Source organism: Streptomyces sp. NPDC002092 (assembly GCF_053593775.1).
The window spans coordinates 250292-336503 of sequence record NZ_JBSFDG010000010.1 but is presented as its reverse complement, the minus strand read 5'-3'; the positions used below and the strand labels follow the sequence as shown (position 1 = coordinate 336503).

Annotated in this window: 76 protein-coding genes and 1 pseudogene (1 of these 77 only partly in view); 45 read left to right on the top strand and 32 right to left on the bottom strand. The window is 70.8% G+C overall.

Annotated features, from left to right (window positions below; all coding sequences use genetic code 11):
- Positions 1 to 101: 101 nt before the first annotated feature.
- A complete protein-coding gene (locus ACWCRD_RS24705) occupies positions 102 to 452 on the bottom strand; it encodes a hypothetical protein (protein ID WP_450967940.1) in 351 nt (116 codons plus the stop codon).
- A 61-nt stretch (positions 453 to 513) separates the two neighbouring features.
- Positions 514 to 1296 (bottom strand): hypothetical protein, encoded by a 783-nt coding sequence (locus ACWCRD_RS24700; RefSeq protein WP_344404128.1) that lies wholly within the window; start codon positions 1294 to 1296, stop codon positions 514 to 516.
- 512 nt (positions 1297 to 1808) lie between these two features.
- On the opposite strand from ACWCRD_RS24700, the gene ACWCRD_RS24695 reads away from it, so the two are divergent.
- Both ACWCRD_RS24695 and ACWCRD_RS24690 read left to right on the top strand, forming a co-directional pair.
- Positions 1809 to 2465, top strand: a complete 657-nt coding sequence (locus ACWCRD_RS24695; RefSeq protein WP_450967939.1) for a transglycosylase family protein — start codon at positions 1809 to 1811, stop codon at positions 2463 to 2465.
- A gap of 111 nt (positions 2466 to 2576) precedes the next feature.
- Complete coding sequence (locus tag ACWCRD_RS24690) at positions 2577 to 3233, top strand: transglycosylase family protein (protein ID WP_450967938.1); 657 nt, start codon at positions 2577 to 2579, stop codon at positions 3231 to 3233.
- Here the strand turns inward: ACWCRD_RS24690 and ACWCRD_RS24685 are convergent.
- From ACWCRD_RS24685 to ACWCRD_RS24675, 3 genes are read right to left on the bottom strand one after another with little or no spacing between them, the layout of a single operon-like run.
- Entirely contained in the window at positions 3127 to 3843 is a 717-nt protein-coding gene (locus ACWCRD_RS24685; RefSeq protein WP_450967937.1) for an ATP-binding cassette domain-containing protein, read from the bottom strand. The genes ACWCRD_RS24690 and ACWCRD_RS24685 overlap by 107 nt on opposite strands.
- A complete protein-coding gene (locus ACWCRD_RS24680; protein WP_450967936.1) occupies positions 3840 to 6578 on the bottom strand; it encodes an ABC transporter permease subunit in 2739 nt (912 codons plus the stop codon). The genes ACWCRD_RS24685 and ACWCRD_RS24680 overlap by 4 nt, the downstream gene beginning before the upstream one ends.
- 10 nt (positions 6579 to 6588) lie before the next feature.
- Positions 6589 to 7065, bottom strand: a complete 477-nt coding sequence (locus ACWCRD_RS24675) for a hypothetical protein (protein ID WP_450967935.1) — start codon at positions 7063 to 7065, stop codon at positions 6589 to 6591.
- A 134-nt stretch (positions 7066 to 7199) separates the two neighbouring features.
- Here ACWCRD_RS24675 and ACWCRD_RS24670 point away from each other — a divergent pair, with 134 nt between their 5' ends.
- The 4 genes from ACWCRD_RS24670 (at position 7200) to ACWCRD_RS24655 (ending at position 11066) form a co-directional block, all read left to right on the top strand.
- On the top strand, positions 7200 to 7775 hold the full coding sequence (locus ACWCRD_RS24670) for a hypothetical protein (protein ID WP_450967934.1): 576 nt from the start codon (positions 7200 to 7202) through the stop codon (positions 7773 to 7775).
- A complete protein-coding gene (locus ACWCRD_RS24665) occupies positions 7744 to 9045 on the top strand; it encodes an ABC transporter substrate-binding protein (RefSeq protein ID WP_450967933.1) in 1302 nt (433 codons plus the stop codon). Before ACWCRD_RS24670 ends, ACWCRD_RS24665 begins: the two co-directional genes overlap by 32 nt.
- Positions 9046 to 9153: 108 nt before the next feature.
- Positions 9154 to 9984, top strand: coding sequence for a hypothetical protein (locus ACWCRD_RS24660; protein WP_450967932.1), 831 nt, complete (start codon positions 9154 to 9156; stop codon positions 9982 to 9984).
- A gap of 38 nt (positions 9985 to 10022) precedes the next feature.
- Positions 10023 to 11066, top strand: coding sequence for a helix-turn-helix transcriptional regulator (locus ACWCRD_RS24655; RefSeq protein WP_450967931.1), 1044 nt, complete (start codon positions 10023 to 10025; stop codon positions 11064 to 11066).
- Here the strand turns inward: ACWCRD_RS24655 and ctaD are convergent.
- Positions 11065 to 12633, bottom strand: a pseudogene (gene ctaD, locus ACWCRD_RS24650) (aa3-type cytochrome oxidase subunit I); the annotation flags it as partial. The gene ACWCRD_RS24655 and the pseudogene ctaD sit on opposite strands and share 2 nt — an antisense overlap.
- A gap of 461 nt (positions 12634 to 13094) precedes the next feature.
- Here ctaD and ACWCRD_RS24645 point away from each other — a divergent pair.
- Complete coding sequence (locus tag ACWCRD_RS24645) at positions 13095 to 13310, top strand: I78 family peptidase inhibitor (protein ID WP_099927802.1); 216 nt, start codon at positions 13095 to 13097, stop codon at positions 13308 to 13310.
- Between the two features lie 100 nt (positions 13311 to 13410).
- On the opposite strand, the gene ACWCRD_RS24640 is transcribed toward ACWCRD_RS24645, so the two are convergent.
- Together ACWCRD_RS24640 and ACWCRD_RS24635 are read right to left on the bottom strand one after the other, a co-directional pair.
- Positions 13411 to 14421 carry a phosphatase PAP2 family protein gene (locus tag ACWCRD_RS24640; protein ID WP_450967930.1) on the bottom strand — a complete coding sequence of 337 codons (1011 nt, stop codon included), beginning with the start codon at positions 14419 to 14421 and terminating at the stop codon, positions 13411 to 13413.
- A gap of 238 nt (positions 14422 to 14659) precedes the next feature.
- A complete protein-coding gene (locus ACWCRD_RS24635) occupies positions 14660 to 15910 on the bottom strand; it encodes a mannosyltransferase family protein (RefSeq protein ID WP_450967929.1) in 1251 nt (416 codons plus the stop codon).
- A gap of 261 nt (positions 15911 to 16171) precedes the next feature.
- Between ACWCRD_RS24635 and ACWCRD_RS24630 the strand changes: the two genes are divergently transcribed.
- Entirely contained in the window at positions 16172 to 17773 is a 1602-nt protein-coding gene (locus ACWCRD_RS24630) for an MFS transporter (protein ID WP_450967928.1), read from the top strand.
- 181 nt (positions 17774 to 17954) lie between these two features.
- Positions 17955 to 19145, top strand: coding sequence for an acyl-CoA dehydrogenase family protein (locus ACWCRD_RS24625; protein ID WP_450967927.1), 1191 nt, complete (start codon positions 17955 to 17957; stop codon positions 19143 to 19145).
- Positions 19146 to 19182: 37 nt separating this feature from the next.
- On the opposite strand, the gene ACWCRD_RS24620 is transcribed toward ACWCRD_RS24625, so the two are convergent.
- Complete coding sequence (locus ACWCRD_RS24620; RefSeq protein WP_115909036.1) at positions 19183 to 19623, bottom strand: cell division protein SepF; 441 nt, start codon at positions 19621 to 19623, stop codon at positions 19183 to 19185.
- A gap of 321 nt (positions 19624 to 19944) precedes the next feature.
- On the opposite strand from ACWCRD_RS24620, the gene ACWCRD_RS24615 reads away from it, so the two are divergent.
- The 5 genes from ACWCRD_RS24615 to ACWCRD_RS24595 all read left to right on the top strand — a co-directional run bounded on the left by ACWCRD_RS24615 (position 19945) and on the right by ACWCRD_RS24595 (position 24969).
- Complete coding sequence (locus ACWCRD_RS24615; protein ID WP_450967926.1) at positions 19945 to 21120, top strand: DUF5685 family protein; 1176 nt, start codon at positions 19945 to 19947, stop codon at positions 21118 to 21120.
- Between the two features lie 187 nt (positions 21121 to 21307).
- Positions 21308 to 23611 (top strand): sensor histidine kinase, encoded by a 2304-nt coding sequence (locus tag ACWCRD_RS24610; RefSeq protein WP_450967925.1) that lies wholly within the window; start codon positions 21308 to 21310, stop codon positions 23609 to 23611.
- On the top strand, positions 23608 to 24036 hold the full coding sequence (locus tag ACWCRD_RS24605; RefSeq protein ID WP_115909039.1) for a roadblock/LC7 domain-containing protein: 429 nt from the start codon (positions 23608 to 23610) through the stop codon (positions 24034 to 24036). Before ACWCRD_RS24610 ends, ACWCRD_RS24605 begins: the two co-directional genes overlap by 4 nt.
- 14 nt (positions 24037 to 24050) lie before the next feature.
- Complete coding sequence (locus tag ACWCRD_RS24600; protein ID WP_450967924.1) at positions 24051 to 24389, top strand: DUF742 domain-containing protein; 339 nt, start codon at positions 24051 to 24053, stop codon at positions 24387 to 24389.
- Positions 24373 to 24969, top strand: coding sequence for a GTP-binding protein (locus ACWCRD_RS24595; RefSeq protein WP_450967923.1), 597 nt, complete (start codon positions 24373 to 24375; stop codon positions 24967 to 24969). Before ACWCRD_RS24600 ends, ACWCRD_RS24595 begins: the two co-directional genes overlap by 17 nt.
- Before the next feature lie 92 nt (positions 24970 to 25061).
- Here ACWCRD_RS24595 and ACWCRD_RS24590 read toward each other — a convergent pair whose 3' ends face one another.
- Complete coding sequence (locus ACWCRD_RS24590) at positions 25062 to 26012, bottom strand: ABC transporter substrate-binding protein (RefSeq protein ID WP_450967922.1); 951 nt, start codon at positions 26010 to 26012, stop codon at positions 25062 to 25064.
- A gap of 411 nt (positions 26013 to 26423) precedes the next feature.
- Here ACWCRD_RS24590 and ACWCRD_RS24585 point away from each other — a divergent pair, with 411 nt between their 5' ends.
- The 8 genes from ACWCRD_RS24585 to ACWCRD_RS24550 all read left to right on the top strand — a co-directional run bounded on the left by ACWCRD_RS24585 (position 26424) and on the right by ACWCRD_RS24550 (position 35836).
- A complete protein-coding gene (locus ACWCRD_RS24585; RefSeq protein ID WP_450967921.1) occupies positions 26424 to 27281 on the top strand; it encodes an amino acid ABC transporter permease in 858 nt (285 codons plus the stop codon).
- A complete protein-coding gene (locus ACWCRD_RS24580) occupies positions 27278 to 29056 on the top strand; it encodes an FAD/NAD(P)-binding protein (protein WP_450967920.1) in 1779 nt (592 codons plus the stop codon). The genes ACWCRD_RS24585 and ACWCRD_RS24580 overlap by 4 nt, the downstream gene beginning before the upstream one ends.
- 34 nt (positions 29057 to 29090) lie before the next feature.
- Positions 29091 to 29852, top strand: coding sequence for an amino acid ABC transporter ATP-binding protein (locus ACWCRD_RS24575; RefSeq protein ID WP_450967919.1), 762 nt, complete (start codon positions 29091 to 29093; stop codon positions 29850 to 29852).
- Positions 29853 to 29865: 13 nt separating this feature from the next.
- Entirely contained in the window at positions 29866 to 30945 is a 1080-nt protein-coding gene (locus tag ACWCRD_RS24570) for an LLM class flavin-dependent oxidoreductase (protein WP_450967918.1), read from the top strand.
- Positions 30946 to 30962: 17 nt separating this feature from the next.
- Positions 30963 to 32285, top strand: coding sequence for an NtaA/DmoA family FMN-dependent monooxygenase (locus ACWCRD_RS24565; RefSeq protein WP_450967983.1), 1323 nt, complete (start codon positions 30963 to 30965; stop codon positions 32283 to 32285).
- Between the two features lie 281 nt (positions 32286 to 32566).
- A complete protein-coding gene (locus tag ACWCRD_RS24560) occupies positions 32567 to 33466 on the top strand; it encodes a S1 family peptidase (protein ID WP_450967917.1) in 900 nt (299 codons plus the stop codon).
- Between the two features lie 168 nt (positions 33467 to 33634).
- Complete coding sequence (locus tag ACWCRD_RS24555; protein ID WP_450967916.1) at positions 33635 to 34525, top strand: slipin family protein; 891 nt, start codon at positions 33635 to 33637, stop codon at positions 34523 to 34525.
- A 231-nt stretch (positions 34526 to 34756) separates the two neighbouring features.
- On the top strand, positions 34757 to 35836 hold the full coding sequence (locus ACWCRD_RS24550; protein WP_450967915.1) for a S1 family peptidase: 1080 nt from the start codon (positions 34757 to 34759) through the stop codon (positions 35834 to 35836).
- 79 nt (positions 35837 to 35915) lie between these two features.
- On the opposite strand, the gene ACWCRD_RS24545 is transcribed toward ACWCRD_RS24550, so the two are convergent.
- Positions 35916 to 36950 (bottom strand): DUF3533 domain-containing protein, encoded by a 1035-nt coding sequence (locus ACWCRD_RS24545; protein WP_450967914.1) that lies wholly within the window; start codon positions 36948 to 36950, stop codon positions 35916 to 35918.
- Between the two features lie 153 nt (positions 36951 to 37103).
- On the opposite strand from ACWCRD_RS24545, the gene ACWCRD_RS24540 reads away from it, so the two are divergent.
- The gene (locus tag ACWCRD_RS24540; RefSeq protein ID WP_450967913.1) at positions 37104 to 40562 is read left to right on the top strand and encodes a DNA polymerase III subunit alpha; all 3459 of its coding nucleotides are present in this window, start codon (positions 37104 to 37106) and stop codon (positions 40560 to 40562) included.
- A complete protein-coding gene (locus tag ACWCRD_RS24535) occupies positions 40559 to 41533 on the top strand; it encodes a DNA polymerase Y family protein (protein ID WP_450967912.1) in 975 nt (324 codons plus the stop codon). Before ACWCRD_RS24540 ends, ACWCRD_RS24535 begins: the two co-directional genes overlap by 4 nt.
- A 3-nt stretch (positions 41534 to 41536) precedes the next feature.
- Here the strand turns inward: ACWCRD_RS24535 and ACWCRD_RS24530 are convergent, their stop codons facing one another.
- Complete coding sequence (locus ACWCRD_RS24530; protein WP_450967911.1) at positions 41537 to 41911, bottom strand: cupin domain-containing protein; 375 nt, start codon at positions 41909 to 41911, stop codon at positions 41537 to 41539.
- A 92-nt stretch (positions 41912 to 42003) separates the two neighbouring features.
- Here ACWCRD_RS24530 and ACWCRD_RS24525 point away from each other — a divergent pair, with 92 nt between their 5' ends.
- Both ACWCRD_RS24525 and ACWCRD_RS24520 read left to right on the top strand, forming a co-directional pair.
- A complete protein-coding gene (locus ACWCRD_RS24525; RefSeq protein WP_450967910.1) occupies positions 42004 to 42450 on the top strand; it encodes a MarR family winged helix-turn-helix transcriptional regulator in 447 nt (148 codons plus the stop codon).
- A 172-nt stretch (positions 42451 to 42622) separates the two neighbouring features.
- Complete coding sequence (locus tag ACWCRD_RS24520) at positions 42623 to 43495, top strand: esterase/lipase family protein (protein WP_450967909.1); 873 nt, start codon at positions 42623 to 42625, stop codon at positions 43493 to 43495.
- Positions 43496 to 43555: 60 nt separating this feature from the next.
- Here the strand turns inward: ACWCRD_RS24520 and ACWCRD_RS24515 are convergent, their stop codons facing one another.
- Positions 43556 to 44536, bottom strand: coding sequence for a lytic polysaccharide monooxygenase auxiliary activity family 9 protein (locus tag ACWCRD_RS24515; RefSeq protein WP_450967908.1), 981 nt, complete (start codon positions 44534 to 44536; stop codon positions 43556 to 43558).
- Positions 44537 to 44716: 180 nt separating this feature from the next.
- Between ACWCRD_RS24515 and ACWCRD_RS24510 the strand changes: the two genes are divergently transcribed.
- Positions 44717 to 45166 carry a GNAT family N-acetyltransferase gene (locus ACWCRD_RS24510; RefSeq protein WP_450967907.1) on the top strand — a complete coding sequence of 150 codons (450 nt, stop codon included), beginning with the start codon at positions 44717 to 44719 and terminating at the stop codon, positions 45164 to 45166.
- Between the two features lie 27 nt (positions 45167 to 45193).
- On the opposite strand, the gene ACWCRD_RS24505 is transcribed toward ACWCRD_RS24510, so the two are convergent.
- Entirely contained in the window at positions 45194 to 45328 is a 135-nt protein-coding gene (locus tag ACWCRD_RS24505) for a hypothetical protein (protein WP_450967906.1), read from the bottom strand.
- A 139-nt stretch (positions 45329 to 45467) separates the two neighbouring features.
- Here ACWCRD_RS24505 and ACWCRD_RS24500 point away from each other — a divergent pair, with 139 nt between their 5' ends.
- Positions 45468 to 46082 (top strand): class I SAM-dependent methyltransferase, encoded by a 615-nt coding sequence (locus ACWCRD_RS24500; protein ID WP_450967905.1) that lies wholly within the window; start codon positions 45468 to 45470, stop codon positions 46080 to 46082.
- A 4-nt stretch (positions 46083 to 46086) separates the two neighbouring features.
- Here ACWCRD_RS24500 and ACWCRD_RS24495 read toward each other — a convergent pair whose 3' ends face one another.
- Positions 46087 to 46587, bottom strand: coding sequence for a DUF402 domain-containing protein (locus ACWCRD_RS24495; RefSeq protein WP_450967904.1), 501 nt, complete (start codon positions 46585 to 46587; stop codon positions 46087 to 46089).
- Positions 46568 to 47500: a GNAT family N-acetyltransferase gene (locus ACWCRD_RS24490; protein ID WP_450967903.1), complete on the bottom strand. Its 933-nt coding sequence runs from the start codon at positions 47498 to 47500 to the stop codon at positions 46568 to 46570. Before ACWCRD_RS24490 ends, ACWCRD_RS24495 begins: the two co-directional genes overlap by 20 nt.
- Positions 47501 to 47571: 71 nt before the next feature.
- Between ACWCRD_RS24490 and ACWCRD_RS24485 the strand changes: the two genes are divergently transcribed.
- Positions 47572 to 47940, top strand: coding sequence for a GntR family transcriptional regulator (locus tag ACWCRD_RS24485; protein WP_344404171.1), 369 nt, complete (start codon positions 47572 to 47574; stop codon positions 47938 to 47940).
- 109 nt (positions 47941 to 48049) lie between these two features.
- On the opposite strand, the gene ACWCRD_RS24480 is transcribed toward ACWCRD_RS24485, so the two are convergent.
- Complete coding sequence (locus ACWCRD_RS24480; protein WP_450967902.1) at positions 48050 to 48820, bottom strand: DUF72 domain-containing protein; 771 nt, start codon at positions 48818 to 48820, stop codon at positions 48050 to 48052.
- A 23-nt stretch (positions 48821 to 48843) separates the two neighbouring features.
- On the bottom strand, positions 48844 to 49938 hold the full coding sequence (locus tag ACWCRD_RS24475) for a DUF5925 domain-containing protein (RefSeq protein WP_450967901.1): 1095 nt from the start codon (positions 49936 to 49938) through the stop codon (positions 48844 to 48846).
- A gap of 214 nt (positions 49939 to 50152) precedes the next feature.
- Between ACWCRD_RS24475 and ACWCRD_RS24470 the strand changes: the two genes are divergently transcribed.
- On the top strand, positions 50153 to 51574 hold the full coding sequence (locus ACWCRD_RS24470; RefSeq protein WP_450967900.1) for a GH39 family glycosyl hydrolase: 1422 nt from the start codon (positions 50153 to 50155) through the stop codon (positions 51572 to 51574).
- A 47-nt stretch (positions 51575 to 51621) separates the two neighbouring features.
- Here ACWCRD_RS24470 and ACWCRD_RS24465 read toward each other — a convergent pair whose 3' ends face one another.
- From ACWCRD_RS24465 to ACWCRD_RS24445, 5 genes are all read right to left on the bottom strand, one after another.
- On the bottom strand, positions 51622 to 55479 hold the full coding sequence (locus tag ACWCRD_RS24465; RefSeq protein ID WP_450967899.1) for a lipopolysaccharide biosynthesis protein: 3858 nt from the start codon (positions 55477 to 55479) through the stop codon (positions 51622 to 51624).
- Positions 55472 to 56272, bottom strand: a complete 801-nt coding sequence (locus tag ACWCRD_RS24460) for a polysaccharide deacetylase family protein (RefSeq protein ID WP_450967898.1) — start codon at positions 56270 to 56272, stop codon at positions 55472 to 55474. Before ACWCRD_RS24460 ends, ACWCRD_RS24465 begins: the two co-directional genes overlap by 8 nt.
- Positions 56269 to 57264, bottom strand: coding sequence for a glycosyltransferase family 2 protein (locus ACWCRD_RS24455; protein WP_450967897.1), 996 nt, complete (start codon positions 57262 to 57264; stop codon positions 56269 to 56271). Before ACWCRD_RS24455 ends, ACWCRD_RS24460 begins: the two co-directional genes overlap by 4 nt.
- The gene (locus ACWCRD_RS24450) at positions 57261 to 58082 is read right to left on the bottom strand and encodes a glycosyltransferase family 2 protein (RefSeq protein ID WP_450967896.1); all 822 of its coding nucleotides are present in this window, start codon (positions 58080 to 58082) and stop codon (positions 57261 to 57263) included. The genes ACWCRD_RS24455 and ACWCRD_RS24450 overlap by 4 nt, the downstream gene beginning before the upstream one ends.
- 346 nt (positions 58083 to 58428) lie before the next feature.
- A complete protein-coding gene (locus ACWCRD_RS24445; protein ID WP_450967895.1) occupies positions 58429 to 58938 on the bottom strand; it encodes a hypothetical protein in 510 nt (169 codons plus the stop codon).
- Positions 58939 to 59080: 142 nt separating this feature from the next.
- On the opposite strand from ACWCRD_RS24445, the gene ACWCRD_RS24440 reads away from it, so the two are divergent.
- Positions 59081 to 59887, top strand: a complete 807-nt coding sequence (locus ACWCRD_RS24440) for an SGNH/GDSL hydrolase family protein (RefSeq protein ID WP_450967894.1) — start codon at positions 59081 to 59083, stop codon at positions 59885 to 59887.
- Here ACWCRD_RS24440 and ACWCRD_RS24435 read toward each other — a convergent pair whose 3' ends face one another.
- From ACWCRD_RS24435 to ACWCRD_RS24420, 4 genes are all read right to left on the bottom strand, one after another.
- Positions 59888 to 61483 carry a serine/threonine-protein kinase gene (locus ACWCRD_RS24435; RefSeq protein ID WP_450967893.1) on the bottom strand — a complete coding sequence of 532 codons (1596 nt, stop codon included), beginning with the start codon at positions 61481 to 61483 and terminating at the stop codon, positions 59888 to 59890. It abuts the gene before it with no gap.
- Positions 61484 to 61546: 63 nt separating this feature from the next.
- Entirely contained in the window at positions 61547 to 63283 is a 1737-nt protein-coding gene (locus ACWCRD_RS24430) for an urease accessory protein UreH domain-containing protein (RefSeq protein ID WP_450967892.1), read from the bottom strand.
- Entirely contained in the window at positions 63280 to 64851 is a 1572-nt protein-coding gene (locus tag ACWCRD_RS24425; protein WP_450967891.1) for a tetratricopeptide repeat protein, read from the bottom strand. Before ACWCRD_RS24425 ends, ACWCRD_RS24430 begins: the two co-directional genes overlap by 4 nt.
- A gap of 90 nt (positions 64852 to 64941) precedes the next feature.
- Positions 64942 to 66474: a DUF4331 domain-containing protein gene (locus ACWCRD_RS24420; protein WP_450967890.1), complete on the bottom strand. Its 1533-nt coding sequence runs from the start codon at positions 66472 to 66474 to the stop codon at positions 64942 to 64944.
- 250 nt (positions 66475 to 66724) lie between these two features.
- On the opposite strand from ACWCRD_RS24420, the gene ACWCRD_RS24415 reads away from it, so the two are divergent.
- The 3 genes from ACWCRD_RS24415 to ACWCRD_RS24405 all read left to right on the top strand — a co-directional run bounded on the left by ACWCRD_RS24415 (position 66725) and on the right by ACWCRD_RS24405 (position 68481).
- The gene (locus ACWCRD_RS24415) at positions 66725 to 67267 is read left to right on the top strand and encodes a sigma-70 family RNA polymerase sigma factor (protein ID WP_266953822.1); all 543 of its coding nucleotides are present in this window, start codon (positions 66725 to 66727) and stop codon (positions 67265 to 67267) included.
- Positions 67264 to 68085, top strand: coding sequence for an anti-sigma factor (locus ACWCRD_RS24410; RefSeq protein ID WP_450967889.1), 822 nt, complete (start codon positions 67264 to 67266; stop codon positions 68083 to 68085). The genes ACWCRD_RS24415 and ACWCRD_RS24410 overlap by 4 nt, the downstream gene beginning before the upstream one ends.
- Positions 68086 to 68211: 126 nt before the next feature.
- Positions 68212 to 68481 (top strand): hypothetical protein, encoded by a 270-nt coding sequence (locus ACWCRD_RS24405; protein ID WP_115909075.1) that lies wholly within the window; start codon positions 68212 to 68214, stop codon positions 68479 to 68481.
- Positions 68482 to 68663: 182 nt separating this feature from the next.
- On the opposite strand, the gene ACWCRD_RS24400 is transcribed toward ACWCRD_RS24405, so the two are convergent.
- Both ACWCRD_RS24400 and ACWCRD_RS24395 read right to left on the bottom strand, forming a co-directional pair.
- The gene (locus ACWCRD_RS24400) at positions 68664 to 69446 is read right to left on the bottom strand and encodes an ABC transporter permease (protein WP_450967888.1); all 783 of its coding nucleotides are present in this window, start codon (positions 69444 to 69446) and stop codon (positions 68664 to 68666) included.
- Entirely contained in the window at positions 69443 to 70390 is a 948-nt protein-coding gene (locus ACWCRD_RS24395; protein ID WP_450967887.1) for an ATP-binding cassette domain-containing protein, read from the bottom strand. The genes ACWCRD_RS24400 and ACWCRD_RS24395 overlap by 4 nt, the downstream gene beginning before the upstream one ends.
- 63 nt (positions 70391 to 70453) lie before the next feature.
- Here ACWCRD_RS24395 and ACWCRD_RS24390 point away from each other — a divergent pair, with 63 nt between their 5' ends.
- Complete coding sequence (locus ACWCRD_RS24390; protein ID WP_450967886.1) at positions 70454 to 71173, top strand: TetR/AcrR family transcriptional regulator; 720 nt, start codon at positions 70454 to 70456, stop codon at positions 71171 to 71173.
- Here ACWCRD_RS24390 and ACWCRD_RS24385 read toward each other — a convergent pair.
- The 3 genes from ACWCRD_RS24385 to hmgA are packed head-to-tail and all read right to left on the bottom strand — an operon-like array spanning position 71170 to position 74464.
- Entirely contained in the window at positions 71170 to 72330 is a 1161-nt protein-coding gene (locus tag ACWCRD_RS24385) for a type ISP restriction/modification enzyme (protein WP_450967885.1), read from the bottom strand. The two genes, ACWCRD_RS24390 and ACWCRD_RS24385, sit on opposite strands and share 4 nt — an antisense overlap.
- A gap of 40 nt (positions 72331 to 72370) precedes the next feature.
- A complete protein-coding gene (locus ACWCRD_RS24380) occupies positions 72371 to 73120 on the bottom strand; it encodes a GntR family transcriptional regulator (protein ID WP_450967884.1) in 750 nt (249 codons plus the stop codon).
- Positions 73121 to 73147: 27 nt separating this feature from the next.
- Positions 73148 to 74464 (bottom strand): homogentisate 1,2-dioxygenase, encoded by a 1317-nt coding sequence (gene hmgA, locus ACWCRD_RS24375; protein ID WP_450967883.1) that lies wholly within the window; start codon positions 74462 to 74464, stop codon positions 73148 to 73150.
- Positions 74465 to 74666: 202 nt separating this feature from the next.
- Here hmgA and ACWCRD_RS24370 point away from each other — a divergent pair, with 202 nt between their 5' ends.
- The 10 genes from ACWCRD_RS24370 to ACWCRD_RS24325 all read left to right on the top strand — a co-directional run.
- Positions 74667 to 75272 (top strand): hypothetical protein, encoded by a 606-nt coding sequence (locus ACWCRD_RS24370; RefSeq protein ID WP_450967882.1) that lies wholly within the window; start codon positions 74667 to 74669, stop codon positions 75270 to 75272.
- Positions 75269 to 75886, top strand: coding sequence for a TetR family transcriptional regulator (locus ACWCRD_RS24365; protein ID WP_450967881.1), 618 nt, complete (start codon positions 75269 to 75271; stop codon positions 75884 to 75886). The genes ACWCRD_RS24370 and ACWCRD_RS24365 overlap by 4 nt, the downstream gene beginning before the upstream one ends.
- 126 nt (positions 75887 to 76012) lie before the next feature.
- A complete protein-coding gene (locus ACWCRD_RS24360; protein ID WP_450967880.1) occupies positions 76013 to 78274 on the top strand; it encodes a molybdopterin oxidoreductase family protein in 2262 nt (753 codons plus the stop codon).
- A 133-nt stretch (positions 78275 to 78407) separates the two neighbouring features.
- Positions 78408 to 79820, top strand: a complete 1413-nt coding sequence (locus tag ACWCRD_RS24355; RefSeq protein ID WP_450967879.1) for a CitMHS family transporter — start codon at positions 78408 to 78410, stop codon at positions 79818 to 79820.
- Positions 79821 to 79916: 96 nt separating this feature from the next.
- Positions 79917 to 81161, top strand: a complete 1245-nt coding sequence (locus ACWCRD_RS24350; protein ID WP_450967878.1) for an MFS transporter — start codon at positions 79917 to 79919, stop codon at positions 81159 to 81161.
- Positions 81162 to 81263: 102 nt separating this feature from the next.
- Positions 81264 to 81908 carry a hypothetical protein gene (locus ACWCRD_RS24345; RefSeq protein WP_450967877.1) on the top strand — a complete coding sequence of 215 codons (645 nt, stop codon included), beginning with the start codon at positions 81264 to 81266 and terminating at the stop codon, positions 81906 to 81908.
- Positions 81909 to 82044: 136 nt separating this feature from the next.
- A complete protein-coding gene (locus tag ACWCRD_RS24340) occupies positions 82045 to 82692 on the top strand; it encodes a class F sortase (protein WP_450967876.1) in 648 nt (215 codons plus the stop codon).
- Between the two features lie 192 nt (positions 82693 to 82884).
- On the top strand, positions 82885 to 84231 hold the full coding sequence (locus ACWCRD_RS24335; protein ID WP_450967875.1) for an ABC transporter ATP-binding protein: 1347 nt from the start codon (positions 82885 to 82887) through the stop codon (positions 84229 to 84231).
- 211 nt (positions 84232 to 84442) lie between these two features.
- Positions 84443 to 85831, top strand: a complete 1389-nt coding sequence (locus ACWCRD_RS24330; RefSeq protein ID WP_450967874.1) for an aldehyde dehydrogenase family protein — start codon at positions 84443 to 84445, stop codon at positions 85829 to 85831.
- An 11-nt stretch (positions 85832 to 85842) separates the two neighbouring features.
- Positions 85843 to 86212, top strand: partial view of a zinc-binding dehydrogenase gene (locus ACWCRD_RS24325; RefSeq protein ID WP_450967873.1) — the 5' end (the start) only. The gene runs 713 nt beyond the window's last position; the window shows 370 of its 1083 coding nt (coding positions 1-370); the start codon lies at positions 85843 to 85845; its stop codon lies beyond the right edge, outside the window.

Sequence of the window (86212 nt, the reverse complement as noted above, 5' to 3'; positions counted from 1 at the left end):
CGCACGGACCTGATCCCCAGCACCGACGACAGGGCGAGCGCGCCGAGCGGGCGGGCCACCACGGCACCTGATGCGTGCACGCTCGTCCCCACCCCCATATGTCAGCGATGGCCGCGCGGCCCTGGTGGCAGTGCGGCCGGCAAGCGCTGCCACTGCGTCTGCTGCCGGGCGCTGTAGGCCCCGGCGCTGTAGGCGCTGTACGAGCTGCTGAACGATCCCGGCCGATGACCTCCGTGCGTCTCCGAACTGGTCGGAATGTTGCCGAAGGCGACGAACCCCAGGTTTTCCTCGCCGCTGCGGTCACCCGGCAGCGTGCGGAAGGACTTGACGTACTCGGACCAGAGCGCGTCGTAGATGGGCGTGGCCGAGTGGCTGCCCGAAATGTCCTGGGCCGAGCGGGCGGAGGGAATCGGCTGGAACGACTGGCGGCGGGGGATGTCGTATGCGTGCACGTATGTCCAAACGACCCCGAACTTCAAGGGATGCGGTTGATATCCGCCTCTTTGGGTGATCTCAGGTGCCCGCGAGCGGCATGGCGACACCGACCAGCTTCCCGTTGGCCGCCGCCTTGTCGAGCGCGTCCCGCAGCAGGTCCTCCCGGGGCTGACGCCCGATGGACCCCACCGGCGCGGCGAACATGAGCACCTGCTGGTGCTTGTTGGCGGCGGCCCGCCAGCCGTCGGTCACCTGCAGCGGCTGGTGCGCCTGCCACCACGCCACCGGCTGTCCGCCGTTCGTGCCGGGCTGCAGCACGGCGTGCAGCTGGCCCATGGCGAGCAGCACCGACCAGCCGTGCAGCACGGGCGGCACCTCGGACAGCTCCATGAGCGGCATGAACCCCTGCTCGATCAGCAGCGGCAGGAAGTCGTCGCCGAGCCCGGTCGTGCCCGGCCGCACGATGGGCCCGGTCGGCTCGACGACCAGCGCCGGGTGCAACTCCCCGGCGATCAGGACCAGTCCGCTGGTCACGCCGAGCACGGCCTGCTCGGGGACGACCTGGTCGGGGTCCAGGTCCACGGTGTCCCCGGAGATGGAGCGCACGGCCCCCTGGAGCTGCTCCTCGGTGACCTGGACGACCTGCGAGGGCAGGCAGGTGGCGTGGGCGAAGGCGAGGACGGCGGTCTCCTCGCCGACGAACAGGACGGTGCTGGTGCGCTCCTGTTCGGAGTCGCCCGGGGTGCGGCAGGAGGTGCAGTCGTAACTGCCGGGGGCGTTCTCTCCGGCGAGCAGCCGGTCGGCTTCCTCGTCGCCGATCTCGGCACGTACCTCGTCGCTGACGTCGAGCATGCGCGGCACGGGTGGCTCCCCTCGGGAAGTGTGAACCGGGCGGGTCCCGGGCTCATGAAGAAGACAACGGGCGATCTGTGGCGGGAGTCACGCTTCAGGGCGAACGGAGTCGAACCATCCACCGCGCAGGGTCACCGAAGGTGCGGAATCGGGCACTCACTGTCAAGTCCTTGGATATCCAAGGAAGTTGGTTGCGTGAAGTGAGTCACAGACTCTCGGGCCTCATGGTCGACAAATCAGGAAATCAGCGAATTAAGTGGGTGGCCGGACATTGCTGATACCGGCGGTAACGGCGAACTGGCCTGGAATGACAAGCAGTTGGTTGCTGACGCCCCGACAGGCTCCTTAGATTCCTCCGCCGTGTGCAACGAGCACCGCTCGGGAACGTCCGCCGACCGCACCAGCCAGCAGTACCAGCAGAAAAGCGATCACCGGCGGACGGGGCGGAGTGCGGCGACCGGCCCATGTGCCGTGAGCGCGCCCCGCCTTGGGGGAGCCCGGGTGTTTCGAGAGGGAATTACATGTCCGAGTGTGCCGATACCAGCCGTGACAACGTCCGCAGGAACCGTACGACGGCGCTCCTCGCCGGGGCGGCACTGCTCGCCCCGCTCGGGCTGCTGGCCGCGACCGGCAACGCCGCGGCGGCGGACGGCGGGGTGTGGGACCGCATCGCCCAGTGCGAGAGCGGCGGCAACTGGCACATCAACACCGGCAACGGCTACTACGGCGGGCTGCAGTTCTCCGCCGGCACCTGGCGCGCGTACGGTGGCACGGCCTATGCGCCGACGGCCGCCGGGGCCTCCAGGGAACAGCAGATCTCCGTGGCCACCAAGGTCCAGAACGCCCAGGGTTGGGGCGCCTGGCCGGTCTGTTCGGGACGGGCCGGAGCGTACGGCAGCGCACCCGCGGCCTCCTCCGGCTCACGGGCCACCGAGTCCGCATCGGACACCAAGTCGGAACCGGTCGCCAAGTCGAAGCCGTCGAAGACGCCGGCACGTTCGACGGGCCACCCGGCGCGCGGTGCCTCCCGCGGCGACTACACCGTCCGCGAGGGCGACACCCTGAGCAAGATCGCCGACCGGCACGGGACCACCTGGCAGCGGCTGTACGCCGCCAACAAGGCCGTCATCGGCTCCGACCCCGACCTGATCGTGCCCGGGCAGCAGCTCGACCTCTGAGCCGCTCCCCCTCACCGAAGGGCTCCGTCCGGTCGTCCGACCGGGTGGGGCCCTTCGGCCCATCGGACGCGCCGGAGCGGTCGCGGGCCGCCCACTGCTTACCGTGGCCCGATGTTCCGCATGCACCGTACGCAGTTCGCACTCGCGCTGGCCGCCGCCCTGTTCGGCGCCCTCGTCCCCGTCACGGCGCAGGCGGCACCACCGCCACCGCTGCCGGGAACGCTTCCGGTGCACCTCTCCTACGCCTACGCCTACGCCTGCGCCAAGGACCACTGGCCCTGGGGCTGCATCGCGGACTGCGAGAGCGGCGGACAGTGGGACATCAACACCGGGAACGGCTTCTACGGCGGCCTGCAGTTCCGGCAGTCCACCTGGAAGTACTTCGGCGGGCTGAAGTACGCCCCGCGCGCGGATCTCGCCAGCCGCGAGGAGCAGATCGCCGTGGCCGAGAAGGTGCTGGCCGCCCAGGGATGGGAGACCTGGCCGGCCTGCTCCCAGCGCTACCGACTCCAGGGGCGCGTGCACGCCGTCCACGCCGGCGAGACGCTGGTGTCGATCGCGGACAGATACGGCATCGACGGCGGCTGGCTGTCGCTGTACCGGGCCAACAGGGACATGGTCGGCGAGCACCCCAACCGGCTGAACGTCGGTACGCAGCTGCTCATCCCGCGGGGCTCGGCCCGCGCCCGGGAGCCGTACCAGGACTTCGAGGCGGCCGGCCCGCCCCTGTCCGAGGACGAGGCTCCCGTTCGCCCGCCTCTCCGCTGAACGCGACGGTGCCGCGGCGCAGTTCGTACACGATGACCCCCCTCCGGTCCTGCAGCCCGGGCGGCAGTCGCTGCTCGGCGATGACGACGCAGGCGTCGAGGGCGCCCAGCAGCTCGTAGGTGCGGGCCGCGACCGCGGGGGACATCCCCTGCGCGGGCTCGTCGACGAGCACCACGCGTGCGCGTGCCAGCAGGGCGCGGGAGAGCGCCAGCATGCGCTGCTCGCCGCCGGAGAGGGTGCCGGCGCGGCGCGTGAGCAGCGGCTCCAGCTGCGGGTACGCCTCCAGGGCGAAGCCATGGTCCTTGGACGCCAGTTCGAGGTTCTCTTGCACGGTGAGGGAGGCGAACACGGCCTGCCGCTCGGGAACCAGACACAGCCCCCGCCGGGCCCGCTCGTACGCAGGCATCCGGCTCACGTCCACGCCGTCCCACACCACCGCGCCACCCGACAGCGGCACGAGGCCGGCCAGCGCGCGCAGGGCGGTCGTACGGCCGGATCCGTTGCGGCCGAGCAGGACGGTGAGGCCGGGGCCGGGGGCGGCGAGGGTGACGCCGTGCAGGGCCTCCAGGGGGCCGTACCGCACGCGCGCGTGGCGCAGGGAGATGGTCATGGGCCCGCCTCCCCGGTGCCGAGGGCGCCGAGGGTTTCGAGTACGTGTCCGGGCGGGCCGGAGGCGACGATGCGGCCCGCCGTCATGACATGCACGACGTCCGCGAGGTCGGCGACCAGGTCGAGGTCGTGCTCCACCACGAGGAGGGCGGTGCCGTCGGCCGCCAGGGCCTTCAGCACCCGTGCCAGGGCGGCGACTTCGGTGCTGTCGAGGCCGGCGGCGGGTTCGTCGAGCAGCAGCACGCGGGGGCTGCCCGCGAGGGCTCTGGCCAGTTCCACGCGGCGCAGTGTGCCGGTGGGGAGGTCCGCGGCGGGCAGGGTCCGTGCGGGGCCGTCGAGCGCCAGCAGCCGCAGCGTCCGCTCCACGGCGCCCGGGTCGTTCACCAGGCCCTGTTCGGCGCCTACGCGGATGTTCTCGGCCACCGTCAACGACGGGAAGACGGCCAGCTGTTGGAAGGTCCGCGCAATGCCGAGGCGGGTGCGGGCGTGTGCCGCGAGGCGCGTGATGTCCCTCGTGCCGAAGCGCACTTGCCCGTGTGTGGGGTGAAGGGTGCCTGCCAGGCAGTGGAACAGGGTGCTTTTCCCTGCCCCGTTGGGGCCGACGACGGCGGTGATCTGTCCCGGGGGGACGGTGAGGGTGACTCCGTCGAGGGCTTGGAAGCCGCCGTAGCGGGCGTGGAGCGTGTGGGCTGTGAGAGTCGGTGCGGGTGTTTGGGGGTGCACCTGGCCTTCGGCCGGGTTCGGGGTCCCACCCGCACCACCCGTGGCACTTTCGTTGTCGGGTGCGGGTGGCCCTTGTAGGGGTTGAGCACCGTCGGCGGCTGCCGGACGTTTTCGCGGGGAGCCGGTACCGGCCGCAGGCCGCCGGGCCAGCCGCGGTTCCGCGGCGCCCAGCCGCGCCCGTAGACGTAGCCCCATCGGGGTCAGCCTCGCCCCCCGCCGTAGCCGCAGGGCTCCCGCCGCCCTGCGCAAGGCCTCGTACGGGCCGCCCGGGAAGCGGCCCACGAGTGCCGCCAGTACGCCGATCAGTGCTGCCGCCACGCCGCCGCGGGCGCCCGCGTCCAGGCCCACCAGGAGGGCGGCCGCGGCCAGGGCGCCCAGGGTGCTGTCGGCACCCAGTACCACGACGGCGGCGAACCACAACAGGCTGCGCACCGGGTCGTAGGTGCTCGGGTCGAAGGCCCGCAGGCCCATGCCGAGCATGCCGCCGCCGAGCGCGGCCAGGGCGGCGCCCGAGACGAAGGCCAGGAGCTTGAGCGAGGGGACCTGGACGCCGGCCGCCGAGGCGCCCGACTCGTGGTCGCGCATGGCGGCCAGGGCCCGGCCCGTGCGGCCTCGGCGCAGTGCCCGTGTGGCCAGCAACGCCACTGCCAGCAGGGCCAGTTCGAGGACGTAGTAGGCGCGGTCGCCGTCGAAGCCCGCCGGGCGGTCCAGGGCGAGGCCGGAGGTGGCGTACGGCTGGGCGAAGACGAAGCGGCTCACGCCGACGCCCACCGCGAACGTCGCCAGTGCGAGGGCGAGGCCCTGGCGGCCGATCGCCGGCCAGCCCGTCAGCAGGCCCAGGGGAGCGACCAGGACGACCGCCACCGCCAGGGCGGCCAGTTCGGGCAGGCGCGGCAGCAGCGGGAAACGGCCCGCCGCGAGGAGGGCCGTGAACAGGGCACCCAGGCCCGCGTACGCGGCCTGGCCGAGGGAGATCTGACCGCCGCGGCCCGTCACGACCACCAGGGACAGCAGGACCACGCCCAGCGCCGGCACCTGGACGGAGGTGTGCAGGTCGGAGCCCGCGAAACCCAGGGGGAGAAGGAACAGGACGACGGCCACTATCCATGCGCCCGGCGGTGTCGGCACGCGCGCGGTGGCCGTCCGGGGAAGCGCGTCGCGGGTGCCGATCCGCGGCAGCACCAGGGCCGCGACCAGCAGCGCCACCACGAACAGGTTCGCGCCCACCGCCTGCAGCAGAGGTTCACCCCAGCCGGCGGGATGCAGCCGCGTCAACTGGCTCTGCGCGATCCCGATGCCCAGCGCCACGACGACGGCCACCGGCAGGTTCCGCATCCGCGCCGCCACCGCGACCGCCACCACCTCCATGACGAGCAGCGGCAGGCCGTACGGGTCCAGGCGCACGTACGGCGCCAGCAGCGCCCCCGTCAGGCCCGCCGTGAACGCACCGAACGCCCAGCCGGCCGCCGCCACCCGGTCCGCGTCGATCCCGCCGAGCACCGCGAGCTGCCGGTCGTCCACCACGGCCCGCAGCTCCCGCCCGAACCGCGTCCAGCGGATCACCGTTCCGACGCCGACGGCCAGCACGAGCACCACGGCCAGCTGGCCCCAGGGGTCCTCCGAGACCAGTTCGGGGGCATCGTCCCGGGCGCCCTGCCCCCACACCAGCGCCGCCCCGCCGACCAGCAGCACGAAGACCCCGATCGACGCGACGAGCGTCTGCGCCGGGTCGCTGCCCAGGACGGCGAGCGGCCGGAAGACGAACCGCTCCAGGACCACGCCGATCGCCGGGGCCAGGACGACGAGCGTCACCGTCGCCCCGAGCCACAGCGGCCAGCCCCACTCGACCACGCACTGCCGCAGCACATACGCGCACACCATCGCGATCGCGCCGTGCGCGAAGTTGAGCACGCCGGTCGCGCGGTACGTCACGATCAGGCCGATCCCGGTGAGCGCGGCCGCGCTGCCGACGGAGAGGCCGGCGAGCGTGAGGTCGTACGTCAAGGAGGACATCGAGAGGACTTCAGTCGGTCTCGTCGGCGGGTTCGCAGATCGGGCACGGGCCCAGCTCGCCGCTCTGCAGCAGTTTCGCGTCGACCGGTACGGCCTCCACCTTCCCGGAGACCAGCGGGCAGTCCGCACGGTGCCACAGCGTGCCGCCCGGCACCATCAGCAGGTCACCGCTGACCGCGAGGGGCAGGGCGGCCGCTTGCCGGGACTCGTCGGCGTCGGGGGACTCGGCGGCGACCAGGAGACCGTAGAGCTCCTCCACACGCGCGGCGGCGAGCGCGCCCCGCCCATGGGTGAGCAGCACCGACCCGGCGATGATCAGCGCGGCGCCGGGGACCGTGCAGGAGGCGAGATAGGGCAGCTGACGCTCGGCGTAACGCTCACCGGAGATGCCGTACCAGCCGATGACGCACAGCACCGCACCCGCGGCGAGCGCGGCCCAGCCGGCCCACAGGACGGGGTGCACGGTCCGCAGTCGGCCTGTCCGCATCGCTGGCTCCCACAGTCGCGAGTCTGTGCATGTGCCTGTCCATGTCAGCCAATGGCTTGCACTATGCCTCCTGGAAGCTGACCCTGAAAGCACCGGGCGCACCTTGCCCGGACCGACACCCGGTGGTGAGCCAGATGGTTCTCGGGAGCGACCTCAGGCGGAGGAACGCAGGCAGGGGGCGCGGCCCAGGGGCGGCGGGACGGGGTACGGCGTTCGCAGCCGCCCTCGTTCTCATTCTCGCCCCGGTCCTCGCGGCCTGCAGTGACAACAGTGGTGGGGGCAGCCAGAGCACACCCCCCACTCCGTCCGTGGAGAAGACGACGAGCGCGCCGGCCACCGCGCCCGCCGACCCGGCGGCGGCCAAACAGGAGATCAGCAGGAACTGGCAGACTTTCTTCGACCCCAAGACGCCCCTGGCCCAGAAGCAGAAGGTCCTGGAGAACGGCGAGCGGATGGCGCCTGTCCTGAAGGCCTTCAGCGGTGACAAGCGCGGCGGGCAGGTGCAGGCGAAGGTCCAGAAGATCGAGTTCACCTCGCCGACCCAGGCGACCGTGACGTACACCCTGACCCTGAACGGCGCGACCGCCCTGCCGAGCGCCTCCGGGACCTCGGTCCAGCAGAGCGGCACCTGGAAGGTGTCCGTCAACACGCTGTGCGCCCTGGTCAAGCTGAGCGGCGATGCGTCGGCCTCGCCGGCACCCGGCTGCTGAGCACGCGGCCGCCGCGGCGCTGCTGCTCCTGCTGGGCACGGCCTGCGGCAGTCGCCTGCCGGAGAGCGACTTCGAGCACGGCGGCCGCACGAACGCGCCCGCGCCCACCGGCGGGACGCCCGTCCGCGTCGGCATCATCACCAGCGCCACCAGCCCGGTCGGCGGCAACACCTTCACCGGCCCGCGCGACGGCGCCAAGGCCTTCTTCGACCGGCTCGACGCGCTCGGGGGCATCGACGGGCACCCGGTCGAGGTGCGGGAGTGCGACGACGGCGGCAGCGGCGTCGGCAACAACACCTGTGTGCACCGGCTGGTCGACGAGGACCAGGTCGTCGCCCTGGTCGCCACCACCGCCCTGGACTACGCGGGCGCCTCCCGGGTCTCCCACGCGCGCGTGCCCGACATCGGCGGCCAGCCCATCGGCGCCGCCTACGACACCTGGCCGCACCTCTACGGCATCTACGGCAGCCTCGCCCCGAGGAACGGCACCCCCGGCTGGAACGGAAAGCTCTACGGCGGCACGGAGGTCTACCGCTACTTCAAGCGCGAGAAGGGCGCCCGCACGGCCGCCGTCGTGTCCTACAACCAGGCCGCGTCCGCCGCCTACGCCCGCCTCGTCGAGCAGGGCCTGAAGGCCGAGGGCTACAAGGTGGTCACCGAACAGGTGGACTTCGCGCTGCCCAACTTCCGTGCCGCCGCCGCCGATCTGAAGCAGCAGGGCGCCGACCTGGTCTTCGACGCCATCGACACCCACGGCAACGCCCAGCTGTGCAAGGCGATGGACGAGGTCGGCGTCAAGGTCATCGCGAAGGTGACCAACGTACAGAACTGGACGTCGACCGTCCCCGACGACTACACGGACTCCCCGCGCTGCCGTAACGCCCTCTGGGCGACCGGCTCCAGCCGGAACTACGAGGACACCGGCAACGCGGCCGTACGGCGGTTCCGGGACGCCACCAAGGCCCTGAAGACGCACTCACAGTGGCAGTTGGAGGGCTGGGCGGCCGCCATGTGGTTCACGGACGCGGCGAAGTCCTGTGCACGGACGGGCATCACGCGCGCGTGCGTCGACGCCTTCATGAACCGCAGTGAGAACTACACCGCGGGCGGGCTGCTGGTTCCCGTCGTCTTCGAACGGCTGGCCGAGCCGCCGAAGCACCGCAGGGCCTGTGTGTCGGTGGCCCGCTGGCAGGACGGCAGGGGCTGGGTGTCCCAGGGAGACATGAACGGCAACTGCTTCGACGTGCCGCAGCTCTCCTACCAGCCGTAGTCCGGTGCCGGCCGTGGTCCGGTCGACCGTGGTCCGGGTAAAGGGCAACCAAAGCGCCTGTTCGCGGGTCTAACCGAGAAGCACAGGCCGAGAGGGGATCTGTACCGCATGACGACGGTGGCTCCGCAGTCCACACCGCTGCGCGCCGACTGCATCGCCGACTCCGCGGGCGGCCTGACCTTCGACGTCCGCGCGGTCGGGGAGACGGCCACGGCCCTGCTCGTGCTGCGCCGCCGCGACAGCCGCTACACCCACGACGACGTGTACCTGCCGCTGACCCCCGCCGCGGACGGGCGGCTGCGCGCCGCGCTGCCCAGCATCGTCGCCCTCCCCGAAGGCCGCTGGGACGCCTACGCGCGCGTGGACGCCGGCGAGCCGCGCCGCCTGGCGCCCGGCGTCACCGATCTGCGCTCGCTCGCCGCCCGTACCCCCAGCGGCTCGGGCGGCCACGTCGCCGTCCGCATCCCGTACGCGACCCGGCAGGGCAACCTCACCGTCCGCAGCTGGCTGCGCGCCCCGCACGCCGAGGCGGGCGAACTGCGCATCAGACAGGGCGTGTTGACGGTGCCGGGGCGGGTGTACGGCATCGAGCTCGGCCCGGACGCCCATGCCGAGCTCCGCGGCCGGCACGCGCCCGTTCCGGTGCGGCGGACCGAAGTCCTCGCCGACCGCACCGAGTTCCGCTTCAAGGTGGTCTACGGCGCTCTGGAGCCGGGCCGGTGGGACCTGTGGTTGCGGCCGGCGGGGGAGGTGGGGCCGGCGGTGCGGATCGCGCGGCTGCTCGACGACGTGGCCGACAAGAAGCCCGTGTTCACCTATCCACGTGTGCGCGTGGACGCGCCGTACGGCCCCTTGGAGGCCGGGCCTTACTACACACAAGACAACGACCTGTCGGTGTCCGTCACCGCGGTGAACCCACCCCCTAGGACTGCCCTTTAGGACAGCAGCGGTCCGCAACGGCTGGCAGACTCGGAGCCATGTTGGAGACCTCGGCACGACTGCTGCGTCTGCTCTCGCTCCTCCAGGCCCACCGCGAGTGGTCCGGCGCCGATCTCGCCGACCGTCTCGGTGTCACCGCGCGCACGGTGCGCCGGGACGTGGACCGGCTGCGCGAGCTGGGCTATCCCGTCAACGCCAGCCCCGGCACCGGCGGTGGCTACCAGCTGGGCGCGGGCGCCGAGCTGCCGCCGCTGCTCCTGGACGACGACGAGGCGGTCGCCGTCGCCGTCGGGCTGCGCACGGCCGCCGGACAGGGCATCGAGGGCATCGGAGAGACCTCCGTACGGGCCCTCGCCAAGCTGGAGCAGGTGCTGCCGAACCGGCTGCGCCGCCGGGTGGGCGCCCTGAACGCGTTCACCGTGCCGATGCTGCGCGGCCCGCGGCCCTCCGCCGTCGACCCGGCCGTCCTGACCGAACTGGCCAACCTCTGCCGGGACTGCGAACGCCTGCGCTTCGAGTACAGCGACCACGGGGGTGCTTCGAGCCGCCGGACCGTCGAACCCCACCGCCTGGTGTGCTCCGAGCGCCGCTGGTACCTGGTCGCCTGGGACCTCGGCCGCGCGGACTGGCGTACGTTCCGCGTCGACCGCATCACGCCGAAGCCGCCGCACGGCCCGCGCTTCGCGCCGCGCACCCCGCCCGCCGAGGACCTCGCCGCGTACGTCTCGCAAGGCGTCTCCACGCGCGCGTACGCCTCACATGCCGTCGTACGGCTGCTCGCACCCCTGGAAGAGGCGGCGGAGCGCATCTCGCCCTCGGCGGGGCAGTTGGAGGCGGACGGCCCCGACGCCTGCATTCTGCGCACCGGGGCGGCGAGCCTCGACGTCATGGTGATCCACGTGATGATGACGGGCTTCGACTTCGAGGTCCTGGAGCCCGTCGAGCTCACCGAGGCGATCAGGACGGCCCGGGACCGGCTTTCTCGCGCTCTTCTCCGAGAGGCTCCTCGGGCGTCGCCGCGAACTCGGGATGGTGCAGGTCGAACGCCGGGGACTCGGAACGGATCTTCGGCAGGATCGTGAAGTTGTGCCGCGGCGGCGGGCACGAGGTCGCCCACTCCAGCGAGCGGCCGTAGCCCCAGGGGTCGTCGCTCTCGACCTTCTCGCCGTACTTGGCGGTCTTCCAGACGTTGTAGAGGAACGGCAGCGTCGACATGCCGAGCAGGAACGCGCCGATCGTCGAGATGGTGTTGAGGGCCGTGAAGCCGTCCGCCGCGAGATAGTCGGCGTACCGCCGTGGCATGCCTTCCGCGCCCAGCCAGTGCTGCACCAGGAACGTGGTGTGGAAGCCGATGAAGAGCGTCCAGAACTGGATCTTGCCCAGCCGCTCGTCGAGCATCTTGCCGGTGAACTTGGGCCACCAGAAGTAGAAGCCGCCGAAGATCGCGAAGACGACCGTGCCGAACACCACGTAGTGGAAGTGCGCCACGACGAAGTAGGTGTCCGAGACATGGAAGTCCAGCGGCGGCGAGGCCAGGATCACCCCGGTCAGACCGCCGAACAGGAACGTCACCAGGAAGCCGCACGCCCACAGCATCGGCGTCTCGAAGGACAGCGAGCCCTTGATCATCGTGCCGATCCAGTTGAAGAACTTCACGCCGGTGGGCACGGCGATGAGGAACGTCATGAAGGAGAAGAACGGCAGCAGCACCGCGCCGGTGACGAACATGTGGTGCGCCCACACCACCACCGACAGTCCGGTGATCGCCATCGTCGCGCCGACGAGGGTGAGATAGCCGAAGAGCGGCTTGCGGCTGAAGACGGGGAGGATCTCCGTGACGATGCCGAAGAACGGCAGCGCGATGATGTACACCTCGGGATGGCCGAAGAACCAGAACAGGTGCTGCCACAGCAGCGCCCCGCCGTTGGCCGCGTCGAAGACCTGCGCGCCGAACCGCCGGTCCGCCTCCAGACACAGCAGCGCGGCCGCGAGCACCGGGAACGCCATCAGGATGAGGATCGAGGTGAAGAGCGTGTTCCAGGTGAAGATCGGCATCCGGAACATCGTCATGCCGGGGCAGCGCATCCCGATGATGGTGGTGATGAAGTTGACCGCGCCGAGGATCGTGCCGAAGCCCGCCAGCGCCAGCCCCATGATCCACAGGTCGGGCCCGACTCCGGGGGAGCGCACCGCGCTGTTGAGCGGCGCATAGGCGAACCAGCCGAAGGCGGCGGGACCGCCGGGCACGAGCAGCGAGCCGAGCACGATCAGGCCGCCGAACAGGAAGAACCAGTACGACAGCATGTTCAGCCGCGGGAAGGCGACGTCGGGGGAGCCGATCTGCAGCGGCATCAGCTCGTTGGCGAAGCCCGCGAACATCGGCGTCGCAAAGAGCAGCAGCATGATCGTGCCGTGCATGGTGAACAACTGGTTGAACTGGTTGTTGTCCATGATCTGCAGCCCCGGCCGGGCCAGTTCGGCGCGCATCAGCAGCGCCATCACCCCGCCGGTCAGGAAGAACAGGAACGAGGTGATCAGGTAGAGATGCCCGATCTTCTTGTGGTCGGTGGTGGTCAGCCAGTCGACGATCACCCGGCCTTGACTTGTCGGCACGGGTTGCGCCGCCGCCTGCACGGTCTGGGTCCCCATCGCTCGCTCGCCCCTTCGCTCGTCGCGCCCCGGGTCCGCTGAAGCCCGCGTCACCCCCGGCCGCGAGCTCACGTCATGATGCGCGCACCGTCGCGCGCTCCGACAGGGGGCGTGCGGGGGTTCTGTGCTGGAACCGTGCATTTTCTACGCGGTGTCAGCTCTCATGGACCCGCCGGGAATCGGACCCGAAAGAAGTCCGGGATCAGTTCTCACGGCACTTTCCGACGGGCTATTCGGAGAGCGGCGGCGACACGCGGGAATTACGTTCGATTGCCTGCGGAAGGCCTACGGAACAGGTACGGAACCGCTCGTACGTGTGACACCCGCAGCGCAGTAGTTGATGTCACATGAGCCGAAACACGTGTCGTGATCCTGTGACAGAAGTGTGACCGGAGGGGGATGCGGGCCCTGTGGGACGGCCCCGCCTTCCCCGGCAGCGGGGCAGGGCCTAGCGTGGCGGCATGGCACCGATTCCCGCTCCGCAGGCGGAGCCCCAGGACAGTCCGGATGCGTATGTCGGCCTCGATGCGGCCGGCGCCGAGCGGCGCGCGCGGGAGCGCGGCTGGTCCACGGTGCGCTCGCTGCCGCCGGGGGCGATCATCACGATGGAGTACCGCACGGGCCGGCTGAACTTCGAGGTGGAGGACGGCCGGGTGGTGCGGGCCTGGAAGGGCTGACAGATTGACGAGGCCCCGGTTCCCGAACGGGAACCGGGGCCTTCGCCGTGCGGGGGTGGATGTGCGTACCGCCCCGCTGTCGTGTGCCCTCAGCCGCCCGTCAGGGGCGGGCCGTGGAGGTCGTGGCGCCGCGCGGGATGCGGTCCGCGTGCGGTGGGCGGCGGCTGCCGGCCGGAGTGACCGGTGTGCGCTCCGAGCGTGCCGTGTGCGGGCCCGGGGCCAGATAGACGGGCGCCCGGGCCGAGCGGGTCCCGGAGCCGACCGTCTCGCGTGCGGCGGCCTCGTCCTGCGCGGTCGTACGCGGCTTGAGCAGCACCGGAGCGCCCACGGGGGCGGCCGGCGCGGTGGCACCCTTGCGGGCCCGCCAGCGGTCGCGCAGGTCGAAGAGGGCGACCTCGGCCTTGGCGATCAGCGGCTCGCACCAGGGCAGGGCCAGCAGGATCAGCAGGCCGGCGGCCCAGCCCAGGAGCACATCGCTCAGCCAGTGCGTACCGAGGTAGACGGTGGCCATGCCCACGCCCAGCGCGGTCAGTGCGGAGAGGGCGGACAGCCAGCGGCGGGCCCTCGGGGTGGAGGCGAGGTAGGCCAGGATGCCCCAGGTCACCACGGCGTTGGCGGTGTGGCCGCTGGGGAATATATCGCCGCCCTTGCCCATCTCGTTCGAGCCGATCACGGTCGCGTAGTGCGGTCCGAGGCGGCCCATGCCGTACTTGGCGGCGCCCACCGTGATGTTCAGCAGCAGCAGCGAGGCGCCCAGTGTCAGCAGCGGGCGCAGGGTGTGCTGCCGCCAGGAGCGCCAGCCCAGCCAGGCCGCGACCATCACCGCGGTCGGGCCGCGCTGGCCGAGCACGACGTAGTAGTCGACGAACCAGTGGATGCCCTGCCACTGCTGGTACGGCCGGAAGAACATGACCTGCCAGTCGAAGCGGACCAGCCACGACGTGGTCACGACGAGATACACGATCGCCAGGTAGAAGGCCAGGGTCCCGGTCAGCAACGCGACCCGGTGCCGGCTCATCCTCGGCACATCGAGGTTGGCCGGTCGTTCCGGCTCCCGGTCCAGTCTGGCGAACACCCGGTCCAGACGGGTGAGGTTTCGTTCGGTACGCACCCAATCGACGTTACAGCGAGTGAGGTAAGTTCTCCGTCTCTTCAGCTGCTTTGTGATGACGATGTGATGTGGGATTCCTCTCAGCGGTGGGTTTATTTCCAAGGAATCCGCAAAGTCCGGCGGCCGCTCCCTTCAATTCCTTTGATCATTCCGCGAACCAGTTTTATGGGACTTATGAATTCGTTCACCGAATGCTGGGGCTGATTTACCCGGGCGCTCACCGGCCCCCGCGAGTCGATCATGGGGGACCGGAGCCGTTCAGCCAGAACGCTCCGTACACGGCCGATGCCACCGCGACACCGCCCACCACCAGTGCCGACCGGGACGTACGCAGCCGGGACAGGGCCAGCGCGAGGGGCAGCAGCAGCGGGAAGGCGGGCAGCAGCAGGCGCGGTTTCGAGCCGAAGTAGCTCGACGCGCACAGGGCGAGCGCCGTGACCACACCCGCGTAGACCAGCAGCGGAAGCGGCTGGCGCTGCCGTACGCAGACGACGTAGAGCCACACCACAAGGCCGACCCCGAGGACGATCGCGGCGGCCGCGAGAGCCGACGGGAACGACGTGAACTTTTCGGCGACGAAGCGGGCGAAGGCCAGACCGCCGTCGAAGCCGTTGCGCCAGCCCGCCTGGACGTCCAGATAGCCCAGCGGGCCTCTGCCGGTGCGGTGGCCGACCCACAGGACGTAGCCGACGGCGCCCAGCGGGGCCAGGAGCATGGCCAGGGCGCGTCGTACGGCCGCGGGGGCGCGCGGTTCGCCCGGCGCGCCGCCGGATGACACGACGCGCTGCGTGGAGCCGTCCCCGGGCGGCGCGGGAGTGCACTCGCCCGCGCGCGCCTCCGCCGCGCTCCGCTCTCGCACGAACGAGACCGTCCCGGCTGCCCACACCGCCGCGACGACGGCGAGCCCGACCGGCCGGGTCAGCCCCGCCAGCGCGGCCAGCGCGCCCGCCGTGAGCCAGCGGCCGGTCAGGACCGCGTACAGCGACCAGGAGGCGAGCGCCGTGAACAGCGACTCGCTGTACGCCATCGACTGCACGATCCCGACGGGCAGCACCGCCCACAGCAGCACCGCGCACACCCCGGCCCGGCGGTCGTACACATGTTCCACGACGGCGAAGATCCCCCAGGCCGCCGCGAGCGAGGCGAGCAGGCTGACGACGAAACCGGCGTCGGCGTACGACAGCGGGCTCACCGCCGCCAGGCCCCGCTCCAGCCAGGGCAGCAGCGGGAAGAAGGCGAGATTCGAGTGCACGTCGCCATTGGGCAGCCGCACCTCGTAGCCGTAACCGAGTTCGGCGACCCTCGTGTACCAGAGCGCGTCCCAGCGGGCCGTCAGCAGCGTGTACGCGCTCTTGCCGCGCGCGGCGCTCCACAGGGCCAGCACGAGCAGGCTCAGGGCGCGCACGGCCACGTACCCGAGGAGGGCCGGGACCGCACGGCGCAGGGCCGTCTCGCGCGGCGACGCAACGCGTGTCACAAGGTCGGTCACGGGCTCGATTATCGACGGCCGACGGAACCGGAAGGCCCGGCGGGGCGTGACCCGGAAGGAGGGGGAGTGGCGTACGCCACACCGGTCCGTGCGAAGTCTGAGAGGTCCGACACGTGACCTTTACACGAACTCGCGTACGCTGACGTGTCACTCGCCTTCGTTGCGCGGGCCGGAGACCACCGCTCCTCTCCGGCCGAGATCACGGGGAGTCCCCACCCCGTGTGCCCGCCGACCGCGAGGGAACATCTGGGAGGTACGTACATGTCCGGGACGACCACGGCCGCCGCAGCGCTGCGCCGTCGGGCGGCCGGGGCCGGTGCCAACCGCTGGGTCGTGCTCGTCGTCCTCTGCGTGAGCCTGCTGCTGGTCGCGGTCGACGCGACCGTGCTGCACGTGGCGGTCCCCGCCGTCACCGAGGACCTCAGGCCCGGCGCGATAGAACTGCTCTGGATCGTCGACGTCTACCCCCTCGTCTGCGCCTCGCTGCTGATCCTCTTCGGCACGCTCGGCGACCGGGTGGGCCGCAGAAGGATCCTGCTGCTCGGCTACGGCCTGTTCGGCGTCGCCTCCGGCCTCGCGGCCCTCGCCCACGACCCGCAGGTGCTGATCCTCGCGCGGGCGCTGCTCGGCGTCGGCGGCGCGATGATCATGCCCGCGACGCTCTCGATCCTCCGCCAGGTCTTCCCCGACCGGCGTGAGAGGGCCCTCGCGATCGGCATCTGGAGCGCGGTCGCCGCGGTCGGCGCGGCGGTCGGGCCGCTCCTCGGCGGCTTTCTGCTGGAGCACTTCTGGTGGGGTTCGGTCTTCCTCGTCAACATCCCGCTGATGCTGGTCAGCCTGCCGGTGGGCCGGCTGCTGCTGCCCGAGTCGCGGGGCGCCGGTGACGGCCCCTGGGACGTGGTCGGCGCACTGATGGCCGCCGCCGGGCTGTTCGGCGTGGTGCTGGGCGTCAAGCGGCTGGGCGGCGGCGAGCTGGGTCTGTTCACCGTGGCGCCGCTCGTCGTGGGCGCCCTCCTGCTGGTCCTTTTCGTACGGCGGCAGCGGCGCCGTACGCATCCGCTGGTGGACCTCGGGATGTTCGCGCGGCCCGCCTTCAGCACCGCCGTGGGCTGCATCGTGCTGGCGATGCTCGCACTGGTCGGCCTCGAGCTGATCGCGGCGCAGTATCTGCAGCTGGTGCTGGGGCTGTCGCCGCTGGAGACGGGGTTGCGACTGCTGCCGCTGACGTTCGCGGCGATGGCGGCGGGGCTCGCGGGCGCACGGATGCTGCGCCGCTTCGGCCCGCGCCGGATGGTGAGCTTCGGGTTCTGCCTGACCGCCGGGGCCGTGGTGCTGCTGACCGTGATGGGCGGGTCCGACAACGCGGGGCTGATGGTGGCCGCGTTCATGCTGCTGGGCTTCGGCCTGGAGACCACGCTCTTCGGGGCGTACGAGTCGATGCTGAGCGAGGCTCCGCCGGAGCAGGCCGGTGGGGCCGCGGCGATCGGTGAGACCTCGTACCAGCTGGGGGCGGGGATCGGTATCGCGCTCCTCGGAAGCGTGATGAACGCCGCGTACACGCCCGGACTGGCGTCCGTTGCGGGGGTTCCTTCGTCGGCCTCGGCCTCTGCGTCGCATTCGCTGGGCGAGGCGTATCAGGTTGCCGCGCAGTTGGGCGGGCCCGTGGGGGTGGCTCTGCGGCGGGCCGCGCGGGACTCCTTTGTGCACGGGCTGCATGTGACGCTGCTGGTCAGCGCGGCTCTTTTGCTGCTGGGTGCGGTGATGGCGCTGCGGTTGCCTCGGATCATGCACTGCGGCGAGGCTGCGGCGGCTGTGGAGTTGCCGGCGCCTCGGGAAGTTGCCGACTCGCGGGTCTCGGCCTGACCGATTTGCGGCTCCGCCGCGGGGTCGTCAGCTGTCTGCGGCACTGTTGTGGCTGGTCGCGCAGTTCCCCGCGCCCCTGAGGGGCGCGGCTGTACTGGACGTGCGCGACACTGCACCGTAACGTCGCTCTGGAAATCGTAACTAGCGCTGCTAGTTTTCGCCGTGTGCCGGAGGGTGTCCCATGTCCGCGTCCTCGAAGCTGCCTCCCTTCGATCCCGCCGACCCGCTCGGCATCGATGATCTGCTCGACCCGGAGGACCTCGCCGTCCGGGACACCGTCCGTGCCTGGGCCGCCGACCGGGTGCTGCCGCATGTCGCCGACTGGTACGAGAAGGGGGAGCTGCCGGAGATCCGGGAGCTTGCCCGCGAGCTCGGCGGGATCGGGGCCCTCGGTATGTCGCTCAGCGGGTACGGGTGCGCGGGGGCCAGTGCCGTGCAGTACGGGCTTGCCTGTCTGGAGCTGGAGGCCGCCGATTCCGGGATCCGGTCGCTGGTCTCCGTGCAGGGGTCCCTCGCGATGTACGCCATCCACCGGTTCGGCAGCGAGGAGCAGAAGCAGCAGTGGCTGCCGCGCATGGCCGCCGGTGAGGCCATCGGGTGCTTCGGGCTGACCGAGCCCGACCACGGGTCCGACCCCGCCTCGATGCGCACGCACGCCAAGCGGGACGGCGACGACTGGGTCCTCAACGGGCGGAAGATGTGGATCACCAACGGATCCGTGGCGGCCGTCGCCGTGGTGTGGGCCCGGACCGAGGACGGGATCCACGGCTTCGTCGTGCCCACCGACAGCCCCGGGTTCTCCGCGCCGGAGATCAAGCACAAGTGGTCCCTGCGGGCCAGTGTCACCAGCGAACTCGTCCTCGACGAGGTACGGCTGCCCGCCGATGCCGTACTGCCGGAGGTCGTCGGCCTCAAGGGGCCGCTCAGCTGTCTCTCGCACGCCCGCTACGGGATCGTCTGGGGTGCCATGGGTGCGGCCCGCAGCTGTTTCGAGGCCGCCGTCGACTATGCGAAGTCACGGGAGCAGTTCGGGCGGCCCATCGGGGGCTTCCAGCTCACCCAGGCCAAACTCGCCGACATGGCGGTCGAACTGCACAAGGGGATTCTGCTCGCCCACCATCTCGGGCGGCGCATGGATGCCGGCCGCCTGCGTCCCGAGCAGGTCAGCTTCGGCAAGCTCAACAACGTACGAGAGGCCATTGAGATCTGCCGCACGGCACGGACGATCCTCGGTGCCAACGGGATCTCGCTCGAATACCCCGTCATGCGGCACGCCACCAACCTCGAGTCGGTGCTGACCTATGAAGGCACCGTCGAGATGCACCAGCTCGTACTGGGCAAGGCGCTCACCGGACTCGACGCCTTCCGGTGAACCCTGCGCGGGGGCAGGGCCGGTGAGCGGCCCTGCCTCAGCTCTGGTTGAAGAAACCGTCCGAACGGTGCGAGGCCGGCTCCCCGCTGATGATTTCCGTGTCGGCGGGGGTGAGCAGGAAAACGCGGTTGGAGACGCGGTCGATCGAACCGCGCAGACCGAAGATGAGCCCCGCCGCGAAGTCGACGACGCGCTTGGCGTCGGACGCCTCCATGGCGGTGAGGTTCACGATCACCGGGACACCCTCGCGGAACAGCTCCCCGATGGCGCGGGCGTCCCGGAAGCTGTCCGGGGTCACCGTGCCGATACGGCGGCCCTTCTCCTCGGCGGTGTCCGAGGCCACCTTGACCCGCGGGTCGGTGACCCAGGCATCCCCGGGCTGCTCGGTCCCTTCGGAGTAGTCGTCGTCGTAGTAACGCTCGTCATCGTTGTCGTCAACGAGGCCAAGCCAGGCACTCGCCTTGCGTACCGATCCCATGGACGCCTCCTCTCACAGCGGTCCTTCTTGCTTTCCGCATCCCTATGGTCATCCATGATGCGGTTGGCGCGCCAAGTGGATAGACGCCGCGCGGGGGGTTTGTGACGGTACTGGTGCAGAGCGAATCCGTCGAGAGCCCGCGTTTCCCAAGGGTCGTGCTGTACACGGATGCTGACTGTGAGTGAAATATGATTCTTCACGGCGTACGGGTGACGGGCACTGCGTACGGGTGAACGCGGTGGTCGGTACGATGCGGCAGCTCAACGCCGTATCAGAAGCAGCACCAGCACCGGAAGTCACACGAGCCACGGGGGAATCGTCGTGTTCGGAATCGTCAGGCCTTGTCGGCATCGGCTCGGTGAGAACCTCAAGTCCCAATGGGTTGCCCATTTGTGCGGACTGTGTCTCGCACTGCGCAAGGACCACGGTCAGTTCGCACGAGTCGTGACCAACTACGACGGGCTGCTCATATCCGTTCTGACGGAGGCTCAGGCCGCGCAGGCCGCCGGGTTGCGGCGCACGGCGGGGCCTTGTCCGCTGCGCGGGATGCGCACCGCGACCGTCGCGCAGGGGGAAGGGGCGCGGCTCGCGGCCGCGGTGTCGCTGGTGCTCGCCTCGGCCAAGGTCCGGGACCACCTCGCCGACGGGGACGGGCTGCTGGCACGGAAACCGGTGGCGCTCGCCGCGCGCCGGGTGGCCTCGAACTGGGACGCGGCGGGGGCCCGTACCGGATCCGCCGTCGGGTTCGACACCGCGGTGCTCGTGGACGCCGTGGACCGGCAGACCGGCATCGAGGCGCTCGCCGGGCCCGGGACACCGGTTCTGACCGTCACCGAACCCACCGAGACGGCGACCGCGGCGGCCTTCGCGCACACCGCGGTCCTGGCCGGACGGCCGGGCAACGCCGAGCCGCTCGCCGAGGCCGGGCGGCTGTTCGGGCGGCTCGCGCATCTCCTGGACGCGGTGGAGGACAGGGAAACCGACGCCGCGTCGGGTGCCTGGAACCCGCTCACCGCCACCGGAACCCCGCTCACCGAGGCCCGGCGGCTCGCCGACGACGCCGTGCACGGGATCCGGCTGGCGCTGCGCGAGGTGGACTTCGTGGACAGCGGGCTCGCCCACCGGCTGCTCGTGCACGAACTGCGCACCTCCGTCGACCGCGCCTTCGGCACCGCCTCCTGCGCGCACGGGTCGGCGCCTTCGCTGTCGGGGCCGTATGCGCCACCCGGCGGCCCCGGTGGGCCGTTTCTGCCGCCCCAGCCGCCCCGGCGTGAACGGCGTGGGCTGCTCGCGGGCTGTGCGGTGTGGGCCGGGCTGGCCTGTACGTGCCAGCTGTGCTGCGGTGAGTACGAGGACCCGTGGAGCCGTGAGCGCAAGGAGGGCCTGTGCAACGACTGCGACGACTGCTGCGATTGCTGTGACGGCTGCAATGGCTGCGGCGACTGCTGTGACGGGTGCGACTGCTGCGACTGCTGCGACTGCGGTTGTGATTGCTGATTCGCTACCGCAGGTGTCGTATACGGAATGCGCCGCGCCAAGCGGCCACCTGGCGCTTCCCGAAGATCCTGTGTCCGCAACGTAAAAGAAGAAGATGATCTGGTGACCGGTGCCCCGTGAGGTCGTTGGGCGGAAGCAGAACCATTTCTGTCCCTGTCCCAACTCGCCACCCACATAAGGCACTTCAGTGGACGTCACAGCAAAAGCGACCACCACCATTCGCACCAGGCTGCTGCGGATCCTGATCCTCGCCCTCGCGGTCCTGCTGACGCTGCTCGGCGCCGCGGCCGCCGAGCAGATCTCCGCCTACCGCAACGCATCGGCCACCGACAAGAACGCACGACTGGAGATCACCCTCCAGGGCCTGGTCCACGAGCTGCAGAAGGAGCGCGGACTCACCACCGGATACGTGGGCGGAGTCGGGCAGTTCAAGGCCAAACTGCCGGCCCAGCGCAAGGCCACCGACACCGCACGCGCAGCGCTCGACAAGGCGCTGAAGGGGCGCGACGACGGGGCCGCCGACTCCGTGCGCGAGTCCCTCGGGCGGCTCGACGGCCTGGTCGGCATCCGCAGGGACGCCGACGACGGGACCGGCGTCGTGAAGGACACGTTCAACTACTTCACCACCACGATCACCGTCCTCGACCGGCTCGACCTCGGCCTCGACGCGGTGCGCGACGGCACCCTGCGCGATGCCTACCAGGCGCTCCAGGTCCTCGGCAACGCCAAGGAGTTCACCGGCGAGGAGCGTGCCATCGTGCTCGGCTCGGTGCGCGCCTCCGGCGGCCGCTTCCGCGGCGACGACTACAGCCGCTTCATGCAGATCCGGGCCGGTCGCCAGGCCGCCCTCGCCGCCTTCCCGCGCACGGCGACCGCCGACCAGGAACAGCGTCTGAACGAGGCCCTGACCACTCCGGACGCGGAGCGCATGCTGGCATACGAGAGCGTCGCCGTGCACGGCGGCTCCAAGCTGAGCACGTCCGGCCTCCCGCCCATGGACTGGTGGAACACCACCACCTCGACCATCAACGGGCTGCGGGCCGTGCAGATCTCGCTCGGCGCCGACGTCGAGCACCGAGCCGCCGCCCTGGAGAGCACCGCCCAGCGCGACCTGCTGCTGTTCGTGCTGCTCGCGCTCGGTACCGTCGCCGCACTCGGCGCGCTCGCCCTCGACTGCGTACGGTCCGTGTCCGCGCCGCTCGCCGAACTCGCCCAGCAGGCCCGTGAGGTGGCGGGCGAGCGACTGCCGCGCGCCGTCGCCGCCGTACAGGACGCGGACTCGGGGGAGAGCCCCGAGCCACCCGCCCCGCTCGCGGTGAGCCGCAGGGCGGGCGCCGAGGTCCGGGAGGTCGCCGAGGCGTTCGACCGCGTCCAGCGGGCCGCCTTCGACCTCGCCACCGAACAGGCCGTGCTGCGCCGCAACGCCACCGACTCACTGGTCAGTCTCGGCCGTCGCAACCAGAACCTGGTGCGCCGACAGATCAGCTTCATCAACAAGCTGGAGCACGAGGACGCCGACCCGGCCACCCTCGCCAACCTCTTCGAACTGGACCACCTCGCCACCCGGATGCGCCGCAACGCCGAAAGCCTCCTCGTGCTCGCCGGGGAGTCCAGCCCCCGCCCCTGGGCCACCCCGTTGGCCGTCACCGACGTGCTGCGCGCCTCGCTCGCCGAGGTCGAGGAGTACCGCCGCGTCACCCTGCGCCGGATCGAACCCGCACACATCAGCGGCGCCGTCGTCGCCGAAGTCGCCCATCTGCTCGCCGAGTTGGTCGAGAACGCGCTGAGCTACTCGCCGCCGGACTCCGCCGTGGAGATCGAGGGCCGGCGCACCAGCGCCGGCTATCTCGTCGCGATCGTCGACAACGGGCTCGGCATGGACACCCAGGCGCTCGCCGAGGCGAACGTACGGCTGTCCGGCACGGCCAGCTTCATGGCGGAACCCACTCGGTTCCTCGGCCACTTCGTGGTCGGCGCCCTCGCCCGCAAGTGCGGGATCGAGGTACGGCTCGGCGAGGCGCCGGCGGCCGGAGTGGTCGCCCGGGTGCTGATTCCGTTGCAGCTGCTCACGGAGGCTCCGCAGGGCAAGGCCGCCGACAAGCCGGTGCTGCCCGCTCCCCGGAAGGAGAAGGACGTGGACGTTCCCCCCGGGGATCTGGTGACGGTTCAGGCAGAGGCGAAACCCGCCGAGAAAACCGGTGACAAGGCCGCGGGCGGCAAGGGCACCTCCGCCGCGCGGACCCGCAACGGGCTCGTCAAGCGCCCGCAGCGCAGCGCCATCTCCGACGCCGTCAGCGAGACCGACCGCCCCGAGCGCCCGGCCCCCACCGAGCCCACGCCCGACCGCAGCCCCGAGGAGATCTCCGGGATGCTCTCCACTCTGCGCAGCGCCCATATGCGGGGCGTGATCAGCGCGGAGAAGCAGAAGGCGAAGGAGAGCGACAAGGACGACCACAAGGGCGCCGAGCAGAATGAGGGTGACGCCAAGTGACCGCCGTCGACGCCCACAAGGACTCGCAGACCTTCAACTGGCTGCTCGCCAACTTCGTCAAGAGCACCGACGGGGTACGGGACGCGGTCGCCGTCTCCTCCGACGGGCTGCTGATCGCCGTGTCCGACGGGCTGGGGCGGACCGAGGCCGACCATCTCTCCGCGATCGTCTCGGGGCTCAGCAGCCTGGCGCGCAGCGCCTCCAAGCGGTACGGCTTCGACGGGGTCAAACTCATCATGATCGAGATGGGCCGGGGTTTCCTGCTCGTCTCCGCGATCCGCGACGGCAGCTGTCTGGGTGTGCTGGCCGACAGCAGCGGTGAACTGGGGCTCGTCGGCTACGAGATGGCGGTCCTCGCGGAACGGGCGGGCGATCTGCTCACGCCGACGCTCATCGCCGATCTGCGGCAGGCGTTGCCGCGGTGAACGGCGAAGAGCCCATGGACGTAGAGCCTGTTGAGGACGCGACGTTCGTCCGGCCGTTCATCATCACCGGCGGCCGGGCCGAGCCGCTCCAGGCCGACCTGCGGCTGGAGACGCTGGTCGTCGCCGTCGGCGAGCCCGACGAGTCGCTCACGTTCGAGCGGCGGCACATCGTCGCGGTGTGCCAGCAGCCGACGACGGTCGCCGAGGTGGCGTCGCGGGTCGGCATCCCGCTGGGCGTCGCCAAGGTGCTCGTGTCCGACCTCGTCGTCGCCGGCCGGCTCGACTGCCGGGAACCCGAGGAGCTGCCGCTCCAGATGCTCGAAAGGATCAGGGACCATGTCCGGGCGCTCTGACAGGATCGTGCCGCTCGCCGTGAAGATCGTGGTGAGCGGCGGACTCGGCGTCGGCAAGACCACGTTCATCGGGGCGATTTCGGAAATCGAACCGCTGGACACGGAGGCCGCGATGACGCAGGTTTCCGTGGGGGTCGATTCGCTCGACGGGGTCGAGTCGAAGACGACCACGACCGTGGCGCTGGATTTCGGGCGGATCACTCTTGATCCGACGATCGCGCTCTATCTGTTCGGGACGCCCGGACAGGACCGGTTCTCGTTCCTGTGGGACGACCTGGTGGAGGGGGCCCTGGGGACGGTCGTCCTCGCGGACACCCGGCGCATCGAGGAGTGTTTTCCGGCCGTCGACTACTTCGAGTCGCAGGGGCAGCCGTTCGTCCTCGCGGTGAATCGGTTCGACGGGGCGGAGCGGTTCGAACTGGAGGAGGTGCGGGAGGCGCTTGGCCTGGGGGCCGATGTGCCGGTGCTGGAGTGTGACGCTCGGGAGCGGGGGTCTGTGCGGGATGTTCTGGGGGCGTTGATGGACCGGGTGATCGGGGTTCGGGCTGCGCCCAAGAGGCGGGTGGCGATGGTGCGTTAGCGGCTGCCCGTTGTGTGTGGTTGCTCGCGCCCACGCGGCGGAGCCGCAAATCGAAACAGCCCCGCGCCCCTGAAGGGGCGCGGGTGAAACCCCTAGCTTTTTGGTTCCGGCGGGGAGACCTGCGACTTCTCGATCGCCGAACCCGTCGTACCCCACTTCTTCAGGATCTTTTCGTACGTGCCGTCTGCTATCAGCTTGTTCACCGCCGACTGGAAGGCCGGGGCCAGCTTCGTGTCCTTCTTGAAGGCGAAGCCCACGTCCAGGCGGTGGTACTCGTTGAGGAACTTCACGCCCTGTTGCCGGGCCACCGCGTAGCGGAGGCCGTTGATGGTGGACATCACCACGTCGCTGCGGCCCTGCTGGAGGGAGGACCAGATGGCGCCGGTGTCGTTGTAGGTCTGCACGTTGTACGGCTTCTTGCCGGCGGCCGTGCAGAGTTTCTTGTTCTCCGCCAGCGTGGCCTCGAAGGTGGTGCCGGCGCCGGTCGCGACGTTCAGTCCGCACAGCTGCTTCAGGTCCGTGACCTTGGAGAGCTTGCTGTCCTTGCGGGTGGCGAAACCCTGGCCGTCGTTGATGTAGGTGACGAAGTCGATGGTCTTGCGGCGTTCGTCCGTGACGCCGAAGTTGCTCGCGCCGAAGTCGTACTTGCCGCTGTCGAGGGCCGGCAGGATCGCCTCGAAGGCGGCTTGTTCCGACTTGAGCCTGATGCCGAGCACGTTGGCGACCGCGTGGGCGAAGTCGACGTCCTGGCCGGTCAGGGTTTTGCCGTCGTCCAGGTAGGTGGTGCCGGGCGGGGTGCCGCCGACGCTGAACGCGACGGTGAGGCTTGTCGTGCCCGACGGCAGGAGCTTTGCCGACGCCTCGTCCTTGTGGACGGCGGAGACCACGTCCGTGGTGGGCACCTTGCCGGCCTTCGCCGAGGTGCCCGCGGCGTCGGTCGAGCCGTCCGCACCGGAGCCGCAAGCGGTGAGCAGCACAGTGGCCGAGGTAATCAGGGCGAAAGGTGCAAAGAGGGTTCTACGGGGACGCGTGAACGTGCGCATCGTGTGCGGTCTCCTGGATGCAGGAAGGAGTGAAAAGAGCGCGAGGGGAGGGGTGCGTGCGCGTGTGAAGGCGAAGAGGGAGAACGCTGAGAACGCCCGGTCAGGGCGCGCAGTGGGGTCGGCTCAACAGGAACAGGACCACACTCGACCGAAGTCGATGTGGGAGCGCGTGACCAGCCACTGCTGTGGATGCATGGGCCAAGTGGAACAGGCATCCGGTTCTGCGTCAACCGACTTGAGACGTGCCGCTCACATACCGGACAGCCTTGACAGTGAGGGGAAACGGCCCCGTACAGTCGATGGACGGCCCTGCTGAGGGGCTCGGCCGTATCGCGCTGTCGCTGTGCCCGGCCCGGCGCGCCCGTGTGAAGGCATCCACCGTGTTCGACCTACGCGTCACGGAGCCTTCGCATGTCTTCCGACACTCTCGCCAAAGTCCCGGCGGCACCGGACATACCCGAACAGGCCGATGCCCCGCGCATCGTTCCGCAGCGGCGGTTCGGGCAGTGGACCGCAGCCGTCCTCGTGCTCGCCCTGCTCGGTCTCGCCGTCAACTCCGTACTGCGCAACAAGGCGTTCCAGTGGGACGTCGTCGCCGAGTACTTCACCTCGGACTCGGTGCTGCGTGGCCTGTGGCTCACCCTGTGGCTGACCGCGGTCGTGATGGTGCTCGGCTTTGCGCTGGGCACGCTGCTCGCCGCGTTCCGGCTGTCCGCCAACCCCGTGCTGCGGGCGGTGAGTTGGGGCTATGTCTGGCTCTTCCGGTCGATTCCGATCCTGGTGCAGCTGTTGTTGTGGTTCAACATCGGGGCCTTGTATCCCGAGCTGTTCGGGGTGAAGACCGTCAATCTGCTGGGGCCCGTCGAGGTCGCCGTCGTCGGACTCACGCTGCACGAAGCCGCCTACGCCGCGGAGGTCGTGCGCGGCGGCATCCTGTCCGTCGACCGGGGGCAGATCGAGGCCGCCCAGGCGCTCGGGCTGAGCCGGAGGCGGCGTTGGCGGCGGATCGTGCTGCCGCAGGCGATGCGCTCCATCGTCCCGCCCGCCGGAAACATGCTGATCGGCACCCTCAAGGGCACCTCCATCGTCAGCGTCATCGCGGTGAACGACCTGCTCTTCTCGGCGCAGCTGATCTACCACCGCACCTACCAGGTCATTCCGCTGCTGATGGTGGCCACCCTCTGGTACACCGTCGTCACCTCGGTGCTCGGTGTCGGGCAGTACTACGTGGAGAAGCACTACGCCCGCGGTTCGGAGCGCGCGCGATGAGGCCCTCCCTGGTGATCGTCGGGGCCGGACCGCGGGGGACCGGTCTCATCGAGCGGATCGCGGCCAACGCGCCAGAGCTGTACGCCGGTTCTGGCCTCGACATCCATCTCGTCGACCCCCATCCGCCGGGCGCCGGACGCATCTGGCGTGCCGCGCAGTCGCCGCTGCTGTGGATGAACTCCCACGCCGAGGACGTCACCATGTTCACCGACGAGACGGTGGCCATGGAGGGCCCGGTGCGGGAGGGGCCCACGCTGCACGAGTGGGCCGGCATCGACGGCCGTACCTTTGCGGACCGGCAGCTTCAGGGGGCCTATCTGCGCTGGGTGCATGAACAGGCCGTGGCCGATCTGCCTCCGGGCGTCGCCGTCCACCACCACCCGCGCCGTGCCCTGCGGGTCAGCGGCCCGCGCGAGGGCCGTCAGCAGGTGTGGCTTGAGGGCCGCCCGCGCCCGCTCCTCGCCGACCTCGTCGTGCTCACGCTCGGCCACCTCGACGCCGAACTCGACGGTCAGCAGGCCGGGTTGGCCGAGTATGCGCGTGCGCACGGACTGGTTCACCTTCCGCCCGACTTCACGGCCGACAGCGATCTGTCCGCGCTGAAGGCCGGTGAACCCGTTCTCGTGCGCGGGTTCGGGCTCGCCTTCGTCGACCTCATGGTGCTGCTGACCGAGGGGCGGGGCGGGCGGTACGAGGGCGACGCCTATGTGCCGTCGGGGCAGGAGCCGGTGCTGTACGTCGGTTCGCGGCGCGGAGTGCCGTACCACTCGAAGATCGGTTACGACTGGACCGGTGAACGGCCGCCGCTGCCGAGGTTCTTCGGGCCGCCCGAGGTCGAGGCGCTGCTCGCGCGGCCCGAGGGGTTCGCCCGCGGCGGAGCCGCTGTCGGACACGGCGAGCGGGATGTGTGGCCGCTGGTGGAGAAGGAGCTGGGGTTCGCCCACTACCACCGGCTGTTCACCGTGCATCCCGGGCGGACCCTCATGTCCTGGGCCGATTTCGAGGAGAAGTACGCGGCCGGGAACGGCGCGGACATCCAGGCCCTTGTGGCGGCCGCAGTGCCGGACCCCGCGGACCGGCTGGATCTGGCCGCGCTCGACCACCCGCTGGACGGAGTGCGCTACGGCTCGTTCGACGATTTCCAGGACGGACTGCGCACGTATATCGAGCAGGACCTGAGCAGACGTCATAATCCTGAGCACAGCCCGGACTTGGCCGTGTTCCTCGGGCTGCTCTCCGTCTACGGTCAGCTGGTCCGGCTCGGTGGTGTCGGCCCCTGGTGGCACGGCTTCTTCAGCTATCTGGCCTCCGGGCCACCCGGTCCGCGGCTGCGGCAGATGCTGGCGCTGTCCCGCGCCGGTGTCCTGAAATTCCTCGGCGCCGACATGACCGTCAGCGCAGAGGGCGGGGTGTTCCGGGCGTCCAGTGCCACCGTTCCGGGTGCCTTCGTCGAGGCACGGGCGCTGGTCGAGGCGCGGCTGCCCGAGCCCACCGTCGGACGGGCCCGCGACACCCTGCTGCGCGAACTGCACGCCGACGGCGCCGTCGAGACCCCCGACGGGCTGCTCCGGGTGGACCCCGCCGACGGGCGGCTGCTCGACGGCGCCGGGCGGCCGCATCCCCGGCGGTTCGCGCTCGGGCCCTACACCGACGGACGCACGCCCGGCGCCTTCACCCGGCCGCGCACCGGCGGTCCCGCCTTCCGGCAGAACGACGCCACCGCACGGGCCGCGCTGCGGTTCCTGCGCGAGCTGGACGGCAGCGCGGCCGCATGACCCGCCTCCCTCCCATTCCCAAGGAAGTGGCCCGATGAGCGTCATGGTCGACATCAGATCCGTCCACAAGAACTTCGGCTCGCTCGAGGTCCTCAAGGGCATCGATCTGGAGGTGCGCACCGGCGAGGTCACCGTGGTCCTCGGCCCGTCCGGCTCCGGCAAGTCGACGCTGCTGCGCACCATCAACCATCTGGAGAAGGTGGACCACGGAGCGATCAGCGTGGACGGCACGCTGGTCGGCTACCGGCGCTCCGGCGACAAGCTGCACGAACTGCCCGAGCGTGAGGTGCTCAAGCAGCGCACCCGGATCGGGTTCGTCTTCCAGAACTTCCATCTGTTCCCCCACCTCACCGTGGTGGACAACATCATCGAGGCGCCCGTGTCCGCGCTGAAACGGCCGCGCAAGGAGGCCCTCGAAAGCGCTCGTCGGCTGCTGGACCGGGTGGGTCTCGCGGACAAGGCCGAGGCCTACCCGCGGCAGCTCTCCGGCGGACAGCAGCAGCGGGTCGCCATCGCGCGGGCGCTCGCGCTGGAGCCCAAGCTGCTGCTCTTCGACGAACCGACCTCCGCGCTCGACCCCGAGCTGGTCGGCGAAGTCCTCGATGTCATACGGGACTTGGCCGTTCAGGGCACCACGATGATCGTCGTCACGCACGAGATCGGCTTCGCCCGCGAGGTCGCCGACACGGTGGTGTTCATGGCCGACGGGAAGATCGTCGAGCAGGGCCCGCCAGGTGACGTGCTGGACGCTCCCCGCCATGAGCGGACCCGGGCGTTTCTCTCCAAGGTTCTCTGAAAGGTTCCCCCACATGACCTCATCGCCCGGCCGGGGGCTGTTGCACCTGGCCGCCGCCCTGGACCAGCCGGCGGTGTTCGACGCCGGCTCCCACATCGAACTGGCGCGGCTCGCGGAGCGCGGCGGCCTGGACTTCGTCACCCTGGACGACACCTTCGCCCGCCCCGGGCCCGACGCGCTCGCCGTCCTGTCCCGGGTCGCCCCCGCCACCGCCCGCATCGGCCTGGTCCCCACTGTCACCACCACGCACACCGAGCCCTTCCACGTGCAGGCCGCCGTCGCCACCCTCGACTGGGTCAGCCGCGGCCGGGCCGGCTGGCGGATCGACGTGTCCACCACCGAGGGCGAGGCCCGCCTCTTCGGCCGCCGCCATGCCGTGACCGCCGAGGAACTGTGGCGCGAGGCCGGCGAAGTCGCCGATGTGGCCGCCAGGCTGTGGGACAGCTGGGAGGACGACGCCGAGATACGGGACCCGGCGACCGGCCGCTTCATCGACCGGGACAAGCTGCACCACGTCGACTTCAGCGGCGCCGGCTTCTCGGTGAAGGGCCCTTCGATCGTGCCGCGGCCCCCGCAGGGCCACCCCGTCCGTGTGGTCGACGCCACCGAGGGGCACGCCCGGCGCACCGCCGCCCAGTACGCCGACGTGGCCCTGGTGCGGGCCGCGAGCCCCACGCAGGCCGCCGCCGTACGCGACCAACTCCGGCGGGCGGCCGCCGAGTTCGGACGCAACCCCGACACCCTGCGGGTGCTCGTGAGCCTCCTCGTCGACCTCGGCGACGGTGAGCATGCGGCCGAGCCGGGCCATGGCGGGGGCGGACCCCGGCAGACCGTGCAGGGCCCGCTGTACCGGGGCGGCCCCGTGGACCTCGCCGAACTGATCGCCGGCTGGCACGCGGACGGCATCGTCGACGGCTTCCACCTCACGCCCACCGAGCCGCGCCGTGACCTGGAGCGGCTCGTCAACGGAACGGTGGCGCTGCTCCAGCACCGCGGCCTGTTCCGCACCTTCTACCCGGGCAGCACCCTCCGGGAGCACCTGGGCCTCGCCAGGCCCGCCAACCGGTACGCCGTGACAGGGGGAGCGTCATGACCGTACGACGTAGACGAATGCACCTGGCGGCCCACTTCCCCGGCGTCAACAACACCACGGTATGGGCCGATCCGCGCTCGAAGTCGCAGATCGACTTCTCGTCCTTCGAACACCTCGCCCGCACCGCCGAACGCGGCCTGTTCGACTTCTTCTTCCTCGCCGAGGGGCTGCGGCTGCGCGAGCACAAGGGCCGTATCCACGACCTGGACGTGGTGGGCCGGCCCGAGTCGCTCACCGTGCTGAACGCGCTGGCCGGCGTCACCGAACACCTCGGCCTCGCCGCCACCGTCGACGCGACCTTCAACGAGCCCTACGAACTCGCCCGCCGGCTGGCCACACTGGATCACCTCAGCGGCGGCCGCGCGGCCTGGAACGTGGTGACCTCCTCCGACGCCTTCACCGGCGAGAACTTCCGCCGCGGCGGCTTCCTCGACCGCGCGGACCTCCCCCACTCTCGGCTTCGCTCGAGCGGGGGGACCCCCATCACCCGAGCCGCCGAATTCGTGGGCGTGGCAAGGAAGTTGTGGGACTCCTGGACCCCCGACGGTGTCTCGCGGCCGTTCGCGCACCGCGGGCGGCACTTCGACATCGCGGGCGAGTTCACCGTGCCGCGCTCACCGCAGGGGCACCCGGTCGTCATCCAGGCCGGGGACTCGGCCGAGGGACGGGAGTTCGCCGCGTCCACGGCCGACATCGTCTTCACCCGGCACGGCACGCTGGAGGCGGGGCGTTCCCTCTACGCCGATGTGAAGCGCCGCCTGAAGGAGTACGGCCGCTCCCCGGACGACCTGAAGATCATGCCCGGTGTCACCGTCGTCCTCGGCGACACCGCCGCCGAGGCCCAGGAGAGGGCCGCCGAGATCCGGCGGCAGCAGGTGTCCCCGCAGCACGCGATCCTCGCCCTGGAGCAGGTCTGGGGTGTCGACCTGTCGGCGTACGACCCCGACGGCCCGTTCCCCGAGATCGACCCGGTGGCGGACTCCGCGATCACCCAGGGCCGGGCCCGGCGCGGCGACACCGTCGCGATCGCCGAGAAGGCGCGCGCCCTGTCCAAGGAGAAGGGGCTGTCCATCCGTCAGACCGTGATCGAGGCGGCCGGCCGGCAGTCCTTCATCGGCACGCCCGAGGCCGTCGCCGCCGAGCTCGACGAGTACGTGCAGAAGGACGCCGCCGACGGCTTCGTCCTCCAGCCGCTGATCACCCCGGCCGGACTCGACGAGTTCGTGGACCGCGTGGTGCCGCTGCTGCAGGAGCGCGGCGCGTTCCGCACGGAGTACCAGGGCACGACGCTGCGGTCACATCTCGGCCTGCCCGACCCGGTGCCGTCCGTCAGTGCCTGACCGGCCTGGGGCGCCCCGGGGTCGAGGACCATCCGGAAGGGCGACTTCCGGACATCCCCGGGAGCTGGGCTTCTGCCCGCTCCCACCGCCGGGGAACCGGTTCGTTGAGGGCTTGACGGCCGAAAGACGCCCTTGCGCCTACCGGCCGTTCGGCCGAATACTCCCCGCAAGCGCTTGTCAGGGGCACGGCGTGTCTGGAATCCGGACGAACGCGGCCCTGGCTGCGCCTCACGGGCCCCGACCCCACGCGGGCCCCAGACTTCCCCTTGGGAGGAACGAACGTGAGGATCAAGCGCACCACCCCCCGCAGCGGCATTGCGAGACGGACCCGGCTGATCGCCGTCACCACCGGTCTCGTGGCCGCCGCAGCGATCGCGGTCCCCAGCGCGAACGCGTCCACCGCCACCCCCTTCAGCACGGCCCAGCTGAAGAGCGCCGACGCCTCGGTGCTCAAGGCGAACGTCCCGGGCACCGCCTGGGCCGTCGACAGCAAGACCAACCGCGTCGTCGTCACGGTCGACAGCACGGTCTCCAAGGCCGAGATCGCGAAGATCGAGCGGCAGGCCGGCAGCACCGCCGGCGCGCTCACCATCAAGCACACCTCCGGGCAGTTCAAGCCGCTGATCAGCGGCGGCGACGCCATCTACGGCGGCCAGTACCGCTGCTCCCTCGGCTTCAACGTGCACAGCGGGAGCACCTACTACTTCCTGACCGCGGGCCACTGCGGCCAGGTCGCCTCCACCTGGTACTCCAACTCCAGCCACACCACGACGCTGGGTACGAACGTCGGTTACACCTTCCCGGGCAGCGACTACGCGCTGGTGCGTTACACCAACTCGTCGATCTCGCACCCGAGCACGGTCGGCAACCAGACCATCTCCAGCGCGGCCACCCCGAGCGTCGGTACGACGGTGTACCGCCGCGGCTCCACCACCGGTACGCACAGCGGCCGGGTCACCGCGCTGAACGCCACCGTCAACTACGGCAGCGGCGACATCGTCCGCGGCCTCATCCAGACCACCGTCTGCGCCGAGGGCGGCGACAGCGGCGGCCCGCTGTACGGCGGCACCGTGGCGTACGGTCTGACCTCCGGCGGCAGCGGCGACTGCACCTCCGGCGGCACGACCTTCTTCCAGCCCGTCACCGCGGCACTGAGCCACTACGGCGTGAGCATCGGCTGACATTTCGGCGACGGCCCCCGTACGCAACTGGCGTGCGGGGGCTCCCTCTTGTTCGGGTGACGGAGTTACCTTCGAAGTACACATTCCGAAGTGCCGATTTCGACAAGTTCAGACTTCGAAGTTCAGACTTCGAAGGACTAATCAGGCTCAGTCCCCTGGGGGGCCGACATGGTCGAGGAGCTGGTGGCGGCGGGAGCGACCCTCGCGTCCGCCGGTGTGGTGTACGTGATGGCGGCCGCGCGGGTCGTCAAGCAGTACGAACGCGGTGTGGTGTTCCGGCTCGGGAAGCTCCGTGACGATGTGCGGGGGCCTGGGTTCACGATGATCGTGCCGTTCGTGGACCGGCTCCAGAAGGTCAATATGCAGGTCGTGACGATGCCGGTGCCCGCGCAGGAGGGCATCACCCGGGACAACGTCACGGTGCGGGTGGACGCCGTCGTCTACTTCAAGGTGACGGGGCCGGCCGAGGCGGTCGTCCGGGTCGAGGACTACCGGTTCGCGGTGGCGCAGATGGCGCAGACCTCGCTCAGGTCCATCATCGGCAAGAGCGAACTGGACGATTTGCTGTCGAACCGGGAAAAACTCAACCAGGGGCTGGAGTTGATGATCGACAGCCCGGCCGTGGAGTGGGGCGTCACCATCGACCGCGTCGAGATCAAGGACGTGTCCCTGCCGGAGACGATGAAGCGCTCGATGGCCCGGCAGGCCGAGGCCGACCGGGAACGCCGGGCCCGGGTCATCAACGCCGACGCCGAACTCCAGGCGTCGAAGAAGCTCGCCGAGGCCGCGCAGCAGATGGCGGACACCCCGGCCGCGCTGCAACTGCGGCTGCTGCAGACGGTGACGGCCGTCGCCGCGGAGAAGAACTCCACGCTCGTGCTGCCGTTCCCGGTGGAGCTGCTGAGGTTCCTGGAGAAGGCGCAGCAGACGGCCGGGACGCCCCAGCAGGTCCCGCAGCAGCCGGTCCAGGTGCAGCAGCAACCGGTGCAGGAGCAACTGCCGCCTCCCGTGTCGCGCTTGGAGCCCGGCCCCGAGGGGTCGAAATCCGGACAGGACTAGACCTCACGCACCGCACACAGGTTACTCGCTCGTCGTGTTTGCAGAGCGAAGACCTGGGGTGACCGTGGACTGTCAAAAATGCCGGGGGCGCACACACCGCGTTCTACGCGCGTCCTGAAGACGCCCTTGTGTGCTCCCTGCCGCCCTCGGGATAGTAGGCGCTGTTCAACGCCTTCCGGTTCGCGAGGTCCCCACAACCTCCCGGACCGACCCCCCACAGGAGGACGTGAGTTGAAGCACCGACGCATACCCAGGCGGCGTGCCGCCGTGGCAGGTGCGGGCATAGCCGCACTGGTGGCCGCGGGAGTCACCTTCCAGACTGCGAACGCCAGCGAGCCCTCGAAGCCCTCCGCGCCCGAGACCCTGTCGGCCGTGGCGGCCGGAAAGCTCGCCTCGACTCTCGGCAAGAACCTCGGCACCGACGCGGCGGGAACGTATTACGACGCGAAGGCCAAGAGCCTCGTCGTGAACGTCCTCGACCAGGCCGCAGCCAGGACCGTCGAGGCGGCCGGCGCCAAGGCGAGACTCGTCGAGAACTCCCTCGCCGAACTCGACGCCGCCCGTACGACGCTGACCAAGGACGCCACCATCCCCGGCACCTCGTGGTCGACGGACCCGGTGAGCAACAAGGTCGTCGTCACCGCCGACAAGACCGTCTCCAAGGCCGAGTGGGCCAAGCTCTCCAAGGTCGTCGACGGGCTCGGCGCCAAGGCCGAACTGAAGCGCTCGAAGGGGGAGTTCAAGCCCTTCATCGCGGGCGGCGACGCCATCTCCGGCTCGGGCGGGCGCTGCTCGCTCGGCTTCAACGTGACCAAGGGCGGTCAGCCGTACTTCCTCACGGCCGGGCACTGCACCAGCGCCATCAAGACCTGGTCGGACTCCAGCGGCAACCAGATCGGCCAGAACGCCGACTCCCAGTTCCCCGGCAATGACTTCGGCCTGGTCAAGTACACCGCCGACGTGGACCACCCGAGCGCGGTCGACCTCTACAACGGCTCCTCGCAGTCCATCACCCACGCCGCCGAGGCCACGGTCGGCGAGAAGGTGACCCGCAGCGGCTCCACCACCCAGGTGCACACCGGCACGGTCACCGGCCTGAACGCCACCGTGAACTACTCGGAGGGCACGGTCAGCGGTCTCATCCAGACCGATGTCTGCGCCGAGCCCGGCGACAGCGGCGGCTCGCTCTTCGACGGCGACGCGGCGATCGGCCTCACCTCCGGCGGCAGCGGCGACTGCACCTCCGGCGGCCAGACCTTCTTCCAGCCGGTCACCGAGGCGCTGTCGGCCGAGGGCGCCTCGATCGGCTGATCGTCGGCTCCGCCGGTTGCGTGAAGTTGTGTGAAGTCCCGCCCCGCGCGCGAGGGGCGGGACTTTCGCGTACCCGGCGCTACGGCGCCTGGGTCGGCGAGGGTTCCCCTGCACGCTTCTCGCGCAGCCCCGCCGCCAGCAGCGTGATCGCGATCCCGGCCGCCGCCCAGGCCGACAGCACCAGCAGCGAGGCGGTCGTGTCGTTGCCCTTGAAGTACGCGATCGACCGCGCCGCCCAGGTCCCGGCGCCCGGCGGCAGCGCCGGCCCGATCGCCTTCCAGAACGGCGGCAGCATGGGCAGCGGGAAGGCGCCGCCCGCGCTCGGATTGCCCGCGATCACCACGAGCAGGATCGCCAGGCCGATGCCGACGATCCCGAAGATCCCCTGGAGCGCGAGCGTCGCCGCCCCGACCGCGAAGGTGATCAGCGCCCCCAGCCCCCACAGGGCCGGCACGCTCCCTGGCAGGGCGCCCAGGACCGGGCCCACGATGACCGCCCCGCCGAGCCCGCCGACGATCGAGACCAGCGCCATCACGGCCAGCCGGATCACCGCACGGCGCAGATTGGCGGGCCGGGCGCCCGTGCTGATCGCCAGGACCGAGGCGCACAGATAGCCGCCGACGCACCAGCCCACGACCACATAGAAGGAGGACAGCCCGTCGAAGTCCTGGGACGAGGCGGGGGCCACGTCCACCGTCCGGACGGTCCGCTGCTGGGAGGCCTCCAGGAGTGCGAGGTACTGCTGGAGGGTGTTCGCGAGAACGGTGCCGCCGCCGCTGGCGACCAGGAGCGTGTCGGTGGTGCGGGCCGGGTTGATCAGCAGTGCGCCGTCGATGTCCCGGTTCAGGATCTGTGCGCGCGCCGTCGCCTCGTCCGCCACCACCCGCGGGTCGAAGGGTGAGCCGTGCAGCTGGTCCAGCCGGGCCACCGCCTGCTCGGCCGCGGCCTTGGGCGCGACGACCGCGAAGGGCACGTCCTTGGGTTTCGGATCGTGCAGCGCGCCCACATAGGAGGCGATGAACAGCAACTGGAGGGCGATCACACCGACGACCAGCAGTGTGGCGCGCGGCGTGACCGCGTCCTTCACCTCGGCGGGAAAGCTCCTCTGTGCCATGTCCTCACGGTCCGGGGCGGCGGACGTTTCCGCAGGTGGGGGAGGGCCGAACGGTTGTCGCACACTCGTTCGGTTTTTGGTCTATGGTGGAGGTGAGGCAGTCGGGAACTGATGTTCGATAACGGAGACAGCTCAGAACAGCGGGAGGTGCGGATGCCTGGCTTCACCCATCTGCACACCGTCTCCGGGTTCTCCCTGCGCTACGGCGCCTCGCACCCGGAGCGGCTGGCGGAGCGCGCCTCCGAGCAGGGCATGGACGCCCTCGCCCTCACCGACCGCGACACCCTGGCCGGCACGGTCCGCTTCGCCAAGGCCTGCGCCACGGCCGGCGTCCGTCCGCTGTTCGGCGCGGAACTGGCGGTGGAGCAGCCCGCCCGGCTGCGCGAGGACGATCCCGTACGGCGGGAGCGACGCCGCACCCCCGTACGCGGCGGTGCCTTCATCGACGAGTCGACCCCCCGCGTCACCTTCCTCGCCCGGGACGGCGCCCGCGGCTGGGCCGACCTGTGCCGCCTGGTCACCGCGGCGCACTCCGCCGACGGCCCGCCCCTGCTGCCCTGGACCGACAACCGGGCCGACGGCCTGACCGTCCTGCTCGGCCCCGCCTCCGACGTCGGCCGCGCCCTCGCCGCCGGCCGCCCCGACCGCGCGGCCAGGCTGCTCGCCCCCTGGCGCGAGATCTACGGCGACGCCCTGCGCCTCGAGACGGTCTGGCACGGCCGCAAGGGCACCGGACCCGGCTCGCTGCGCCTGGCCGCCCGTACCGTCGGCTTCGCCGCCGAACAGCGCATCCGCCCGGTGCTCAGCAACGCCGTCCGCTACGCCGACCCAGGCCTCGGCCCGGTCGCCGACGTCCTGGACGCGGCCCGCCGCCTGGTCCCCGTCGACCCGACGAAGGAACTGGACTCCGGCGAGGCCTGGCTCAAGGACGCGGGCGCCATGCTGCACACCGCCGAGCGGATCGTCGAGGCCGCGGGCTACCGGCGCGACACCGCCCACCGTCTGCTGGAGCAGACGCAGACGACGGCCGCCGAGTGCCTGGTCGACCCCGAGGACGACCTCGGCATGGGCGCCGTCCACTTCCCCGAGCCGCACCTCGTCGGCGCCGGGCGCCGCACCGCCCAGCGGGCACTGGCCTCGCGGGCGGCGGCCGGGATGGTGCTGCACGGCTACTCCGACAGGCGCGCCTACTGGGAGCGGATGCACCGGGAGCTGGACATCATCGCCCACCACGGCTTCGCCTCCTACTTCCTGACGGTCGCTCAAGTGGTCGACGACGTACGGAAGATGGGCATCCGGGTGGCCGCCCGCGGCTCGGGAGCGGGCTCCCTCGTCAACCACCTCCTCGGCATCGCGAACGCCGATCCGGTCGAGCACGGACTGCTGATGGAGCGCTTCCTGTCCAAGGAGCGGGTCGTGCTCCCCGACATCGACATCGACGTGGAGTCCGCACGCCGGCTCGAGGTCTACCGCGCGATCATCGACCGGTTCGGCGAGGAGCGGGTCGCCACGGTCTCGATGCCGGAGACGTACCGCGTCCGGCACGCGATCCGTGACGTCGGCGCGGCCCTGTCCATGGACCCGGCCGAGATCGACCGCATCGCCAAGTCCTTCCCGCACATCCGCGCCCGCGACGCCCGCGCGGCACTGGAGGAACTGCCCGAACTCAGGGCACTGGCCGGAGAGAAGGAGCGGTACGGACGGCTCTGGGAACTGGTCGAGGCACTCGACGCCCTCCCGCGCGGAGTCGCCATGCACCCCTGCGGGGTCCTGCTCTCCGACGCCTCCCTCCTCTCCCGTACGCCGGTCATGCCGACCAGCGGCGAGGGCTTCCCCATGTCGCAGTTCGACAAGGACGACGTCGAGGACCTCGGACTGCTCAAACTCGACGTGCTCGGGGTGCGGATGCAGTCGGCGATGGCGCACGCGGTCGCCGAGGTGCAGCGGGCCACGGGGGAGCGGATCGACCTGGACACGATCGAGGGCGGCGACCCGGCGACGTACCAGCTCATCCGTTCCACCGAGACCCTGGGCTGCTTCCAGATCGAGTCGCCGGGCCAGCGGGACCTGGTGGGGCGGCTGCAGCCGGCCACCTTCCACGACCTGGTCGTCGACATCTCCCTCTTCCGTCCTGGTCCGGTCGCCGCCGACATGGTGCGGCCGTTCATCGAGGCGCGGCACGGGCGGGCGCCCATCCGTTATCCGCACCCGGACCTGGAGGAACCGCTGAAGGGGACGTACGGGGTCGTCGTCTTCCACGAGCAGATCATCGACATCGTGGCCATCATGACCGGCTGCGGACGCGGCGAGGCGGACCGGGTGCGGCGCGGGCTGTCGGACCCGGAGTCGCAGGGCCGGATCAAGGTGTGGTTCGCCCAGCACGCGGCGGCCAACGGGTACGACGCGGAAACGATTCGGCGGACCTGGGAGATCGTCGAGGCCTTCGGCAGTTACGGCTTCTGCAAGGCGCACGCGGTCGCCTTCGCCGTGCCGACGTACCAGTCGGCGTGGCTGAAGGCGCACCACCCGGCCGCCTTCTACGCCGGACTGCTCACGCACGACCCCGGGATGTATCCGAAGCGGCTGCTGCTGGCGGACGCGCGGCGGCGCGGGGTGCCGGTGCTGCCGTTGGATGTGAACAAGTCGGCGGTCGCACACCGTATCGAACTGGTGTCTGAATCCAAGGAGTCTGAAGGACACAGGGGATTCAAAGGTGTCTGGGGACTGCGGCTGGCCCTCACCGACGTGTACGGCATCAGCGAGGCCGAGGCGGCGCGGATCGCGGAGGGGCAGCCTTACGCCTCGCTGCTGGACTTCTGGGAGCGGGCGCGGCCGAGCAGGCCGCTGGCCCAAAGGCTTGCCCAGGTCGGCGCGTTGGACTCCTTCGGGGCCAACCGGCGTGATCTGCAACTGCACTTGACCGAGCTGCACCGGGGCGCCCGGGGTGCGGGCGGCGGCCAACTCCCCTTGGCAGGTGGGCGGAAGACGGCCCCCGCCGGACTGCCGGACCTGTCGGAGGCGGAGAAGCTCAGTGCCGAACTGGGAGTGCTGTCGATGGACGCCTCGCGCAATCTGATGGACGATCACCGGGCCTTCCTCGACGAGCTGGGCGTGGTCTCCGCGCGCCGGCTGCGCGAGACCAGGCACGGCGAGACGGTCCTCGTGGCGGGCGCCAAGGCGGCGACGCAGACCCCGCCGATCCGCTCCGGCAAGCGCGTCATCTTCTCCACCCTGGACGACGGCACGGGCCTGGTCGACCTCGCCTTCTTCGACGACTCCCACGACGCCTGCGCGCACACCGTCTTCCACTCCTGGCTGCTGCTGGTGCGCGGAGTGGTGCAGCGGCGCGGCCCGCGCAGCCTCAGCGTGGTGGGCGCCGCCGCCTGGAACCTCGCCGAACTGGTCGAGCTGCGCGCCGAGGGCGGCCTCGACGAGGTGGCGAAGCGGCTGGCACAGCCGCTGCCGGAGGGCGGCGGGGATTCGGCCCACGGCAGGCGGATCCAGCTGCCCACCGGATACGAGATGAACCCGTGGGCCGATCTGCGGCCGGCGGGTCAAGAGCCCTCACAGGTACGGAAGTTGTGGCACCAGAGTCCGGGGAGTGCGGGATGACCATCGTGTGCGTACGTTTCCAGCTGCCGCAGGCCTCCGAGGCCGCGCTGCCGGGGCTGCTCGGACTGCTGGAGGAGTTCACCCCGGTCGTTCAGGCGCTGCCACCGGATGGGGCGCTGGCCGATCTGCGGGGCGCCGAGCGGTACTTCGGGCGCAGTGCCATCGAGCTGGCGGCGGTGATCCGGGTGCGCGCCCTCGCCCTGTACGGCGTCGACTGCGCGATCGGCGCCGGGCCTGGCCCGATGCTGGCCCGGGTGGCACTGGGCGCGGCCGGGCCCGGGCTGACCTGTGAGGCCCCCGGCGATCCGGACGGCATCGCCGAGTTCCTCGCGGACCGCCCGGTCACCGCGCTCCCCGGCATCGGCGCGACCACCGCCCGCACCCTGGGCGAGTACGGCCTCGACACCCTGGGTCTGGTCGCCGCCGCACCCCTCTCCACCCTCCAGCGCCTGATCGGTGCGAGGGCGGCCCGCGAACTGTACGAGAAGGCGAACGGCGTCGACCGCGGCCGGGTCGTCCCGAACGCCGTCTCCCGCTCCCTGGCCGCCGAACGCCCCTTCACCCGCGACGAGTTGAGCCCGGACCGGCACCGCCGAGCACTGCTCTCCGCCGCCGAGGAACTGGGCGCCCGGCTGCGCGCCCTGGACAAGGTCTGCGGCACGCTCACCCTCACCGCGCGCTACGCCGACCGCACCGCGACGACCCGTACCCGCACCCTCAAGGAACCCACCGCGCACTCGGCCGCCCTGACCAGGACGGCGTACGACATGTACGAGTCGCTGGGCCTCCAGCGTGCCCGGGTCCGCGCCCTCGCCCTCCGCGCCGAGTCCCTGGGCCCCGCCGAACAGGCCTCCTACCAGCTCACCTTCGACCCGGTGGACGAGAAGGCCCGCCGCATCGAGGAGGTCGCGGACCGGGTACGGGCGAAGTTCGGCCCCGGGGCGGTACGGCCGGGGGCGCTGGCGGCATAGGCCTCAGTTGGCCCACGGGGGAGTGATGTGGGTGCCGTCGGCGAGCACCGCCTCCAGGCCGATGGATGTGGTGACCCAGGAGATCGCCGTCTGATCGGTGGGGTTCTCGACACCGAGGGTGGCGCCGGGGTTGACGATGACCGTGTCACCCGCGGTGATGCGGTCGGTGCGGCCGTCGAGGGTGATCAGCAGTTCCCCGATCAGGAGGTGGAAGATCTCCTCGCGATTGACCGTGTGCACCGGCGCCTTGGTCCCGGCGGGGATCTCGCCACGCCAGGCGCAGAGCTCCTTGCTGCCGGCGAGCGGGGTGGCGTACGAGACGAAACGGGCGCCGTGGATCTCATGGGTGACGGCTTCGGACGTGCGGATGACGGGCATGGCTGACTCCGATCCATATGGTCAAGCTGCTTGACTACCTCCTCTATGGTCAAGCTGCTTGACCATTCCGTCAAGGGTGTTTCAATGCCTCCGTGCACAACTCCGAGGCCATGGCCCTGTCCGCCGCCCTGCTCGCCGTCGCCGGTGAGCTCACGCAACGCATCAACGCGGGCGTGGTCGCCCGCGGCTTCGAGGGGGTGCGGCCCGCGCACGGCTTCGCCTTCGCGCGGCTCGCCCCGGACGGGGCGACGGTCACCGACCTCGCGGCCCATCTCGGCGTCACCAAGCAGGCCGCAAGTCAGCTCGTCGACGAGATCGTGCGGAAGGGCTATGCCGAGCGCCTGGCGCACCCCGTGGATGCCCGCGCCAAGTTGATCGTGCTGACCGAGCAGGGGTGGGCCTGTACGCGGGCAGCGGAGGAGGTTGCCGCAGAGGTGGTGCGGGGGTGGAGTGATGTGCTCGGTGAGGCTGGAGTGCGGGCGCTGGGTGGGCAGTTGGGGCGCATTGCGCCCTATGGTCCCATCCGGCCCGCCTGGTGAGGGTTCGGCCTCGGCTACTGGCGAGTCAGTTATCACTGGAAGTTTTTACTGACGCGTAACTTCACACTTGCACTACTCGCCCGTAACTTGACGAGTGAACAGCATCCTTCGTGATCCGGATCACAGGGCGTAAGGCCATCGCAACTCCCTTGAGCCGCAAGGAGATCACACGATGCTGCCCTGGAAACGAGTGCTCAGACCCCTGATCGCGCTGCTGTTGAGCGCCGCGGTCGTCACCGTCCCCGCCGCCACCGCCGCCCACGCCGCCGACACGGCCGCCACCTCGTCGAGCGGCTGGAACGACTACTCCTGCAAGCCGTCCGCCGCCCATCCCCGGCCGGTCGTCCTGGTCCACGGCACCCTCGCCAACTCCGTCGACAACTGGCTGGCCCTCGCCCCGTATCTGGAGGATCGCGGCTACTGCGTCTTCTCCTTCGACTACGGCCAACTGCCGAACGTCCCCGTCTTCTACGGCCTCGGCCCCATCGACAAGTCGGCGGAGCAGCTGTCCGCCTACGTCGACAAGGTGCTCGCCGCGACCGGTGCCGCCAAGGTCGACCTCGTCGGCCACTCGCAGGGCGGCATGATGCCCCGCTACTACCTGAAGTTCCTCGGCGGCGCCGCCAAGGTGAACGCCCTCGTCGGCATCGCGCCCGACAACCACGGCACCGACCTCGACGGCTTCACCCATCTGCTGCCGTACTTCCCCGGCGCCGCCGACCTGATCTCCGCCTCGACCCCCGGGCTCGCCGACCAGATCGTGGGATCCGCCTTCCTCACCAAGCTCAACGCCGGCGGCGACACCGTTCCCGGCGTCCACTACACCGTCCTCGCCACCAAGTACGACGAGGTGGTCACCCCGTACAGCAGCCAGTTCCTGAGCGGTCCCGACGTGCACAACGTGCTGCTGCAGAACCTGTGCGCACTCGACCTCTCCGAGCACGCCCTGATCGGGCTGACCGACCGGATCGCCTTCCACGAGGTGGCGGCCGCCCTCGACCCGGCGCACGCCACCGCCACCACCTGTGCGTCGGCGCTGAGCTGACGCACCCTCGGGGCCTGTCCGACCTGAGCCGCCGGACAGGCCCCGCGCTCTTCGGCCAGGTCAGCGGCCGTGCCCTCCGCCGTCGCCGGTCGTGCGGCGGCGGACCGAGGAGACCGAGCGGAACAGCGCCGCCGCACCGAGGGCCAGGGCGGTCGCGCCGCCGACGGCGAGGTAGGAGGTGCTGTCGTCGGCGCCCGTCTCGGCGAGGTTCTCCGAGGTCCCGGCTGCCTCGGGCCCGTTGGCCGTGGCGGTCGACGGGTCCGAGGAGGTGCTCGCGTCCCCGTGACCGTGGTGCTCGACCGTCGACTTGTCGGCACCCGCCTCGATCTGCTGGTCGGAGGGGGCGGAGGCGGTCGGCGCCGGGGACGCGCCGCTCGGCGTACCACTGCCGCCGGTGTGACCGCCGCCGAAGCTCACGTCCGAGCAGGAGTAGAACGCCTCCGGGCTGTCCGAGCGCTGCCAGATCGCATACAGGAGCTGCTTGCCGGAGCGCTTTGGGAGGGTGCCGGAGAAGGTGTAGAAGCCGCCCGAGGCGACCGGGTCGGTGGCCGTCGCCACCGGGTGGCCGAGGTCCAGGTCGGACCAGGACAGCGGGTGCGCCGGGTCGTAACCGGCCTTGGTGACGTACACCTTGAAGGTGCCCTTGTGCGGTGCGGTCACGCGGTACTTGAAGGTGTACGGACCCGCGCTCACCCTCGTGGCCGGCCAGTCGGCGCGGGCCAGGTCGAGCCCCTTGAACTCCTCGTTGTTCGCGCTGCACAGCTTGCCGTCCGGGATCAGAGTCCGGTGCTGCCCGTTCGCGTCGCCGATCCGGATGCCGTTCCAGTCGTAGAGCGCCTGGGTGCCCCCGGCCGCGACCGCCGCCCTGCACGCGTGGGACTTCGGGCTCTCCGGGCCCTCCGCGTAGCACTGCGCGACCCGGCTGACCGGATCGCCCATGGTGCCGTGCGCGGACGCCGGGGCCGCGGCGAGGGCGGTCAGGGCGAGCGGGGCGACGCCGAGAGCGGTGAGAGCGGCGACCTTGCGGCGGCGTGCGGGCATGCGGAATCTCCTCGGAACGGTCCTGATGCGTGGGGCGGATCGCGGGGCGAATCCCGTGGGGTGCGATCAGAAGCTAGCCCCAAGAAACCGTGAAATCGCCTGCTGGAGGCGGGTGACGGAGATCCTTATGGTGCCGTTAAGGGAGTGCTCAGCCTGGGATCAGGTAATACCGTGCGCGGCATGACCGACGAGGAGATCCGGGCGGCCGTCGCCGCCGACGTACCGGCTGTGAAGGCCGTGACCGATGCCGCCTACCACCACTACATCGAGCGCATCGGGGTGGTGCCGCAGCCCATGGAGGCGGACCACGCGGCGAACGTGGCCGCGGGCCGGGTGTTCGTGACGGGAGACCCCGTGATCGGTCTGGTCGTGCTCGAGGAGCGCACGGACCATCTGTACCTCGACAACATCGCCGTCCACCCCGAGGCGCACGGCAGGGGCGTGGGGCGACGGCTGCTGCAGTTCGTGGACGCACGCGCGCGTGCGCTCGGACTGCCCGAGGTCAGGCTCCACACCAACGCGATGATGTGGGAGAACCAGAAGATCTATCCGAAGTTCGGCTATGAGGTCGTCGAGCGGCGGGTGGACGGCCCCTACGACCGCATTCACTACCGCAAGCGGCTGGATTGACCTGGCTGATGGGCTGGACCGGCTGCTTCAGCCGTCCGGCCACCACGTTCGTGCGATGTCCTTGCGGACCTCCGGGCGCCCCGCGGGACGCTCGTCGGCCTCCTCGCGGACCCTGCGGGCGTCCGTCTTCCTCAGGGGCTTCTGCACGGTGGTGCGGCGCATGGCTGCCTCCTTCAGGTTCCACCGGGTTCCGCGTTCTCACGGAGGTAGACCCTTTCGGGGAGAGTGACTCATCGGTCGGGGTCTGTCTGTGGTGGCTGTCACGAATCGACTGTCAGTGGCGGGTGTCACTCTTGGGCGCATGACCAACGACAATGACGCGCTGAGCTGGGCGGCTGTGGACTGGGACGCCGAGGCCGCCTCCTTCGACGACGAACCGGATCACGGTCTGCGCGACCCTCAGGTGCGCGGCGCCTGGGCCGAGCGGCTTCGCTCCTGGCTGCCGGAGCGGCCGAGCGACCTCCTCGACCTCGGCTGCGGCACCGGCAGCCTGTCGCTCCTCGCATCCGAGCAGGGACACCATGTGACCGGCGTGGACAGCTCCCCGGCGATGGTCGACCTCGCGAGAGCGAAGCTGGCCGGACGCGACGCGGCGTTCCTGGTCGGTGACGCCGCGGCGCCCCCGGTGGGGGAGCAGCGCTTCGACACCGTGCTCGTACGGCATCTGCTGTGGGCACTGCCCGAGCCCGGCCGGGTCCTGCGGCACTGGCGGGAGCTGGTGCGCCCCGGAGGCCGGCTGGTGCTGGTCGAGGGCGTGTGGGGGACCGTCACGCCGGTCGGCATACCGGCCGGCGTGCTCACCGGCCTCCTGACACCACTCGCCGCCGAGGTCCGGCTGGAACAGCTGTCGCAGGACGCGCAGCTGTGGGGGAAGGCGGTGACGGACGAGCGGTACGCGGTGGTGGCGCTGGTGTGAGCCCTCAGGCCAGCAGCGCGTCGAAGCCGCCCTCGCGGGCCAGCGACTCCAGCTCGTCCAGGGCGGCGACGGCGGCGGCCGCGGCCGCCGGGTCCGTCGCCGCCAGGCCGCTCTCGGCGAACTCGTCCTCGTCCAGGCGGAGTACGTCCTTGCCGTCGGCGGAGTGCCACAGGTCCAGGTCGAGGTCCTCGACGACCAGTTCCGAGCCGGAGAGCGTGGCCGGGCGGGTGACGTCGCAGTACCAGCCCTTCAGGGTGCCTTCCGAGTCGCGGACCTCCTTCACGGCGTACCAGCGGTCGCGCCAGTAGTACTCCGTGAAGACATCGCCCTTCTCGAAGCGGACGAAGCCGAAGTCGCGGACGCCGTCGCCCGCCCAGGGTGCACGGACGGCGACCCGCGTACCGTCGTCGCCGAGCAGCTCCGCCCCGTAACGGATCTTCGTCCGGCCCGCCTTGACCAGAACGACGTCCAACTGCCATGAATTCTCAGGTGAGTTCGCGGACATACCGCACCTCCGATGCGCAGATCTCGTATCCGAACCATTTGTTGATCGCGAGCATGGGCTCGTTCCCGGTGTCGTTGCCCGTGAGCGCCACGCTGTATCCGGCGGCCCGGGCGCGGTGCAGGGAGTCGTTCTTGGCGAGCTTGGCCAGGCCGCGGCCGCGACAAGGGCGGGCGGTGCCCGTCATGGCGGTGGCGTAGCGGCCGGTGGCGGGGTCCGTCCAGGCCACGCTGAACGCGGCGGGACGGCCTTCGACGAACGCGACCGTGGTCAGCCCCCGGTCCAGCAGCGGGTGCTTCCAGTTCTCCTCGACCCAGGTCTCGTAGTCGGTGAACTCGGTGTCCACATCGCTCGGTTCGTCCAAGGTCGTCTCCGCGTCCAGCTCGAACAGCGGGCGCGGATCGTCCGCGAAGTCGGCCGCGGAGCGCAGCTCCACGCCCGGCGGCGGAGACTGGAGCGGCGGGAGCGCCCCGCCGGTCAGATCGAGGCGGAGGAAGTGGGCGGAGCGGCTGGCGCGGTAGCCGCGCCGTTCCGCGAAGGTCCGGTTGCCGGGCTCGTCCAGGACCCAGGCGAACAGCTTGGTCGCGCCGTGCTCGGCCAGGTGCTGCTCGGCCGCGCGGACCAGGAGGTCGCCGGCGCCGCGGCGGGTGCGGTCCGGGTGCACATAGATGTTGAGCATGCCCTGGCCCGGCTCCGGGCTGTCGTACGCCAGTTGCACCTGGGCCGTGCCGACGACCTCGCCGTCCTCCTCCGCGACCAGGGATCGGAAGCGGGCGTCGGGGTGGGCGTGGGCGAGGCGGTGGACGATGGCGTCCGGGGTCCACAGGATGTGCGGGAGGGCCAGATGGCGGACATGGGCGAAGCCCTCCACGTCGGCCCGGTCGTCGGAGCGGAGATCGCGCACGGTCACTGTCATTGGGCGCACGCTACGGGGGAGGCGCACCCGGCTGCCTCTCATTTTCGGGCCGGTGCGGGACAATCGGCAGCGTGACTTTGAAGATCCACATCGACGACAGTGCCGCGCCGTACGAGCAGGTGCGAGCGCAGATCTCCGAGCAGGCGCGGTCGGGGGTGCTGCCGGTGGGGTACCGGCTGCCGACCGTGCGGGGGCTGGCCGAATCGCTCGGGCTCGCGGCGAACACCGTCGCCAAGGCGTACCGGGCGCTGGAGAGCGACGGGGTGATCGAGACGCGGGGGCGCAACGGTACGTTCGTCGCTGCCGCGGGCTCGGCGGCGGAGCGGGAGTTGGCCCTGGCGGCCCAGGCTTACGTGGAGCGTGCTCGCCGGCTGGCGGTGGGGGAGGATGCGGCGCTGGCCGCCGTGCGGGATGCCCTGCGGGCGGCTTACGAGGGGTGAGCAGTCCCCCCGGGGGGTGCTTCGATCGGCGCTGCGGCCCGTCGGCCGTCTGCAGGCCCGCTGTGGCTTGTCGCGCAGTTCCCCGCGCCCCTCCCGGGGGCGCGCCTGGTCAGCGCCGGGTCGCCAGTTCCGGGGTGCGGGTCACCGTGAGCCCGGCCCTGCTCGCCGCTCGGCCGAAGGCCACCGCGTCTTTCACCGCCGCCCCGCCCGGGTCGTTGTTGAAGTACGCGTACACGTCCCGGCGGTCGGACCAGGTGGTTGCGATCCGGTCCACCCAGGTTTCCAGGGAGCGGCGGCCGTAGTGCGGCCACGGGTGGGCGCGGCCCTGGTGGAAGCGGACGTAGCCCCAGTCGGTCGTGCGCCACAGCGGAGTGACGGGGCGGGCCAGGACGTCGGCCCAGCACAGGGCGGCACCCCGGGCTTGAAGGACCTTGCGTACCTCCTTCGTCCACCAGGACTCGTGACGCGGTTCGACCGCGACCCGGGTCGACGGGGGGAAGCAGGCCAGGCACGCGTCCAGCAGCCCCGCGTCGGCCTTCAGCGTCGGCGGGAGCTGCAGGAGCACCGGGCCCAGACGGTCGCCGAGGCCCGTCGCGTGGCTCATCAGACGGTGGACCGGCTCCTCGGGGTCCTTCAGGCGCTTGATGTGGGTGAGGTAGCGACTCGCCTTCACCGCCACCACGAAGTCCCGCGGCACGCGCTCCCGCCACGCCTCGAAGTTCTCCCGTGTCGGCAGCCGGTAGAAAGCGTTGTTGATCTCCACCGTGGCGAAGTGCTCCGTGTACTCCTCCAGCCACAGCCGCATGGGCACATCGGCGGGGTAGAAGGCCCCCCGCCAGTCCTTGTACTGCCACCCCGACGTTCCGACGAACAGGGTCATACGTCCATCAAAACACCGGTCGCCTACAGATACAGCCCGGCGTCCGCACCGTCCCGCGGTTCCGGCACGGCTGTCGGCGAGGTGCCGCGGCGCAGTGCGTAGAGCTCCGCGAGGGTCGCGCCCTCGCGGCCCACGCCCTCCTCCGTCCCCAGCCAGTTCACCGCCTCCGCGCGGGTCAGCTGCCCCACCTCGATGCGGGCCAGACAGCGGCCAGGGCGGACCACGGCCGGGTGCAGGCGCTCCAGGTCCTCGTTGGTCGTCACGCCCACCAGTACGTTGCGGCCCTGGCCGAGCAGGCCGTCGGTCAGGTTCAGCAGTCGCGACAGGGCCTGGCCCGCGGTGTGCTTGGCCTCGCCGCGGATCAGCTCGTCGCAGTCCTCCAGGAGCAGCAGCCGCCAGCGGCCCTTGCCCGTCGAGTCCTCCTCGCCGATCGCGATGTCCATCAGATAGCCGACGTCGGAGAACAGACGCTCCGGGTCGAGCACGCAGTCCACCTGGCACCAGTCCCGCCAGGAACGGGCCAGCGTGCGCAGGGCGGAGGTCTTGCCGGTGCCCGGCGGCCCGTGCAGCAGGAGCAGACGGCCCGCGATGTCCTGCGGAGTCGTCCTCATCAGGCGGTCCATCGCGTCCGCCACCGGCGCCGTGTAGTTCTCCCGCACCTCGTCCCAGGTGCCCGCGGAGATCTGCCGGGTCGTGCGGTGCGGGCCACGCCTCGGGGAGACGTACCAGAAGCCCATCGTCACGTTCTCCGGCTGGGGTTCGGGCTCGTCCGCCGCGCCCTCCGTCGCCTGGTCGAGGACCTTCTGCGCCAGCTCGGCGCTGGTCGCCGTGACCGTGACGTCGGCGCCGCGGTTCCAGCGGGAGATCAGCAGCGTCCAGCCGTCGCCCTCCGCCAGCGTGGCGCTGCGGTCGTCGTCACGGGCCACGCGCAGCACCCGGGCACCCGGCGGCAGGAGCGTCGCCCCGGAGCGGACCCGGTCGATGTTCGCCGCATGCGAGTACGGCTGCTCGCCCGTCGCGAAGCGGCCGAGGAACAGCGCGTCGACGACGTCGGACGGCGAGTCGCTGTCGTCGACGTTGAGCCGGATCGGCAGAGCGTCGTATGGGTTCGCAGACATGGCGCCCATGATCCGGCACGTGGGCGCTCCACGCACTGGATTTCCCCCGCTCTGTCCCGGTGTCTCTTCCCATGCACCGGGTTCACCGGCCCGCTGCGGGGGGTCCGCGGGCCCGCAGCGGAGCCGCTGACGTCACCGCCCCGGGAAATGCAACAGACCCGTGCAGTCACAACATCTGCCAAATGTGGCATTCCCGCGGTTACTGTTGCCTTCGATGGGACGTCATGAGTGGAACTCGGGGGCACGGCGGTGGCGGCTCACCGCGCTGCTCGGCGTGGGCGTGGCCGCACTGGCTCTGATCGTGACCCTGATCAACACGCTTCCAGGGGGCGGCGCCAGCACCGCGGGCACCTCGCGCAACGGCGACACGGTGCACGGCACTCCGGTCACCCCGCCCGACCAGGACAGACCCGAGGTCGGCTGGGGCTTCACGCACACCCAGTACAGCGCCGACGAGGGCAGCTCCGCCGCCATCGAGCGGGTCGAGGGGCTGATCTCGGACGCCGGGGGCATGCCGCAGGACCAGGCGATCATGGGCTGGGGCGCGGACAACCCCGAGCCGGTGAAGGGGCGTTACGACTTCGGCGCGATGGACCGCCGTATCGACTTCATCCGCAAGTCCGGCGGCACCCCGGTGGTCACCCTGTGCTGCTCCCCGGACTGGATGAAGGGCGGCAGGGCCGGCGTCGACAACACCAACTGGAGCCAGTCCGCGCTGGAGACGGCCCCGCAGCCCGAGCACTACGCGGACTTCGCCGCGCTGGCCGCGACCGTCGCCAAGCGCTATCCGGACGTACGCCACTTCATCGTCTGGAACGAGTTCAAGGGCTTCTGGAACGACGCCAAGGGCCGCTGGGACTACGAGGGTTACACCAGGCTCTACAACCTCGTCTACAAGGCCCTCAAGAAGGTCGACAAGGACATCATGGTGGGTGGGCCCTACCTGGTCATGGACAGTGTCGACCCGCGCGCGGACGAGGCCTCCAAGGCCTTCAAGGGCCCGTGGGGCGCCATGGACCAGCGGGTCCTGGACGCCTTCGACTACTGGAACAAGAACAAGGCGGGCGCCGACTTCGTCGTCGTGGACGGCTCCAGCTACACCAACGACGACGAGATGCTGCCGAACGAGTTCGCGGCCACCGACAAGTTCACCGCCGTCGGCACGTGGGTGCGGCAGCAGACCGGCAACCTCCCGCTGTGGTGGTCCGAGTACTACGTCGAGCCCGCCGACGGCAACGACGACCGCAAGGGCTGGTCCGAGAACCGCCGCGTCGCCGTCCAGGCCGCCGGAATGATCGCCATGGTCAAAGGCGGCGCCTCCTCCGGCTTCTACTGGAACCCGGAGGACGGGAAGGGCAGCGACTGCGCGGGCTGCCTGTGGACGCCGACCGACAGCGCGGACGGCGGCAGGAAGCTGCCCATGTTCGACCTGGTCTCCCGCTTCCACCGGGCCTTCCCACCCGGCACGAAGTACACGACCGTCCCCGTCGCCGCGGACGACGTGCCCAACGTCCGCGTCCTCGCCACCGACAGGACCGTCCTGGTGGTGAACACTCTCGACCGGTCGATCAGCGCGAAGGTCGACGGGAAGCGGTTCGAGATGCAGGCGTACGAAGTGAAGTGGCTCGACCGGTAGGCCCGTCGGGCCACTTCACCGGTTGAGCCACTTCACGACGCGCGGGCTCACTTCATCGTCAGGAACCGCTGCACCAGCGAGGCCAGCAGCACCGCCAGCAGCGGCAGCGAGAACCAGAAGCTGCTCTGCAGCCACCGCAGCTGCCGCACGCCCGGCCGCACCGCGACCCGCACCACCTCGCGCGCCGTCAGCAGCACGATCAGCGCAAGGGCGGCCAGGGCGCCGACGACCGACCACGGCGTCCAGGTGATCATCGGTCCGATCGGACCCGGATTCGGCTGCGGCACCTTGCCCTCGGGCTGCTTCCTGAGGGCGTAGACGGTGGCGTCGTCGTTGACGTACACCTTCTTCAGCTCGGGCCGCCGGTCCAGGTTCTGGATGAGCCGGGGCTCCCAGGTGTCCGAGTAGCCCACGTCCATCTGGAGATAGGTCGTCTGGCCCGCGTTGACCATCAGATACGAGTTCGGGCCCGCGTCCTTGAGCGCCTTGACCAGCCCCGACACCAGCACCGGGTCGGCGGGCGCCGGCGTGGGCACGTAGTTGACCCGCTCCATGTCCTTCGTGCCCCACGGCATCGCCGGCGTCACGTCGTTGACCGTGTCGTTGCTCAGCCACAGCAGACGGACGGTCGGCTTGTCGTGGGCGTACACGTAGTCCATGGCCGCGACCTCGCCGGGCCGCACCCGCTCGAAGGGCTCGTTGCCCCAACGGGCCACCAGGAAGCCGCCCATGAGGACCAGTCCCGCCATCAGCGCGGCCAGCGGTGCGAGGCTCACGCGGTCCTTGTCGCGTTCCTCGGCGGTGATGCCGGTGCGCGGGAACAGGGCGAGGCCTCCCAGCAGGGCCGCGCCCGGCACCGCGAACATGAAGACGCGCAGGGCCATCTCGCCGCCGTAGGACTGCATGCCGAAGCCCAGGAACGGGACGAACGTCAGCACCAGCAGCGAGCGCTCCCGGTACTTGTGGTCGCGCCGCCGCCACCAGCCCCAGCAGGCGAACGCCATCACACCGCCGGCCAGCAGCACGCGCGCGTACAGGACCAGCTTGTGGGTCGAGTCGCCGCCCTGGATGCGGCCGGAGACCGAGGTGGAGACATTGCTGCCGACGCCACCGACCCCGCCGAACAGCTCGTTGAAGTGGCCGGACCAGTACGGCTCGGCCATGAAGCCGATCCACACCGCCACCACCACGGCGAACAGGATGGGCAGGCCACGCAGTTCGGACCTGCCGATCAGGACGAGCACCGCGAGCACGCCCAGCATCACGAACGGGGTGAGCTGGTGGGCCGGGACGCTCGCCATGAACAGGGCGATCAGCACCCCGAGCAGGACGGCCTTCTGGCGCCGGTTCGCCGGCTCGACCTCCGCCTCGCCCGGCCGCTTCCTCGTCCAGATCACCCGCGGCTCACGGAACCAGACCAGCAGGATGGCGACGAACGCGAGGTAGAGAAGGTAGGTGAAGCCCTGCGGGGAGAAGTAGTCCTGGCCCACCCAGCTGCTGAGCACGAAGATCCAGATGCCGGTCCACTTGGCGCGCCAGCTCGCCCGCAGGGAGCGCACCAGCAGGAACATCGGGGCCAGATACAGGAGCTGGATGGTCAGCGGCCACCAGCGGATGAGTTCGGTGAGGTCGGTGACGCCGCAGGCCTTCGTGACGAACGCGGCCACCGCGAAGAAGCCCGGCCAGCTCCAGCGCGCGTCCAGGTCCGGTACGGCGGACCCGGTGCGGTCGATGTAGTCGAGGAACCCGAGGTGCTGCCACGCCGTCGGGAACCGCGGTTCGGTCTCGATCACCGCGGGCAGCGCATGCAGCGACACCACGGTCGCCACCAGGGTGACCAGCAGCAGCGCCTTGTGCTCCCGGCCCAGCCACAGCAGCGAGGCGAACACCGCGACCAGCAGCGCCGCCCCGACCAGCGTCGGCAGCGGCAGCACCGAGATCAGGCCGAGCCCGCCCATCCGGTCCAGGTCGGCCTCGCCCAGGCGCAGCGCGGGCACCCAGTACAGCAGCAGCGCGGCCACCAGCAGACAGCCGAGAATGACTCCGAGGCGGGTGGGCTGCAGCCGCTCCCGCCACGAGAGCGGCGGCGGTTCGGCCCCTGGCACGGGCGCCTCTTCCGGTACGAGCGATGCCTCCGCCTCCCGTACGGCCTTCTCGCCCGCGTCGAAGCCACTGCCGAGGCCCCGGTCGAAGCCCGCGTCGAAGCCGGGCTCGAACTCGGTCTCGAAGGGCGCGTCCACCTCCGTCTCGGCCGGTCCCAGGGAGGCCTCCGAGCCGGGCTCGCGCTCCTCCACGGGCAGACCGACCTCCGGGTTCTTCGCCCAGGTCGGCCGGGGGTCGACGCGTGCGACGGGCGTGCCGGTGGGCGGGGTGCCCGGGCCCGGGCGGACGTCGGGACGGCGTTCCAGGTGGTCGAAGTCGACGTGGATGCCGAGGGCCAGGGTGTCCGTGTCCAGCGCCCAGGCGGGACCCCGCCTGCGGGGCCTCTCGACGGCCGGGTCCTCGCTCGACCCCAGGTCGGCGAGGTCCCCGTCGGGCGCCGTCTCCTCGGGGACGGCATCGGCCGGTGCGGCCCGGACGGTCCGGTACAGCCTGGGCGCGGCGATGGTCACGATCACCGCGAGCGAGGAGATCTCGGCGACGCCCGCGCCGGTCAGCCCCATGCGGGGGAGCAGCACCAGCGTCAGACCGAGCACCAGGACGCACAACAGGCCCTGCAGCCAGGCCAGTCCCGCGGTACGGCTCTGCGCGCGCAGCACCGCGAAGTACGTCTCCATGACGACCCTGAGCAGCGCGCCGACCGCGAACCAGCGCAGCAGTGGCGTCGCAGCGTCCGCGTAGCCCTGGCCGAAGACGCCGAGGATCCACGGTGCACCGATGAACAGCAGCCCGCAGATCGGCAGCATGATCCGCGCCATCCGCTTGAGCGCAGCCCGGGTGTTGGAGGCCAGCCGGCCCGGGTCGTGGGAGCCCTCGACGGTCAGCGAGGCGCCCATGTTGATGGCCAGCAGATTGACCGTGCCGCCGATCGTCGTGGTGATGTAGAAGTACGCGTTGTCCTCGGAGCTGACCTGCGAGGCGATGATCACCGGGATCAGATAGACCACGGCGAGCGAGAACAGCGAGCCGGTGTAGTCGCCCGCCAGGAACCTGCCGATCTCCTTCAGCGTCGGCGGCTTCGCATGGTCCGCCGTGGCCTCGATGTGCCGGGGGACCAGCTTCCGGAACACCAGCAGGCCGAGCGGCACCACGGAGGTGGCGATCGCCAGCACCCAGGAGACGAAGACACCGGTCGTGGGCATGCTGGCGGCGAGTCCGACCAGCAGCGCCAGCTTCACCGCCGAGAACACCGTGTTGCCGACCGGCACCCACGGCGCACTCCGCAGCCCGGTCAGCACCCCGTCCTGCAGCGTCAGCAGGTTCCAGGAGGCCACGGCCATGATGAAACCGAGGCCCTTGACCGGCCCGTGCAGGAAGTGGTACGACGGCCCCCAGGTGCTGAGGGTCAGCAGGAAGATCCCCGCCGCGAACGACACGACGACACAACTCGCCGCGTACGTACGGAAGATGAGCCGTCCCGTGGCGCGCCCGGCGACCGGGATGAAGCGGGCCAGAGCGCCCGTCAGCGTCACCGCCGTGAGCCCGGCCAGCAGCTTCATCGCGGCGATCGCGGCCGAACCCTGGCCCACCGCGGACTCGGAGTAGTAGCGGGCGGCGATCAGCCAGTAGCCCAGGCCCAGCACCGCGGAGATGCCGGTGTTGAGCATCAGCGCGTAGGCGTTGCGGAAGAGTGGGCTGCCGCCCTTGGAGCTGCCCAGTCCGGGCAGCCGAAGACGGCGCCCCGCCTGCTCGGGCGCCTCGGTCGCGGGCTGCTTCGCCTCGGTCGTTGTGGTCGTGTCAGACACGGGAACGGATGGCCTTCCGGCGGACCTGTCGTGCTCTGCGGACCAGGGCGTACCCCTTGGTGAGGGCACGGTCCCCGGCGAAGGTGCGGGCGATCGAACGGCCTTCGACCAGCCGCTCGAACTCCTCGATGCCCGTGCTGCGGCGCACGGTCACACGCTGCAGGGCGTAGGGCCCCTGCCGGCGGCGCGCGAGGCCGTTGCCGACGGCGAGCGCCTGGGCGTACCCCGTCTCGCGGACCGCCTCGCGCACCCGGCGGCTGGAGTAGCCGTAGGGGTAGGCGAAGGAGGCCGGGACGGTGCCCAGTTCGTCGGCGACGATCTCCTTGCAGTGGATCAGCTCGTACCGCAGTGACTCGTTGTCGAGCTGGTCCAGCTGCGGGTGGGTGTGGCTGTGTCCGCCGATCTCGACGTCGGCGGCGGCCAGTTCGCGCACCTGCTCCCAGTCCAGCATCGTGTCGAGGCCGCCCCCGGTGTCATGAGCGCCCTTGATCCAGCCGGTGGAGACGAACAACGTGGACGCGAAGCCGTGCTTGGCGAGCACGGGCAGCGCGTGCCGGTGCACGCCCTCGTAGCCGTCGTCGAAGGTGATCAGCACCGGACGCGGCGGCAGCGAGCGACCTGACCGCCAACCCGCCGCCAGATCCGCCGTGTTGACCGGGGTGAGGCCCAGGTCGCCGATCATCGCCATCTGTTCGGCGAACGCCTCGGGCGCCACCGACAGCGCGCGCGTGGCGTCGTTCGGCGCGGTCGCGACCGAGTGGTACATGAGAACCGGTACGGGCGCTTCGCTCATTGAGATCCCCCCTCGATCCCGACCACGGAGAACGTGGCACCGCCCCTGCGGGCCCGGACGCTCCCCACCACGTACCCACCCGCCGCCGTCAGCACCCCGGCGACGATCGCACCCGCCCGCCCCGCACCGCCCGGCCGGGCCAGCACCGCGTCCCGCAGACCCCGCACCACACCGGCCGGCAGCACCCGGGTGGTGTACCGGCGCTCGGACTCAAGTCCCTTGTCCGCCCCCACACTTCGCGCCACCAGCGCCTTGGACAGGCCCTCGGCGTACGCGCGCGTGCGGAAGTACCCGAAGTGCTCGCGCGCCTCGGGCACCCGGTGATGGATCACCGCACGGTCGTCGATCAGCAGGATCGCGTCCGGCCTGGCGCGGGACAGCCGGATGCACAGCTCCGTCTCCTCACAGCCCAGCGGGCGCTTGTCGCCGTCCCGCCCGATACCGGTGGCGAAGCCCCCCGCGGCGTCGAACGCCGTACGCCGGAACGAGGCGTTGCCGCCCAGGACGTTGCGTACCCGCACCAGACCCGGCGGCAGCCCCCTGTACGTGCAGCCCACCACCCAGTCGAACTCCTCCGGGAACCAGGCAGGACGGCGGCCCGAGGCCCAGATCGGCATCGTACGGCCGCCGACGGCCATCACCCGCGGATCCGCGTACCCCTCGGCGAATCGCCGCAGCCACTCCCGCTCGGCCACGGCGTCGTCGTCGAGGAACGCGATCACCTCGCCCCGCGCGGCCGCGATACCGGTGTTGCGGCCGGCGGACAGCCCGCGGGGGCCCGCGTTGGCGAGCACACGGACCTCACCGGTCTCCTCGTAGTCCTTGTACTCCTTGGCAAGCCGGTCCAGCAGAGCCGGATTGTGGTCGACGACCAGCAGGGTCTCCAGCGCGGGCCGGGACTGCGCACGCACCGAGGAGACCGCCGCGAGGATGTCCTCCCAGCGGTCCTCGGTGTAGACGCAGATCACGACGGAGATGTCGAGACCGCTCAAGACACCTCTCCCCGCACCGAGTCGAGCATCGGCGAGTGGCGTTCCTGGCTGCGCAGCTCGCGCCGGTTCGACCGCTCCTTGAGGATCACCTTGAGCACCCGGAACCCGTCCCGCACCGCCCGCAGATTGCTCGCGCCATGGATGCGGAGGTACTCGTAACTCGGGATCTCCTGCACCTTGAGCCCCGCCTTGACCACCCTGATGTTGATCAGGGTCTCGATCTCGAAGCCGGTGCAGTCCAGGGAGATCTTGTCGAGGCAGTGGCGCCAGAACGCGTTGTAGCCGTAGCACAGGTCGGTGTAGCGGGCGCCGAACTTGCGGTTGACGATGGTGCACAGCGCCCAGTTGCCGAGCTTGCGGATGAACGTCATGTCGTCGGTGCCGCCGCCGTTGGCGAAACGGGACCCCTTGGCGAAGTCCGCGCCGGAGACCAGGGCGGACACGTACGACACGATCTCGTTGCCGTCGGCCGAGCCGTCCGCGTCGACCATCACGATGATGTCGCCGGTGCACGCCTCGAAGCCCGTGATCAGGGCATCCCCCTTGCCCTTGCCCTGCTGCTCGACGACCTTGACGTTCGGCCACAGGCCGCGGGCCACTTCGACGGTGTCGTCCGTGGAACTGCCGTCCACCAGAACGACTTCGTGTATCCAGTCCGGAAGTGTCTTGAACACGTACGGGAGATTCTCCGCCTCGTTCATGGCGGGAATCACCACACTCACCGGCGGCGCGATGGCCAGGTGAGAGGAGATCGGCCGGTACTGGCCGGCAGTTGACGGACCTTGGCCGGCGATGGCCGGCCGCAGAACAGAACTCATGAGTCTGGTCCCTCTCGTCCGGTGGACCGCCCGCCCCTGGGCGGCCCGGTTATGTGTCCGGTTCGAAAGGGGGGTTTCACGCCTGTGGCAATGACGAAATGGATCTCCGTGCACGCCGATGGCGAGCTGGCAAAGCTTGCCGTCTGCCGTGGAACGGCAGCCGGTCGCGCGGCACGACCCGGTCACAAGTGCGGTCACCGAGCACGGCACCCCCCTACCGCGCCCCACGCCGGGAACCATCGCGGTCCTGAGCCCTCCCCTGGGCCGCTCGATGATGGACCGATGCGGGTGAGATGTACGACGGTATTGACGATTGAACCCGTATGGCAAGACCTGGAACGAGGCCTCACCTTTTTGTTGGTTTGACCGTTACACAACTTAGAAGAAGTAGGAAACTGATCACGGTCATTGCGATGATTCCGCCGTGCACCGACCACCGGTGAACGGCCAACATGCCTTGTGCCACCAGCATGTTGAGAACGATTGCGCCCGCGAGGGCGGCGAGTGTGCGGCCGAAGGGCTCCAGTCCGCGCAGCGCGGCCCCGATGGCCGTGGCGGGCGCGGCAAGCAGAAAAAACAGGGTGAGCGGCCCGCGCAGGGGCGAGCCCGAGTCGGCCAGCGCCAGCAGCGCGCCGCATCCCCCGATGGCCGTCGCGGCGCCCGCGAGCAGTGGCGACAGGTCCCTCCCCGGTCCTGGTCGCGTCCGCTCGGCGCCGTCTGTCGACGAACTGCCGTCCGTCGAAGGTCTTTTGACGAGTCTCTTGATCTTGATACGGATGGTCTGCATTGGCGACTTTGCCCCCCAGCGCGCCGGATGCCGGGCTTCAATGTCGCGCAGCGCAAGAGGGGCCGTCAAGAGCCGGAGCCCGCTGGTGACCGAGCGGTGAAGGTGTGGTGATGACCCGTCAGGAGCCGAAAAGTCTTGACATGAACACTTCCCATCGACACGTGTAATTGGTACGACGGTTACGGCAGAGATCCTGCTAAAGGGAGGTTCCATGAGACGTTCCCGAATTGCCGTTTTCGTGAGCTCGATCCTCCTCGCCGCCGGCACGGCCCTCACCGGGGCCACGGCGGCGCAGGCGTCCGGACAGGCCGCAGCCACCGGATATGTGGCCCTCGGCGACTCCTACTCCTCCGGGGTCGGCAGCGGCAGCTACATCAGCGCCAGCGGCGACTGCAAGCGCAGCACCAAGGCCTACCCCTACCTCTGGGCCGCCGCCCACTCACCCTCGACGTTCGACTTCACCGCTTGCTCCGGCGCCCGTACGGGTGATGTTCTGTCAGGTCAGCTGAGCCCGCTCAGCGCCGCCACCGGCCTGGTCTCCATCACCATCGGCGGCAACGACGCAGGCTTCTCCGACGTCATGACGACGTGTGTGCTCCAGTCCGACAGCGCCTGCCTCTCCCGGATCAACACCGCGAAGGCGTACGTCGACTCGACACTCCCCGGACAGCTGAACAACGTCTACTCGGCGATCACCGCCAAGGCCCCGAACGCCCATGTCGTCGTCCTCGGCTACCCCCGCTTCTACCAGCTCGGCACCACCTGCCTCGGCCTCTCCGAGACCAAGCGGAAGGCCATCAACGACGCGGCCGACTACCTGGACACCGCCACCGCCAAGGTCGCCGCGGACCACGGCTTCACCTTCGGCGACGTCCGCACCACCTTCACCGGCCACGAGATCTGCTCCGGCAGCTCCTGGCTGCACAGCGTCGAGTGGTTCAACATCGGCGAGTCCTACCACCCCACCGCGGCCGGCCAGTCCGGTGGCTATCTGCCCGTCCTGACCAGCGCGGCCTGATCACCCGGAGGGTGACGGCGAAGTACTGGAGGAGGCCCCGCCCGTCGGGGTCTCCGACACACAGGTCACCGAGAACGGAACCGACTCGGACGTCGCCTGCTTCGGCGAGCGCACCTCGACACTGATCGAGTTCCGGAAGGTCCCGGTGTTGTTGTACGTCGTCACGAACGCCTTGTCCTGCTTGGTCTTTCCGCCGCCCGCCGGGAAGGACAGGGTCTTCCAGCCCGGATCCATGATCTGCCCGTCCTTCGACAGCCAGCGGTAACTGACCTCCGCCGGCAGCTTCCCGACCGTGAAGGTCGCCGTGAACTCGGGCGCGTCGCCACGGGCGGGCGGACAAGTGCCGGAGTAGTCGGTGTGGGAGCCGGCCAGCGTGACGCTCACCGTCTGGGGAGCCTCCGTGGAGGCACTGCTGCTCGGGCTCGGCGTCGGACTCGCGCCCGCGCTGCTGTGGGTGGCCGTCGACGGAGTTCCGGTGTCCGAGCGGGGGGTGTCCGCATTGTTGTCTCCGCCGCCGTGGTCGCGGTTCAGCAGCGCGTACGTCAGCCCCGCGATGGCCAGGGCGAGGACGAGCGCCCCGACGAGCAGGACGACGCCGGCCCGGCGGTTGCGCTCCTGCGGCGGTGCGGCCGTCGTCGTCGAGGGGCCCGGCGCCGGCTGCGTGTATCCGGGCGGGTACGGCATAGGAGGCGTCGGCGACGGCCGCTGCGGGAACGCCGCGACCGTGGGGGCGAACGGAGACACCGGCGCGCCGTACGCATGGGGCGTGCCGCCCGCCGCGATGATCCGCAGGTCCTGCTCGGCCCGGTCGGCCGGCAGCCGCTCGGCCGGGTCCTTGCGCAGCAGCCCCTCGATGACGGGGGCCAGCGGACCGGCCCGGTGCGGCGGCGGCAGTTCCTCGTCGACGATCGCGCGCAGGGTGCTGAGCGGGGTGTCCTGGCGGAACGGGGAGTTGCCCTCGACCGCCGCGTACAGCAGCACGCCGAGCGACCACAGGTCGGACTCCGGGCCGGGCGTGCGGCCCAGCGCCCGCTCCGGCGCCAGGAACTCCGGCGAGCCGATCACCTCCCCGGTCATCGTCAGCGCCGAACTGCCCTCGACCTGTGCGATACCGAAGTCGGTGAGCACCACCCGGTCGTCGTTCGACAGCAGCACATTGGCGGGCTTCACATCCCGGTGCAGCACCCCGGCCTCGTGCGCAGCCCGCAGCGCGGCGAGCACCTCGGCACCGATGTGTGCGGCGCGCTGCGGATCCAACGGGCCCTCGGCGTCCAGGAGTTCGGCAAGGGAGATACCGCGGACCAGCTCCATGACGATCCACGGGCGGCCGTCCTGCGTCGCCACGTCGTACACCGTGACGACGTTGCGGTTGGCGACCCGCGCGGCCGCCCACGCCTCGCGCTCCAGCCGGGCGTACATCCGCTCGACGTCCGAGGCCGGCAGCCCGGCGGGCGCACGCACCTCCTTGACGGCGACCTCGCGGTGCAGCAGCTCGTCCCGGGCGCGCCACACGGTTCCCATGCCGCCCTCGCCGAGGGGGGACAGGAGACGGTAGCGGCTCGCGATCAGACGTTCACTGCCCGATTCTTCGGACACGGGCGTCCCCCATTCGCATCCGCGTGTTTTCTCCACTCCGTGCGTTTTCTTCCCAAACGTAGCTCAGCCGAGTGCGGATGCGGCCCCCTTGAGCACCAGTCCCACCCCGAGAGCCACGACGAGGAGCGCCGAGCCCAGGGGCGCGGTCCTGCGGACGAGGACCGCCATCGGGTGGGTGGTCCAGCGGGGGCGCCTGTCCAGCACACGGTTCATGCCGGTACCCAGCTTGACGACGGCGAACCCCGCCGCGGTGAGGGTGAGGGCGAGCCCGACGCCGTACGCGACGACCAGCAGCAGCCCGAACCAGGCCTGCCCGAGCGCCGCCGCGCCGACGAGCACGACCACCGCGGAGGGACTGGGCACGAGGCCCCCGGCGAAGCCCAGCAGGATCGTGCCGCGCAGGGTCGGGGCGACGGAGTGGGTGTGGGTGAAGCCGCCGTGGGTGTGCTCGACGGTGTGTGAGTGGGGGTGGGGGTGGGTGTGGTCGGAGTGGTGGGTATGGGTGTGGCTCTGGTCGTGATCGTGGCTGTGGGGGTGGTCGTGATCGTGGGCCTGGTCATGGTCGTGCGTATGGCCCGGAGAGTGCGGGTGGGTGTGGGCTTCGGCAGTCGTCGCGGCCGCTTCGGTGTGGGCGGCGACCAGGACCAGGGCGCGTTCCTCGGGCTCGGCGGTCTCTTGCGGGTGCGTATGGCCGCCGGGGCCGTGCGGGTGCGGGTGGTCGTGGTCGTGCGTGTGCCCGTGATCGTGGGTGTGTCCGGGGCCGGGGCCGCGATTGCGCCAGGCGCGGCGTACGAGCGTGGCGCCCGCGCAGGTCACCATGACGCCGCTCGCGATGCCCAGCCAGGTGATCACCGAGGGGGCCGCCGCCGAGCCGGCCGTGACCAGGAGGCCGAGGGCGACCACGCCCAGGGTGTGGGTGACCGTGACCGAGGCGGCCAGGGGCATGACGTCCTTGAGGCGGGCACGGCCGCCGCGGGCGGCTGCCGTCGCGGCCATCAGGGTCTTGCCGTGGCCGGGGGCGAGCGCGTGCATCGCGCCGAGGAAGACCGCGATGAGCAGGGAGAGCGCGGCGAAGCCGAAGGTGAGGTGGTGGCGGGCGACCAGGTTGTTCAGGGCCTGCGTCCAGCGGTCGGCGCCGCGCGGCAGTACGGAGGCGGCGGGAGCGTTCTGCCGATCCTCGACCAGGGCCGGTCCGCCGGGGCGCACGCGCAGGGAAGCGGTCGAGGTGTCGGCGGGGGAGGAGAGCAACTCCTTGGGGTAGCTGGTGAGTTCGTGGGAGACCGACGTCCTGGGTACGTCCGTCGCGGTGAGCGTCATGCGGTCGCCGCGCGCGGTGATCTCCCGCCAGCCGGGCCCGGAGGTGGCGCCCTCGCTGTGGAAGCCGAGCGTCACGGCGTCGCCCTCGGGGAGCGGAGCGGTCAGCCGGCACTCCACCCGGAGGGTGTTCAGCCCGGCCTGTCCTGGCCGCAGCTGCGCCTTGCTAGGTCCGACGGTCAGGGTGGTGGCCCGTCCGCCGACGGTGAGCTTGCTGCCCTCGGCCGCCTTCGCGCACCGCTCCTTCGCCCACTCGGTCATACCGAGCCGCTCGATGTCGGGCTTGGCCTGGGTGGCCGGGATCTCGGCGAGGTCCTCCACGTGGTCGACGCGGAGCTTGCCGGGGGCGGCGACCAGGCCGTCGTAGCGGTTGACCGTGAAATTGCCGAGGGGGTGCGCGCTCGCGCCGGTGGAAGGTACCAGCGCGAGCGCGCAGGCCGCCGTGAGGACGGCCCCGGTGGAGGCGAGCAATCGACGGGGGTTCACTTCGCCGCCTCCAGGTCTGCGAGTGCCTTGCGTGCTTCACGGGCGCCCAGCGGCGAGAAGCCGGGGTTGAGTTCCAGCGCCGCCTTCAGGGAGTCACGGGCGTCGTCGGTGTGGCCTGTGGCGCGTTCGATCATCCCGCGGTGGTAGAGGAAGGAGGCGTTGCGGTAGCCGGTGGCCGTCGCCTGCCGGGCGTACGGGAGGGCCTGGGCGTCCTTGCCGTTGACGTGCAGCGCCCAGGCCAGGGCGTCCGCGGTGTGCACGGTGTGGCGGCGGGTCCACTCGGCGCGGGCGGCGCGCAGGGCTGCGGCCTTGTCGCCGTGGTCGGCCGCCGCGAGGGCGGTGTCGAGGTCGGCGTTGACGCCGTTGGCGCGGGCCAGGGCGATCCAGGCGTCGACCAGGGCGTACTGGTCGCGGGCCTTCGCCTCGTCGCCGGCGGCGCCGCGGTCCTCGTACATCTCGCCGAGTTCCACGAGGGGTTGGGGCAGCGGGTAGCGGGCGACGAGCTGCTCCATGTCCCTCAGCCCGGTCGCCTTGTCGCCGCTCGCGTACTCGGCGCGGGCGCGGCCCTCCAGCGCCGGCAGGTAGTTGTCGTCGGCGGCGAGGGCGCGGGCGTAGTAGTCGACCGCGGTCTTGTAGTCGCCCTGGTTCCAGGCGAGCTGTCCGAGCTGGAAGGCGACGTAGGAGATGTCGCCCTTGGTGCTCGCGGTGCCGAGGGCCTGTTCCAGGACCCGGCGGGCCGTCTTCACGTCCCCGCGCAGCTCGTGCACATACGCGTACCGGGTGAAGACGGGGATGCCCGGGCGGCGCGAGTCCGCGGTGTCGGCGGCCTTCGACGCGTCGGCGTAGCGGCCGAGTTCGACGAGGGCGTCGATACGGGAGGAGAGGGCGCTTTGGCTGTATGGGTTCTCCTTCAGCACCTGGTCGGCGAAGTTCAGAGCGTCCTTGAAGTCGTGCCGGGCCGCGGCCAGGGCGGCCTGACCGGTGATGGCCTGCTCGTTGCCGGGTTTCACGTCGAGTGAGCGCTTCAGCGCCTTGTCGGCCTGCGGGTAACGAGAGGGGTCGCCCTTGGTGCGTGCCTGCTCGACATAGGCCAGCCCAAGACTCGCCCAGCTCCCGAAGTCCCTTGGCTGTGCCTTGAGATGGGCCTGCAGGGAGAGGATGCTCGCGTCGATGTCCCCGCTGTTCAGCAACGCCGGCGACAGCGCACTGGGCGCTGCCGAGACGGCCGTGGTGTTGCCGTCCCGGATGGCGCCGTAAGCAAGGGACCCACCGGTCAGCGCGACGGCCAACAGGGCGGCGGTTCCGGCCAGTTGCCCGATGTGCCAACGCCGTCCGGCGGCAGCGACCCGCCGGACCGCGGCGACTCGTTCGTCGGTGGAGGTGTCGTCGGGCGAGTCGACGGCTGATTCCGATGCCGGTTTCTCGGCACGTCCCCCAAGGGGCGCGGGGCGTGTCGATATGCGGCTCCGCCGCGTGGGCGCGACCGGCCCCGACGAGCCCGCAGATGAGTCCCGACCTTCCGTGGCGCTCTCCGCGAAGCCTTCGTTGTCGTCAGTGTCCGGGGCCATGCCCTCTCCTCGTCGGTGTATGGGCCGAAGCCCGCGGACCGGGCGGTGCCGCTCCGAAGAAGCCGCCCGGTCCGCCGGTAATGGTGCGTACTAGTACGCGCGGCTCCGCATCCGGCGCCACCACATGAGACCCGCGCCGATCAGCGCGATACCGGCGGCTCCGCCACCGGCCGAAGCCGCGATCAGTGTGGTGTTGTCCATGCCGGCGGCCGAGGCGGGCTGCAGCGCGTCACCGAGCTGGCTCTTGACGTCGCTGCCGCCGGCGACGCCCTTGGCGGTCGCACCGCGCGAACCGGAGGTCGGGTTGGCCAGGTACGGGAAGTACTTGCCGAAGCCCTTGTCGTTCTTGTCGACCGCGTCGCCCAGGTCGTTCTTGGAGCCGACCAGTTCGCCCTCCATGACCTGGAGCGCCTCGTCGATCACGTCGTCGGTGAGCCGGCGCCCGTTCGGGAAGCCCGCGTTGTCGCCGTCGAGGACGCCCAGCCGCTTCGGGGAGGCGGCCGGCTTGATGGAGGTGTTCAGGCGCAGCTCCTCCGCCGGGCGCACGTACGGCGGCTGGTTGAGGCCCTTGACGCCCTTCAGGAACACGTCGACGAGGTCGTTGCGCGGCTCCGACGGCGCCTTGATCTTGTAGATGGACTCGATGAGCTTCGGCAGCTCCGGGTTGGTCACGTTCTTCAGGAACTGCGCGTCGTAGGCGGGCGAGGACGCGTTGAACTTGTCCTTGTCCTTCAGCGGGTTGACGACCTCGTTGACCAGCGGGTTGCCCAGGCGCGAGACCTGCTCGTAGTAGCCCCGGGCGTTCTTGCGCGAGACGGTCGACCAGACGCCGATGACCGGCTGCTTCTTGGACTCCGTGAGCATGTCCGTGGGCAGCTGCAGGGCGATCGAGTTGACGTTGTAGCCCGCGAGGGTGTCCCGGCCGACTTCGGAGAGGTTCCCGCCGTACAGCAGGTCGAAGACGCGCAGGTCGGCGAAGAACGGGTCGTCGGCCTGGCCGGCGAAGGTCTGGCCGCCGTTGGAGAGCTTGTAGATCGCCTGGTCGCGCAGCTTGCCGTAGTCGGGCATCGACGCCTTGCCGACGTCCGACGGTGCCACCGGAATGTCCTCGGCGAGCCTGGTCTTCGAGACGGCCCGCCGGCCCTTCAGCTTGATCAGGTCGATGTTGTACGTCTGCGTGATGTTCAGGTCCGGGTCGGTCAGGTTGCTGACCACGCCCGTGTTGTACAGGAACGACTTCTTGTTCTTCGTCTGGGTGCGGAACGTGTAGCGGAGCAGCAGATCGTCCTGCGCGTCACCGTTGTTGTCGATGTGGAGGTCGTACTGGGCGTCGTCGCCGAACTGGTAGAAGTTCGGGCCGCCCGCCGGTTCCTCGAACGGGATGAAGTTCGCGATGACCGTCGTCGTGTCCGGCTTGTCCGGGCTGACGAACGCGTACAGGTCCGTGTTGTCGTACTGGGGCTGCCCCGAGATCAACGGGGCCTCCCGGTGGCTGGAGGCGGAGGCCGCCCCCGGTTCCAGCGTGGCCACGCCTGCGGCCGCGAGCCCGCCGGCGGCCAGCGCACCAGCTATGAGGGTCGCGATGCTCCTGCGTCCCGCGCCGCTCCTGGAGTCAGTTGTCATGCCGTCCGTCCTCAGTCCCAACTTGCCTGACGAACGCTGATTCGGAGCGGTCGCCGGAGTGGATTGGTGGAATCTCAAACGTCTTTACGGCGAAGCCCTGATCTTGTCTCAGTCGAGCCGCGAAACTTCTTTGGTGGGGCGCCGACCCGCGTTTCGGGCACGCTGATCCGTACCCCATCCGGAGGTGCGTTCGTTGCGAATGCCTGGTGTGACGGGACGGGGCCCATGCGGGCGGCGAGAGGGGGACCGAGTGGAGGCGGACGAGCTTCTGGTACTCGTGGCAGGCGGCGACCAGAAGGCATTCGAGGAGCTGTACGGCCTGGTGTCCGGTCCGGTGTTCGGACTCGTCCGCCGGGTGGTGCGCGACCCCGCGCAGTCGGAGGAGGTGGCGCAGGAGGTGCTGCTCGAACTCTGGCGGTCCGCCGCGCGGTTCGACCCCGGCCGCGGCAGCGCCCTGTCCTGGATCCTCACCCTCGCCCACCGCCGCGCCGTCGACCGGGTGCGCAGCGCCCGCGCGGCCGTCGACCGCGAACAGCGCGAGGCACGCCGGGCCCACCACCCGGCCTTCGACCAGGTCACCGAGGAGGTCGAGGCGGGCCTCGAACGCGAGTGGGTACGCCGCTGCCTGGACCGCCTCACCACCCTGCAGCGCCAGTCCGTCACCCTCGCCTACTACGACGGCTACACGTACCGTGAAGTGGCCGAGCGGCTCTCGCTGCCGCTGGGCACGGTCAAGACCCGGATGCGCGACGGACTCACCCAGCTGCGCAAGTGCCTGGGAGGTGTCGCATGAGTCTTCTCGCCCGGCTGCTCGGCCGCGGGGATCTGCACTCGCTCGCGGCCCCCTATGCGCTCGACGCGCTGGAGCCCGCTGAGCGGGTGCGCTTCGAGCGGCACCTGAAGAACTGCGAGCGCTGCGGGGCCGAGGTGCGCGCCCTGTCCGAGGACGCCGTCCGCCTCGCCTGGTCGACGGCCGCCCCACCGCCGGCCGCGATGCGCGACCGGGTGCTGGCCGCCGTACGCACCACTGCGCAGGAGGCGGGGCCGGTCGCGAGGGAGCACACGCCCCAGCTGCCCCCGCATGTCTGGGGCACGCAACCGCCACCGGGACGCTCCCGTGCGCCGCGCGAGCGCCGCCCCTTCTTCGTGCCGTTCGCCACGGCGACGGCGGCCGCGGCACTCGTCGTCGCATCGCTGTTCGCCGTCCAGGCGAACCGGACCCAGGACAAGCTGGACGCCGAGCGCGCCCAGGCACGTGAGATCGCCCACGTTCTCGCAGCTCCCGACGCGCGTGCGACGACTCGCAAGGACCCCCAGGGCCGAAGTATCGGAGCGGTCGCCTCCGCATCGGAGGGACAGGCGGTCGTCACGCTCAGCGGATACGACGCCCTGCCCAGCGGACGCGTGCACCAGCTCTGGCTCATGCGCCCCGGTGCACAACCACGCTCCCTGGGGCTCTTCGGGGGCGGCGACACGCCCTTGGTCGCGACCGACCTCGGCAGTTCGGCCACGTCACTCGCAGTGACCGTCGAACCCGACGGAGGCTCACCCCAGCCCACCAGCCAGCCCATTGTCCAACTCGCCCTGAAATCGGTTGGATTCGGAGAGTGACCATGGAGGAGTTGTCAACACCCTTATGGGGAAGGTGAATCCTGTGACCGCGATACACGAGTGCCCCGAGGGAGCGATAGGGTTACCCTGCCCGGGCCGGGTGGACTCGTACGGGTGGGGAGTGACATGGAACAGATAACAGTGCGCAGCAGGGCCAGGGTCCCTGCGATCACCTGCGGGAGCAGCGCGACCAGTTCGCGTCTCGACCGCCATCTCTCGGTGCTGGGCGGCCCGGCCGTACCACAGCGCGAGACGGCCGAGGCGACCTCGCTGATGCGTGAGCTGACCGCGCGTGACACCCCACGTGAGCGCAGCGCCAGCGGCAACCGGATCAGCCGTGTGCTGCTCTTCGCACCGCTGCGCCGACTGCGTCGTTCGCTGTTCGGCGGGCGCTGAGCCGTACCGGCGTCCGTGCGTCCGGTGCAGTGCTGCGGCAGTCGTCCGTCATCCCCACGGCATGCAGTGGTGCACCGGCTCGCAGCCCGTACTCGGGCGTGGCCTGCCATCGAGGGCGTCTTCGGTGCGTTCCACCCGCTCTGCACCGAAGACATCTGCCCATTGACCCCCAGCTGTTGAGATCACCGGCCCCCGTACGCGTACCTGCGTACCGCGAGCGGCATGAACACGGCGATCAGTGCCACGCACCACACCAGTGACCCGACGATCGGATGCGCCACCGGCCAGGCGGCATCCCCCGGCACCGGCGCATTGCCGAAGAGGTCCCGCAGGGCCGTCGTCACCGCACTGATCGGATTCCACTCGGCGACCGTGCGCAGCCAGCCCGGCAGACCGTCGGTCGGGATGTAGGCGTTGGACAGCAGCGGCAGCACGAACGTCGAGGCACCGAGCTGCCCGGCCGCATCCTCGCTCCGGGTGAGCAGCCCGAGGAAGATCCCGATCGACGTGCAGGCGAACCGGAACAGCAGCAGCAGCCCCACCGCGCCAACGGCCCGGGGTGCGGACCCCTCGATCCGCCAGCCCACCGCGAGGCCGACCAGGAGCAGGGGCACCGTCCCGATCGCTGTGACCATGAGGTCGGCCACCGCCTGTCCGAGGGGCACGGCGGCCCGGCTCACCGGCATCGTACGGAAGCGGTCCATCACGCCGCGGTGCGAGTCGGCGGCCGCCTGGAACATGCCGGTCATGAGTCCGCCCGCGGCCGTCGCGACCAGCAGCCCCGGCACCAGGAAGGACCGGTACTCGCGGCCGGGCATCGCGAGGGCGCTGCCGAACACGTAGCCGAAAAACAGCAGCATGTTGATCGGCATGACCTGAGTGAGGATCGCAAGGCCGGGACTGTTGCGGACCCGCCGCAGCTGCCGGCCGACCATCGCGAGGCCGTCGTACGCCAACGTGCTCATGCTGCGGGCTCCTTGATGTCGGTCGTCAGTCGGATGAAGGCCTCGTCGAGCGTCGGCTGCCGCAGGCTCGCGTCGAGCAACGGCACGCCCGCCGCGTCGAGTTCGCGCACCAGGCGGGGCAGGGTGAGCGTGCGGTCCCTGGTGACCGCGGTGACGGCGTTGCGTTCACGGTCGAACGACGGCTCGGCGCCCGTGAGTTGATCGAGGACCCCGGCCGCCTTCACCAGCACGTCCGCGTCCGCGACGACGACCTCGACGTAGGCCCCGATGAGCGCCTTGAACTGGGCCGGTGAGCCCGTGTGCGCCACCCGTCCGCGGTCCACCAGGGCGATGTCGTCGGCGAGTTGGTCTGCCTCCTCCAGGTACTGCGTGGTCAGCAGCACCGTCGTACCGTCGGCGGTGAGTTCGCGCACGGCCGTCCAGATCAGATTGCGGCTGGCCGGGTCGAGCCCCGTCGTGGGCTCGTCCAGGAACAGCACCTCGGGCCGGCGGATCAGGCTCGCCGCCAGGTCCAGCCGGCGGCGCATCCCGCCGGAGTACGTCGACGCCGTCCGGCCGGCGGCCTCGGTCAGCCCGAACCGCTCCAGGAGCTCGTCGGCGCGCTGCCCCGGCGCCCGTACCCGGTGCAGCCGCGCGAACAGCTGCAGGTTCTGGCGGCCCGTGAGGTCGCCGTCGACCGACGCGTACTGCCCGGTGACGCCGATCCTGCGCCGGACGGCCGCGGGTTCGCGGACGAGGTCGTGCCCCGCGATCCGCGCCGAGCCCGCGTCCGGCCGCAACAGGGTCGTCAGCAGCCGTACGGCCGTCGTCTTGCCCGCCCCGTTCGGCCCGAGGACACCGCAGACCGTGCCCTGGGCCACCGCGAGATCCAGCCCGCGCACCGCGTGCACCTCGCCGAACCTCTTCTCCAGACCTTCACTAAGTACAGCGTACGTAGAAGTCATGGCTCGACCATAGCGCACTACGTACGGTGTACGTAACTAGGATGGGTGGCGAGGTGATGATCGATGGCGGGCCGAGCGGCGGTACCCGAAGTGATCTGGGCGCGTCCCGAGCGGACGGGCCGGGGGCCGAGGCCGGCCCATACGCGTGCCGACATCGCGGCGGCGGCGGTGAAGATCGCCGACGAGGGCGGCCTGGACGCGGTGTCGATGCGGCATGTCGCGGCCGAGCTGGGGTGCGGGACCATGTCGCTGTACAACTACGTCCCCCGCAAGGAGGACCTGTACGAGCTGATGGTGGACGCGATCAGCGGTGAGCACGAGCAGTGGGAGCCGTCGGGGGACTGGCGGGGCGACATGATGAGGGTGGCTCGTCAGACCCGCTCGCTGATGCACCGGCATCCCTGGCTGCCGCGGCTGATGTCACCCGTGTACGGGTTCAGCCCGAACGCCCTGCGGTACCTGGAGCACTGTCTGGCCTGTCTGGATCCGCTCGACGGCATGAAGTACGGCATGAAGATGCAGTTGGTCGGGCTGCTCAACGGCGTCGTGACGATGTACGTGGCCAATGAACTGGCCACGGCCGAGCGGACGCGGAACCTGCCGTGGTCGGAGGAGCAGGAGAACGCGGTGCGGATCGCGTATCTGGGAGGCCAGGTCGCGAGCGGGGCGTATCCGCGGATGGCTGCGGCGTTCACGGAGGATCCCGGGCCGATCGATCTGGACGCCGTCTTCGAGCTGGCGCTGGAGCGGGTGCTCGACGGGTTCGATCCCGAAAGGCGCTAGATCAACGCGAACTGGCCTTCCGGGCCCTCCTCGTGGTGATCGAGGACGGACGCCGGCTTCCGTGCCGCCTCCGCCGGAGGGAGCACCCCCGCCTTGTGCAGCTCGCTCGCCGTGATGGGGGCCGTGACCGTCAACTCGTCCTGCTGCGGCCGCAGTTCCGCCAGCAGTGCCAGGACCGTGATCAGTTCCAGCAGCTCGGAGGTCCATGTCTGGGGCCAGGCCGGCGGGCGGATGGCCGTCAGGGTGCCCGCCTCGGCCTCCGCCGTGCGGGACGTGAACCAGTGCTCCAGGACCCGGACGCCGCCCGCCTCGAAGTCCCAGGCCTCCGGTGGCACCGGGGAGATGCGGCCCTCGTCGAGGAGCAGGGTTTCCTCGTCGCGGTCGTAGGCGATCGTGAGGGGGCGGGACGGCAGTGGGGCGCGGACGTAGGGGCGGCGGCCTCCCGGGAGTTTGGGGCGGTCGCCGTTGCGGCGCATCAGCCAGAGGAGGCGGCGGCCCAACTCCACGCCGTGCGACCAGAGTTCGGTGTCCTCGGTGAGAGGGACCGTCAGGTCCGGGCGGACCGTCGCCAGGGTCCAGGCGAGGAGGTCCGGCGGGGTGGGGGAGTGGCCGAGGCGGGTGCCCAGGTGGTCCAGCAGGCCCGGGGTCAGGTTGGGTTCCGTCCCGCCCGGGCGGCGGTAGAAGGGCCGGATGCGGCCGGGCCGCAGGAGGGGGAGGTGGGAGGTGGCCAGGAGGTGCGGGCCGGTGCTGTCCGTGGCCGTCTCGGCGAGGAAGACCTGGTGTTCGTCCGCCACCCGCCACAGCTCGGGGCGGGCCGTGTCGATCAGGCGGTGGTCGGGGATCAGCCACTGTTCGTCGAAGGGGGCGAGCAGGACGCGTACCGGCTCGGGACAGGGACCCGACGTGTGGATCAGTTTCTCCGTGCCGCTCGACTGGCCCGGCAGTTGGCCGACCGCCGAGCGCAGCGTGCGCGAGCGGGTCGGCTCGAACAAGGCCTCGCGGTCCGGGCCCTCGGCCTTCATCAGGGCGTCCCAACGGGCCTTGAGGGTTGCGGCGTCGGGGCCCGTCGGCCACCCCCGGCCGAGCCGCGGCGGTGCGACGGACCACGGCATGAGGTCCGCAAGCAGCGGAGCGTCGTCGTGCGTCACGCTGGGCATCGTACGACCTTCCACCGACAGGCACCGGCGGCCGGGAGCGTCATGTGGCGTCCAGCGTCACGGTGAAGGAGAAGCGGTCGCCGCGGTAGTGGATGACGGCCACGTCCAGGACGCGTCCGTCCCCGTCGTAGGTGACGCCCGTGTAGTGCAGGATCGGGCTGAGCAGCGGGACTTGGAGCAGACGGGCCGTCTCCGGGTCGGCCAGGCGGGCCTCCACGGTGTCCGTGATACGGCTGATGTCCGCCCGGACGATGTCACGCAGCACCTTCGTCATCGGCCGGCGCACCAGGTCGGCGGGTTCGAAGCGGGCGGCCAGTTCGGGACGGACGTAGTTGCGGGCGTGGTTGGTCGGCTCGCCGGTCTTCTCGTCGCTGCGCAGCCGGTGATACGCGGCCACCTCGCCGGTCTCCGGGAAGAACTCGGCGAGTTCGGGCGGCACGGGCGCGCTGCCGTGGTCCAGCAGCTCCGTCACCATCCCGGACTGCTGGGCCACGATCGCGTCCACCGAGCCGAGCAGCCGGACCGGGGCGCCCCTCAGCGCGTCCGGCTCGATGAACGTGCCCCGGCGGCGGTGGCGCGTGATCAGGCCCTCGTCCTCCAGCTCCTTCAGCGCCTGCCGCATGGTCAGCACGCTCACCCCGTAGTGCCCCGCCAGCTGCTCCTCGGTGGGCAGCCGCAGCGGGTCCTGGGGCGAGCGGCCGAGTATCGAGGCGCGCAGGGACTGCGACACCTGGTACCAGAGCGGCAGCTTGCGGTTCAGGACGATCGAGTCCGGAGCGAAGGAGGTCACGGGCCTATCCGTACCGGTCGTACGCGATCAGTGCAACGGGCGGAAATGCCGCTCGAGGCCCTGCCACACGTCGTCGTAGCGCTGCTGCAGGTGCTCCGCGCCCGCGGCGTGCGGGGTGAGTGTCACCGGCCAGCGGGTCTCGAACATGAACGCCAGCCCGTCGTCCACCTTCTGCGGCTTCAGCTCGGCGGCGCTCGCCCGGTCGAAGGTCTCCCGGTCCGGACCGTGCGCCGACATCATGTTGTGCAGCGAACCGCCGCCCGGCACGAAGCCCTCCGCCTTGGCGTCGTAGGCGCCCTCGATCAGGCCCATGTACTCGCTCATCACATTGCGGTGGAAGTACGGCGGCCGGAACGTGTCCTCGCCCACCAGCCAGCGCGGCGCGAAGACGACGAAGTCGACACCGGCCAGGCCCGGGGTGTCGGACGGGGACGTCAGCACCGTGAAGATCGACGGGTCCGGGTGGTCGTAGGAGATGCTGCCGATGACGTTGAAACGGCGCAGGTCGTAGACGTAGGGGACGTGGTTGCCGTGCCAGGCGACCACGTCGAGCGGTGAGTGGTCGTAGACGGCCGTCCAGAGGTTGCCGCAGAACTTGTTCACCACCTCCACCGGGCCCTCCACGTCCTCGTAGGCGGCTACGGGGGCCTGGAAGTCACGGGCGTTGGCGAGGCCGTTGGCGCCGATCGGGCCCAGGTCGGGGAGGTGGAAGGGCGCGCCGTAGTTCTCGCACACATAACCGCGGGCGGAGGCATCCAGCAGCTCCACACGGAAGCGCACTCCACGAGGAACGAGCGCGACATGTCCCGGCTCCACATGCAGCAGCCCGAACTCCGTGCGCAGCAGCAGCCCGCCGCGCTCCGGGACGATCAGCAGCTCGCCGTCCGCGTCGCTGAAGACGCGCTCCATCGAGGAGTTGGCGTGGTACAGGTGCACGGCCATGCCGGTGCGCTGGGTGGCGTCGCCGTTGCCGCCCAGGGTCCACAGGGCGGCCAGGAAGTCCGTCCCGGCCGGGGGCTCGGGCAGCGGGTTCCAGCGCAGGCGGTTCGGGTCGGGCACCGACTCGGTGAACGGGGCCGTACGGATCGCACCGTTGTCCGTGCGCGTGAACGCCGGGTGCGCGGCCGACGGGCGGATGCGGTAGAGCCAGGAACGGCGGTTGTGGGCCCGCGGCTCGGTGAACGCCGTACCGCTGAGCTGTTCCGCGTACAGCCCGAGCGGAGCGCGCTGCGGCGCGTTGCGGCCCTCGGGCAGGGCTCCGGGCACCGCCTCCGAGCTGTGCTCGTTGCCGAAACCGGAGAGATAGGCCAGCCCCTCGGCCGTCTTACGCGCGTCCCCGCTCATCATCGCTCCCTTGCGGACTGATGCAGACAGATGCAGACAGATGCAGGCAGATGCAGATCGTTGCCTGCTGATTCCTATGTATCACCGTAGGATTGCGGTTTCGCGGGCGCAAGGGGGTCCAGGGGGCCTACTCATCAGGGAGGAACGAGAACCAGACTTCAGGGGGATCCGAGTGTCGGAGGGGTGTTCTAGTCTCCCGGGCATGTCGTGGACGCGGGGTCTTCCAGTCGCGCTCGCGGTCTGTGTCCTGCTGTTGACCGGATCCGTGAGCTGCGGCTCCAGTGATACGCACGAGGGGAAGAACGGCGATTCGATCCCGCCGGTCGGCAAGCTCCTGGGCAGCACGGACAAGCAGGGGCGGCACTACCGTGAAGTGAAGAAGAAGGGCGCGCCCGAGGTCGGGATCGAGGTGCAGCCGGACTCCGGCAACACCTGGGACGTGTATCTGACCGTCCACAACTTCCGCTTCTCGCCCCCGGGTGCGAAGTCGCGCGCGCGGGCCGGCCGCGGTCTCGCATACGTCTTCGTCGACGACCGGCTGGTCACCCGGCTCCGCGGCCTCACCTGCCGCCTCCCGGCGAGGTTCGTGCCGCGCGGCACGCACCACGTCACCGCCCGGCTGTACGCCGACGACGGCACCGTATGGGCCGTGCAGGGCCGCCCCGTGGAGAGCACGGCCGACATCACGGCCTCGGAGGCGGCGGGCGCACCCGGTGCCACTCCCGGGGTGACCGCACTCGGTGCATCCGGCACCTATCTGCATGCCGGGGGGCGAGGTTCACCCCAGCGCTCCGGAACGGCATCATGAAGCCTGTGCCCCACGCGACATCGCTACGCCGAGCGCCTGTGCAGCGGCGCAGTGCCGAACGCCTCACCAGAATCCTCGACGCCTGCGCCGACCTCCTCGACGAGGTCGGCTACGACGACCTGAGCACCCGGGCCGTGGCCCTGCGCGCCGGGGTCCCCATCGGCTCGGTCTACCGCTTCTTCGGCAACAAGCGGCAGATGGTCGACGCCCTCGCCCAGCGCAACCTGGAGCGCTTCACCGAGCAGGTCACCGAGCGGCTGAAGTCGGCCGGCGACGGGGGCTGGCGCTCGGCGATGGACGCCGTCCTCGACGAGTACCTGGCGATGAAGCGCACCGCGCCCGGCTTCTCCCTCGTCGACTTCGGCAACCAGATCCCGGTCGGCGCCCGCAACTCCGAACCCAACCACCGTGTCGCCGACCGCCTCACCGATCTGCTCTCCGGCTACCTCGACCGGGAGCCGGACGACGATCTGCGCCGTACCTTCCTGATCGCCGTGGAGACCGCCGACACCCTGGTCCACCTGGCCTTCCGGGTGGCCCCGGAGGGCGACGAGAAGATCATCGAGGAGGCGCGGGAGCTGCTGCGGGCGTATCTGGCGCGCGTGCTGGACTGAGATCCCGCAGGGCCGCGGCCCGCGGATTTCCGACCTCGCCCCCGAAGAGGTCTCCCCTCCGTGCATACCGGTCGGTATGCTCGGCGCACAGTACGAGCGTCACCGTCGCCGCCACCGGGAGGACCCGTGTCCCGCACCGCCCTGCGAATCTGCCCCCTGTGCGAGGCCACCTGCGGGCTGACCCTCACCATCGAGGGCACCCGTGTCACCGGCGCCCGCGGTGACCGCGAGGACGTGTTCAGCAAGGGGTTCATCTGCCCGAAGGGCGCCTCCTTCGGCGCCGTGGACGGTGACCCCGACCGGCTGCGCACCCCCCTCGTGCGCAAGGACGGCGAGCTGCGCGAGGCCACCTGGGAGGAGGCCTTCGACGCGGTCGCCGCCGGGGTCCGCACGGTCGTCGAGCGTTACGGCCCCCACTCCGTCGGCGTCGTCCTCGGCAACCCGAACGTGCACACCATGGCGGGCGCCCTCTACCCGCCGGTGCTGCTCGCCGGTCTCGGCACCCGCAGTGTCTTCACCGCGTCCACGGTCGACCAGATGCCCAAGCACGTCTCCAGCGGACTGCTCTACGGCGACGCCAACGCCATCCCGGTGCCGGACCTGGACCACACCGACCATCTGCTCCTGATCGGCGCCAACCCCCTGGAGTCCAACGGGAGTCTGTGCACGGCCGCCGACTTCCCCGGCAAGCTCAAGGCGCTCAAGGCCCGCGGCGGCACCCTCACCGTCATCGACCCGCGCCGCACCCGCACCGCCAAGCTCGCCGACCGGCACATCGCGATCCGCCCCGGCACCGACGCGCTGCTCCTCGCGGCGATGGCGTACGCCCTGTTCGAGGAAGGCCTCGTCGACACCGGTGAGTTGACCCCGCACCTCCAGGGCCTGGAGGAACTGCGCGCGGCCGTACAGGACTTCAGCCCCGAAGCCGTCGCAGGCGCCTGCGACGTGGACGCCCCCACGATCCGCACCCTCGCCCGCGAACTCGCCGCCGCCCCCACCGCCGCCGTGTACGGCCGCATCGGCAGCTGCACCGTCCCGCACGGCACCCTGGCCAGCTGGCTCGTCGACGTCCTCAATGTCCTCACCGGCAACCTCGACCGTCCCGGCGGGGCCCTGTTCCCGCAGGCGGCCACCGACCGCACACCCCGCCCTGCAGGACCGAGCCACGGCTTCACGCTCGCCCGCTGGCGCTCACGGGTGAGCGGCCACCCCGAGGCGAAGGGCGAGTTGCCGCTCTCGGCGCTCGCCGAGGAGATCGACACCGGGACCGACGAGGGCGTGCCGATCCGCGCCCTGATCACCTCCGCCGCCAACCCCGTGCTCTCGGCGCCCGACGGCGACCGCCTCGACAAGGCCCTGGGCTCCCTGGACTTCATGGTCAGCATCGACCCGTACCTGAACGAGACCACGCGCCACGCGACCGTCGTCCTGCCCCCGCCCCCGCCCTCGCAGAGCCCGCACCACGACTTCGCGTTCAACACCCTCGCCGTTCGCAACCAGGTCCGCTACACCCGCCCCGCCGTTCCCCTGGAGCCCGGCCGCCTGCCCGAGACCGAGATCTTCGCCCGGCTCGTCCTGGCCGCCACCGGCATGCACGGCGCCGACCCGTCCGCCGTCGACGAGCTGGTCATCGGGCAGACCCTGGGCAAGGCGGTCAAGGAGCCCTGGTCGCCCGTGCACGGCCGCGACCCCAAGGAACTTGCCGCGCAGCTCACCGGGGTGAGCGGCCCCGAGCGGCGGCTCGACATGATGCTGCGCCTCGGCCCCTACGGTGACGGCTTCGGCGTACGACCGGACGGGCTGAGCCTTCAGCGGCTGCTCGCGCATCCGCACGGCATCGACCTCGGTCCGCTGCGGTCGCGTCTGCCGCAGCCGCTGAAGACCCAGAGCGGCAAGGTCGAGCTGCTGCCACAGCCGATCGCGGACGATCTGCCGCGGCTGCGGGCGGCCCTGGACCGACGCCCGGACGAACTCGTCCTCGTCGGCCGCCGTCATCTGCGCTCCAACAACAGCTGGATGCACAACGTCCCCGCCCTCACCGGCGGCACGAACCGCTGCACCCTGCACATCCACCCCGAGGACGCCGAGCGGCTCGGCGTGCGGGACGGGGCGGCCGTACGCGTGAAGGGTGCCGGGGGAGAGGTCACCGCCCCCGCCGAGGTCACGGACTCCGTACGTCCCGGCGTGGTGAGCCTTCCGCACGGCTGGGGCCACGACCGGCCCGGCACCCGCATGAGCCACGCCGCCACCGACCCCGGCGTCAACGTCAACCAGCTCCTCGACGGCAGCCTGCTCGATCCGCTGTCGGGCAACGCGGTCCTCAACGGAGTGCCCATTGAGGTCGCCGCAGTCGCCGCCGTGTCCGAAAAGCTCAGCCCTGTGACCTGAGCAAAGCCGTGACCTGGGATTTTGCGCTTATTGCTCGCAGGTCAACGTCTTGTTAACGCCGTTTGAACGGACCTAACGTCATCGCACCGCCTGCCCGGCGGGATGTTCAAGGGCGAACGTTAGGTATCCATTCATGCTGACCATCCTCGGCTTCGCCATGATCGCGACCTTCCTGGTCCTGATCATGCTGAAGAAGATGTCGCCGATCGCGGCGCTCGTGCTGATCCCGGCACTGTTCTGTGTCTTCGTCGGTAAGGGGGCGAAGCTCGGCGACTACGTCATCGACGGCGTCACCAGCCTCGCGCCCACCGCGGCGATGCTCATGTTCGCGATCGTCTACTTCGGTGTGATGATCGACGTCGGCCTCTTCGACCCGATCGTTCGGGGGATTCTCAAGTTCTGCAAGGCCGACCCGCTCAGGATCGTCGTCGGTACGGCCGTCCTCGCCGCGATCGTGTCGCTCGACGGCGACGGCTCGACCACCTTCATGATCACCGTGTCGGCGATGTACCCGCTGTACAAGCGCCTGAAGATGAGCCTGGTCGTGATGACCGGTGTCGCCGCCATGGCCAACGGCGTGATGAACACCCTGCCGTGGGGCGGCCCGACCGCCCGCGCCGCGACCGCGCTGAAGCTCGACGCGAGCGACATCTTCGTCCCGATGATCCCGGCGCTCGCCATGGGCCTGCTGTTCGTCTTCGGTCTCGCGTACGTGCTCGGGCGCCGCGAGCGCAAGCGGCTCGGTGTGCTGACGCTGGACGAGGTGCTGGTCGAGGAGAAGGAGACCGAGACGGTTCTGGTGGGCGCGGGCTCCGGTTCCGGGTCCGGCAAGGACGCCGAGCGTGCCACCGGCGGCTCCGGCTCCGGGACCGACGCGGACCTCCCCGCGGACGAGGACGACGGCCTGCAGGGCCTCGACCCCGACCGGCCCACCCTGCGCCCCAAGCTGTACTGGTTCAACGCGCTGCTCACGGTGGCCCTGCTCACCGCCATGATCATGGAGTGGCTGCCGATCCCGGTGCTGTTCCTGCTGGGTGCCGCTCTGGCGCTCACCGTCAACTTCCCGCACATGCCCGACCAGAAGGCCCGCCTCGGCGCCCACGCGGAGAACGTCCTCAACGTATCCGGCATGGTCTTCGCCGCCGCCGTCTTCACCGGCGTCCTCCAGGGCACGGGGATGGTCAACAGCATGGCCAAGTGGCTGGTGGACAACATCCCGGACGGGATGGGCCCGCACATGGCCTTCGTCACCGGCATCCTCAGCATCCCGCTGACGTACTTCATGTCCAACGACGGCTTCTACTTCGGCATCCTCCCCGTGCTCGCCGAGGCTGGTCAGGCCCACGGCGTCTCGTCCCTGGAGATCGCCCGCGCCTCGCTCATCGGGCAGCCGCTGCACATGTCGAGCCCGCTCGTCCCGGCCGTGTACGTCCTGGTCGGCATGGCCAAGGTGGAGTTCGGCGACCACACCAGGTTCGTGGTCAAGTGGGCCGCGCTCACCTCACTCGTGGTCCTCGGGGCAGGGATCCTCTTCGGCATCATCTGAGCTTCCGGCAAGGGAACTCGGATGCCGGGCAAGGGAGCTCGGCTTCCCGGCAAGGGAATTCGGGTTCCAGGCAAGGGAATCCAGGAGGACTCGCACATGGGGCCCGGTAGGAACCGCGGCTGGCTGCTCCGTCTCGTCATCGCCTTCGGCTTCGCGCAGGGGGCGGTGTCGATGGCCCGGCCCGCCGTCTCCTACCGGGCCCTCGCGCTGGGCGCCGACGAGCGGGCGGTCGGCGTCATCGCGGGCGTGTACGCCCTGTTGCCGCTCTTCGCCGCGGTACCGCTGGGCCGCCGCACCGACCACGGCCGCTGCGCACCTCTGCTGCCCGTCGGCGTGGTCCTGACAGCGGGCGGCTGCGCGCTGAGCGGACTCGCCGGTTCCCTCTGGGCGATGGCGGTCTGGAGCGGTGTGATGGGCCTCGGCCACCTCTGTTTCGTGATCGGCGCCCAGTCGCTCGTCGCCCGCCAGTCCGCCCCGCACGAACAGGACCGCAACTTCGGCCACTTCACCATCGGCGCCTCGCTCGGCCAACTGGTCGGCCCGATCGCGGCGGGCGCGCTGATCGGCGCCCCGGACATGGCGGGCACCAGCGCGCTGGCCCTCGTGATGGCCGGCGCGGGAGCCGCGATCGCGTTCACATCGCTGTGGCGCATCGAGGACCGTACGGCCCTCAAGTCCCGTACCGCACAAGGCGGTCAGGTCCCCGTCGGCAGCATCCTGCGGGCCCGGGGCGTACCGGCGGGCATGCTCATCAGCCTCTCCGTGCTGTCCGCCACCGACATCCTCACCGCCTATCTGCCGGTGGTCGGCGAACACCGGGGCATCGCACCCTCGGTGATCGGTGTGCTGCTCAGCCTGCGCGCGGGCGCCACGATCGCCTGCCGGCTCGTCCTCACCCCGCTGCTGCGGCTGCTCGGCCGGCCGCTGCTGCTCACGGTGACCTGCCTGCTGGCGGCCGTGCTGTGCGCCGGGGTCGCGCTGCCGATGCCGGTGTGGGCGCTCGGCCTGGTGCTGGCCGCCCTCGGGTTCTGCCTCGGCGTCGGGCAGCCGCTGTCCATGACGACCGTCGTCCAGGCGGCCCCGGACGGCGCCCGCTCCACGGCCCTCGCCCTGCGGCTGACCGGCAACCGCCTCGGCCAGGTCGCCGCGCCGGCCGCCGCGGGTCTGGTCGCGGGGGTCGCGGGCGTGGCGGCGCCCTTCGTGATGCTCGGGGCCCTGCTGTTGTTCTCGGCGGGCAGTGCCCTGCGCGCACCGGCCGCTCCCGGCGGCGGGCAGGCGGCCGGGGCAGCTCCGGACGGGCGCCCGGCCCGCGCTCCCTTGCGCCGGTCGGGGGACATCTGACGGCGAGTCGGGTGGTGCTGCCGCAACACGCCGGGCGGATGTGAAAGAGAGTCAGATGAAAGAGCGATTTGTATGAAAATCGTCTGACTCGGAGGAACGTCCATGCCCACCTTGCTGCCCCCGTCCGCAGGCGCCCGTCTGGGAGCCGCGGCCCTCACCGTACTCATCGCGGCCGGGGCCTCCTGGTCCGCGACGTCCGCCGCTCTTGCCGCCCCGGGTGACGGTGCCGACATCAGGATCCACAGTGAGCGAGTGCCCTACGGCGTCTCCAAGGACGACCCCGTTGTCTGCAGGTTCTACCTCGACGCCGTGAATTTCGGCGACCTGACGTCCGTCTCCTACACCATCACGGCTCAGCCCCCGCTGCCCACCGCGGCCACCGTGAGCGGCACGATCTCCCTGGCCGGCGGTGCCGGGCACACCGACATCCTGGGGCTGGCCGACGGCAGATACACCCTCCAGTGGACCATTCCGCCGACCACGCCGCCCACGCCGCCCGTCGCGCCCAAGGAGAAGGTCTTCTCCGTCGACTGCCACGGCAGGCACGACCGGGGGCAGGCGGGCCCGAGCCACACGATCGAGGATCACGGGCCGAAGGGCGGCGTCCACGCCGGCGGCGGCGGCCTCGTCGACACCGTGCAGGCGTACACCCCGCTGAGCGCGGCCGGAGGCGTCGGACTGGTCGCCGTCGGCGGAGCCATCTATGTCCGGACGCTGCTGCGCCGCCGCTCCCACGGTGCCGAGTAGGACCTGTCCGGCGCCCCCCTCCGGGGGAACGCGGGCCAGACCCCACGGCGCCGGCACGGTCCGCCGGGCGGCTCCCGCGCGCAGGCGACGCAGGCCCTGGCACCGGACCCGCGCCTACCGCCTCACCAGGACGGCCATGATCGTGGCCGTCCTGGTGACGGTCTTCCGGTGCGGGGGGCATCACCACCACCCGGCCGAGTCCGTCCGGGCCGGGGGCCCGGCGCCCGTCGAGGCGCCCGCCGAACCGGCCCCCGGCCCCGCCGACGGGCGTCCCCGGGCCTCCGAGCCGGCCGCGCCCGCACAACCCGCCACACCGCCCCCGCCACTGCCCCGGTCGCCGGCGGCCGCCCTGCGCGTACCGTCCCTGGGCATCGACGCGCCGGTCATCGGGGTGCGAGTGGGCGCCGACCGGCAGCTGGACACCCCGCCGCTCGACAGGCCCAGGCTCGTCGGCTGGTACCAGGACGGGCCCTCACCGGGCGAGACCGGCACCGCCATCGCCGTCGGCCACCGCGACACGAGGACCGGCGCCGCGGTCTTCGCCGCCCTCGCACAGGTGCACCCGGGGGCCCGGATCGAGGTCCGGCGCGCCGACGGCCGCATCGCCGTCTACACCGTGGACCGCGTACGGGTCTTCGACAAGGACCGCTTCCCCGACAAGGAGGTGTACGGCCCGAGTTCACGCCCCGAGCTGCGGGTGCTGACCTGCGGAGGCCTGTTCACCCGCAGGACCGGCTACAGCAGCAACGTCGTCGTGTTCGCCCATCTGACGGCGACCCGCTGACCCGCAAGGCGCCGTCCGCACCTCCGCGTCCGCTTTCTCACCGGGCGGAACGAAGCACCGGATTCCGTCAGGTGTCTTCCCTGGAGCGCGTACGGTCCGTTAACTTCCGTGACTCACAGCCCGTGCGACCCGTACGGGCCGTTCGACCGCGGAGCCTCAGGACTCGCTCAGTACGCCCTCGGGGGCAGTGCCATGACACGCGCCATCTCTCTGCACGACGTGAGCAAGACCTATACGCGAGGCGTTCGCGTGGTGGACCGGCTGTCGCTGGACATCCGCCCCGGTGAATTCCTCGTGCTGCTCGGGCCGTCCGGCTGCGGCAAATCCACCGTGCTCCGCATGATCGCCGGTTTGGAGGAGATCACGGAGGGCCGGCTGCTGCTGGACGGCGAGCACTCCAACGAACTCCTCCCGTCCGAGCGGAACATGGCGATGGTGTTCCAGAACTTCGCCCTGTACCCGAACATGACCAGCCGCGGCAACATCGGCTTCCCGCTGCGCGTCGAGAACCCCGGCGAGGACCCGCGCCCGCGCGTGGACGCCACGGCCCGGATGCTCGGCATCGAGGACCTCCTCGACCGCTTCCCCAGCCAGCTCTCCGGCGGCGAACGCCAGCGCGTCGCGATGGGCCGCGCCATCGCCCGGCACCCCTCGGCCTTCCTGATGGACGAGCCGCTGTCGAACCTCGACGCCAAGCTCCGCAACCATCTGCGGGCCGAGATCTCCAAGCTCACCCGGGAGCTGGGCGTCACCACGGTCTACGTCACCCACGACCAGGCCGAGGCCATGTCGCTCGGCGACCGGGTCGCCGTACTGCGCGGCGGGGTGCTCCAGCAGCTGGACACCCCGCGCATGGTGTACGCCCTGCCCCGCAACGTCTTCGTCGCCGCCTTCATCGGCACCCCGCGCATCAACCTGCTGCGCGGCCTGGTCCGCGCCCCGCTCGACGGTGCGATGACCATCAGCCTCGGCAAGCAGTATCTGCGGCTGCCCGAACCGCTCTGTCTGGACCACCAGTTGCTGCGGGTGCAGCAGGGCCGGGAGGTGATCGTCGGGCTGCGCTCGGAGGCCGTACGCATCGCCAAGCACTCCTCCGCCCGGACGGGCGAGGTGCCGCTCACCGGCCTGGTGGAGCACGTGGAGTTCCAGGGCCACGAGATCCTCGTGCACTTCAACACCGGCTCCCGGCCCGCCGTCGTGCCGGACCTGGAGGCCCCGCGCCCCGGCTCGCGCCCGTCCCGGCGCCGTCGGCGGGAGGGCGGGCCGACCGTGCTGGAGCGTCTGCGGGACCGGGCGGGGGCCCTGCGGGCCGGGCCTGTGGTGGTCATGGACGACCCGGCGGAGGCCGGCCCGGCGGAGGCCGCGTTCACCGAGGCCCGCCTCCCCGGTGACCTGGTGGTCCGCACCACCCCCGACCTTGAGCTCCGCCATGGCATGCAGGTGCCGCTGCTCGTCGACATCGCCCATCTGTTCGTCTTCGACCAGCATGGGGAGCGGATTTGTCCGGCTCCGGCGCGGCTGCCTGATCTCGACGCGTGAGGTTTTGCTCCGCAGGGGGTGCCGGGATGGGGCGGTCGGAGTCTGCGGCTTCGTCGTGGCTGGTCGCGCCCACGCGGCAGAGCCGCAAATCGATGCAGCCCCGCGCCCCTTTGGGGCGCTGTCGTGGCCGCCAGGTGAAAACTAACGGCGCTAGTTTATTGTGGCTGTCGATAGGTTGTGATGCGGACGACGCCCCGGCCGGAGGAGCAGCATGAAGGCACACGACGGTATGTACATCGACGGCGCCTGGCGCCCCGCCGCGAGCGGGGAGGTCATCGATGTCGTGAATCCCGTCGACGAGCAGGTCATCGGCCGGGTTCCGGCCGGTACCGCCGCGGACGTCGACCACGCCGTGCGGGCCGCCCGCGCCGCGTTTCCCGCCTGGGCCGCGACCCCGCCCGCCGTGCGGGCCGCCCGGCTGGGTGCGCTGAGGGACGTCCTCGTGGCCCGCAAGGACGAGATCGCCGAGACGGTGACCGCCGAGCTCGGTTCGCCGCTGCCGTTCTCGCAGAACGTGCACGCGGCCGTGCCGATCGCGGTCGCGGGCTCGTACGCCGAGCTGGCAGTCACGTACGCCTTCGAGGAGAAGGCCGGGAACTCGACCGTCTATCTGGAGCCGGTCGGCGTGGTCGGTGCGATCACACCCTGGAACTACCCCCTGCACCAGATCGTCGCCAAGGTCGCCCCGGCCCTCGCGGCGGGCTGCACGGTGGTCCTGAAGCCCGCCGAGGACACCCCGCTCACCGCTCAGCTCTTCGCGGAGGCGGTCCACGAGGCGGGAGTCCCGGCGGGGGTCTTCAACCTGGTCACCGGGCTCGGCCCGGTCGCGGGCCAGGCTCTCGCCGAGCACCCTGGCGTCGACCTGGTCTCCTTCACCGGATCCACCGCCGTCGGCCGGCAGATCGGTGCCACGGCGGGCGCCGCGGTCAAGAAGGTCGCCCTGGAGCTGGGCGGCAAGTCCGCCAATGTCATCCTGCCGAGCGCCGACCTCGCCAAGGCGGTCAACGTCGGCGTCGCCAACGTCATGTCCAACTCCGGGCAGACCTGCAGCGCCTGGACGCGCATGCTCGTCCACCGGGACCAGTACGAGGAGGCGGTCGGGCTGGCCGCCACCGCCGCCGCCAAGTACGGCGACCGCATCGGCCCGGTGGTCAACGCCAAGCAGCAGGAGCGGGTGCGCGGGTACATCGAGAAGGGCGTGGAGGAGGGCGCGCGGCTGGTCGCCGGAGGCGCCGAGTCCCCGCGCGAGCAGGGCTACTTCGTCTCTCCGACGGTCTTCGCCGACGTCACCCCCGAGATGACGATCGCCCAGGAGGAGATCTTCGGCCCGGTCCTGTCCATCCTCCGCTACGAGGACGAGGAGGACGCCCTGCGTATCGCCAACGGCACGGTCTACGGCCTCGCGGGCGCCGTCTGGGCGGGCGACGAGAGCGAGGCGGTCGCCTTCGCACGGCGCCTGGAGACCGGCCAGGTCGACATCAACGGCGGCCGCTTCAACCCCCTTGCCCCCTTCGGTGGTTACAAGCAGTCGGGCGTCGGCCGCGAGCTCGGCACGCACGGCCTCGCCGAGTACCTCCAGACCAAGTCCCTGCAGTTCTGAGGAGCGCATCCATGGTTCGCGCAGCAGTCCTTCCCGCCGTGGGCGCCCCGCTGGAGATCACCGGCATCGACCTCCCGGAGCCCGGCCCCGGCCAGGTCCGTGTCCGTCTCGCCGCCGCCGGGGTGTGCCACTCCGACCTGTCCCTGTCCAACGGCACCATGCGGGTGCCGGTCCCCGCAGTCCTCGGCCACGAGGGCGCCGGCACGGTCGTCGCCGTGGGTGAAGGCGTCACGCACGTCTCGCCCGGCGCCGAGGTCGTCCTCAACTGGGCGCCCTCCTGCGGTGGTTGCCACGCCTGCACGCTCGGCGAGGTGTGGCTGTGCGCCAACGCCCTGAACGGCGCCGCGGACGTCTACGCCCACCGTTCCTCCGACGGCTCCG

What these genes read in the sequence shown, in the direction of transcription:
- ACWCRD_RS24490 (WP_450967903.1), bottom strand. Translation starts at nt 47,500, where the DNA reads ATGACAGTGACCGTGCGCGATCTCCGCTCCGACGACCGGGCCGACGTG.
- ACWCRD_RS24690 (WP_450967938.1), top strand. Translation starts at nt 2,577, where the DNA reads ATGTTCCGCATGCACCGTACGCAGTTCGCACTCGCGCTGGCCGCCGCC.
- ACWCRD_RS24645 (WP_099927802.1), top strand. Translation starts at nt 13,095, where the DNA reads ATGGCACCGATTCCCGCTCCGCAGGCGGAGCCCCAGGACAGTCCGGAT.
- ACWCRD_RS24390 (WP_450967886.1), top strand. Translation starts at nt 70,454, where the DNA reads ATGGCGGGCCGAGCGGCGGTACCCGAAGTGATCTGGGCGCGTCCCGAG.
- ACWCRD_RS24670 (WP_450967934.1), top strand. Translation starts at nt 7,200, where the DNA reads ATGGTTCTCGGGAGCGACCTCAGGCGGAGGAACGCAGGCAGGGGGCGC.
- ACWCRD_RS24505 (WP_450967906.1), bottom strand. Translation starts at nt 45,328, where the DNA reads ATGCGCCGCACCACCGTGCAGAAGCCCCTGAGGAAGACGGACGCCCGC.
- ACWCRD_RS24510 (WP_450967907.1), top strand. Translation starts at nt 44,717, where the DNA reads ATGACCGACGAGGAGATCCGGGCGGCCGTCGCCGCCGACGTACCGGCT.
- ACWCRD_RS24355 (WP_450967879.1), top strand. Translation starts at nt 78,408, where the DNA reads ATGCTGACCATCCTCGGCTTCGCCATGATCGCGACCTTCCTGGTCCTG.
- ACWCRD_RS24395 (WP_450967887.1), bottom strand. Translation starts at nt 70,390, where the DNA reads ATGACTTCTACGTACGCTGTACTTAGTGAAGGTCTGGAGAAGAGGTTC.
- ACWCRD_RS24675 (WP_450967935.1), bottom strand. Translation starts at nt 7,065, where the DNA reads ATGCGGACAGGCCGACTGCGGACCGTGCACCCCGTCCTGTGGGCCGGC.
- ACWCRD_RS24350 (WP_450967878.1), top strand. Translation starts at nt 79,917, where the DNA reads ATGGGGCCCGGTAGGAACCGCGGCTGGCTGCTCCGTCTCGTCATCGCC.
- ACWCRD_RS24495 (WP_450967904.1), bottom strand. Translation starts at nt 46,587, where the DNA reads ATGTCCGCGAACTCACCTGAGAATTCATGGCAGTTGGACGTCGTTCTG.
- ACWCRD_RS24590 (WP_450967922.1), bottom strand. Translation starts at nt 26,012, where the DNA reads ATGCGCACGTTCACGCGTCCCCGTAGAACCCTCTTTGCACCTTTCGCC.
- ACWCRD_RS24500 (WP_450967905.1), top strand. Translation starts at nt 45,468, where the DNA reads ATGACCAACGACAATGACGCGCTGAGCTGGGCGGCTGTGGACTGGGAC.
- ACWCRD_RS24405 (WP_115909075.1), top strand. Translation starts at nt 68,212, where the DNA reads ATGGAACAGATAACAGTGCGCAGCAGGGCCAGGGTCCCTGCGATCACC.
- ACWCRD_RS24585 (WP_450967921.1), top strand. Translation starts at nt 26,424, where the DNA reads ATGTCTTCCGACACTCTCGCCAAAGTCCCGGCGGCACCGGACATACCC.
- ACWCRD_RS24685 (WP_450967937.1), bottom strand. Translation starts at nt 3,843, where the DNA reads ATGACCATCTCCCTGCGCCACGCGCGCGTGCGGTACGGCCCCCTGGAG.
- ACWCRD_RS24520 (WP_450967909.1), top strand. Translation starts at nt 42,623, where the DNA reads ATGCTGCCCTGGAAACGAGTGCTCAGACCCCTGATCGCGCTGCTGTTG.
- ACWCRD_RS24620 (WP_115909036.1), bottom strand. Translation starts at nt 19,623, where the DNA reads ATGGGATCGGTACGCAAGGCGAGTGCCTGGCTTGGCCTCGTTGACGAC.
- ACWCRD_RS24545 (WP_450967914.1), bottom strand. Translation starts at nt 36,950, where the DNA reads ATGGCACAGAGGAGCTTTCCCGCCGAGGTGAAGGACGCGGTCACGCCG.
- ACWCRD_RS24695 (WP_450967939.1), top strand. Translation starts at nt 1,809, where the DNA reads ATGTCCGAGTGTGCCGATACCAGCCGTGACAACGTCCGCAGGAACCGT.
- ACWCRD_RS24365 (WP_450967881.1), top strand. Translation starts at nt 75,269, where the DNA reads ATGAAGCCTGTGCCCCACGCGACATCGCTACGCCGAGCGCCTGTGCAG.
- ACWCRD_RS24440 (WP_450967894.1), top strand. Translation starts at nt 59,081, where the DNA reads ATGAGACGTTCCCGAATTGCCGTTTTCGTGAGCTCGATCCTCCTCGCC.
- ACWCRD_RS24400 (WP_450967888.1), bottom strand. Translation starts at nt 69,446, where the DNA reads ATGAGCACGTTGGCGTACGACGGCCTCGCGATGGTCGGCCGGCAGCTG.
- ACWCRD_RS24425 (WP_450967891.1), bottom strand. Translation starts at nt 64,851, where the DNA reads ATGGCCCCGGACACTGACGACAACGAAGGCTTCGCGGAGAGCGCCACG.
- ACWCRD_RS24665 (WP_450967933.1), top strand. Translation starts at nt 7,744, where the DNA reads ATGCGTCGGCCTCGCCGGCACCCGGCTGCTGAGCACGCGGCCGCCGCG.
- ACWCRD_RS24340 (WP_450967876.1), top strand. Translation starts at nt 82,045, where the DNA reads ATGATCGTGGCCGTCCTGGTGACGGTCTTCCGGTGCGGGGGGCATCAC.
- ACWCRD_RS24460 (WP_450967898.1), bottom strand. Translation starts at nt 56,272, where the DNA reads ATGAGCGAAGCGCCCGTACCGGTTCTCATGTACCACTCGGTCGCGACC.
- ACWCRD_RS24565 (WP_450967983.1), top strand. Translation starts at nt 30,963, where the DNA reads ATGCACCTGGCGGCCCACTTCCCCGGCGTCAACAACACCACGGTATGG.
- ACWCRD_RS24535 (WP_450967912.1), top strand. Translation starts at nt 40,559, where the DNA reads ATGACCATCGTGTGCGTACGTTTCCAGCTGCCGCAGGCCTCCGAGGCC.
- ACWCRD_RS24680 (WP_450967936.1), bottom strand. Translation starts at nt 6,578, where the DNA reads ATGTCCTCCTTGACGTACGACCTCACGCTCGCCGGCCTCTCCGTCGGC.
- ACWCRD_RS24335 (WP_450967875.1), top strand. Translation starts at nt 82,885, where the DNA reads ATGACACGCGCCATCTCTCTGCACGACGTGAGCAAGACCTATACGCGA.
- ACWCRD_RS24630 (WP_450967928.1), top strand. Translation starts at nt 16,172, where the DNA reads ATGTCCGGGACGACCACGGCCGCCGCAGCGCTGCGCCGTCGGGCGGCC.
- ACWCRD_RS24330 (WP_450967874.1), top strand. Translation starts at nt 84,443, where the DNA reads ATGAAGGCACACGACGGTATGTACATCGACGGCGCCTGGCGCCCCGCC.
- ACWCRD_RS24475 (WP_450967901.1), bottom strand. Translation starts at nt 49,938, where the DNA reads ATGTCTGCGAACCCATACGACGCTCTGCCGATCCGGCTCAACGTCGAC.
- ACWCRD_RS24345 (WP_450967877.1), top strand. Translation starts at nt 81,264, where the DNA reads ATGCCCACCTTGCTGCCCCCGTCCGCAGGCGCCCGTCTGGGAGCCGCG.
- ACWCRD_RS24555 (WP_450967916.1), top strand. Translation starts at nt 33,635, where the DNA reads ATGGTCGAGGAGCTGGTGGCGGCGGGAGCGACCCTCGCGTCCGCCGGT.
- ACWCRD_RS24570 (WP_450967918.1), top strand. Translation starts at nt 29,866, where the DNA reads ATGACCTCATCGCCCGGCCGGGGGCTGTTGCACCTGGCCGCCGCCCTG.
- ACWCRD_RS24530 (WP_450967911.1), bottom strand. Translation starts at nt 41,911, where the DNA reads ATGCCCGTCATCCGCACGTCCGAAGCCGTCACCCATGAGATCCACGGC.
- hmgA (WP_450967883.1), bottom strand. Translation starts at nt 74,464, where the DNA reads ATGAGCGGGGACGCGCGTAAGACGGCCGAGGGGCTGGCCTATCTCTCC.
- ACWCRD_RS24515 (WP_450967908.1), bottom strand. Translation starts at nt 44,536, where the DNA reads ATGCCCGCACGCCGCCGCAAGGTCGCCGCTCTCACCGCTCTCGGCGTC.
- ACWCRD_RS24470 (WP_450967900.1), top strand. Translation starts at nt 50,153, where the DNA reads ATGGGACGTCATGAGTGGAACTCGGGGGCACGGCGGTGGCGGCTCACC.
- ACWCRD_RS24450 (WP_450967896.1), bottom strand. Translation starts at nt 58,082, where the DNA reads ATGAGTTCTGTTCTGCGGCCGGCCATCGCCGGCCAAGGTCCGTCAACT.
- ACWCRD_RS24595 (WP_450967923.1), top strand. Translation starts at nt 24,373, where the DNA reads ATGTCCGGGCGCTCTGACAGGATCGTGCCGCTCGCCGTGAAGATCGTG.
- ACWCRD_RS24540 (WP_450967913.1), top strand. Translation starts at nt 37,104, where the DNA reads ATGCCTGGCTTCACCCATCTGCACACCGTCTCCGGGTTCTCCCTGCGC.
- ACWCRD_RS24575 (WP_450967919.1), top strand. Translation starts at nt 29,091, where the DNA reads ATGAGCGTCATGGTCGACATCAGATCCGTCCACAAGAACTTCGGCTCG.
- ACWCRD_RS24410 (WP_450967889.1), top strand. Translation starts at nt 67,264, where the DNA reads ATGAGTCTTCTCGCCCGGCTGCTCGGCCGCGGGGATCTGCACTCGCTC.
- ACWCRD_RS24370 (WP_450967882.1), top strand. Translation starts at nt 74,667, where the DNA reads ATGTCGTGGACGCGGGGTCTTCCAGTCGCGCTCGCGGTCTGTGTCCTG.
- ACWCRD_RS24660 (WP_450967932.1), top strand. Translation starts at nt 9,154, where the DNA reads ATGACGACGGTGGCTCCGCAGTCCACACCGCTGCGCGCCGACTGCATC.
- ACWCRD_RS24385 (WP_450967885.1), bottom strand. Translation starts at nt 72,330, where the DNA reads ATGCCCAGCGTGACGCACGACGACGCTCCGCTGCTTGCGGACCTCATG.
- ACWCRD_RS24420 (WP_450967890.1), bottom strand. Translation starts at nt 66,474, where the DNA reads ATGACAACTGACTCCAGGAGCGGCGCGGGACGCAGGAGCATCGCGACC.
- ACWCRD_RS24625 (WP_450967927.1), top strand. Translation starts at nt 17,955, where the DNA reads ATGTCCGCGTCCTCGAAGCTGCCTCCCTTCGATCCCGCCGACCCGCTC.
- ACWCRD_RS24600 (WP_450967924.1), top strand. Translation starts at nt 24,051, where the DNA reads ATGGACGTAGAGCCTGTTGAGGACGCGACGTTCGTCCGGCCGTTCATC.
- ACWCRD_RS24655 (WP_450967931.1), top strand. Translation starts at nt 10,023, where the DNA reads ATGTTGGAGACCTCGGCACGACTGCTGCGTCTGCTCTCGCTCCTCCAG.
- ACWCRD_RS24480 (WP_450967902.1), bottom strand. Translation starts at nt 48,820, where the DNA reads ATGACCCTGTTCGTCGGAACGTCGGGGTGGCAGTACAAGGACTGGCGG.
- ACWCRD_RS24580 (WP_450967920.1), top strand. Translation starts at nt 27,278, where the DNA reads ATGAGGCCCTCCCTGGTGATCGTCGGGGCCGGACCGCGGGGGACCGGT.